Raw genomic sequence first — 88,170 nt, forward strand, 5'->3', positions numbered from 1 at the left:
AGCGCGAGCCCGTTGTAATCCTCGTCCACTGCGGTGCGGCCATAGAATTTCAGCGCGGTCTGCCCCGCCCAGACCAGCGGGGGGCCTTCGGTCATCGACAGGGCGGTGGCATAGGGCATGTGGGTGTGAAGGGCGACGCGGGCGCGCGGCACGCGGCGATGCACCTCGGCATGGATGAAAAACGCCGTGGCCTCCGGCTCGCCGTCGCCGTCCAGCACGTTGCCGCCGAAATCGCAGATCAGCAGCTGCGATGCGGTGATCTCGCGGAAGGCGCGGCCATAGGGATTGACCAGAAACAGGTCGTCATGGCCCGGCACCACCGCAGAGAAGTGGTTGCAGATCCCCTCCTCGAAGCCGTTGCGGGCGGCCATGCGGAAACAGGCGGCCAGATCCTCGCGCGCGGTGCGGATCGCGTCGCTGGCAAGGTCGGGCCGGTTCGAACGCCGCGCGACCGCGGCAGGGGAGGCGGGGGTCTGCAGGGGATGGGCCATGATCTTCCTTTATCCTGTGGCAGGAGCCTGCCGCGCGTTTCGGCACAGCGCAAGCCCCTGCTTGGTCGGTCTAGCGCCCGTGGTCCTTGCGCCATGCCTCGAACGCCTCGCGGTGTTCGTCCTTGGTGCAGGGGTAAAGCCCGATGATCGACTGGCCCGCCTTCACCTGCTCCACCACAAAATCCTCGTAGGCGGTCATCTCCACCGCCTCGCTTGCCACCTCGTCCGCGATGGCGGCGGGAATGACGATGACGCAGTCGGCATCGCCCACCACGATGTCCCCCGGAAACACTGGCGTGTCGCCGCAGCCGATCGGGCCGTTGATCTCGATCGCTTCGTGCAGCGTCAGGTTGGTGGGGCTGGAGGGGCGGTGATGATAGGCGGGCATGTCTAGATCGCCGATGGAGGACGCGTCGCGGAAGCCGCCATCGGTGACGATGCCCGCGCCGCCGCGCACCATCAGCCGGGTCACAAGGATATCACCCGCGCTGGCGGCGCGCGCGTCCTTGCGGCTGTCGATCACCATGACATGCCCCTTGGGGCACTGTTCGATGGCCTGCCGCTGCGGATGCTCGGGGTTGCGGAATTCGACCAGCTGGTTGCGGTCCTCGCGCGCGGGCATGTAGCGCAGGGTGAAGGCGGGGCCGACCATGTTGACCCCCTTGGCCTTGACCGGGTGTACGCCCTGGATGACCTGACTGCGTAGGCCGCGCTTGTACAGCGCGGTGGCCAGCGTGGCGACGGACACACCCATCAGCTTGTCGCGGGTTTCGGGATTCATTGGCGGCGCTCCTTCGGGCTGGGTCTGCATCAGAAAATGTCGGGTTCGCCCGCGGCAGGACCGAAGCCGCGTTCGAGGAAGTCGAAATCGCAGCCCTTGTCGGCCTGCAGCACGTGTTTAGAGAACATCCAGCCATAGCCGCGCTGGAACCTCGGCTCGGGCGGGGTCCATGCGGCGCGGCGCGCCTCCAGCTCCTCTTCGGAGACCAGCATGTCAAGCCGCCGCGCGGGCACGTCCAGCCGCACGATGTCGCCGGTTTTCAGCAGCGCCAGCGGCCCGCCGACATAGCTTTCCGGCGCCACATGCAGCACGCAGGCGCCATAAGAGGTGCCCGACATCCGCGCGTCGGAAATCCGCAGCATGTCGCGATGGCCCTGCTTGATCAGCGCCTTGGGGATCGGCAGCATGCCCCATTCCGGCATGCCCGGTCCGCCCTGCGGCCCGGCATTGCGCAGCACCAGCACGTGATCGGGCGTCACCTCCAGCGTCTCGTCGTCGATGGCGGCCTTCATCTCGGGGTAGCTGTCGAAGACCAGCGCGGGGCCTTCATGGACATAGTATTTCGGATCGCAGGCGGCGGGCTTGATGACCGCGCCATCGGGGCAGAGGTTGCCGCGCAGCAGCGCCAGCGAGCCTTCGTGATAGACCGGGTTCGACAGCGGGCGGATCACGTCGTCATTATAGACCACGGCGCCTTCAAGGTTTTCGCCCAAGCTCTTGCCGGTGACGGTCAGGCAGGACAGATCCAGCCGTTCCTCAAGCTGCTTCATCAGCGCGCGCAGCCCGCCCGCATAGAAGAAATCCTCCATCAGGTAATCCTTGCCGGAGGGGCGGACATTGGCGATCAGCGGCGTGGTGCGCCCCAGCGCGTCCAGATCATCCAGCGTGAACTCGACGCCCGCGCGGCGGGCCATGGCGATCAGATGCACCACGGCATTGGTGGAACAGCCCGTGGCCATGGCGGTCACGGCGGCATTGCGCACGGCGGCATCGGTGATGATGCGGTCGGGGGTCAGCTCTTCATGCACCATCTCGACGATGCGGCGGCCACAGGCGGAGGACATGCGCTGGTGTCCGGCATCGGCAGCCGGGATCGACGAGGCGCCGGGCAGGGTCAGCCCCATCGCATCCGTGATCGCCGTCATGGTCGAGGCGGTGCCCATGGTCATGCAGGTGCCGACCGAACGCGCGATGCCGCCCTGAATCCCCAGCCATTCCTCGTCGGAAATGTTGCCCGCGCGGCGTTCGTCCCAGTATTTCCACGCATCCGAGCCCGACCCGAGGATCCGCCCGGCATAATGGCCGCGCAGCATCGGCCCGGCGGGCAGGTAGATCATCGGGATCCCGGCGGTGATGGCGCCCATCACCAGCCCCGGCGTGGTCTTGTCGCAGCCGCCCATCAGCACCACGCCGTCAAACGGGTGAGAGCGGATCATCTCCTCCGTCTCCATGGCCAGCATGTTGCGATAGAGCATCGAGGTCGGCTTGGTGAAGGACTCGTCCACCGACAGCGACGGCATTTCCACCGCAAACCCGCCCGCCTGCGCCACGCCGCGCTTTACGTCCTGCGCGCGTTCGCGGAAATGGCCGTGGCAGGAATTCATCTCGGACCATGTGTTCAGGATGCCGATGATCGGTTTGCCGCGGAAATCTTCCTCGGAATAGCCAAGCTGCATCATGCGCGAGCGGTGACCGAAGCTGCGCAGGTCATCGGGGGCGAACCAGCGGTCGCTGCGCAGCTTGGTGCTGCCTTTGGTCGGATCCTGTGCCATGGGGGCCTCCTCTGCTTTGGGCCTCATGTATGCGCATTCATCATACATGGTCAATCCCGGAGTCTGCGCCATCTATGTGCCGCTTTTGGGTTGAGACAGCCCATGTATCCGCATACAAGCTCAGGCAAGACTGATCGCGGCGAAAGGCGGGCGCATGCACATCCCGGACGGCGGCGAGCCGAAATCCCGGCGGGGCCGGGGGGTGACCATGCAGGATGTGGGCCGCATGGCGGGCGTGTCGCAGGTCACCGTGTCGCGCGCGCTCAGCGATCCCGCCAAGGTATCGCCCGACACGCTGCGCCGCATCACTCAGGCCATCGAGGCGACGGGATTTGTGCCCAATGCGCTGGCAGGCGCGCTGGCCTCGCGCCGCAGCGGGCTGGTCACGGCGCTGGTGCCGTCGATCACCAACATCATCTATGCCTCCATGGTGCAGGCCTTCGGGCTGCGGATGCGCGACGCGGGCTATCAGATCCTGCTGTCGGAAACCGGCCTGACGCTGGAGGCCGAGGAAGAGACGCTGGCCCGTCACCTGTCGCGCCGTCCCGATGCGGTGCTGCTGACCGGCATCCATCATACGGCGCGCACGCGACGGATGCTGCTGGCCTCCGGCATTCCGGTGGTCGAGGTCTGGGATTTCACCGAAACCCCCATCGACGCCTGCGTGGGCTTCGACCATGCGGCAACGGGCCGGGCGGTGGGCGATCTGGCCGCCGATCTGGGCCATGTGCAGGCGGCGACGGTCTGCGCCGGTGACGAACGCGCGAAGCGGCGCATGGCGGGATTCGCCACGCAGTTCACGCGGCGCGGCGGGCAGGCGGTGCTGGAGCTGGGCTATGACGATCAGGCGAGCCTTGCGCGCGGGCGCGCGGCGCTGGCGCGGCTACTGGACGAGATGGGCTTTGACCGCGGGCTGGTCTTCTGCAGTTCCGACATCCTCGCCCATGGCGTGCTGATCGAGGCGCAGGCGCGCGGGCTGCGCGTGCCGCAGGACATCGCCGTGGTGGGCTTCGGCGATCAGGAGTTTTCGGACGCCACCAATCCCCCGATCAGCACCGTGCATGTCGACCGCGAGGCCTTTGGCCGCGCTGCCGCCGAGGCGCTGCTGTCGGGCATCGAAGGGCGGCGCGATGGCCCCGCCGCGATTGACCTTGGATTTCGCATCCTGCGGCGCGGCTCTGCCTGAGTCAGGGGTAATGTGAGCCGGGCTCATGATCGACATGCCGATTATGAATTGGCATAATGCAGCCCGATCCCTTAGACAGTGCCCTTCCAGACCAGAAGGAACATCCGCCCGTGTCCCGCACCGCTCTTCGCCGCTCCCCGGTATTCGCCCAGCTTGAGGCCGCCGCGCGCGACCGCATCCTGATCCTTGACGGTGCCATGGGCACGCAGATCCAGCAGCTGGGTCTGTCCGAGGGCGATTTTCAGGGCTGCGGCGGCGGCGCCTGTTCCTGCCATCTGCCCCATGCCACAGACCGCCCGCAGCAGGGCAACAATGACCTGCTGAACCTCACCAAGCCCGAGGCGATCGAAGACATCCATTACCGCTACGCCATGGCCGGGGCGGATATCGTCGAGACCAACACCTTTTCCTCCACCACCATCGCGCAGGCGGATTACGCGCTGGAGGCGGCGGTCCATGACCTGAACTTCCACGGCGCGCGGCTGGCGCGGCAGGCGATGGACCGGGCCGAGGCCGAGGATGGCCGCCACCGCTTTGTCGCGGGCGCGCTTGGGCCGACCAACCGCACCGCGTCGATCAGCCCGGACGTGAACAATCCCGGCTTCCGCGCCGTCAGTTTCGACCAGCTGCGCGTGGCCTATGCCGAACAGGCGCGCGCGCTGATCGAGGGCGGCGCCGACATCCTGCTGATCGAGACCATCTTCGACACGCTGAACGCCAAGGCCGCGATCTTTGCCTGTGAAGAGGTATTCGCCGAACGCGGCGAACGGCTGCCGGTGATGATCTCGGGCACCATCACGGACCTGTCGGGGCGCACGCTGTCGGGGCAGACGCCCTCGGCCTTCTGGTATTCGGTGCGCCATGCGCAGCCGCTGACCGTGGGGCTGAACTGCGCGCTGGGGGCCAGCGCCATGCGTCCGCATCTGGCCGAACTGTCGGGCGTGGCCGAGACGCTGATCTGCGCCTATCCCAATGCGGGCCTGCCCAACGAGATGGGCGAATATGACGAGACGCCGGAACAGATGGCCGCACAGGTGGCGGAATTTGCCCGCGACGGTCTGGTGAACATCGTCGGCGGCTGCTGCGGGTCGACCTATGACCACATCCGCGCCATCGCCAAGGCGGTGGAGGGCTTTGCCCCGCGCGCGCTGCCGACGCCCGCGCCGCTGATGCGGCTGTCGGGGCTGGAACCCTTCGTGCTGACGCCCGAGATCCCCTTCGTCAACGTGGGCGAGCGCACCAACGTCACCGGCTCCGCCCGGTTCCGCAAGCTGATCACCAATGGCGACTATGCCGCCGCCCTCGACGTGGCGCGCCAGCAGGTGGAAAACGGCGCGCAGATCATCGACGTGAACATGGATGAGGGCCTGATCGACAGCAAGCAGGCGATGATCGAGTTCCTGAACCTGATCGCCGCCGAGCCGGACATCGCCCGCGTGCCGCTGATGATCGACAGCTCCAAATGGGAGGTGATCGAGGCCGGGCTGAAATGTGTGCAGGGCAAGTCCATCGTCAACTCCATCTCCATGAAGGAGGGCGAGGAGGCGTTCCTGCAGCAGGCGCGGCTGTGCCGGGCCTATGGCGCCGCCGTGGTGGTCATGGCCTTTGACGAGCAGGGGCAGGCCGATACCGAGGCGCGCAAGGTCGAAATCTGCACCCGCGCCTATCAGCTGCTGACCAAGGACGTGGGCTTCCCGCCCGAAGACATCATCTTCGACCCCAATGTCTTTGCCGTGGCGACCGGGATCGAGGAGCACGACAATTACGGCGTGGACTTCATTCAGGCCACCCGGCGCATCACCGACACCTGCCCGCATGTGCATATCTCGGGTGGGGTGTCGAACCTGTCCTTCAGCTTCCGCGGCAACGAGCCGGTTCGCGAGGCGATGCACGCGGTGTTCCTGTATCACGCCATCCAGAACGGCATGGACATGGGCATCGTCAATGCGGGGCAACTGGCGGTCTATGACCAGATCGACCCCGACCTTCGCGAGGCCTGCGAGGATGTGGTGCTGAACCGCACGCCCGCAAACGGCGGCACCGCCACCGAAAACCTGCTGGATCTGGCCGAGAAATATCGCGGGCAGGGCGGGGCCAAGGCCCGCGAAAAAGACATGAGCTGGCGTGAGTGGACCGTGGAAAAGCGGCTGGAACACGCGCTGGTCAACGGCATCACCGAATTCATCGACGCCGATACCGAAGAGGCGCGGCTGGTCGCCGAACGTCCGCTGCATGTGATCGAAGGCCCGCTGATGGCGGGCATGAACGTGGTGGGCGATCTTTTTGGCGCGGGCAAGATGTTCTTGCCGCAGGTGGTGAAATCCGCCCGCGTGATGAAACAGGCCGTCGCGGTGCTGCTGCCCTACATGGAAGAGGAAAAGCGCCTGTCGGGCGGCGAGGGCCGCGAAAGCGCCGGCAAGGTGCTGATGGCCACGGTGAAGGGCGATGTGCATGACATCGGCAAGAACATCGTCGGCGTCGTGCTGGCCTGCAACAATTACGAGATCCTCGATCTGGGCGTGATGGTTCCGGCGGAAAAGATCCTCGCCACCGCCAAGGCCGAAGGCGTGGACGTGATCGGGCTTTCGGGGCTCATCACGCCGTCGCTTGACGAGATGGTGCATGTGGCCTCCGAGATGGAGCGGCAGGGTTTCGACATTCCGCTGCTGATCGGCGGCGCCACCACCAGCCGCGTGCATACGGCGGTGAAGATCCATCCGCGCTACAGCAAGGGGCAGACGGTCTATGTGACCGATGCCAGCCGCGCGGTGGGGGTGGTGTCCTCGCTGCTGTCGCCGGTGCAGAAGCCGCAATATGTGGCCAATGTGCAGGGCGAATATGCCGATCTGGCGGAAAAGCACGCCCGGGCCGAACTGGCCAAGAAACGCCTGCCGCTGGAGGATGCCCGCGCCAACGCGCTGCGGCTCGACTTCCCCGGCACGCCCGCGCCCGGGTTTCTGGGCACCAAGGTCTATCAGGACTGGGATCTGGCGGATCTGGCGCGCTACATCGACTGGACGCCGTTCTTCCAGACATGGGAGCTGAAGGGCGTCTATCCGCGCATCCTTGACGATCCCGCGCAGGGCGAGGCGGCGCGGGCGCTGTTTGCCGACGCGCAGGAGATGCTGGCGCGGATCATCGCGGAGAAATGGTTCAACCCGCGCGCCGTGGTGGGCTTCTGGCCCGCCAATGCGGTGGGGGATGACATCCGGCTTTACACCGATGACAGCCGGACCACGCCGCTGGCCACCTTCCACACCCTGCGCCAGCAGACCACCAAGCGCGGCGACCGGCCCAATGTGGCGCTGTCGGATTTTGTCGCCCCCGAAGGGGTGGCGCCGGATTATGTCGGCGGGTTCGTGGTGACGGCGGGCATCGAGGAAGAGCGCATCGCCAAGGAGTTCGAGGCGGGCAATGACGATTATTCGGCCATTCTGGTCAAGGCGCTGGCTGACCGCTTCGCCGAAGCCTTTGCCGAACGGATGCACGAGATTGTGCGCACCGACCTGTGGGGCTACGCGCGGGAGGAATCCTGCGCGCCCGAGGATCTGATCGCGGAACGTTATGACGGCATCCGCCCGGCGCCGGGCTATCCCGCCCAGCCCGACCATACCGAAAAGACCACGCTGTTCTCGCTGCTGGACGCCACCGCCACCACCGGGGTGGAACTGACGGAAAGCTTCGCGATGTGGCCGGGCTCGTCGGTCTCGGGGCTCTATATCGCGCATCCGGGCAGCTATTACTTCGGCGTGGCGCGGGTGGAACGCGATCAGGTCGAGGATTACGCCGTGCGCAAGGGCATGACGCTGGCCGAGGTGGAGCGCTGGCTGGGGCCGATCCTGAACTATGTGCCGAATGGCGTGGACACGCTGGCCGCACAGTAACCCGCCCGATGCGGGTCCGCGCAGCGCGCCGCCTTCGGGTTGACGCGGGCCGGACCCGGGGGCATCCCTTGCACCGGAGAAAACCGCCCCGGATCAAAGGACTGCCGCCATGAGCATCACCGCAACCACGCTTCGCCCCGTGTCGGATACCGGGCTTGAGGTGACCGCGCTGGGGCTGGGCAGCGCGCCGCTTGGCGGGCTTTACGGCGATGTGCCCCGCACCGAGGCGCTGGCCGTGATCGAGGCGGCATGGGACCGGGGCCTGCGCTATTTCGACACCGCGCCCATGTATGGCCTGACCCGGTCAGAACATCTGATGGGCCATGTGCTGCGCGAAAAATCCGAAGGCTTCACGCTGTCCACCAAGGTGGGCCGCCTGATGACCACTGCGCGGGCCGGGCGCGACCTGCCGCCGCCGCCCAAGAAGAACCGCCTTGATCCCGGCTTCGCCAATGCGCTGCCCTTCCGCGAGGTGTTCGATTACAGCTATGACGCCATCATGCGCAGCTATGATGACAGCCAGCAGCGGCTGGGGCTGACCCGGCTCGACCTGCTTTTCGTGCATGACATCGGCAGCCTCACCCATGGCGAGGCGCAGCCCCGCCACTGGGAGGCGCTGACCAAGGGTGGCGGTTTCCGCGCCCTGCAGGAGCTGAAAGCGGCGGGCGACATCAAGGGGTTTGGCCTTGGCGTCAACGAATGGCAGGTCATCCGCGACGCGCTCGAGGAGACCGATCTGGACTGCTGCATGCTGGCCGGGCGCTATTCCCTGCTCGACCGCGACGCGGAAGACACCTTCCTGCCGCTGGCGCAGGCGCGCGGCGTCGCGCTGATGCTGGGCGGCGTGTTCAATTCCGGCATCCTTGCCGCCCCGAAAGGGGCGCCGCAGATGTTCAACTATGCCGAGGCGCCCGCGGCCATCGTGGCCCGCGCCGATGCGCTGCGGGCGGTCTGCGACGATCACGGCGTGCCGCTGGGGGCTGCCGCGCTGCGCTTCCCGCTGCGGCATCCGGCGGTCACCAGCGTGGTGATCGGCGCCAAATCCCCCGACCAGCTGCACCAGAATGTCGACTGGTTCGGCACCGACCTGCCCGACAGCCTGTGGTCCGATCTGGACGCAGCGCTGGCCAATGCCCCCGCTGCCTGAGGAGAGCCGCGATGCTGAAATCTGTAGACCCCCTGCTGACCGGCGATCTGCTCGCCATCCTGCGTGACATGGGCCATGGCGACGAGATCGTCGTGGTGGATGGCAATTTCCCCGCAGCCTCTGTGGCGCAGCGTCTTGTGCGCCTGCCCGGCATCGCTGCCGACCGCGCCGCCGAGGCGATCCTGTCGCTGCTGCCGCTCGATGATTTTGTCGACCAGCCCGCCGCCGCCATGGCCAGCCCCGAGGGCCGCCCCGAGATCTATGACGATTTCGACCGGGTGCTGGCGGCGGCCCATGGCGCGCCGGTGTCGCTGCAGGAGATCGACCGCTTCGCCTTTTACGACCGCGCCCGCACCGCCTATGCCGTGGTGGCCACCGGCGAGCGTCGGCTTTACGCCAACCTGATCCTGAAAAAAGGCGTGATCCGCACATGATCGACGCGCATCAGCATTTCTGGCGGGTGGAGCGCGGCGATTACGGCTGGCTGACCCCCGATCTCGGCGACCTTTACCGCGATTTCACCCCCGAGGATCTGGCGCCGCTGAACGCCGCCTCCGGCATCACGCGGACCATTCTGGTGCAGGCCGCCGAAACCGAGGCCGAGACCGACTTCCTGCTCGATCTCGCCGCGCGGAACGGGTTTGTCGCGGGCGTGGTCGGCTGGCTCGACATGACGGCGCCGGATTTTGCCGCGCGGCTGGATCATTACGCCGCTCAGCCGAAATGGCTGGGCCTGCGCCCGATGCTGCAGGATCACGAGCCCGCGCTGATCGAAACCCCCGCCTTCCACTCGGCCCTGGCCGAGGTGGCGCGGCGCGACGTGCCCTTCGACATCCTGACCTTCCCGCGCCACCTGCCCGCGATGAGCGCCGCGCTGAACGCCGCCCCCGGCCTGCGGGGCGTGGTGGATCACCTGTCCAAACCCGACATGACCGCAGCCGGGCTGGGGCAGTGGGGGCAGGATATGGCTCAGCTTGCCGCCCATCCAAGGCTCATGTGCAAGATCTCCGGCATGGTGACCGAGGCGGGCGCGGACTGGTCGGCAGAGCGCATCCGGCCCTTTGTCCGCCATGTGGCCGAGCATTTCGGCCCGGACCGGCTGATCTTCGGCACCGACTGGCCGGTCTGCACGCTGGCCGCCAGCCACGCGCAGGTGGTCGATCTGGCCCGCAGCCTGCTGGGCGAGATCTACGGCCCCGAAGACCTGCACAAGATCTTCACCACCAACGCCGCGCGGTTCTACGGCCTAGCCCCCGTCTGAGCCGCGCCGCTTCTCGCGCAGGCGGTCGAACCAGTCGAGCCGCTTGCGCATCTCGCGCTCGAATCCCCGGTCGGGCGGATCGTAGAACCGCGTCCGTTCCATGGTTTCGGGGAAATAGTCCTGCCCGGAAAACCCGTCCTCTGCGTCGTGGTCATAGGCATAGCCCGCGCCATAGCCCTGATCCTTCATCAGGCCGGTGGGGGCGTTCAGGATATGCTTGGGCGGCGGTTCGGACCCGGTCTTGCGCGCCATGGCGCGGGCCTGCTTATACCCGACATAGCCCGCGTTGGATTTGGGCGCGAGGGCGAGATAGATCACCGACTGCGCCAGCGCCAGTTCCCCCTCGGGCGAGCCCAGCCGTTCATAGGTTTCCCATGCGTGCAGCGCGTGGCTTTGCGCCTGCGGATCGCCAAGGCCGATATCCTCCACCGCCATGCGCACCAGACGGCGGGCAAGGTAGCGCGGATCCTCGCCACCCTCCAGCATCCGGGCGAACCAGTAAAGCGCGGCATCGGGATCGGATCCGCGGATGGATTTGTGCAGGGCCGAGATCAGGTTGTAATGCTCGTCGCCCGATTTGTCGTATTGCGCGGCCCGCCGCTGCAGCCGCGACGCCAGATCCTTGGGGGCAAGCGGCGCCCGCACCTTCATGAAGGCGACCTGCTCCACGAGGTTCAGCATGGCCCGCCCGTCGCCATCGGCCATCTCCACCAGCGACAGGCGCGCGTCTTCGGTCAGCGGCAGCTTGCGCCCCAAAGTGGCCTCGGCGCGGTCCAGCAGTTCTTCCAGCGCGGTGGGATCGAGCCGGTTCAGCACCAGCACCTGCGCGCGCGACAGGAGCGCGCGGTTCAGCTCGAAAGACGGGTTTTCGGTGGTGGCGCCCACCAGCACGATGGTGCCATCCTCCATATGCGGCAGGAAGCCGTCCTGCTGCGCCTTGTTGAAGCGGTGGATCTCGTCGACAAACAGCAGCGTGCCCTGACCGGCGCGGCGGCGCTGCTTGGCGGCGTCGAACACCTTGCGCAGTTCCGGCGTGCCGGAAAAGATCGCGCTGATCTGCACGAAGGCCCGGTCAGAGGCATCGGCCAGAAGCCGCGCGATGGTGGTCTTGCCCACCCCCGGCGGCCCCCACAGGATCAGCGAGCTGAGCTGCCCCGCCGCCAGCATCCGCCCCAGCGGCGCCTCGGGATCCAGCAGATGCGCCTGACCGATGACCTGCGACAGATCACCGGGCCGCAGCCGGTCGGCCAGCGGACGGTCGCGCGCCTCGGGTTCGGGGCTGCGGGAAGGGGGGGCGTGGTCGTCGAAAAGATCGCTCATGCCCCGATCCTAGCGCCCCGCGCGGGCAATGGAAATCGTCTCCGCGTCAGCGGTCCATGCGGTCGCGCAGGCGGTAATATTCGATGGCAAGGCTGCCATAGACCGGATGCAGCCCGTGGAAGGGCAGGGGGCGCAGACGGTCCTCTACCGGCAGGGGCAGGGGGGTGCCATGGGCCAGATGCGCCGCCATCACCTGACCCAGCGCCGTGGCCAGCGCCACGCCGCGCCCGTTGAAGCCGGTGGCGGCCAGCAGACCGGGCGCGGGCGCCAGCAGCCGCAGCCGGTGGTCGGGGGTCATGCCGACCCGCCCGAACCAGTGGTGATCCATGGCAAAGCTGCGCCCGAAGATCCGGGTCAGTTCCGCCGCGATCCGGTGAAAGGCGGCGGGGCCCTGCGGTTCGGCAAAGCTGCCCCGCCCGCCCAGCATCAGGCGGTTCTGCGGCCCGATGCGGAAATAGGTGCCGACGCGCCGCGCCTCTGACACCACGGCGCCCTGGGGCAGGATGCGGGCCAGATCGGCGGGATCAAGCGGCGCCGTCGCCACCTGAAAGCTGTGGGCGGGCAGGGTGGCGCGGCGCAGGTCGGGATCGAACCCTGCGGGCGTGTAGACATTGCTGGCCAGCACCACCTGATCGGCGCTGACCGTGGCACCGCTGCCTGTGCGCGCCTGCCAGACGCCGCCGTCGCGCACCAGCGACACCACGGGCGTGTCGCCATAAAGCCGGGCTCCGGCGGCGAGGGCGGCCTGCGCTAGACCGCGCGCGAATTTCAGCGGATGGATCTTGCCCGCGCGGCGGTCGATCCAGCCACCGCAGAAGCTGCGGCTGCCAGTGGCGCGTTCCATGGCGGCGGCATCCAGCCAGTCCACCGGTGCGCCGCGCGCGGCCCATTGCGTCATCCGCGCGCGCAGTCCGGGCAGATGGACCTGCGCCATGCCCGCCTGAATCCAGCCCGCCTGCTGCGCGTCGCAGTCGATCCCCAGCCGGTCCACCAGCGCAAAAAGCCGCGCGGCGGTGGATCCGGCGAAGTCTGTCGCCTGCGCCCCCCAGAGCTGGTCCAGCGCGTCGGGATCATCCTTCAGCCCCGGGATCACCTGCCCGCCATTGCGCCCCGAGGCGCCGTGACCGGGCTGCCGCGCCTCCAGCAGCACCACGTCCACGCCTGCCTCGGCCAGATGCAACGCGGTGGACAGGCCCTGAAACCCGGCGCCGATCACCAGCACGTCGGCGCGCAGGCTGTCGTGCAGCGGCGGCAGGTCAGCCGGGGCGGGCGCGGTGGCGGCCCAGATCGAGGTCAGTGGCATGGCACGCCCTTTACATCACGTGGCGGACGCGGCGCAGGAAATCCTGCGTGCGCGGGTTCTGCGGATGGACCAGCACCTGTTCGGCCAGCCCCTGTTCGGCGATGCGCCCCTTGTCGAGGAAGAACACGTTGCTTGCCACCTCGCGGGCGAACTGGATCTCGTGGGTGACAATGAGCATGGTCATATGCTCCTGAGCAAGATCGCGCAGCACCGACAGCACCTCGCCCACCATCTCCGGATCCAGCGCCGAGGTGGGCTCGTCGAGCAGGATCGCCTCGGGCCGCATGGCCAGTGCCCGGGCGATGGCCACCCGCTGCTGCTGGCCCCCCGACAGCGCCGAGGGGTAGAAATCGCGCTTGTCCGACAGGCCGACGCGGCGCAGATGCTCCTCGGCGCGGGCACGGACCTCCTCGCGCGGCTCCCGCAGCACCTGCACCGGTCCTTCCATGACGTTTTCCAGCGCCGTCATGTGCGGGAACAGGTTGAAGCGCTGGAACACCATGGCGACGCGTGTGCGGATGCGGTGGATGCTGGGCGCATGGGCATCGACCCTTTCGCCATCCACAAGGATGTCGCCCTTCTGGTAATCCTCCAGCCCGTTGACGCAGCGCAGCATGGTGGATTTGCCAGAACCGGAGGCGCCGATCAGGCAGACCACCTGTCCCTTTTCGACCTCGGCATCGATGCCGGTCAGCACCTCGTGGCGGCCAAAGGATTTGTGCAGGTTCAGGAACCGGATCACAGCGCCGCCCCCATGCGTTTTTCCACCCGCCGCATCAGCATGTTGAGCGGGATCGTCAGGCACAGGTAAAGCAGCGCCACCATGGTGAAGACCGTCATGTTGTCAAAGGTCGAGGAGGCCAGCATCTTGCCCTGCATGGTCAGTTCGGCGACCGAGATCACCGAGACCTGACTGCTGTCCTTCAGCAGCATGACCATGTTGTTGCCATAGGGCGGCAGCGCGATGCGGAAGGCCTGCGGCAGCACGATGCGGCGCATCATCCGGCCATGTTTCATGCCGATGGATTTGGCGGCCTCGATCTGGCCCTTGTCCACGGCGGCGATGCCGCCCCGGAAGGTTTCGCCGATATAGCAGGAATAGATCAGCGCCAGACCCAGCACCCCGGCCTGAAAGGCGGTCAGGTCAAGCCCCAGTTCCGGCATGACGAAATAGATGTAGAAGAGCACCACAAGGATCGGGATCCCGCGCAGGAATTCCACGATGTAACGCGCGGGCAGTTCCAGCGCCCGGCGGCCCGAGCTGCGCAGCATCGCCCAGACCAGCCCCAGCGCCGAGGCAAGGATCAGCGCCAGCACGGTAACGGCCACGGTGCGCCACAGCCCGGTGGCCAGCAGCGGCAGGTAATCGAGCATCCGCTCGGAAAGAGGCGGCATGAGGCCCTCCTGTTCGGCAGCAGGGTGTCCCGCGACGGCGCGCCGGACACCCCGAAAGGGTCAGAGCCCGTATTTCGCGAAAATCTCTGCCAGCTCGCCGCTGTCTTTCATGGCGGCGATGGCGGCATTGACCTCGGACAGAAGCTCGGGCTTGTCCTTCGACACGGCCAAGGCCACGTTGCCCACGCTCATCGGCTCGTAATCCTCCACCAGCCGCACGCCAAGGGCCGGATTTTGCGCGACCTGATAGGCGATGATCGGCTTGTCGCCAAAACCCGCCTTGATCCGCCCCAGCTTCACGTCGCGCATGATGTCCACAAGGCTGTCGTAAAGCTTCACCTCGCTGAAGATGCCCTTGGCCTGCAGCTGGTCGGCAAAGGTGGTGCCGATCTGCGCGCCCACGACCTCGCCCGCCAGATCGTCAATCTGATATTCGCCCGCATCCTCGGCGGCCACGAACAGAGCATCACCATAGCTGTAGACCGGATCGGAAAAATCCACGACCTCGCGCCGGGTGTCGGTGGCGAACATGCCCGCCGAGATCAGGTCGATCTTGCCGGTCTGCAGCGCCGGGATCAGCGCGGAAAACTGCGTCAGCGCAAATTCCGGGGTGGCGCCCATATCCTCGGCGATGGCGGCGGCCAGATCCACCATGGCCCCGGTGGGCTGCTGGCTGGCGGTGTCCACAAAGGTGAAGGGCACGCCGGTGGTGGTGACGCCCACGGTCACCTCCTGCGCTTGGGCGGTCATCGCGCCAAAGGCAAGCGCCCCGGCAAGGGCAAGCGGAAAAAGGTTCATGCAAGGCTCCCTGTGTCTGGCGCGTCTCTGCGGCCCGTCGGGCGCGGCGCGCTTTGTGATGTGGTATCTTCACGATATTGAAGAAATGTCCCGATGCAAGCGCAAAGCTTCATTTTGTTCATCCCAGTGAAATTCCCGCAGGCCTTGCGTGTTTTGCTTCATTTCTCCACGGGGTGACGCTAGAAAGAACCACGGCCTGTCGGCCCCTTGCCTTCACACAGATGAAAACGCCCATGTCCCTACTTGATACCGAAGCGCGGCTGCAGAGTGATCCCTCGGGGGATATGGACGACGTGTCGCTGGGAGAGGCGGTGCGCCGTGCCCGCAAGTCGCGCGGTCTGTCGCTGCAGGTGGTGGCCGATGGCGTGGGCATTTCCACCGGGCTGCTGAGCCAGATCGAACGCGGCATCTCCTCGCCGTCGATCCGCAACCTGCGCGCCATCTGCGACGTGATCGGCATTCCGTTCCTGTCGCTGTTCGCCAGCGATGACGCGACCAGCCGCGAGGCGGGCATGATCGTGCGCGCGGGCCACCGCCGCACCGTGGATTTTGGCGATCGCGGCATGGTGAAATCCTTTGTCAGCGCCCATGACGAGGGCGCGCTGCAGGTCATGGAACTGGTGCTGTCGCCCGGCGGCGGGTCCGGCGACGACCCCTATACCCACGAGGGCGAGGAATGCGGGCTGGTGCTGGCCGGACGCCTGGAGCTTTGGGTGGATGACATCCGGCACCTGCTGGCCGAGGGCGATGCCTTCCATTTCGAAAGCCGCCGCCCGCACCGGTTCCGCAATGCGGGCGCCGACGAGACGCGGGTGCTTTGGGTGACCACGCCGCCGGTCTGGTGAGCCTGCGGAATTCCGTCCGGTTTCAGGAACACATCTCCGTCTTCGCTGTTTGGAGGGTCAGTGCGCCACGACAGCGGCGCAATCAAACGCGAGGAGAAGATCACAATGAAATTTCTGCTGAGCACCACAGCCGTTCTGGTCACCGCGGCGCTGCCCGCCTTCGCACAGGACACCCAGACGCAGGGCACCCAGATGCAGGGCACCCAGATGCAGGGCACCCAGATGCAGGGGGGCCAGATGTTCATGAGCGGGCCTTCGGAAACCAGCCTGATGGCCTCTGATCTGAACGGCATGAACGTCTATCGCAGCGACGAGGCGGTGCAGGACACCGGCATCGACGGCATGCAGGACTCGTGGGAAGACGTGGGCGAGATTCACGATGTGGTCATCTCCCGCGATGGTCGTGTCGAGGCGGTGCTGATCGACATGGGCGGCTTTCTGGGCATGGGCGAACATCGGGTCGCCATGAGCATGGACGCGCTGAGCTTCGCCTCTGACGAGTCCACCGAGGATCCGGGTGATTTCTTCGTGGTCGTGACTGCCGACAACGCGTCGATGCAGGACGCCCCCGCCTATGATCAGGGCGACCAGACCGGCGCGGCCACCGGCACGTCGGGCATGCCCGCGGCCACCACCGGGGGCGACAGCGGCAACGCTGCCAACCTGCAGGAGAACGAGGCCGAGCAGGTGGGCAACGAGCCGACCACATCCGACACCGAGCGCCCGGTCGAGACCACAACGCCGACGCAGGACATGCCCGCGACCGGCGATGACCAGACGGCCACGGACGATACCGAAGGCACGTCGCAGTATAACCCGCAGACCGGCGTCACCCCCGGCACCGGCGCCACCGCGCAGGACATGCGCGCGACGCCCGAAGGCTATGCCGAAGCGCCCACCGAGGATCTGACCGCCGAGATGCTGACCGGCGCCACGGTCTATGGACCGGGCGACGAGAGCCTTGGCGACGTGGCCGAGATCCTGCTGTCCGATGATGGCAGCGTCGATGCGGTGATCGTGGATGTGGGCGGCTTTCTGGGCATCGGTGCCAAGCCGGTGGAACTGAACCTGTCGGACATCCAGATCCTGCGCCAGTCCAATGGCGGCGCGGTGATCGTGTCGGTGCCGATGACCGAGGAAGAGCTCGAGTCGATGCCCGAATATAACGACTGATCCGCCGACCGGCGCCGCCCCTCTGGCGCCTTGCGGAACGTCAGGCCGGGCCTTCGGGCCCGGCTTTTGCATGTCTGCCGCTCTGGTCCGGCGCGCTATGGCTCGCGTCGGGCCAGAATGTCGACCACCACCAGATAGGAACTGGCGATGTGGCTGCGCATCAGGCGGCGCGTCGTTTCGGCATCGCGGGCAAGGATCGCCTGCGCGATGGCGTCATGTTCGGCGCGCGAGGTTGAAAGCCGCCGCGTGTCGGCCTGAAAATTCGCGGCCCGCCAGGCCTGGGTGCGCAGGTTCATCTCGTCCAGCGTGGTGGCCAGCGCCGCGTTGCGCGCGCCTGTCTTCAGGCTGGCATGAAAGCGCGCGTTGATCGCGCCATAGCGCAGCGCATCCTCGCCGCAGGATTTCCCCTCGTCGAGCAGGGCCAGCATCTGCTGCCGCTCGATTTCGGTCATGCGGCTTGCCGCCAGTGCCGCCAGCACGCTTTCCACCTCTCCCACCGCTTCGAACAGATCGGCCAGATCGGCGGCCTTCATCCGGCGCACGACAAAGGCGCGCCGCGCGCCGCGTTCGGCAAGGCTTGCCTGTTCCAGACGGTGCAGCGCCTCGCGCACCGGGGTGCGGGACACGCCGAACTGTTCCGCCAGCGCCTGTTCGGCCAAGGGCTCTCCGGGCAACATGCCGCCCGCCACGATGCGTCCCACCAGCGTGTCGAAGATGCTTTCTGCTGTTCGAATAATCACCTGCGATCCGCCTTCGCCGAAATGAACACTTTAACCTTGTATATGTATACATAACCTCCCAGCCTGATTCCACCCTGCGGACGGATCGGAGCGGAGGAAACACATCAAATGCCGGTCAATCGGGCGACCCCATCAGAGCCGGAACAACCGGACAGGGCCGCTGCCCGCTGCACGGAAAAGGGAGGAGACCATGCCAACAGGAGAGACACGACATGACGCAAGTCGACCACAAGAAGCTGCTGGCCGAACGGCTGTCGGCGCGGCTTGGCCGCCGGGCCGTGCTGAAGGGTCTGGGTGCGGGCATCGTTGCCGCCAGCACCGCAGGCAGCTTTCCCGCCATCGCCCGCGCCCAGCAGAGCGGCCATCTGAAGATCGCCTCGATCAAGGTGATCGACACGCTGGACCCGCATTTCACCGGATTCCTGTCCGCCATTCAGGTCATCAACAACATCCATAACGGCCTGCTGAAGATCACCTATGACGGCACGGAGGTGAAATTCGAACCCGATCTGGCCGAGACATGGGATCTGGAAGACGACAAGACCCATGTGTTCAAGCTGCGCGAGGGGGTGATGTTCCATGACGGCACGCCCTGCGATGCCGAAGCGGTGAAATTCTCGCTGCTGCGCGTCAAGGAAGGCACGCCCGCCTCGCCGCATGCCTGGAAGCTGGAACTGCTGAGCGAGGTCGAGGTGGTCGACCCGCTGACCGTCAAGCTGCATTTCTCCGAACCCTATGCCTTCCTGCCGGTGGCGCTGAACGGCTCCACGGGCCGCGCGGGCACCATCGTCAGCCCCGCCGCCGTGCAGAAATACGGCGCCGATTATGGCCGCAACCCGGTGGGGACGGGGCCGTTCAAATTCGTGTCGTGGCGCGAGAATGACGCCATCGAACTGGAGGCGAATCCCGACTATTTCGAACCCGGCATGCCCAAGCTGGAACGCGTGACCTTCGTGCTGATGAACGAGGCCTCCACGGCGCTGGCCGCGCTGATGTCGGGCCAGATCGACGGCATGACCGACTGCCCGATGCAGCTGGTGGATCAGGTCGCCAAATTCCCCCGCGCCACGCTTTATGGCGAGATCGAGGGCAACTACACCTTCCTTGGCATGAACTGCAAAAGGGGCCCCTTCACCGACATCAACCTGCGCCGCGCCGCTGCTTGGGCGCTGGACCGCGACACGCTGGTGAAACAGGCCTATTTCGGGCGGGCGCAGGCGGCCTTCACCCCGATCTCGCCGCCCATGACCGGCTTTTTTGATCCCGACATCGCCACCTCCGGACGCGGCCAGTGGTTCGATCTGGAAAAGGCCAAATCCTTCCGCGCGCAGGCCGCCGAGCAGGGCGAGGTCGAAGTCACCTACATGATGGCCGAACGTGGCCCGGTGGGCACCCGCGTCGCCCAGACCATCGCGCCCATGCTGGCGCAGGTCGGCATCAAGGCCAATCTGGAACTGATCGAACCCGCAGCCTGGGTCAAACGCCGCAACGAGGGCGATTTCGACCTTTACGATTTTGAATGGGTGGCGGACCTTGATCCCGACGAGGCGATCTATCCCGAATTCAAGTCGGACGGCGCGTGGAACTTCTGCGGCTGGGTCAACACCGAATTCGACGATCTGTGCAAGCGCGCGCAGGTGCTGCTGGATACGGCGGAACGGGCCAAGCTCTATCACGCCGCCGAGGATCTGCTGATGGACGAGGCGCCCATCGGGATCATGACGCATATGCCCATCTACAAGGTGTTTTCCAACAAGGTTCAGGGCTTCCAGTATATCCCCGCGGATCTGGTCAACCTGCACACGGTCAGCCTCGCCTGATGCTGCGGCAGGCCCTTGGAAAGATCGGGCAGACGCTGGTCGTGCTGTTCATCGTCTCGGTTGCCACCTTCGGCTTGCTGAAGCTGGCACCGGGCGACCCGGTCCAGATCATGCTTGGCTCGGAATACTCGCCAGAGGCCTACGAGCAGCTGACAATCGAGATGGGGCTGGACCGGCCCTTTCTCACCCAATACATTGATTGGGCTACAAATTTCGTGACGGGCGACTGGGGCACCTCTTTTGTCGCCCGCACCGACATCTTCACCTATGGTTTCATGGAGGCGCTGCCCGTCACGCTGACGCTGGCCTCCTTCTCGCTGGCCTTCGCCATCCTGATCGGCGTGCCGCTGGGGGTGCTGTCGGCGGTGAAGAAGGACACGGCCTTCGACGCGGGCTCGGCGGTGCTGGCGCTGACCGGCACGGCCTTTCCGTCCTTCCTGCTGGGGATCCTGCTGATCTGGTTCTTCGGGGTCAAGCTGGGCTGGTTCCCGGTCATGGGCTATGTCTCGCCATGGCAGGATTTCTGGGGCGGGCTCTATCACATGATCCTGCCCGGGCTGACGCTGTCGACCTATTTCATCGCCATGATCACCCGGCTGACCCGCGCCACGCTGATCGAGGTGCTGGAACAGCCCTATATCGCCGCCGCCCGGGCGCGGGGCGAACCGGGCTGGCGGGTGATCTGGGTGCATGGCGTGCGCAACATTGCCATGCCGCTGGTCACCATTCTGGGCCTTCAGCTGGGCACGCTGCTGCAGGGCACGGTGCTGACCGAGACGGTGTTCAACCTGCCCGGCATCGGCCAGATGCTGACCAGCGCCGTGCTGGGCCGCGAATACATGGTGGTGCAGGCGGGGGTGATGATGACCGCCTTCCTGTTCATCGGGGTCAACCTGCTGGTGGACCTGTCCTATCCCATCCTTGACCCCAGACTGAGAGACCGCAGATGACCGTGCAGGCTCCTCTTCTTTCTGCGCCCGCCGCGCGCAGGCGCCGCGGGCGGCGCTCCATCTTCCTGCGGCGTCCGTTCTTCACCGTGGCGCTGATCGTGGCGGCGGGCTATCTGCTGGCCGCCATCTTCGCGCCATGGGTCGCGCCCTATGACCCGGTGCTGCAGGACATCAACGCGATGATGATGCCGCCCTCTGGCGCGCATCTGCTGGGCACCGACAGCTACGGACAGGACATCCTGTCGCGCGTCATCTTCGGCGCGCGCTACGCGCTGGTCATCGGCCTCTGCTCCGTGCTGATCGGGGCAGCGGGCGGGCTGGTGATCGGGCTTGCCGCCGGGCTGGCGGGGGGCTGGGTGGAATGGGCGCTGATGCGGCTTATCGACAGCATCCTTGCGCTGCCCTCGCTGATCCTTGCCGTGGCCTTCATCGCCATTCTGGGGCAGGGGGTCGACAAGGTGGTGATCGCGGTGGGTCTGTCGATGATCGGCCCCTTTGCCCGCACCGTGCGCGCCGACGTGATGCAGGTGCGCGTGCAGGGCTTCATCGAAGCGGCGCATCTGATGTCGATCCCGTCGCTGGCGGTGGTCTGGCGCCATGTGCTGCCCAACGTGATCTTTCCGCTGGCGGTGCAGGTGACGATCCGGATTTCCGAGGCGATCCTTGTCTCCTCCTCGCTGTCCTTTCTGGGCATCGGGGTCACGCCGCCCACGCCCGACTGGGGGCTGATGATCGCCGAGGGCCGCGATTTTGTCAGCTTCGCACCGTGGATGTCGGCCATGCCCGGCTTTGCGCTGGCGCTGCTGCTGATCGCCCTGTCCATCGTGGGGGATGGCATCCGCGAGGAAGTGGATCCCAAAAGCCGGAGGGGCGCATGAAAATGGATGCCATTGCCGCCGACCCGCTGCTGGCCGTCACCGACCTGACCGTCTATCGCGGTCAGGCCAAGATCCTCGACCGGGTGAGCCTGTCGCTGGCGCGCGGCGAGACGCTGGCGCTGGTCGGCGAAAGCGGCGCGGGAAAATCCACCATCGCCACCGCGCTGATGCGGCTTCTGGACGGCGCCGAGGTGGAGGGGCAGGCCGATCTGAGCGGCGCGGGCGATCTGCTGGCCCTGCCAGAGGCGCAGATGGTGCGGCTGCGCGGGCGGCGGATGTCGATGATTTTTCAGGATGCGGGCGCCGCGCTCAACCCCGCCTATACGGTGGGGCGGCAGCTGATTTCGGTGCTGCGCCGCACCATGGGGCTGGACCGGGCTGCCGCGCGCGCCCGGGCGGTGGATCTGTTCACGCAGGTCGGCATCAACGATGCCGAGGCGCGGCTTGGCGCCTTTCCGCATCAGCTGTCGGGCGGGATGCAGCAGCGCGTCATGGTGGCCATCGCCCTTGCCGGCAATCCCGACCTGCTGCTGGCGGATGAACCGACCTCGGCGCTCGACGTGACCATTCAGGCGCAGATCGTGCGGCTGATCCTGTCGCTGACCCGCGACCGGGGGGCAAGCTGCATCTTCGTGCTGCATGATCTGGCGCTGGCCAGTCAGGCCTGCGACCGCATCGTGGTGCTTTACGCCGGGCAGGTGGTGGAATCCGGCCCCGCCCATGACGTGCTGACCCGCAACCGCCACCCCTATACCCGCCAGCTGCAGGGCTGCGTGCTGGAAATCGGGCGCAAGGATCTGCTGGCGCCCGAAGGCAACGTGCCCTCGCATGACCAGATGCCCGAGGGCTGCCGCTTTGCCACCCGCTGCCCGCGCGCCCTGCCGCATTGCGCGACCGAGCCGCCGCCGCTGGCCCCCGCCGATCCCGCCCGCACCGGTCCGCTGGATCACGCCTTTGCCTGCTGGAACCCGGAATGAGGCCCGCATGATGAAAGACATGTCCGCCATGACCGATCCCCGCCAGCCGCCCGCGCCGACCCGCGCGCCGGTCTTTGAACTGATCGAGGTGGAAAAGGTGTTCCAGATCCGCCGCCCCGGCGCGGGCCTGCGCCGCGATACCGTCGGCCTGCGCGCGCTGGACGGGGTGCGGCTGCGCGTGGAACAGGGCGCCTCGCTGGCGCTGGTGGGCGAAAGCGGCTCTGGCAAATCCACGCTGCTGCGGGTGCTGCTGGGGCTTGATGCGCCCACGGGGGGCCGCGCGCTGTATCACGGGCGCCCGATCCGCGAGGTGCGCGCCGAAGGCCCGCGCTTTGCCCGCGATGTGGCGATGGTCTATCAGGACGCGCGCGGCTCGCTGGACCCGCGCATGACCATCGGTGCGCTGATCGCCGAACCCTTGCGGCATTTCGGCATCGTGCCCGGCGGGCAGGTGGCGGGCCGGGTGGCGGAGCTGCTGGCGCGGGTGGGCCTGCCTGCGGATGCGGCGCAGCGGTATCCGGCGGGGCTGTCGGGTGGTCAGGTGCGGCGCGTGGCCATCGCCCGGGCGCTGGCCTCCGAACCCTCTGTGCTGGTGGCGGACGAGGCGGTGTCGGGGCTTGATGTCTCCACGCAGGCGCAGCTTCTGACGCTGCTGCGCGGGCTGCAGCGCGACATGGGGCTGACGCTGGTCTTCATCACCCATGATCTGGGCGTGGCGAGCTATCTTTGCGAAGAGATCGCGATCATGTATCTGGGCCGCATCGTGGAAACCGGTCCCACCGATGCCGTGCTCGCCGCCCCCGCGCATCCCTATGCCGCCGCCCTGCGCGCCGCTGCGCCGCGGTTTTTCGAACCGCTGCCCGAACCGCTGCCGGGCGAGATCCCCAGCCCGCTTGACCTGCCGCCCGGATGCCGCTTTTCTGGGCGCTGTCCCATGGTGCAGCCCGACTGCCAGACGCGCGACCCGCAGCTGGGCCGCCATGGCGAAGGGCGCGCTGTCGCCTGTCTTCACCCGCTTGGCGCCGCCTGACGGCCCCTATTTCCAGATTTGCAGGATAGATCCCGAATGTTCGACTTTTTCTCCGCCCGCCGCCCCGACACGCTGGCCTCGCGCGCGATGATCGCCACCTCGCATCCGCTGGCCACTGCCGCCGGGCTCGAGATGCTGGGCCGGGGCGGTCTGGCCGTGGATGCAGCACTGGCCGCCGTGGCGGTGCAATGCGTGGTGGATCCGCTGATGACCGGCATCGGCGGCGACTGTTTTGCGCTTTACGCACCGAAGGGCGGCGCGGTGCGGGCGCTCAACGGCTCGGGCCGCGCGCCCGCCGGCGCCACGCTGGAGGCGCTGCGCGCCGCCGGGCTGACCGACGAGATCCCGCAGACCAGCCCCCATGCCGTCACCATCCCCGGGGCCATTTCCGCATGGTGCCGCCTGCATGCCGATTACGGCACGCTGCCGCTTGACCAGATCTTCGCCCGCGCCATCGCCTATGCCCGCGACGGCTATCCGGTGACGCCGCGCGTGGCGCAGGACTGGGCCGCCAATGCAGCCCTTGTGGGGGGCGATGCCCATGCCGCCGCCCTGTTCCTGCCGGGTGGCGCCGCACCGCGCGCGGGCGAGCGCCACGCGCAGCCGCTGCTTGCCGACCGTCTGACCGAAATCGCGGCCCATGGCGCCGCCGCCTTCTACGAAGGCGAGACGGCGTCCCGGATGGCAGCGCATCTGCAGTCGCTGGGCGGTCTGCACACCGCGCAGGATTTCCACGAAGGCCGCGATCAGGCCTTCTGGACCGATCCCATCTCTACCTCTTACGCTGGGTATGACGTGCTGGAATGCCCGCCCAACGGGCAGGGGCTGGTGGCGCTGCTGATCCTGCGCATCCTTGCCAAGTTCGACATGGGCGCGGAGATGTCCGAGGCTGACCGCATCCACCTGCATGCCGAAGCCACCAAGCTTGCCTATCACCACCGCGACGCGCTGATCGCCGATCCGGCATCCTGTCCCGGCGTGACCGACACGCTGCTGTCCGACGCCGTGGTGGATGCGCTTGCCGCACGGATCGACATGACCCGCGCGCTGCCGCCCGCGCTCTGGGACGAGCCCGAGCACAAGGACACCATCTATCTTTGCGTGGTGGATGCCGAGGGCAACGCGCTGTCCTTCATCAATTCCATCTTCCACGGCTTCGGCTCCACCCGGCTTGATCCAAAGACCGGCGTGCTGTTCCATTCGCGCGGCGCGTCTTTCCGGCTGATCGACGGCCATCCCAATGCCATCGCCCCCGGCAAGCGCCCGATGCACACGATCATCCCCGGCATGCTCTGCAAGGATGGCGCGGCGGTCATGCCTTTTGGCGTGATGGGCGGGCAGTATCAGGCCTCGGGCCATGCCGCCTTCCTGTCGGGCGTGCTGGATCTGGGGATGGATCTGCAGGCGGCCATGGACGCGCCGCGCAGCTTCGCCACGGGCGGCGAGTTGCAGATCGAACCGGGCGTGTCAGAGGCGGCGCGTGCCGATCTGGCGGCGCGGGGCCACAAGCTGAAGGTGATGGACAGCCCCATCGGCGGCAGTCAGGCGATCCGCATCGATACCGCAACCGGCCTGCTGCATGGCGGCAGCGACAGCCGCAAGGATGGCATGGCGCTGGGGTTCTGATGGCTTAGGCTCTGCCTTATCCAGCCTTCAGACTTCTGTAATTTTGCTGAAGGCCGGATGAGGCTAGTCTGATCCCGGAGCAAGCGGCGGAAAGGGCAGGGCCATGACCATTGAAACGACCGAGGTGCTGGTGGTGGGCGCCGGACAGGCGGGTGTTGCCGCCAGCGAACATCTGACCCGCGCCGGGATCCCGCATCTGGTGCTGGAACGCGCCCGCATCGCCGAACGCTGGCGCAGCGCGCGGTGGGATTCGCTGGTGGCCAATGGCCCGGCTTGGCATGACCGCTTTCCCGGCATGACCTTTCCGCATGACCCCGACGCCTTTGTGGGCAAGGACGAGGTGGCGGAGTATTTCGCCGCCTATGCCCGCCAGTTCAACGCCCCCATCCGCTGCGGGGTAGAGGTCAGCCGCGTCACCAGACTGGAGGGGCGCCCGGGCTTCCGCGCCGAAACCTCCGGCGGGGTGATCGAGGCGCAGGCGGTGGTGGCCGCCACCGGGGCGTTCCAGATCCCGGTGATCCCGCCGCTGGTGCCAGAGGATCTGCCGGTCACGCAGATCCATTCCTCGGACTATCGCAACCCGCAGGCGCTGCCCGAAGGCGCGGTGCTGGTGGTGGGGGCGGGCGCCTCCGGCAGCCAGATCGCGGATGAACTGAACCGGGCGGGGCGGCGGGTCTTTCTGTCGGTGGGTCCGCATGGCCGCCCGCCGCGCCGCTATCGCGGGCGGGATTTCGTCTGGTGGCTGGGGGTCTTGGGCAAATGGGATCTGGAGGCGCCCGCGCCGGGCACCGATCATGTGACCATCGCGGTCAGCGGCGCCCATGGCGGCGCTACCGTGGATTTCCGGCGTCTGGCCGCCGAGGGCATCACCCTGCTGGGCCGCACAGAGGGCTATGGCGACGGCGTGCTGCGCATCGCGCCCGATCTTGCCGCCAACATCGCCGCAGGTGACCGCGACTATCTTGCCGTGCTCGACGAGGCTGATGCCTATGTGGCGCGCAACGGGCTTGACCTGCCGCCGGACCCCGAAGCGCGGGAAATGCCCGCCGATCCGGCCTGCCTGACCGATCCGCTGAGCGCGCTTGATCTGGCCAAGGCGGGGATCACCACCATCCTCTGGGCCACCGGCTTCCGGTCGGATTACCGCTGGCTGCCCGAGGGTGCGCTGGACGCGCAGGGACATCCGCGCCACCAGCGCGGCGTGTCCCCCGAAAGCGGCATCTATTTCCTTGGGCTGCCGTGGCAGTCGCGGCGCGGGTCCAGCTTCATCTGGGGCGTCTGGCACGACGCCCGGCATGTGGCCGATCACATCGCCACCCGCCGCAGCTACATGGACTATCACGCGCAGGTTCAGGCGCGGACCGCGCCGCAGGCCGCCGAATAACCCGCACCCTTTGGAGAGACCATCTTGGCCCATACCCGCATCCGCCCCTTCAACACCCGCGACACCTATCCCGAACAGGCGCTGGACAACGACCTGTGTCAGGCGGTGGTCACCCGTGGCGGCCGCACCGTCTGGATGCGCGGCCAGTGCCCGCAGGATCTGGACACCGCGCGCAACATCGACAGCCACGATCCGGTGGAACAGACCCACAAGGTCATGCAGAACATCCGCCAGCTGATCGAGGAGGCGGGCGGCAGCATGGAACATCTGGTCAAGGTGGTGGTCTACATCACCGATGTCCGCCACCGCGAGGCGGTCTATCGCACCATGGGCGAATATATCCGGGGCGTGCATCCGGTCTCCACCGGGCTGGTGGTGTCGGCTCTGGCGCGGCCCGACTGGCTGGTGGAGATCGACGCCACCGCCGTGATCCCGGACTGAGGCGATGACCTTTTCTCTTGTCGCCCGCTGCGCCGAAACCGGCATGTTCGGCATGGTCATCTCCTCCTCCTCTCCGGCGGTGGCGGCGCGCTGCGCCCATGCCCGCGCCGGGGTGGGGGTGGTGGCATCGCAGAACGTCACTGATCCCGCGCTGGGGCCCCGGGTGCTGGACCTGATGGCACAGGGGATCGCCGCACCCGAAGCCGTGGCGCGGGTGCGCGAGGCGAGCCCCTTCATGGAGTACCGCCAGATTCTGGCCGTGGACGCCACCGGCGCGACGGCGGTGCATTCCGGCGAAAACGCGCTTGGGCTCTGGTCCAGCGCGCAGGGGCAGGACGCGGCGGCGGGCGGCAACCTGCTGGCGCAGGAGGGCGTGCCGCAGGCGATGCTGGACGGGTTTCTGGCCACCTCCGGCCATCTGGGCGACCGGCTGATCGCGGCACTGGCTGCCGGGCTTGACGCGGGGGGCGAGGCGGGGCCGGTGCATTCGGCGGGGCTGCTGCTGGTGGACCGGCTGAGCTGGCCCTTGGCCGAGCTGCGCTGCGACTGGACCGAAGCCTGCCCGATCGCCGCCGTGACCGAGGCCTGGGCGGTCTACAGGCCGCAGATGGGCGCCTATGTGCAGCGCGCGCTTGATCCGCGCGCGGCGCCTTCTTACGGCGTGCCCGGCGACGACTGATCCCGCGCCCCGCCCGCCCGGGCGGTGGCGCATCACAAGCGGGCGCGGACCCTATCCTTTGGAACAGGGGGGCCATCCCCCGGCTCCTTCGATCATCCCGACGTCCGCTCGTCCGGTGAGGGCTTCAGGCGTATATCTTGGTTATCGGAAGTTAACGAGTGACCTTGAAAGGAGCCTCCCATGACCGGCTATGTTGAAATCCTCACCTGCCTCGTGGTTGTCTTTGCTGCCGTCGAATTCCTCCACGATCATTACGCCCGCAAGGACGGTGATCACGACCTGTGATCCTGCGCGGCGCGGCCCGGCAGGGCGGCGCGACACCGGACCGGGTGCCGGGGCCGCCCGCCACACCGCACATCTCCCTGCCTGCCCGCGCGGGCGGGGATCAGGACCGGACCAGATCCGGCGATCCGCAGGGCCCTGACCTTCAGTCCTGCAGCTTCAGCAGCAAATCCTTCAGCTTCTGCGTGTCCCGCCGACCCAGCTTGCGGACCAGCGCCGCCTCGTAATCCTGCGCGGCGCCGGTCAGGACGCGGAACGCCTCTTCGCCCGGCGGTCGCAGCGACAGCCTTTCGCTGCGGCGGTCCTCGGGGCTGGTGGCGCGGGCAAGAAAGCGCTTCTCCTCCAGCGCCCGGACCGCGCGCGACACCTTGGTCTTGTGGATCGAGGCGCGGTCCGAGATCTCCTTGGCGCTGAGATTGCCATAGCGGCCAAGGTGGAACAGCACCCGCCATTCAGTGCGCAGCATCCCGTAACGGTCGCGGTAATTTGGCGAGAAAACATCGCTTTGCGCCTCCGCCGCCTGATTCAGCAGGAAGGGCGTGAAGGTCGAAAGTTCAAAGCTGTCGCTGTCATCCATCTTTTCTGATTTCGCCCCTTGTTAGTTACAAAAGCAACTAACATCCTCGCGCCAGTCAGTCGAGAGGAGGCGGAGCATGACCGATCAGAGCAGAGTGTCCGGGCTGACCCGGGCCGTGGGCATCAGCGCGCTGCGCGAAGGCTACATGCCCGGCTTTGGCAATGATTTCGAGACGGAGGCCTTGCCGGGCGCGCTGCCCGAGGGCCGGAACAGTCCGCAGCGCTGCGCCTACGGGCTTTATGGCGAGCAGCTGTCGGGCACCGCCTTCACCGCGCCCAGCCATCAGAACGAACGGACATGGTGCTACCGCATCCGGCCTTCGGTCAAACATTCCGCCCGTTACGAAAAGATCGCGCTGCCCTACTGGCAGTCGGCGCCGAATGTGGATCCGGACGTGATCAGCCTTGGCCAGTATCGCTGGGATCCGGTGCCGCACAGCGACGCCCCGCTGACATGGCTGACGGGGATGCGGACCATGACCACGGCGGGCGACGTGCATATGCAGGTGGGCATGGCCGCGCATATCTATCTGGTCACCCAGTCGATGCAGGATGCCTATTTCTATTCCGCCGACAGCGAATTGCTGGTGGTGCCGCAAGAGGGGCGGCTGCGGTTCTGTACCGAACTGGGCGTGATCGACCTTGCGCCGCAGGAAATCGCCCTCCTGCCGCGCGGGCTGCTCTACCGGGTCGAACTGGTGGAGGGGCCGGCGCGGGGGTTTGTCTGCGAAAACTACGGGCAGAAATTCACCCTGCCTGGGCGGGGCCCGATCGGCGCCAACTGCATGGCCAACCGCCGCGATTTCAAGACCCCCGTCGCCGCCTTCGAGGATCGCGATGCCGCCTCGACCGTCACGGTCAAATGGCAGGGCCAGTTCCATGTCACCCGGATCGGCCATTCGCCGCTGGATGTGGTGGCGTGGCACGGCAATTACGCGCCGGTGAAATACGACCTGCGCACCTACTGCCCGGTGGGGGCGGTGCTGTTCGATCATCCGGATCCGTCGATCTTTACCGTGCTGACCGCGCCCTCCGGGGTGGAAGGCACGGCGAACATCGATTTCGTGCTGTTCCGCGAGCGCTGGATGGTGGCGGAAAACACCTTCCGCCCGCCTTGGTACCACAAGAACGTCATGTCCGAACTGATGGGCAACATCTACGGCCAGTATGACGCGAAGCCCCAAGGGTTTGTGCCGGGGGGCATGAGCCTTCACAACATGATGCTGCCGCACGGGCCGGACAATGCGGCCTTCGAGAAGGCGAGCCTTGGCGATCTGGCGCCGCACAAGCTCGACCACACCATGTCCTTCATGTTCGAGACGCGCTTTCCCCAGCATCTGACCCGCTTTGCCGCCACGGAGGCGCCGCTGCAGGACGATTACATCGACTGCTGGGAGAGCCTGAAAAAGCGCTTCGATGGCACGCCCGAAGGGAACTGGGAGTGAGCGCCGCGCGGACGTCGCGGGGGCAGGGGGGCGCTGCCCCCCGCCTTCGGCTCCCCCCGGGATATTTCTGGCCGAAGGAAGACGGGGCGCGGTCATGAGCCTGAGGACAAGCTGGGTCGAGAGCGCAAATGCGCCGGGCTGCGAGTTTCCGCTGAACAACCTGCCTTATGGCGTGTTCGATGCCGGGCAGGGGCCGCGCCTGGGGGTCGCCATCGGCGACCGGGTGCTGGATGTGGCGGCGGTGGATCACGGGCTTGATGCCGGGCTTTTTGCCGAACCGGCATGGAACGCGGTGATGGCGGCGGGGCCGCAGATCTGGGCGGCGCTGCGGGCGCGGCTGACGGTCCTGCTGGGCGATGTGGCACATCAGGCGGCGGTGGCGCCGCATCTGCTGCGCCTTGAGGAGGTGACGCTGGGCCTGCCCTTCACCGTCAGCGAGTTCACCGATTTCTACGCCTCGCGGCATCATGCCACCAATGTCGGCACCATGTTTCGCGGGCCAGAAAACGCGCTGCCGCCGAACTGGCTGTCGATCCCCATCGGCTATAACGGGCGGGCCTCGTCGCTGGTGGTATCGGGCACGGATGTCCGCAGGCCATGGGGGCAGCTGAAGGCGCCCGGGGCGGATCTGCCGCATCTTGGCCCTTCGGCGCGGTTCGATCTGGAGCTGGAGCTGGGGGCGGTGGTCGGCCTGCCCTCCGCGGGCATGGTGTCGGTGGCGCAGGCGGATGCGATGATCTTTGGCTATGTGCTGCTGAACGACTGGTCGGCGCGCGACATTCAGGCTTGGGAATATCAGCCGCTGGGGCCGTTTCAGGCCAAGGCCACGGCGACGACGGTATCGCCCTGGATCGTGACCACGGCCGCGCTGGAGCCGTTTCGCGTTGGCCCCCCCGCGCGGGAGCGGCCCCTGCTGCCCTATCTGCGCGAGCCGGGGCCGATGCAATATGACATCGCGCTGAGCGTGGGGCTGACGCCCGAGGGCGGGGCGGAAACCATTCTGGCGCGGACCAATGCCCGCGAGCTGTATTATTCGGCAGCGCAGCAGCTTTGCCATCACACCACCAGCGGCTGCCCGATGCGCACCGGCGACCTGCTGGGGTCGGGGACGATCTCGGGCGGCACGCCGGACAGCCGCGGCTCGCTTCTGGAGCTGAGCTGGGGCGGGGCGGAGCCGGTCCGGCTGGCGGATGGCACGGAGCGCCGCTTCCTGCAGGATGGCGACCGGCTGACGCTTTACGGCGCGGCGGAAGGGCAGGGCTATCGCGTGGGCTTCGGCTCCTGCACCGGGCAGGTGCTGCCCGCCCTGCCGCAGCCCGCATGGACACAGGACTGAAGGGAGGATCCCATGAGCAAGGCATTCGCGTCGCAAGGCGACATGGACGAGAAAAAGATCAGTTTCACCGAAGTGGGCGAAGGGCTTTATGCCTTCACCGCCGAGGGGGATCCCAATACCGGGGTGATCATCGGCGATGACAGCGTGATGATCGTCGAGGCGCAGGCGACACCCCGGCTGGCGCGCAAGGTGATCGACTGCGTGCGCTCGGTCACTGACAAGCCGATCAGCCATCTGGTGCTGACCCATTACCACGCGGTGCGGGTGCTGGGCGCCTCGGCCTATGGCGCGCGTGACATCATCATGAGCGACGTGGCCGCGGCCATGGTCGAGGAGCGCGGGCAGGAAGACTGGGACAGCGAATTCGGGCGCTTTCCACGGCTGTTTCAGGGCCATGAGGAAATTCCCGGCCTGACCCGGCCCACGGTGACCTTCAGCGACCGCATGACCGTCTATCTGGGCCGCAGGCGGGTGGACATCCTGCATCTGGGCCGGGCGCATACCGCAGGCGATGCGGTGGTCTGGGTGCCCGATCAGGAGGTGATGTTCACCGGCGACATCGTGGAGTTCCATTCGGCCTGCTATTGTGGCGACGGGCATTTTGCCGACTGGCCGGAGACGCTGGCGCAGATCGCGGCCTATGAGCCGCGCGCCATCGCGCCGGGGCGCGGCGATGCGCTGCTGGGAGAAGACGCGGTGGCGCAGGCGCTGGAAAACACGGCGGATTTTGTGCGCTCCACCTACAGGCCGGTGGCACGCGTGGTGGCGCGGGGCGGCTCGCTGCGGGAGGCATGGGATGCGGTGCGCGACGCCTGCGATCCCAAATTCTCCGATTACGCGATCTATGAGCATTGCCTGCCGTTCAACGTGGCCCGCGCCTATGACGAGGCGCGCGGCATCGACACGCCGCGGGTCTGGACCGCCGAACGCGACCAGCAGATGTGGGCCGCCCTTCAGGGGTGAGCGCCGGTCCGGGCGCAGCCCGGCGGTCTCTCAGGGGGAGAGACCGAGGCGCGAACGGGCGGAGCCCAGCCGGTCCGGGCGCAGCCCGGCGATCTCTCCGGTGGAGAGACCGAGGCGCGAACGGGCGGAGCCCGTGCAAAGCAGGCGCGGGCCGGGGGTGCTGCCCCGGCCTGCGCGCCCCGGTGGTGGAGCACCGGGGACGCAGAGGGAGGAGAGACCATGCCAGCCTATTCCTATGATCCGCAGCCCTTTGTCCGCCCGCCCGAACTGGACGGCGGCCGCACCGGCGCGCCGGTGGCGATTGTCGGCGCGGGGCCGGTGGGGCTTGCCATGGCCATCGATCTTGCGCTGCAGGGCGTGCGGTCGGTGGTGCTGGACGATAACAACGTGGTGTCGGTGGGCAGCCGGGCGATCTGCTGGGCCAAGCGCACGCTGGAGATCTTTGACCGGCTGGGCGTGGGCGAGCGGATGCTGGCCAAGGGCGTGACGTGGAAGGTGGGGCGGCTGTTCCATGGCGAGACCGAGGTCTACAGCTTCGACCTGCTGCCCGAGGATGGCCACAAATACCCGGCCTTCATCAATCTGCAGCAATATTACGTCGAACAGTATCTGCTGGACCGGGCCAAGGAGTTCCCCGATCTCATCGACCTGCGTTTTCTGTCGAAGGTGACCGGGCACCACGCCGGGGAGGACGGCGTGACGCTGACCGTCGAGACGCCCGAAGGCGCGTATGACCTGCGCGCCGACTGGCTGCTGGCCTGCGACGGGGCGAATTCGGCCACGCGCCGCCGCATGGGGCTGGCCTTTGCCGGGCAGACCTTTGAAGAGCAGTTCCTGATTGCCGATATCGAGATGGCGGAAAGCCCCTTCGCGCAGGGCCAGCCGGAGCGCTGGTTCTGGTTCGACCCGAGCTTTCATCCCGGCAAGTCGGCGCTGCTGCACATGCAGCCCGATGACATCTACCGCATCGACCTGCAGCTGGACCCGGGCGCCGATGCCAAGGCCGAGGCGACCGAGGAAAAGGTGATCCCGCGCCTCCGGGCAATTGTCGGCGACAGGCCGTTCCGGCTGGACTGGCTGTCGGTCTACAGGTTCCGCTGCATCCGGCTGGACCGTTTCGTGCAGGGCCGGGTGATCTTTGTCGGCGACAGCGCGCATGTGGTCAGCCCCTTTGGCGCGCGGGGCGGCAATGGCGGCATTCAGGATGCCGACAATCTGGGCTGGAAGCTGGCCGCCGTGGTAAAGGGGGCGGCGGGCCCCGCGCTGATCGCCAGCTATGACGAGGAACGCGGCCATGGCGCTGCCGAAAACATCCTCAACTCCGCGCGCTCGACCAATTTCATGACCCCCAAAACCCCGGTGGAGGCGCTGTTCCGGCACGAGACGCTGCGGCTGGCGCATGACCACCCCTTCGCCCGGCGGCTGATCAATTCGGGCCGCCTGTCGCTGCCCTGTTCGCTGGCGGGGCTGTCATTGCAGACCCCGGGCGAGGGCCGCGTGGGCGAGCCGATGGTGGATGCGCCGGTGGGCGAGGGCTGGCTCTTGCCGCTGCTGCACGGCGCCTTCACGCTGGTGGGGTTTGGCGACATCGCGCTGCCGGATCTGGGCCTGCGGCGGGTGGGGATCGGCCAGAGCGCCCGCGACTATCCCACCTATGACGACAGGACGGGCCACGCGCTGCAGCGCTATGGCACGGGGCTGGCCTATCTGGTGCGGCCCGATGGCCATGCGGCGGCGGTGTTCCGGGGCAGGGTCGATCCGCAGGCGCTAGACGCGGCGCTGTCCCGCGCCATGGGCCGCGACTGCGAAAGGGCGATGGCATGAGCGCGCAGCAGATGGGTCTGGGCGCCCGGGGTGACGAGTTCTACGAGGCGCTGATGGCGGCGCATGACGGGCTGAGCGAGGCGGAAAGCCACGCGCTGAACGCGCGGCTGGTGCTGCTGCTGGCCAACCGCATCGGCGATGTGGACGCGCTGAAGGATCTGCTGGCGGTGGCGCGTAGCTGTGGCTGAGGTGGTGCTTCACGATTACTGGCGTTCCACGGCAAGCTGGCGGGTGCGGATCGCGCTGAACCTTTCGGGGCTGGCATGGCAGCGCCGCGCCGTCGATCTGCGCGCGGGGGACCAGCACCGGCAGGCGCATCTGGCGCTGAACCCGCAGGGGCTGGTGCCGGTGCTGGAAATCGACGGGCTGCACCTGACGCAGAGCCTTGCCATTCTGGACTATCTGGAGGCGACGGGGCGGCTGGCGCTGGTGCCGCCCGATCCGGGACAGGCGGCGCGGGCGCGCGCGGTGGCGCTGGCCGTGGCCTGCGACATCCACCCCGTCTGCAACCTGCGGGTGGCGGATCACGTGGCGCGGCTGACCGGGCGGGAGGAGACGCGCGCCGACTGGATGCGCGCCACCCTCCTGCCCGGACTGGCGGCGGTGGAGCGGATGCTGGACCCCCACGGTCCCTTCTGCCTTGGCCCCGATCTGACGCAGGCCGATCTGTGCCTGATCCCGCAGCTTTACAACGCCGCCCGCTGGGGCGTGGCGCTGGACGATCTGCCCCACATCACGCGGGTGGCTGCGGCCTGCGCCGGTCTTGATGCCTTTCGCAACGCCTCGGCAGAGGCGCTGCGGCCCGGCGCGGACCCGAACCTTGGCGAGCCGGGCTGACGCTTACATCCGCATCCGGGGCACGTCATGCGGATCAAGCCGCAGCTCGATCAGCAGCGGGCGGTCGCGCACCTCGATCGCGGCGAGGGCTTTCTGCAGATCCGCCTCCGACCGGACCAGCACGCCGCGTCCGCCGAGCGAGGTGGCGACATCGGCAAAACAGGGCCAGTCGAATTCGGTCAGCGCCGGATCCATCTGCCGGTCAAGGAACTGGATATGCTCGGCGCCATAGGCGCTGTCATTGCACAGGATCACGATCAGATCCTGCTTCAGCCGCACGGCGGTGTTGAATTCGGTGAGGCCGCCCATCATGAACCCGCCATCGCCGGAAAACAGCACCACGGGGCGGTCAGGGGCCGCAATCGCCGCGCCGATGGCTTCGGGCATGCCAAGGCCGATGGAGCCGAAATTGGCGGTGTTCACGAAGCTGCGCGGATCCGGGGCAGAGATGCGGCACCAGACCTCGGTCATGAAACGGCCGCCATCGCTGACAAGGATGCGGTCCTGCGGCAGCGCCTGTTCCAGCTGCTCCAGCGCGGGGACGTATTTGATGCAGCCCTCGGCCACGGCGCCCTTGGGGGCGGGGGCATGGGCGCGCAGGGTCTGCGGGTCAAGCTCGGGGGTGAAGCCGGAGGCGGGGATCTCGGCCTCGTCCAGCCAGTGCACAAAATTGTCGGCGGTCAGCCCGGCATCGGCCACCAGCGCCGCATCGGGATGCACGCTGCGCCCGATGGCGCGCGGATCGGTGTCAATCTGCACCAGCCGCTTGCCCTCCGTCAGCTTGCCGCGATCCGTGGTGAAATCGTGCAGCCCCGCGCCAAAGCACAGGATGCAGTCGGATTTGGCGATCACGTCATAGGCGGCGGGGGTGCTGAGCGTGCCGAAAATGTCCATGTCATAGGGATGACCCCGGAACAGACCCTTGGCCTTGAGCGTGGTGGCCACCGGCGCCTCCAGCCGTTCGGCAAGGCGGAGGATCTGCGCCCGCGCCCCCGAAGCACCGCTGCCGGCAAGGATCACCGGACGGCGCGCGCTGGCCACCATGCCAAGCGCCTGATCCAGCGCGTCGCCTTCGGGCACATAGCTGCGCGTCTCGAACACGCTCAGCACGTGGCGGGCATACCGCGCCTCCTGCCACATGAAATCGGCGGGCATGTTCAGCACGACAGGCCGCCGTTCGACCTGCGCGCGATACATGGCGCGGGCCACGTCGCGGGCCACGGTGTCGGGGCTGCGCAGCTGTTCGAACCCGGCACCGGTGGCGGCCACCACCTCGCGCTGGTTGATGCCCTGCAGGTGGCGCGGATTGGACACCGGCGTGTCGCCCGCCAGCAGCACCATGGGGATCTGCCCGCGCACGCCTTCGGTCAGCGCGGTGACGCAGTTGGTCAGCGCCGGGCCATGGGTGATGGTGGCGACCCCGACCCGCCCGGTCACATGGGCCCATGCCAGCGCCATCAGCACCGAACTGCCCTCATGTGCGGCGGGGATGAACCGGCCCCCGCAGGCGCGGGCGAAATGATCGGCGATGAACAGGTTGGCATCGCCCATCAGGCCGAACAGCCTGTCGATGCCATGATCGCGCACCGCCTGCGCGATGGCCTGATGGACATGGGTCTTGGCGGGGGCTTGGGCGGGCTGCGCGTCATCGTACATGGGCTGTCTCCTGAGCTGATGTCAGGATAGCGCGAAAGCGCCGCACCGTGTGTGCATGTTGCAAGGGCCGCCGCACCGCAGATGCGCGCTACGGCTGATTTTGCGCGACATTCTGCGCGAAACGTGCATTCTGGCATGGAACACTGCAAGGGAGCCGCAGATGCCGCTGGACCGTTACGACCGGCAGATTCTCGACGCGCTGCAGCGCGACGGGGCGCTGACCAATGCGGATCTGTCGGCGCGGGTGAATCTGTCGGCCTCGCAATGCTCGCGCCGCCGCGCCGCGCTGGAGGCGGCAGGCTATATCGAAGGCTACCGCGCCCGGCTGAACGCCGTGAAGCTGGGTCTGGGGATAAGGGTGGTGGTGCGGGTGAACCTGCGCAGCCATGGCAAGGACGCGGACAGCCATTTCTCGCGCTGGATCGAGGCGCAGCCCGAGGTGCAGTCGGCCTTTTCCGTCTCGGGCGATGCGGATTACATCCTGCATGTGCGGGCGCGCGACCTTGGCGGCTTTTCCGATTTCCTGCACGAACGGCTGCTGATCCAGCCCGAGGTGGCGCAGGTGCGGTCGGATTTTGTGCTGCGCACCTTCAAGGACAGCGACGCGCTGGATCTGGGACATGCGGGGTAAAGCGGCGCGGCCCGCAGGCCGCGCGCCGCCGCCGCCTCAGTAGGGCAGGCCGATGTAATTCTCGGCAAGGTCTTTCTGCGCCGTTTCCGAGTCCGCCAGATGGGCCAGCGTGGCGCGGCGCATCTGCGCGGCAAAACTGTCCTCGCCCTCGAACTGGTGCAGCATGGTCGTCATCTGCCAGCTGAAGCGCATGGCCTTCCAGATCCGCTGCAGCGCGCGGGCCGAATAGCCGTCGATGCCCGCCGTGGAGCCGTGGGTCAGGGCCGCAATCAGCGCCTCGCTGGCGTAATGCACATCCGAAAACGCAAGGTTGAGCCCCTTTGCCCCGGTGGGCGGCACGATATGCGCGGCATCCCCCAGCAGCAGCAGCCGACCCCAGCGCAGCGGTTCCGACACGAAGCTGCGCAGGGGGGCGATGGATTTCTCGATCGACGGGCCGGTGACCAGCGCCGCCGCCGCCTGCGCCGGAATCCGCCGCTTGAATTCGGTCCAGAAGCGGTCGTCGGACCAGTCCTCGACCTTGTCGCTCAGCGGCACCTGCACGTAATAGCGCACCAGATTGGGGTTCCGCATCGAGGCCAGCGCGAAACCATGTTCGGAATTGGCATAGATCAGCTCGTCATGGACCGGCGGGGTGCGGGACAGGATGCCAAGCCAGCCAAAGGGATAGACCCGCTCGAATTCCTGCCGCTTCGCCTCGGGGATGGTCTTGCGGCTGACGCCGTGGAAACCGTCGCAGCCCGCCACATAGGCGCAGGTCAGGGTCCGGCGCGCGTCCTCCACGGTGAAGCTGACAGAGGCCTGCGCCGCGTCCAGATCCTCGATCACCACATCCTCGACGCCATGAAGGACCGTCGTGCCCATGGCATCCTGTGCGGCATACAGATCCTCGGTCACTTCGGTCTGGCCATAGATCATGACCCGCCTGCCGGTCAGCGCCTTGAAATCGATATGCACCATGCGGTCGCCATCGGTCAGGTAGGTGCCGTCATGGGGGAGGCCCTGCGCGTCCATCCGCGCGCCGATGCCCGCCTCGCGCAGCAGTTCGACCGAGCCCCATTCCAGCACGCCCGCCCGGATCCGCGACAGCACATGCGCACGGCTCGACCGTTCCAGCACCACCGTGGCGATGCCCGCGCGGTTCAGCACCTGCGACAGCAGCAGCCCGGAGGGCCCGCCTCCGATAATGACGACCTGGGTATCCATGGGGGTCTCCTCCTTTGCCTTGGCGGCCGAAAATAGGGCCTCGGGCGCTGCGGACGAATGGACGGGCGCGGCAATTTCTGGCATTATTCAAACATGACTGCACCGCAGACCATTCCCGTCTTCACCCTGTTCGGGGAAACCAGCGCTTTCCCCGATGTGGTGCATTGCGAACGAATCTGGGACCGCGCGCCGTTGCATGACTGGGAAATCGCGCCGCATCGGCATCATGTGCTCGTGCAGGTGCTGCACATGTGGTCGGGGGCCGCGACGGTGCGGATCGACGGGCGGGAAAGTTCCTTGACCGACGGGGAGTTCCTGTTTGTCCCGGCTGGTATCGTTCATGCTTTCCGGTTCCGGCGCGGCTGCGAAGGTCTGGTGCTGTCCTTTCCGCTGAGCGTGGTGGCGGGGCTTGCGGCGGGCGCGCCTGAGGTGCAGCGCGCCCTGCAGGATCCCTTTGCCGGGCCAGCCCCGGATCTGGCGCTGATCCTGATGGAGCAGCTGCGGGACAGCTTTGCCAGCGCTGGTTCTTTTCGGGCGGCGGAGCTTCTGGCGACCAGCCACCTGCTGCTGGTCACGCTGGCGGCGGCGCGCGCCGAAGAACCGCAGGAGGCAAACCCCGCCAGCCGCTATCTGCGCGAGTTCGACACGCAGATCCTCGATCACATGGCAGAGGGCTGGGGGGTCACGCAGCATGCCCGCGCCTTGGGCATCACCCCCGGGCATCTGAACCGGATCTGCCGGGGCGCCACCGGGCAGACCGCGTCGCACCGGATCGAAAGCGCTGTGATGACCGAAGCGGCGCGGCTTCTGGCCTTTACCCGCCTGCCCGCCGCCGAAATCGGCTTCGAGCTGGGGTTTGACGACCCGTCCTATTTCTCGCGCCGGTTCCGGCATCTGCGTGGCGAAAGCCCTTCGGCCTATCGTCGGCGGGTGGCGGGCTGATCCGGTGCGGGCCTCAGGGCCAGTCCGCGAAGCCCTTGCGCAGCGCCTCCGCCTCGGCGGTGGCGGAGCGCTGCGCCACCGCGCGCCACGCCCCCGGCGACAGTCCGGTGCGCCGCTTGAAATAATGGCTGAACCGGCTGGCATCGGGAAAGCCAAGGTCGGAGGCGATTTTTTTCAGCGGCGCGCCGGACCGGTCCAGCCGGTCGCAGGCTTCGGCGGTCAGGCGCTGGTTCACCAGATCCGCCGGGCTGCGCGCCAGTTCGGTGCGGCAGAGCCGGTGCAGCCGGTCATAGCTGACGCCAAGCGCCTGCGCATAATCGGCGACCTGCCAGTGCGCCAGATAGTGCGTCTCGACCAGATGGCGGAAATGGCGCAGCAGATCGGTCTCCTTGCTGGGGGTGGCATCGCCGCCCGGCAGCCGTAGCCGCCGCGCCTCGATCAGGATCAGCCGCAGGATCGAGGCAAACAGCATCGTCGACCGCGCCTCCTCGTGGCGGGTTTCGGACAGGAACCAGTCCATCAGCACCTCGGCGCGGGCGGCGGTCTGCGGATCGGGCAGCGGCGCGATGAAGGGTGCATCGGTCAGAAGCCGCAGGTCAAGGGATTCGGACCGCGCGCCGATGGCATCCTGCCGGATCCCGTCGCCAAGCCCGATCACCACGGCGCGCGTCCCGGCACCCAGCGTCAGGTCGGCAGGCCCCGGATGCGGCCAGTAGCAATAGGCGGGGGCGGCCAGATGCGGCGCGCCGGTCTCGTCCAGCACCGTGCCTTCGGCCAGATAGACCAGCAGCGCCGATCCGTCGGCAAGCCGGGGCCGGACGCGGCGGGGATGCAGCGCGGGCCGTTCCTCGCGCAGCTGCACATATTCGGACATCGGCCCTCCCTCCAGAAAACGACATGACTTTGCCAGTTTGGCGCATTTCGTGTCATCTCCCGCTCTTGTATCTGAAAGTTGGAGGCCGGGTCCATGCCCGGGGAGGATATGACACAGCAGTTTGCCGCAGACCGGCAGGCGCCAGCGCGTGCTGGCGCCCGGCCAGACATGCCCCCCTTTGGCGGGGAGGCGGGCGCGCGTCCGGCGGACAGCCTGACCGACTGCCTGCGCTTCGCCGCGCGTGCGGCGGCGGCCTTTGACAGCTGGAAACGCCGCCCCGTGGCCGAGCGCGCAGCATTGCTGCACGCGCTGGCCGACCGGCTGGAACAGCATGCCGAACCGCTGCGCCTGTGCATGGCCGAAGAAATCGGCACCCCCGCGCCATGGGCGCGCTTCAATGTCAGCTTTGCCGCCCGGCTGCTGCGCGACACCGCCACCCTTGCCCCGCAGCTTGAGGCTGACGAGCCCCTTGCCGCCGCATCGGGGCGCGTTGGCCTCGCCCGCCGCCTGCCCTCTGGCGTCAGCCTTGGCATCGCGCCGTGGAATGCGCCGCTGATCCTTGGCATCCGCGCCATGGCGGCCCCGCTGCTCTGCGGCAATACCGTGCTGCTGAAAGGCTCGGAATTTGCGCCGCAGACCTTCCGGAAGCTGGGCGCGGTGCTGGCGGAGGCCGGACTGCCGCCGGATGTGGCGCGCGTGCTGGTGACCCGGCCCGAGGACAGCGAGGAGATCGTCAGCCAGCTGATCGCGGATCCGGTGGTCACGCGGGTGAATTTCACCGGCTCCACCCGTGTGGGCCGCCGCATCGCCGACATGTGCGCCCGGCATCTGAAACGCCCCCTGCTTGAACTGGGCGGGCAGGCCACGGCGGTGGTGCTGCCCGGGGCGGATCCGGATCTGGCCGCAGGCGCGCTGGCGCTTGGCGCATGGACCAATCAGGGGCAGGTCTGCATGTCGACCGAGCGGGTCATCGTCGTGGGCGACATGGCCGAGGCGCTGATCCCGCGGCTGGAGGCGGCGCGGGCCGCGCTGCGGGTGGGCGACGCGCGCGACGAGACCACGCAGATCGGCCCCGTCATCAGCGAGGCCGCCGCCCACCGGCTGGCGGAGATGCTGGAGGATGCGGTGCGGCAGGGAGCGGTGATCGTGGGCGGTGGCGGCATCCAGCGCCGCCATGTGGCGCCCACGCTGATCGACCATGTGACGCAGGACATGCGGCTGGCGCGCGAGGAAGCCTTTGGCCCGGTGCTGTCGGTGCTGCGGGTGCAGAGCCCGCTGGAGGCGCTGACGGTGGCCAATGACAGCGATTACGGCCTTGCCGCCGCAGTTTTCGACCGCGATCCGGACCGGGCCGAGGCCTTTGCCGCCGATCTGCACTGCGGCATCTGCCATATCAACGGCCCCACGATCGACGATCACCCCGGCGCCCCTTTCGGCGGCACCAAGATGAGCGGTTTTGGCCGGTTCGGGGGCCGTTGGGCGCTGGACGAATTTACGGAAACACGCTGGATCACCCGCCCCGAACGCGGCTGATCCGGCAGATCACAGACTTCAGGAGGAAGGACATCATGACCATATCCATGCTTATCGGCGGCAAGGACACTGCCGCCACCGACGGGCGCACCTATGACCGCCGCGACCCGGTCACCGGCGAGGTGGCCACCATCGCCCCCGCCGCCAGCGTCGCGGATGCGCAGGCTGCCGCCCGCGCCGCCGCCGCCGCCTTTCCGGCTTGGGCGGCCACCGCGCCCGCCAAGCGCCGCGCCCTGCTGCTGAAGGCGGCCGAAGAGATGGACGCGATGACCCCGGAGATCATCGCGACAGCCATCGCCGAAACCGGCGCCACCGGCCCGTGGATCGGGTTCAACTGCATGCTCGCCGCCAACATGCTGCGCGAGGCTGCCTCCATCACCACGATGATCACCGGCGAGGTGATCCCCGCCAACAAGCCCGGCACGCTGGCCATGGCGCAGCGCAAGCCGCTGGGGGTCTGCCTTGGCATTGCGCCTTGGAACGCGCCGGTGATCCTTGGCACCCGCGCGGTGGCAACGGCGGTCGCCTGCGGCAATACCGTGGTGCTGAAGGCATCGGAACTGTGCCCCGCCACCCATCTGGCCATCGGCGAGGCCTTCCGCCGCGCGGGCTTCCCCGAAGGCGTGGTGAACGTGGTGACCAACGCGCCCGAAGATGCGGCGGAGGTGGTCGCGGCGCTGATCGAGGCGCCCGAGGTGCGGCACATCAACTTCACCGGCTCCACCGGCGTGGGCCGGATCATCGCGCAGAAGGCGGCGGCGGTGCTGAAGCCGGTGCTGCTGGAACTGGGCGGCAAGGCGCCGCTGGTCATTCTGGACGATGCCGATGTCGAGGCGGCGGTGAACGGCGCGGCCTTTGGCGCCTTCATGAACCAGGGCCAGATCTGCATGTCGACCGAGCGGATCATCGTGCATGAGGGCATCGCCGACCGCTTCATCGCGGCGCTTGCCGAAAAGACCAGCGCCCTGCCCGCAGGCAATCCGCGCGACAAGGTCGTGCTGGGCGCGCTGGTGACCCCGGAGGCCGCCGAGAAGATGGACCGCATCATCGCCGATGCCGTCGCCAAGGGCGGCAAGGTCATCGCGGGCGGCACCCGCGACGGCGCCGTGGTCGCGGCCACGCTGATCGATCACGTCACCCCGGACATGACCATCTATGCCGAGGAGAGCTTTGGCCCGGTCAAGCCGATCATCCGCGTCAAGGATGACGACGAGGCCGTGGCGGTGGCCAATGACACGCAATACGGGCTGTCTGCCGCGGTCTATGGCTCTGACATCACCCGCGCGCTGTCGGTGGCGGACCGGATCGAAAGCGGCATCTGCCACATCAACGGCCCCACCGTGTCCGACGAGGCGCAGATGCCCTTCGGCGGCGTGAAGGATTCGGGCTATGGCCGGTTCGGGGGCAAGGCGGGCATCGATGCCTTCACCTCGATCCGCTGGGTCACGATCGAGGATCCGCACCAGCATTTCCCGTTCTGAGGAGCGGGCGCAGACGCGACAGGACGAGGCCGCCCTCCGGGGCGGCCTTTTTTGCGTCTCTCAGCGGCGGGCGGCCTCGATATGGCGGACAAGCGCCAGCAGGGTGCGGCAGACCGGCACCTCGATCCCCAGCGCCTCGGCTTTCGCCACGATGCCGCCGGTGATGGTGTCGATCTCGGTCGCGCGCCCCGCCTCGATGTCCTGCAGCATCGACGGTTTGTGCGCGCCATGATGGGCCAGCGCGTAAGACACGGTGTCGCGGATGCGGGCGGGATCCACGGCGATGCCTGCGGCATGGGCGGTGCGGCAGGCTTCTTCCACCATGGCGAAGGCCAGCGCGCGGGTGTCGGGCATGGCGCCGATCCGTCCGACCGGATCGCCGGTGACGGCGCAGAGCGCATTCAGCGCGGCGTTGAACGCGACCTTTTCCCAGATGGCGATGTCGATGCCCGGGTCGATGTCGAGCACGAGCCCCGCCGCGGCGAAGATCCGGTCCAGATCGCCGGTGTCGCAGGGCGCGCGGGGGGCAAGCCGGATGTGGCCCGCGCCCGCAGAGGAGACCTGCCCGGGGCCGTGCAGATCGGCGGGATAGGTGGTCACCCCGACAAACACCCGCTCGGGCGGGGCATGGGCCAGCAGCGCCGCATCGGTGCCAAGGCCGTTTTGCAGGCTGATGAGCCGGGTGGCGGGGCCGATGCAGGCGGCGATGCCGCGCAGGGCGGCGGCGCTGTGCATGGTCTTGGTGAAGACCAGCACGATGTCGAAGACCTGCCGCGCCTCCTGCGGCAGCACCGCCTTGGGCCACACGGTGCGGGTCTGTCCGTTGACGGTCAGCGACAGGCCCCGCGCCGCAACCGCCCCGACATGCGCGGCGTCAAGGTCGATCAGCGTCACGTCCTGACCGGCCTCGGCCATGCTGCCGCCAAAGAACGACCCCATGGCCCCCGCGCCCAGAATGCCGATGGAAAGGGGCTGTGTCATGCGCGGATCCTCTGGGGCTGCGTCGAAAGTCCGTCCGGGCGGTCCGTGGCGGGGGGCGCTTCGGCCTGGATATGCTCGGGGCCCAGATCGCGGGCCTTGGGGCAGCCCAGAAGGGCCAGCGTCGTGTCGATCTCGGCGGCGATCATCGCGATGACCTCGCGCACCCCGGCCTCGCCCCGGGCGCCCAGCCCGTAAAGCGCGGCGCGTCCCAGCAGGCACATGCGCGCCCCGGCGGCGAGCGCCTTCACCACATCCTCGCCGCTGCGGATCCCGCTGTCGAGCAGCAGCGGCAGCGCGGTGCGGCCCTGAACGCTGCGCAGCGTGTCGAAAGGGGCCGCCACATCCTCCAGCTGGCGCGCGCCATGGTTCGACAGGATCACCGCGTCACAGCCCGCCGCTTCGGCGCGGGCCAGTTCGGCGGCAGAGGTGAGCCCCTTGAGCACCAGCCGGTGCGGCCAGAGCGCGCGCAGCTCCGCCAGCGCCACCCAGTCAAAGCCCGCATCCATCTGCCGGTTCAGCAGCGCCGCCTGCGTCGAGGCATCCGCCGCCTCCGCCGAGGCGAAGCTGGCGAGCTGCGGCAGGCCGTGGCGCAGCTGCGCCATGGTCCATGCCGGATGCAGCGCGGCATCCAGCGCGATGCGCGGCGTCAGCCGGAACGGCACCTTGAAGCCGGAGCGCCGGTCGCGCAGGCGTCTGCCATTGACCGGCACGTCCACGGTCAGGATCAGCGTGGTGTAACCCGCCGCCAGCGCGCGGCGGACAAAGAGCCGCGCCTGATCCCGGTGCAGCACGTAAAGCTGAAACCATTTTTCGCCATCCCCCGCCCGGGCCACCTCCTCGATGCTGGAGGTGGAGGCGGTGGAGAGGCAGAAGGGAATGCCCGCCTGTCCCGCCGCCCGCGCCAGCATCAGGTCGCCCTCCGGACGCAGCACCCCGGTCAGGCCCATGGGGGCAATCGCGAGGGGCAGGGGGTAGTCCCGCCCCCAGAGCGTGACGCCAGCCTCGCGGCGCGAGACGTCGGTCAGGCGGCGCGGCACGAAGAGCGTGCGGGCAAAGGCGGCGCGGTTGCGGTCCAGCCCGCGCTCCTCCCCCGCCGCGCCGTCCACATAATCCATGACCATGCGGGGCAGGTGGCGGGCGGCGCGGCGGCGGTAGGCCGCCAGATCCGGGAGCGGGGTCAGGACAACCACGCGGGCAGCCCCAGCGTCAGCACCGGGAACAGCAGCAGCAGCGCGACCCGCACCAGTTCCGCCCCGAAGAACGGCATCACGCCCTTGAAGGTCTCGATCATCGGGGTGTCGCGGTCCAGCGACGAGATGACGAAGACGTTCATGCCCACCGGCGGGGTGATCAGACCCAGTTCCACCACAATGAGCGCGAGAATGCCGAACCAGACCTTGAGATCCTCGGTGCTCATGCCGAAGCCCGCGCCATCGGCGCCCTGATAGACGCCGCCATTGATCTCCTGCAGGACGGGCCAGAAGAAGGGGATCACCAGCAGGATCATCGACAGGCTGTCCATCAGGCAGCCCAGCAGGATCAGCGCGACCAGCAGGATCACCAGCACCGTCATCGGCGCCAGACCCGAGGTGGCAATCCAGGTCGCCGCTTCCTGCGGCAGGCCGGAGCGCGACATGAAGATCTTGAGCATCTCCGCCCCGAGCAGGATCAGATAGATCATGCCGCTGGTGGAGGCGGTTTCCAGCAGCGTCTCCCGCAGGTCGGAAAGCGAGATGCGGCGCTGCACAAGACCATAGGCCAGCACGAGGAAAACGCCGACCGCCGCCGCCGGGGTGGGATTGAACAGCCCCGCATAGATGCCGCCGATCACCAGCCCGAAGATCAGGAAGACCGGGATCACGCCGATGCTGGCCTCGACCAGTTCGCGGCGTTCGGGGGTCTTGCCGCGGGGGCCCGCCTCGGGGCGGATGGCGACATAGGCGGCGATGGTCAGCAGGAACATGATCACCGCCAGCAGGCCGGGGATCATCGCCGCCATGAACATCGTCACGATATTGGCCTCGACCGTGATCGCGTAGACGATCAGCACCACCGAGGGCGGAATGAGGATGCCCAGCACCCCGCCTGCGGCCAGCGTGCCGGTGGCCAGCGCGCCGGAGAACTTGTAGCGGCGCAGCTCCGGCAGGGCGACCTTGCCCATGGTCGAGGCGGTGGCGAGCGACGATCCGCAGACCGCGCCGAACCCGGCGCAGCCCGCGATGGCGGCCATGGCGGTGCCGCCGGGCAGCCAGCCCATCCACGCATTCGCCGCGCGGAACAGCGCCTGCGACAGCCCGATGCGCGAGGCGATGGCGCCCATCAGCACGAACATCGGCACAACCGACAGGTCATAGATCGAGAACTGCCCGTAGGCCAGCGTCTTGAGCTGGCTCAGCACCAGCCCCGGACCGTTGAGCAGCAGCGTGCCGATGCCGCCCACAAGGATCATCGCATAGGCGACGGGCATGCGGATCATGATGAGCCCGACAAGCGCCCCCAGCCCCGCCAGCCCGTAGATCAAAGCGTCAGACATGGGCGCCGTCTCCCTGCGTCTTGCCGGAAAGGTTTTCAAGAACGGAGGCCAGCGCGGCCAGCGCCAGCAGTGCCAGCGAGATCAGCACCGGCACATAGGCATACCAGATCGGGATCTGCAGGATCGCCGTGGTGTAGTCGTAAGTCTTCTGGTCCAGCATGCCCAGATACATCCGCCAGATCAGCAGGCCCGCGAAGGCCAGCGCGACCAGACTGCCCAGCAGGGTCAGCAGGGCGATGAGGCCGGGCCGCATCCCGGCGGTGAAGATGTCAGCGGTCACGTTGGCGCCCATGGACTGGCAGTAGGGCAGAAAGGCGAAGGCCGCCACGGCGACGCCCATCTCCGTCAGTTCGAAATCTCCGGGGAAGGGGTGGCCGAAGATGCCCCCAATCACCGAAAACATGTTGATCGACACCACCGCAAACAGCACCAGCCCGCCGAATATGGCCCAGAGCGTGGTGATGCGGCGGACGGCACCGGGAAACCCGGTGCCGAACATGACCGATGGGGCGGCCATCAGCGCGTCGCGTGGTCTGCGATGCCCGCGCGGGCGGCCTCGACCAGTGCCTGACCGTCGATGCCCTTGCTGGAAACCTCCTCGATCCAGCGGTCGACGACCGGGGCCAGCACCTCGTCAAAGGCGGCGGTCTCTTCCTCGGTCAGCACGATATGCTCGTTGCCCGCCTCGACGGCGACCTTGATCCCGGCATCATCGACATCGCGCCAGATCTGGCCCACCTCGTCCAGCCATTCGCGCCCGGAGGCATCGCGGAACGCCTGCTGGATGTCCTCGGGCAGGCTGTCCCAGCGGGCCTTGTTCATGGAGACCTGAAAGATGGTGCTGCCCCAGCGGGCCTCGTCATGGCCTTCGATCTGATACTGGGTCTGGTCCTGCACCTTCAGCGCCGGAATGATCTCCCACGGGATGAAGGCGCCGTCCACGACGCCCTTCTGCAGGGCGGGCGGCAGTTCGGGCGCGGGCATCGCGGCGGGAGAGGCGCCAAGCGCCTCGATCGTCCATGCGCCGGTGCGGGTGGGGATGCGGATCTTCTTGCCGGCCAGATCGGCGGGGCTGCGGACCAGCGTGTCGCGCATGTGGATGCCCTGTCCGGCATGGGCATGCAGGAACATCACCTCGACGCCCTGAAACTCCTCGGCCAGCATGTCGTCAAAGACATCGTCGATGGCAAGGTTGACCGCTGCGGGGTCATTCTTGAAGATCGTCGGCAGTTCGAACACCTCGGTCCGGGGGAACAGGCCCGGCGTGTAGCCATTGGTGGTCCAGATCAGATCGACCACCCCGTCGCGCACCTGCGAGATCAGTTCCGGCGGGCGGCCCCCCAGCGTCATCGACGGGAAGATCTCGATGTTCACGCGGCCATCGGTTGCGGCTTCGATCCGCTCGGCCCAAGGCTCCAGCATGGCGGTCTGCGCCGGGGCGGTGGCGCTCAGGAAATGATGCAGCTTGAATTCGAACTCGGCGGCGCTGACCGCAGCGGTGGAGCCCAGCAGGGCCGCAACCGCAGCCGCAACGGCGTGGGGTGTCTTGGTGGTCATGATCGTTCCTCCCTGGAATGATGGGCCGGCATCTGCCGGTCCCGGCGTCCCGGCCCCGCCTCCTCTGGCAGGGCCCGAAATCCTTCAGCGTTCTATCGCAATGTTCAGCAGCACCTGCCGCCGTTCTTCGGTGGCCACCCGGATCGCGCGGTCCAGCGCTGCGGGCAGATCGGCGCCTTGGGTGACGCTTTCGGTATAGGCGCGGCTGGCCTCGGCGGTGCGGGTGAAATCGGGCGAGGGTTTGAGCGAGGTCAGCGGCACCTCGTTCGCCTTGGCGGCGAGACCGTCGGCATAAAGCCCCGACACCGACTGGCGCACGGCGCCCCATTCCTCGTTGTTGAGCACCAGCACGATCACCGGCAGGTCCAGCGCCTCGGCGACCTGATGGCAGACGGTGGGATTGGCGAACATGTAGCTGCCATCGCCCATGGTGGCGAAGACCAGCCGTTCCGGTGCCGCCATCTGCGCGCCAAGGGCCGCAGGAAAGCCCCAGCCGAGCCCGCCGGAATGCGGTTCCTGAAAATAGGACAGGTGATCTTCCAGCCCCAGCGGCAGCAGCGGGCAGCCGAGTTCATGATACACGGTCGACAGCTGGCCGGTTGCGGCCTTGCGGGCGCGGATCGCCTCGCCAAGGCAGAGGCTGACCCAGTCCTTGGTCATCGGGCCCCGGTTGCCCGCCTCCGCCCGGCTGCGGATCGCGGCGCGGCTGGCGGTGGTCAGGGCGGTGATCCTCTGGCGCCGCGCCGCGATCTCCTCCTCCGCCTGCCTGTCTGGCCCGGCCATCGCGCGGATCAGCGCCAGAATGGTCGGGCCGGTCTCGCCGGGCAGCACCAGATCTGCACGGAAATTGCGCACCGGCGTGCGCGAGAACAGCGGATCCGGCCCCAGCTGGATCACCTTGCAGTCCGGGCGCAGCGACACGCGGTCCGGCCACCACGGGGCAAGGCTGTTGATCACCAGCACCACGTCTGCCTCTTCCAGCAGCGCGTCGTGATCCCAGCCGACCTGCATCGGGTGATCCAGCGGCAGGCTCAGCTGGTTGGCCCAGTACTGCGACACGGGCAGCGCCCAGTCGGTGACAAAGCCGGACAGCGCGTCAAACGCCGCCTGCGTGCCGGTGCCGCGCTGGCTGATGATGAGCGGGGATTTTGCGCCCGCCAGCAGCTCTGCCGCCTGCGCCAGCACCTCGGGCGGCGGGGCGGTGATCACCGGCGCCATGGAAGAGGGCGCATCGAGCCCTTCCGGCGGCGTGGGTTCGCACAGCACCTCACGGGGCAGGCTCAGATAGACCGGGCCTTTCGGCGTGGAATTGGCGATGGCCCATGCCCGGTCAAAAAGGCCGGTGACCTGTTCGGGGAAGCGCAGTTCGTAATCCCATTTGCTGGCCTCGCGCACCAGTGCGGTCTGGTCGAACATCTCCTGCCCCCAGCCGATGGGCACGGTGCGGGCGCCAAAGCGGTCCTGTTCGGTGACCGGGGTGCGCCCCGACATCAGCAGCATCGGGATATGGTCGCAGGAGGCGTTGATCGCCCCGGTCGCGCCGTTGGACAGCCCGACATTGGTGTGCAGCATCACCGACTGCGGACGCCCGGACATCTGGTAATAGCCATGCGCCATGCTGACGGCGGCCATCTCGTGCGGAACGGTGACGGGGGTGGGCAGATCCACCGCCTGATGCCCGGCGGCAATCAGCCCTTCGATGATCGGCGGAAAGTCGGTGCCGGAATTGACGAAGACATGGTCGATGCCAAGCGCCTTGAGCTTGCCGAACATCGCGCCGCCCGCGCTCAGCGCCTGCGGCGGGTGGACAGGTGCATCCTTTGCCATGTGCTGGCTCCTTCCCTCGACCGTCCGGAGGTCGTTTGCGCCATCTTCGCGCAGATTCTTTACAAATCTCAATATATGAGATAGTCTTCTCATTAAATGTAATTTACCGCCTTGGCTTGTGTCAAGCGGCAGCTATGCTGGGCGACCAAAAGGACTTGCCCGCAAACGGAGGCCCCTGCGTGTCGACCCCCCTCAACGCTTCAGTGCTGAAAGCCTTTTCGATCCTGAGGCTGGTCTCGCCGCAGCAGCCAGAGATCACGACGGCCATTGTGGCGGAGGCGCTCGACACCAACACGGCCACGGCGCACCGTTTCCTGATGACCCTCGTCGCGGCGGGGGCGCTGAGCAGCTACCGGCGGGGCTATTATTCGCTGGGTCCGCTGATCGATGATCTGGGCTTTGCCGCGCAGGCCTGCGCGCCTTCGGTTTCGCGCATCCGCCCGCTGATCCAGAGCCTTGCGCAGGAGGTGAACGAATCCGTCATGGTGTGCCGTCTGGGCATGTCCGGCCCGACCTGCATCGCCGTGGCGAAATCGAACCGCCCGATCTCGGTCGACATCACGGTGGGCACGGTGCTGGCCATCGACCGCACCGCCCATGGCAAGCTCTGGCTGTCTACGATGACCGAGGCGATGCGCAACGACCGCTGCGGCGGCGACTGCGATGTCAGTGCGACGCTGCTTGACCAGATCCGGGGGCAGGGGTTTTCCACCAACAATGGCGAGGCGAATGACGGCATCGGCGCCATCGCGGTGCCGGTGCGCGACGCCGAGGGCGCCATGCCCCTGACCCTGAGCATTTTCGGCATGGAACACCGCTTTGACGAGGCGATGCTGGCCCATGCCCTGCCCATGCTGCTGGACACGGCGGAGCGGATTTCACAGACGCTGGCGCAGTGACGGGACGGGCGGTTGCACCCCTGTCGTGGTAAGTGCGGCTCAGCAGGTGGTTTCGACCAAGGCCAGCAGGCGCGGGCCAGAGGTGATCTGCAGCCCGGTCGCGGCGGCCCTGACCGTTACATGCTCGCCTTGGTCAAGATTGCCCAGATAGACCACCTCGCGCCCCGTGAGCGGCGCAGGGCAGGGCCGGGCCGCTTCGGCGAGCCTTGAGAAGGTCGGGAAATACAGCAGCCCCACCGCGTTGAAATCCAGCGCCGGAACCGGCGTCTGCACCAGCAGCTCGGGCCCCGTGGCGGGCGTGTCGCGGCTCTGGCGGGCCAGCGTGCGGGCGCGGGCGTGCTGCCGGTCCAGCCCGGGGGTGGCGGCGGCCAGATCGTCCAGCCCGGGCAGGCTGCTGCGCAGCAGCCTGCGGTTCGATCCGCTGCCGTCATGGCGCAGAAAGCAGCTGATCATCCGCAGCGTTCCCAGCCAGCCCTCCGCGCCTGCGATGTGATGCTCCGACCCGATGCGGTTCGCCGCCACCACATGCAGGGTCGAGGTGATCTCGATCCCGGTGCCAAGCAGCGGGCGGGAGGGGCGAGCCAGCGTCAGCTCGGTGGCGCAGAAGGCGGCATAGACCGGATGCCCCTCCGCGTCGCGAAAGGCGATGCCGGACTGGCCAAGCGCGTCCGCGATCAGCGTCCAGTGCCGGTCGCCCGCGTCGCGCAGCAGCCATTGTTCAGACAGTCCGAAAGGCGACAGCATCGCCATGCCCAGCGACAGGCTCTCTCGCCGTTCGACCCGGCGCGGGCCGCCCACGCTGCGCAGCGCGGTGCGGGCCCTCATCCGGCCACCCGCCGTGCGGGCATGGCCAGCTGCGCCGCGATCTGTCCGGCAAGATGGCGGCTGTCTTCCTCGATGCCCAGAAACCGCCCCGACCCCCATGTATGCAGCCAGCCCAGCCCGATAAAATGCAGCCCGCGATGCGCGGTCACGCCCCGGTCAAACACCGGCTTGCCGCGCGCATCGAAGACATCAGCCTCGATCCACCCATAATCGGGGCGAAACCCGATTGCCCAGAGCACCGACGTGATCCCCGCCTCGGCAAGGTCAAGCTCGGTCCGCTCCTCCTCCGGGGTCCAGACCTTTTCAAAAGGCGGCTCTTCGGGCGCGTCGATGCCTTCGCGCGCGATATACGCATCGATCTGGGCGCGGATGCCAAGATAGGAGCGGTCGGCATCGTCGAGGTTCTTGGCCAGATCCGGCAGGAAGCGTGCCTTGGGGCCGTCCATATCCGCCAGCGAGCCATAAAGCTGCACGCCATGATCGACATGGACGCGGCGCAGGTCGATTTCCTTGCCGCCGTCGCGGCCCGACATGTAGTGGTTGGTCTGGGTCACGGCCTTGACCGGATCGGGATGGCGGGCGATGGTGATGGCGTAATGCCCGGCCTCCTGCAGCCAGTCGGTGGCGTCGCGTCCGCGATATCTGCGCGGGCTGCGCGGCGCGGGGCCGACGGCCAGATGCACGTCGCGACCCGCCCGCAGAAAATCCTCCATCAGCTGTACGCCCGACTGGCCGGTGCCGACGATCAGCACGCCGCCTTCGGGGAACTGCCCGACATTGCGGTACTCGACCGAATGCATCTGGAAAATCCCGGGCGAAAGGCGCTGCGCATAGGCGGGCTCGATCGGCGTGTCATAGCCGCCGGTGGCGATCACCACCTGATCGCAGGTCCACTGTCCTATCGAGGTGTCCACCACAAAGCCGCCGCTGTCCTGCGGCACCACCCGCGCGACCTCGACCCCTTCGCGCAGGTCGGGCTGCGTGCGCTCGGCGAAAGCGTCCAGATAGGCGGTGATCTGGTCCTTCAGCATGAAGCCGTCAGGATCGGTGCCGCCATAGTCGCGGTCATAGTGGAAATCGGGCAGGCGGCATTGCCAGTTCGGCGTGACAAGGCAGAAGCTGTCCCAGCGGTTGTGGCGCCACGAATGGAATTTCTCGTGGCGCTCGAATACGATGCTGTCGATGCCCTTCTGCTTCAGGCACCACGCGGTGGACAGGCCCGCCTGCCCGCCGCCGACGATCACGACGGGGCTATGCGGCGTCGGCTGGTCTGTCATGGGGAATGTCCTCATTGCGAGATGGTCAGGCAGGTGACGCGGGCGCCGTCCTGATCCAGAAACGGGGCGATGCGCGTCTCGATCCGGTCAAGCTGGTCGAGCGCGGAGCTGCAGGCGAAGCCGTATTTGCGCTGCACCCGGTCAGAGGCGCGTTCCATCGCGCTGCGGGCGCGCTGCAGGAAGTCCGGCGCGGGGTAGCTCTGGCCGGGGGCAAAGATCTCGGCCACGACGCTGGAGGGCGAATAAAGCTGCTCCTCTGCGCCGTCCGGCCAGCGGACGGTCCAGAATGTTTCAGGCATGACAGGCTCCAAGATCCAGATAGGGGGTGGCGGCATGGTTCCAGAACAGCGCCTGCGCCGCGCCATCGCAGAGCGTGACCGCGCTGCCGGAGGTGACGCGCCCGATGGCGCTGGCGTCGATGCCCCGGGCACAGAAGCGCGCGCAGACGGCATTGGCCTGATCCGGTGCCACCGCCAGCAGGAAGCCGAAGCTGGGAAAGCTGCGCAGCCAGCGCTCCCGGTCGATGCGGGGCGGCGGCGTCAGGTTGGAGAGGTCAAGGTCGATCCCCACGGCAGAGCATTCCGCCAGCATCAGCGCCGTGCCGACGATGCCGCCCTGACTGATGTCCTTGCCCGCGCGGACCAGACCCTCCTCTGCCAGCGCGGGCAGCAGGTCCAGATCGCGGCGCAGCCGGTCGGGCGGGGCGTCCAGTGCCGCGCAGAAATTGTCGAAGTTGCGATAGCTGCCGCGCTGGTCGATGGCGGCGATCAGCAGATCGCCGGGCCGCGCGTCAAAGCTGGAGATCAGGCACCGCGCCCTGCCGAAGACCGAAGCGGCAAGGCCAAGCGCGGGGGCGGCAAGGTTGGTGTGCCCCCCCACCAGCGGCACGCCATACGCGGCGGAGGCATCGCGCATCCCGGCCAGCAGCGGGGCGGCGGCTGCCGCATCCGGCGCCCAGATCTGGTTGACCATGGCCACGGCCCGGCCCCCCATGGCGGCGATGTCCGACAGGTTGACCATCACCGCGCACCAGCCCGCGAACCACGGGTCATCGGCGATGAAGGCGGGGATGAAACCTTCGCCCGCCAGCAGGTCATAGCCGCCGTCGCGGGGCAGGGCTGCGGCATCGTCCCCGGGCTGGCCGGGGCTGGCGGCAGTCAGCCCAAGCGCCCGCGTGCTGCGCGCGATGCCCAGCTTGGACCGGATCGAGGGATGGTCGCGCAGGCGTTGCGCCAGCGTCATCAGCGCGCTGTCGGTCATGGCCGGGGCTCGCGCGGGCGGGCGCGGTGATACCAGCCGGTAACCGGATCGGCACAGGGCGGATAATGGCTCAGATCCGCCTCCATCTTCATGTGTGGCGTGCCGTGGATCGTCACCTCGTGCTGCGGGCGCCAGCGCAGGCGGCGAAACAGCGGCACGTTCTGCATCTGCACATGCGCCAGAAACCTGTCGCAGCCGCGTGCGGTGGCGGTGCAGACCGCAAGCCGGATCAGTTCGGCCCCCAGCCGCCCCACCGCGCGGAACTCGCGGTCGACGGCCAGCCGCGATCCCCACCACAGGCGCGGGGACTCCTGATGGATGCGCACGGTGCCCACCACCTGATCGGGTTCATGGGCGCAGGTGGACAGCGCCACCAGATGCGTGGCGACCGGATCGATGGCGTCGCGGTCCTGCAGCGGAAAGATGCCCTGTTCCTGCACGAACACCCGGTGGCGCAGGCTGGCCGCGCCCTCTGCCTCGAACCGGGAGGAGACGGCGCGGATATAATAGCCCGGACAGTGGAACTGCCGCTGGTCAAGCTCCATCATGCGCGGATCTCCTGCGGCAGCTTCAGCATCTCGTAGCTGGACAGGGCCGAACAGGCGCCGCATTTGCCGCATCCGGCCTTCATGTCCGCCGACCGGATGCCCGCCTCCGCGATCATCTGGCCCAGCGGGCGCAGGATCGAGGCCATGAAACCGGCCGAAGGCGCGGGATGGCTTTCCAGCGGCGTGCCGGAGATCGGCACGAAGGGCACCACAAACGGATAGACCCCCATGGCGCACAGCTTCTCGCCCATCTCGAGGATCGCCTCGCGCGTGTCGCCAAGTCCTGCAAGGATATAGGTGGACACCTGCCCGCGCCCGAAGACCCTCACCGCCGCCTCGAAGCTGGAAAAGTATTTCTCCAGCGGGACGCTGGCCTTGCCGGGCATGATGCGCTGGCGCACCTCGGGGGTGACGGCCTCAAGATGCATGCCCAGCGTGTCGATCCCGGCGTCAAACATGCGCTGATGCCACGCGTCATCCTCGGGCGGCTCGCACTGGCCCTGCAGCGGCAGGTTGACCGCCGCCTTGATGGTCACGGCGCTGTCGCACAGAACCTTGGCGCCGCGATCCTTGCCCGCCGGGGTGCCGGTGGTCAGCACCATATGGGTCACGCCGTCCAGCTCCACCGCCGCCTTGGCGACCTCGGCCAGCTGCGCGGGGGTCTTGTGGGCGATGGTCCGCCCGGCGGCAAGGCTCTGGCCGATGGCGCAGAACTGGCAGGTTTTCTTGCGGCTTTCATAGCGGATGCAGGTCTGCAGCACGGTGGTTGCCAGCACGTCGCGGGAATGCAGCGCGGCGATATGGCTGTAGGGGATGCCGTCGGCGGTGCTGAGCTGGTAGAACTTCGCGCGGGTGGGAAAGCGCACCATCGCCACCTCGGCGCCGTCGCGGGTGACGCGGGCCGCGCCGGTATCGTCCGGGGCCTCCACCAGATAGGGGCTGTCGAAGCTGGGGGCGGTGTGCACGGGGATCATCACGGTGCGCGCGCCGATGGTGATGGCCTTGTGATCGGAAGGACCGGCGCCGCCCCGGCGGCTGTCCTGCCCGGCGCGCGGATCGACCAGCCGCATGCCATGGGTCTGCAATTCGTTGATAAGCTGGGCGGGATCAAGCATCGGGGCAACCCTCCTCGGGATCTGGGTCTGGCCCGGCCATGGCGGCGGGCTCGTGCCGCGTCGGGGCCGGGCGGGTGTCATGGCGCAGCGACAGCAGTTCGGGCCGGGCGTAATGGCCGACGCTGTCCATCATGCGCTTGCGCTTGGCGATCAGCCGCATGTCGAGATCGGCGATGACGATGCCCTCGCCCTCTGTCAGCGGTTCGGCCAGATGGCGGCCCTCTGGCGAGATGATGCAGGTCATGCAGCCGCTGCGCATCGCCTGCTGCAGCTTGGGATCGGGGTGAATTTCGGCAATCTGCGCTTCGGTCAGCCAGCCGGTGGCATTGACCACGAAACAGCCCGATTCCAGCGCGTGGTGGCGCATGGTGACCTCGATCTGGTCGCGGAAGATGTCGCCGACAAGGCTGCCGGGATACTGGCCCGCGTGGATTTCCTCGTGCTGGGTCATCAGCGCGTAGCGGGCGAGCGGGTTGTAGTGTTCCCAGCAGGCCAGCGCCCCGACCCGGCCCACGCGGGTCTCCACCACCTTCAGCCCGGCGCCATCGCCCTGCCCCCAGACCATGCGTTCGTGATAGGTGGGGGTGATCTTGCGCCGCTTCAGCGCCAGCGTGCCATCCGCGTCAAAGATCAGCTGCGCGTTGTAAAGCGAGCCGTGATCGCGTTCGTTCACCCCCAGCACCACCACCACGCCGCGTCTGCGCGCCGCCTCGGCCACCGCCCGCGTTTCGGCAGAGGGCACGACCACCGCTTCGCGCATGAGATCAAGATGCGGCGCCCCCTGCTGCACCGGGGGCAGCACGAAGCTGAAATAGGGGTAGTAAGGCACGAAGGTTTCGGGAAAGACGATGAATTCTGCGCCCTTGTCGGCGGCCTCGGCAATGGCGTTGAGCACGCGCGTCATCGTGCCGGCCCGCCCGGACAGGTCCGGGGCGATCTGGACGGCGGCGGCGCGGATGGTATCGGTTCGCATGGGCTGGCCTGTGACGGAAGGGAAGGCGGGCCGGGGGCGGGCTGCCCCCGGAGACAAGGTCATACGGTCCAGGTGTCGAGGATCACCGCATTGGCCTTCTTGTGCAGCAGGATGCAGTCCAGCACGTCCTGCGGCGCGATCGGGGTGATGCCGGGCAGCAGCGATCCTTCGCCATGGCCGTAAAGCGCCTGCAGCGCGAAGCGGCAGGCATAGACCTTGCCGCCTTCGCCCATGAATTTCTTGAGGTTCACGGCAAAGTTCTGATGACCGGGGAAAGCCTCGTCGCCCAGCGTGGGGAACCCGCGCTGCAGGCCCAGGGTGACGCCGGGGCCGTAAAGCAGGATCGAGGTCTCGTAGCCTTTGCGGTTCAGCCGGATGGCGTTGAGAATGTTCACAAGCCCGATCGAGCCTTCGAACGCGACGGTGTGGAAGGTGACGAGCGCCTTTTCGCCCGCATCCGCCTTCACGTCCTCGAACACTTTTTCCTCGTAATCGACGAAAAAGTCTCCGTCCTTGTGTGGTTCTTTGGTAACCTTTGGCATCTCGCCCTCCTTGTCGCTGCGTGAAGACAGGATGCTGGGCGGTGAGTGATGCAATCAATCATCAGTGCAATCTACATACAATATAGGCTGCAATAAGGTCGGGATCAGCTGGATCTTTGGTCGATTCCCAGGCTCTCTGCTGAAGCGAGAAGCGTTTGTAGTCTGGCGCGGCGCCACCCATCGGGAAGTATTTGCGGCCATGCATACAATGCCCATTCAATTGCAAGAATCATTCGGGTAAGAGGTGCCGCAACAGGAGATGATGCTGATGATTGACTGGGCGCCCGACACCATCGACACGGGAAAACCCCGCTATCTGGCGATTGCCGACGCCATCGCGCGCGATGTCCAGAGCGGCAGGCTGGGGGGCGGGGACCGGCTGCCGCCGCAGCGCAGGCTGGCGGCACGGCTTGGCATCGACTTCACCACCGTCTCGCGCGCCTATGCCGAGGCGCAGGCGCGCGGGCTGATCGCCAGCCATGTCGGGCGCGGCACCTTCGTGGCCGACCGCGCGCCCGCCCCCGCCGAAGACCCCGAGCGCCGCCGTGCCGGGGATCTGTCGATGAACATGCCGCCAGAACCCAGCGATCCCGATCTTGTGGCGCGGATGAAGGGCGGGCTCGACTATGTGTCGGTCAATCTGGTGGATCTGCTGCGCTATCAGGCACCCATCGGCACCGACCGCGACCGCACCGCCGCCTCCAGTTGGCTGAGCATGCGCGGCATGGTGCCCTCGATGGAGCGGATCGCGGTGACGCCGGGGGCACATGCGACGATGGCGGCGATCCTGTCGATCATCACAAGGCCCGGCGACACGGTGCTGTGCGAACGGGTCACCTATCCCGGCATCCGCAACATCGCGGCGCGGTTCGGGGTGACCCTGATCGGGCTCGACATGGATGCCGAAGGTGTCACGCCCGAAGCGCTGAGCGAAGCCATCGCGCGCCACCGGCCCAAGGCGCTTTACCTCAACCCGACGCTGCAGAACCCGACCACCCTGACCATTCCGGTCGACCGGCGGCTGGCGCTGGCCGAGGTGCTGCGCGCCGAGGGGCTGACCCTGATCGAGGATGACGCTTATGGCTTCATTCCCGCCAAGGCGCCCGCCCCCATCGCGCTGTCGGCGCCGGATCTGACATGGCATATCGGCGGGCTGGCGAAATGTATCGGCGCGGGGCTGCGGCTGGCCTTTACCATCGCGCCCTCGCCGCGCTGCGCCTACCGGCTGGCGCAGGCGATCCGGGCGCTGTCGGTGATGCCCTCGCCGCTGTCCATGGCGCTGACCACGCAATGGATCGAGGATGGCACCGCCGACGGCATCCGCCGGTTCATCCGCGCCGAGACCGCCGCCCGTCAGGCCATCGCGCGCGAAGCGCTGGAGGGGGTGGAGTTCGCGGCAGCCGAGAACGCCTTCAACATCTGGCTGACGCTGCCAAAGGGCGCTGGCCGCGCCGATATCGTGGCGCGCATGGCCGGGCGACAGCTTGGCATCATGCCGTCAGACGCCTTTACCGTGGCAGGAGAGCCAGGAGAGAAGCTGCGGGTCTGCCTTGGCGGCGCGGTAAGCCGCGATGCCCTGCGGGAGAACCTTTTCTTCCTTGGCAACACGCTGGCGCCCAATGCCTTCATGGGCTGACGGGCGCCTGCGGCGCTTCTGCCACGGGGCGGGCTGCCGCCCCGTGGGTTTCGTGTCTGCGGGCTGGTGCCGCGCCGTCAGGACAGCGGCATCGCCTCGGCGCGTTTCAGCGCAGCCGAGATCCGCTCCAGCTGGTCTTCGGGGACGCGGTTGAACGGGGCGCGGCAGGGGCCGACATCGCGGCCCTGCATGTTGATGCAGGCCTTGACCCCGGCGGGCCAGTTGAAGCGGCTGATCTGGCTGCAGACGTCGGTGATGGCGAAATGCAGCTTCTGGGCTTTGGCGATGTCGCCGGTCTGCACCGCGTCCCACAGCGCAAGGCAGTGACGCGGCAGCAGCGCCGCAGCCCCTGAAACCGACCCCGTGGCGCCGATGGCAAGCCCGGGATAGAGCAGCCAGTCATGCGCCCAGGTCACCGAGATCTTGTCGCCGATGGTTTCAAGCAGCGCGGTCAGCGTTTCCAGCGAGCCGCCGATGGATTCCTTGGTGGCGATCAGCCCGGTCTCTGACTGGTTCGCGGCCATGCGCTGCATCAGCGGCACGGTGACGGGGGCCGTGGTCAGCACGTTATAGACCATCGTCGGCAGGCCGGATTCCTTGTGGATCGTCGCGTAGAAATCATAGACGCCATCTTCGGAACAGATCTGGTAGATCGGCGGCGTCACCATCACGCATTGCGCGCCCGCGTCCCGCGCGACCTTGGCGCGCTTCACCGCTTCGCGGGTCGAGGTGGTGATGATCCCGGCCATGACCGGCACCCGTCCGGCGCTGGTTTCCTGCGCGGTGCGGACCAGATGGCCCAGATCCTCGGCATCGAGCGCGTGCCCTTCGCCGGTCGAGCCGCCGACGCAGATCCCGGTGACCCCCAGCGAGATGTTGAACTCCACCTCGCGCCTGAGCGCGTCAAGGTCCAGCTCTTCGTCCTTGGTGAACGGCGATACGACGGGCGGAAAGATTCCGACGACGTCTTCCTTGGTCAGCAATCTAGGCATGAGTCCTCCTCCGGGTCTGGCCGCGGGCAGGCTGCGGCGCTGTGCTTCTTGTATCATTGTTCACATAGTGGTCAATATGATCGTTATGCGGATCATACCGCAAGACCCGGCCCATGGCTTGCAAAGGCGGAAAGGACGTGACCTTGTGAGCGGGACTGACCTTGGCGGCATGTGACGGATGGACAATCTCAAGAGCCTCGTGAAGGCGGCGACGATCCTTGACTGTTTTTCGACGCTGGACCGCAAGCTGACGGCGGCGCAGATCGCCACGCGCACCGACATACCGCGCGGCACGGTGCACCGCATCCTGCGCACCCTGCGCGATCTTGGGCTGGTCGATCAGGACCGCGACCGCGACCAGTACCGGCTTGGCATGAAGCTTTTCGAGCTGGGCACCACGGTTCTGGCCAATATGGATCTGCACCGCGAGGCCAGCGCCTCGGTCGAAAGCCTGACGCGGGCCAGCGGCGAGACGGTGCATCTGTCGGTGTTTGACGGGCAGAATTCGACCGTCATCAACCGCACCGATCCGGGGGATGGGCGGGTCAATACCGTGGTCGTGCTGGAATCTTCGCCCGGCCATGCCACCGCCTCCGGCAAGGCGGCGCTGGCCTATCAGTCCGGCGCTGCGATCGAGCGGTTCCTTGCGCGGGGGCTGCCCCGCATCGCGCCGAACACGATCACCGATCCGGCGCGGCTCCTGGCCGAGCTGGAGACGATCCGGGGGCAGGGCTATGCGGTGGATGACGAGGAACTGCAGACCGGCACGCGCTGTGTCGGCGCCCCGATCCGCGACATGTCCGGCCGCGTCTTTGCCGCGATCAGCGTCAGTGGCCGCGCCGACCGGTTCACGCCGGAGCGTATCGCGGTTTATGCCGATCTGGTGCGCCATCACGCGCAGGCCATCTCGCTGCATCTGGGTTACCGGCCCGACGCGCCCGGCTCAGCCGGGCTGGCGGAGCGGGCGTGACAGGAACGCCTCGGCGGCCTCAAGGATGTCGGGCGCGGCGTCCAGATCGAACCCGACCAGCGGCGGGCGGACATGGGCCAGTGCCGCATCGTTGCGGGCGCGCGCGGTCAGCGCCTTGACCGCCGGAACAACCGGATGGCGGCTGATCCGGTGATAGAGCGCGCACATCGCGTCGAAATCCGGGTCATCCTCTGCCAGACCGGGCCGCAGCAGCGCCGCCATCTCTGCCGTGGCGAGATTGCCCAGCCCCGAGATCGCGCCCGCCCCGCCAAGCGCCAGCGCCTGCGGCAGGAAGATCTCGTTGCCCACGAAGATGTCGAGATCGGGAAAGCTATTCAGGCTCGCTTCGACATGGGCCCAGTCCGGCACGCTGTCCTTGAGCCCGGCGATGACCGGGCCGAAGCGGTCGATCAGCCGGAAGATCACCGGCTGCGCGATCGGCACGCCGACAAGCCCCGGAATGTCGTAAAGCGTGAGCCGCAGGCCCGCATCGTTCGCCCCCTCGATCACGGCGGCGATGAAGCGGAACAGCCCCTCCTCGGACACGCCCTTGAACAGGAAAGGCGGCAGCAGAAGCTGGCGCAGGCAGCCTGCGGCGGCGGCATGGTGCGACAGATCCGTGACGTCTGTCAGGGCCGCAGCACCGATGCCGACCATGATCCGCTCCGGCGCCACGCCGCCCGAAAGCAGCGCATCAAGCCCGGCCTTGCGTTCGGCTGCGGAAAAGGACTGCGCCTCCCCCAGCGTGCCGAAGAGAACGACACCCGCCGCGCCGTCATCCAGCACCTGCCGCGCGAGGCGCGCAAGGGATCCTGCGTCGAGGCTGCCGTCAGGGGCCAGCGGGGTGATGAGGGGAACATGCAGGACGGGGGTCTTGGCCATAAGGAAATCTCCGGATCGGGGGGTCAGCGGACGAGGTATCTGTCCCAAGCGGCGGGCGTGAAGGTCACGCCATGGCCGGGGCGGTCGGGCACGAGGATCTGGCCATCGCGCAGCTCCAGCCCGTGCTCCATCAGGTCGTCCATGAAGGGGTAATATTCGACATAGGTCGCGCGCGGCAGCGCCGCCGCAAGATGGATGTGCAGCACGGTCATGAAATGCGGCGCCACGGCGAGGCCGAACATGTCGGCCATCTCGCCGATCTTGAGCGCTTCGGTGAAGCCGCCGACAAAGCACAGATCCGGCTGCAGCACGTCCAGCGCGCCCGCCGTCACGAAGGGGGCAAAGTCGCGGCGGGAATGGAAATGCTCGCCCGAGGCCACGGCCATGGGCAGCTGCGCGCGCAGCCGCCGGTAGCCTTCGATGTCCTGAGACAGGATCGGCTCCTCGAACCAGTAGATGTCCAGATCGCCAAGCTGCCGCCCGAGCCACAGCGCGGCGGGCAGCGACAGCCGTTCGTTGGCATCGCAGAGGATGCGCGGGCCGGGGCCGATGGCCTCGCGCACGGCGCGCACGCGCGCGATGTCCTGATCGGGCTGGCGGCCCACGCGGATCTTCACTGCGTCGAAGCCCGCCGCGACATACTCTGCCGAACTGCGCACCAGATCGTCGAGCGGCAGCGAGGGGCTGGCCTTGCCGCTGCCATAGGAGGGCACGCTGGCGCGGCGCTGCCCCAGCATGAAGGCCAGCGAGACGCCGCGCTGGCGCGCCCGCAGATCCCACAGCGCCACGTCGATGGCCGAGATTGCCATGGAGGCGATGCCGTGACCAAGGCGATGGGTGCGGTGGAACAGCTCGTCATTGAGCACCTCCACCTCGTCGGCCTCGCGCCCGATGAGACGGTCCAGCAGCACGGTGTCGAGCAGCGCGCGCACCGCTTCCCCGCCGCCATAGTCGGAGGTGAAGGTCCAGCCGGTGCCCTCTTCGCCGCTGTCGTCACGGACCGTGACGCCGATCAGCTCGAAAAATTCGTCGCTGCGTTCGGCGGCCAGCCGGTTGGAGGGAAAGCGCAGGATCCAGCTTTGTGTCGCGCGTATCGTCATGTCTTTCTCCGTCAGTCTTCCAGGGCGACGCTGCGCGCCGGATCAAATTCAAGCGTGACCCGCATGCCCTGACCGGCGGGGGCCGGGGGCGCCGACTGGACGCGGATCAGGGCCAGCGGATCGGCATCGGGGGCCACGAAGGTGTCGACAAGCCCGCCGGTGAAGACGGTGGAGGCGACGGTGCCGGGCAGGCGGTTGACCCCGGCCTTGGCGGGCGCGTCGGGGCCTGCGATGCGGATGTCGGTGGGCCGGACCGAAATCCGGCGCGTCGCGCCGCCCGCGCGGTCAAGCGCGCCTGCCGCCGCCATCACCGGGGTGCCGTGATAGCTGCCGGTCAGCCCGCCGCCCTTCAGGGAGGCGCCGGACAGGTCGAGGATGTTGGTAAGCCCGATGAAGCCCGCGACAAAGGCGTTGCGCGGCCTGTCATAAATCTCGGTCGGTGTGCCGGACTGCACCACCCGCCCGCTTTCCATCACCACGATGCGGTCGGACAGCGCCAGCGCCTCGTCCTGACTGTGGGTGACATAGACGCTGGTGATGCCAAGTTCCTGCTGCAGCCTGCGGATTTCAAAGCGCATCTGTTCGCGCAGCACCGCGTCAAGGTTGCTGAGCGGCTCGTCGAAAAGCAGGATGCGCGGCTGCGAGGCGACGGCACGGGCGAGGGCAACGCGCTGCTGCTGGCCGCCGGAAAGCTGGCCGGGATAACGGTCGGCCAGATGCTCCATCCCGACGATGGCCAGCACCTGCCGCACCCGTTCGGCGACCTCCGTCCGGTTCATGCCCCGGCGGCGCAGGCCGTAGCCGACATTGTCGGCCACGCGCAGATGCGGCCAGAGCGCATAGGTCTGGAACACCATCCCCATGTCGCGCCGTTCCGGCGGCACCGACAGCGCCCCGTCGGACAGCACCACCGCGCCCGAGGTGACGCGGCCCGAACTGAGCGGTTCCAGCCCCGCGATCATGCGCAGCGTGGTGGTCTTGCCGCAGCCGCTTGGCCCGATCAGCGACACGAGGCTGCCCGCCGCGACGTCGATGTCGATCCCGTGCACGGCGGTGAAGGCCCCGTAGGACTTGCGCACGTCCGACAGGCGCAGATCCTGCGCCTGTCGGGGGCTGCCGGGCCGGGGGCCGGGGGCGGCGTGGTCTGTCATGAGGCTCAGCGCCCGAACGCGGCGTTGAACCTGTCGATCTGGCTGTCGCGCTCGGCGGCGATGAAGTCCGTATCGACGGGTACGATGGTCACGTCCCCAACCGCCGTGCCGTCCGGAAAGCGGTAATCGACATCGTTGCGCACCGGCGCGCAGCCAAGGGCCGCTGGCATCATCGCCTGCGCCTCTGCCGAGACGATGAAATCGAGCCATGCCCGCGCCGCTTCCGGGTTCGCCGCGTTTTCGAACATCGCAAAGGACGAGATCTCGCCCGGCGATCCCTCTTCGGGCCAGACGAGGCTGGTGGGATCGCCGCGATTGGCCGAGGTCTGGCCGTTGGCCAGAAGCTGGACGGCCAGCGGTCGCTCGCCGCTGGCGGTCATGTCGCGGATCGTGCCATGCGAGCGTTCAAGCCGGGGATCGTTCTGCGCGAGCTTTTCGAAATACTCCCAGCCGAAGCTGCCGTCCTGCTGGCTTGGCAGGTATTCGGAGATGAACCAGATGAAGGAATGCACCGACTGCGAACTGGCAGGATCAGCCAGCGCGATCTGGCTTTTCCAGCGCGGATCCAGAAGATCGTTCCAGCTTGAGGGCCTGTCCTCTTCGGAGATGGCGTTGGTGTTGTATTGCAGCAGATAGAGGTTCACGCAGGCAGGCACCGAGGTGCCGGAGGGATCGCGCACTTCTGCGCGCACTGCGTCAAGCTCCGCAGGCGCGTAGGTGGCAAAGGCCTGATGGGCCTGCTGCAGCGCTGCGATCGAGGCCTGATTGAGGCCGACCAGATCGGCCTGAGGTCGCCCGGCGCGCAGTTCCAGTTCCAGCGTTGACAGCAGCTGTTCCCCGGGCTGGACCGACACCTGCACATCCACATCGGGATGCGCCTTGCCGAAGCCTTCGATCAGGGCCTGCATGTGTTCGTCCGGATAGGCCGAATAGATCCTCAATGCGCCGTCCTGTGCCTGTGCGGCCTGCGTGGCCATCAGGGCTCCGGCAATGGCAAGCGCCACGGGTCTGGTCATGGTCATAGGTCTTCCTCCCTTTATTGGCTTTTCAGCCTCCTCCGAAGATGCTCTTGCGGATGGCGGGCGATCTGCGCCCGACCAGAGCGGCAAGCAGGAACAGCGCCGACACCACGGCGAAGATGCACACGCCATAGGCGCAGGCGACCGCCAGCCCGCCATTGCCGTTCCACACGCTGAGCAGCGAGGTGGCGACGGTCTGGGTGCCAAAGCCGCGCAGGATGATCGAGGCGCTGAGTTCCGGGATCGCGAGGATGAACACCAGCAGCCATGTATAGACCAGCATCGGCAGCATGAGCGGGATGGTGATGCGCATCAGCGCGCCAAATTCCGTCGATCCGGACACCCGCGCCGCTTCCTCCAGTTCGGGCGCGATCTGCAGCAGGCCGCTTTGCCCGTTGCGCACGCCGATGGGAATGAACCGCGCGAGATAGGCGACAAGCAGGATCATCGCCGTGCCATAGAAGCCCGTGAGGTTGCCCGGCCAGTTCAGGTAGATGACGATCAGCGCAAAGCCGATCGCGGTGCCCGGCACGGCCAAGGGCAGGATGGAGGCGTAATCCAGCAGGCTGCGCGCGCGCAGCCGGGTGCGCAGGATGACATAGGCGGTCAGCACCCCGATCACGATCACCACCGTCGCGGTGACCGCCGCCAGCCAGAAGCTGAGCCAGACCGCCTGCCGGATCGACGGATCGCCCAGCACCACCACGAAGTTCTGCAGGGTCCAGTTGCCAGCGCTGAAGCCGTTGCCGATGCTTTTCATCGCGCTGACCGCGATCATCGTGCCATAGGGCAGGATCAGCGCCACCATGACGTAAAGAAAGGCCAGCGCGCTGAGCAGATGCGTGGCCGCCCCCAGATCAAGCCGCCGCGCCGCGAAGGACTTGCCCCCCAGCACGCGGTAGCGGTCGCCATGGCGCAGCAGCGCGCGCTGCAGGCCAAGCGCCAGCGCCGACAGCGCCACCAGCGTCACCGAGGCGACGGAGGCGGTGGAGAATTCGAGGCCAAGCAGCGCCTCCCGGATGGCGACGGTCAGCACGTCGATGCCCAGCATTTCCGGCGCGCCATACATCGCGAGCGAGGTGGCGAAGGCCAGCAGCGCGCCCGCAAGGATCGCCGGTCGCATCAGCGGCAGGGTCACGTCGATCACCGCCCTGAGCGGGCTTGCGCCCTTGAGCCGTGCCGCGTCTTCCAGCGCCGGGTCCATGTTCGCCAGTGCCGGAACCAGCGCAAGAAAGACGAAGGCGACGCCATTGGGCAGGGCGGTAAAGATCAGCCCCCACAGCGAGAAGATGTCGAACGGCCCGCTGGTCGCCGAAAGGTCAAAGACCGCGCGCAGCGCCTGATTGGCGTAACCGGCATTCGGCCCCGCCATCAGGATGTAGCCCATCGCCAGCAGGAATTCCGGGCTGATCAGCGACAGGATCATCGCGGCGGAGACCAGCCCCCGGAACCACATCCGCGTCCGGGCCACGCCGAAGGCCAGCGGCACGCCGACAAGGACACTGAGCGCGGCAATCCCCGTGGCCACGGCCAGACTGTTGAGCGTGGCGGCCAGCATCCGGCGGTCGGTGAGGAAGTCGCTATAGGCCGACAGCGACAGCCCGCCGTCATAAAAGCTGGACAGAAAGATTGCACCGACCGGGGCGACGATCAGCACGGCCAGCAGGGCGGCCATCGTGGCCGCGACGGCGCGCGACCAGCCTCCTGCCCCCATGCCGCGCGCGCCGGTCATGGCCGGGCGCCCCGTGGAAGATCGCCGCCGGGGCTCATGCGGGGCTGGCCCAAGACGGGGTCAGAAGCTCGGCGGGAAGGGTGGCGAGATCGGCGGCCACCTCGACCCGGAACGGGATCCGGTCAAGCAGATCCCGGCGCAGATCGACCCCCGGCACGATCTGGGTCAGGCAGAGCCCGCCCGGCCGCACGTCGAAAATGCCGCGATCGGTGATGATGCTGGCCTGCTTGCCCTCGGCGATGCCGCGCTGCGCGTTGAAGGTGATCTGTTCGACCGCCTCGACAAAGCGGCGGATGCGGCCCTCGGTCGTGATGTGCAGCCCGTCGGGGCCGTGGGATTCCTCCAGCCCGCCGGTGGTCAGCGTGCCGCAGAACATCAGGCTGCGGACCCCGTGCACGATGTTGACGAAGCCGCCGCAGCCGGGAAGCATTCCGGAAAACCGGCTGACATTGATGTTGCCCTGCGCGTCGACCTCGCCGAAGGACAGGATCGACACGTCCGGTCCGCCGCCTTCGTAGAACTGGAACACCTCGTTCTGGTCGAGGATGATTTCCGGGTTGCGCGACACGCCGCCGACCTTGGGCCAGCCGCCGAACGGCCCCTGTTCCACGGTGAAATAGATGTCGTCGCGGCCCATGCCCCGGGCCTGTTCCGGCACCTCGTACATCGGCAGGCCCGCGCCCAGATTGACCATCGCGCCCTTGGGCAGGCGGCTGACCGCGATACGCGCGATCACGTCGCGCGGCAGGTTGCGCGCGGCAGGGGCGGGCAGGTCGGCGCGGGCGGCGCCGGTCAGCACCGGATCCTGTTCATCTTCCCAGTCCCCGGGCTGCACCACCACGCCATGCACCAGCCGCCCGGGAATGCGCCCCATCCGGGGGTGGATCTCGCCGGTCTCGACAAGGCGGTTGACCTCGGCGATGACCTTGCCGCCCGACTGGAACGCGGCAAGCGCAAGTTCTATCGTGCCGTGGTCGAAGGCTTCGCGGTCATAGTAAAGGTTGCCGCGCGCATCGGCGGCGCTGGCCTTGATCAGCGCGACATCGACGGGCAGGCGCGGGTAATAGATCATCTCCTCGCCCTCCAGCGAGGTGAGGCGGCAGATCTCCTCCCGTGTTGCGGCATTGACCTTGCCGCCGCCCTGCCGGGGGTCGACGAACGTGCCGATCCCGACCGGCGTGGCAAAGCCCCTGCGCCCTGCGGACGTGGCCCGCAGCAGCTGCACCAGCGTGCCCATCGGGATGTTGTAGGCCTCGGTCTTGTTGGCGCCGATCAGCATGTTCAGTTCGTTGGACGAGGCACGGCTGAAGCTGGAGGTGATGACACGCTTCATCAGCCCTTCGCGCGCGAGCCGGTTCAGCCCGCTGGAGGCCCCCCCCTTGCCGCCGCGCCCGCGTTCGATCATCGCGACCGTGATGACGGTCAGGCCTCGGGGCGTGCCGCATGCGGCAAAACGGTCTGCAACGGCGGTGATCAGCGATTCCGGAACCACGCGATATCCGCCGCCGGACACGGCGATCGTGGCGCCATCCGGCACAAGCTCTGCGGCCTGCTGACTGCTTATGACCTGCACGAAGATCCTCCCGTCTGATCCGTTCTTTGGACTCGAGGCTAGGTGAAAGCGCTATCATTGACAAGCGGCGTTTTTGACAGCCTGTCGGGATGGTGCGCGCCCATATCTTCCGAGATGACGCCTAGTGCGCGATATTTCCCAAGATAACTTCATATATTCTGGCTCATAAGCCACTCTGCGCCGTTCTGGAAAAGCACATCAAAAGCCCTGAAATTTTGTAAGGGCTTACATTTATAGTTTCCTTTCCGACCCGTCTGTGGCAAGAGCAAGGAAACCCGCAGCCCGGAAGCAAACGAGATCCTGCCATGACACATGCCCTGCAATCCGGAGTGATTCCGGCCCCGATCATGCCCTTTCAGGAAAATGGCGCGATCGACTGGACGACGCTTGACCGTTACGTGGCGCAGATGGCGGGGTCGGGCATCAGCGCGCTGGCCCTGAACATGGCCGCCGCCGAAGCCACCGCGATGTCGCATGCCGAGCAGGTGGAGACGCTGCAGCGCAGCCGCAAGGTTCTGGCGGGGCAGGTGCCGCTGGTGTCGGGGCTGATCGCCGGGCACACCGCCGGGGCGGTCGACCATGCGCGCAGGCTGGTCGATGCGGGGGCCGAGGGGCTGGTGGTCTTTCCGCCGCTGCCCACCTTCATGTCGAAGCCGCTGCCGGTTTCGGTGGTGGCGGAGTACCACGCCGCCGTGGTGGAGGCGGTTGATGTGCCGATCATCGCCTTTCAGACCGCCAATGCCGGCTACCCTGTCGGCACGATCCGGGCGCTGGCCGATCTGGGCGGGGTGGTGGCGATCAAGGATGCCGCCTTTGACATCGACCGGACATGGGAGATCGTCGAGGAGGCGCGCGAGACCGAGGGCCGCGTCGCAGTGCTGACCGGCAACGACACGTTCGTGCTGGAGGCGATGCTGATGGGCTGCGAAGGCGCGCTGATCGGGCTGGCGGGGGCCTTCACCGCCGAGCTCGTCCGGATGCAGCAGTTCGCCGCTGCGGGCAAAGCCACCGAAGCCTATGAAATCTGGAACGAACTGGGGCCGATCGCGCGCCTGTGCTGGTCGAACCCGCTGCGCGATTATCGCCCCCGCATGAAATACGTGCTGATGAAGCAGGGGGTCATCCCCTGCGATGCCACCCGCGCGCCGCAGACCCGCATCTCGGAGGCCGACCGCCGCGGGATTGACGCGCTCTTCGCGCGGCACGGGCTCGATCAGGCCGGCTACCTGCCGCAGGGCTGACACCGGACACCCCCATTGCCGAACGAGGAGACTGTCATGACCCCGGAAGACCATAGCGACAAGATCGTGCTGGAACGGCCCGCCGCGCATGTGGCGGTGATCCGCATCACGCGCCCGGAAAAGAAGAACGCGCTGCACAGCTCGATGGTGATCGAGCTGGGGCGGCTGATCGTGGATCTGGACCGCGACGACGATGTGCGCTGCATCGTGCTGACCGGCACCGACACGATCTTTGCGGCAGGCGCGGACATCAAGGAAATGGTGACCTTTGGCCCGCCCGCCACCTCGAACAACCCCCGGCGGGTGGCGGCGTGGCGCGCGATGGAAACCTGCGACACGCCGATGATCGCCGCCGTCAACGGCATCGCCTTTGGCGCCGGGTCGGAACTGGCCATGGTCTGCGATTTCATCATCGCGGGAGAGACGGCCCAGTTCGGCCAGCCCGAGGTCAAGATCGGGGGCATGGCGGGCGATGGCGGCACGCAGCGGCTGCCGCGCAAGATCGGGCAGAACGTGGCGTCCTACATGCTGTTCACCGGCGATCCGATCGACGTGCAGCGCGCCCATCAGCTGGGTCTGGTCGTCGAGATCTGCAAGCCCGAGGCAACGCTCGCCCGCGCCATCGAGATTGCGGAGGTGATCGCGGCCCGCGCGCCTGTTGCCGTGCGTTATACCAAGGCCTGCATCCGCACCGCGGTTGGCGCCACGCTGCAGAACGGCATCGCCTTTGAACGCGACGCCATCTGGCGCAACAGCATGACCGAGGACCGGCAGGAGGGCATGACCGCCTTCACCGAAAAGCGCCCGCCCGTCTTCAGGGGGCGCTAGGCGAGACAAAGGCGGCGCCGCGGCGGTAGCGGGAAACCCCGGCAAAGCGGCGCCCCGCCGCTGCCGCCCTCGCGGCGGCAAGGGCGCGGATCTGCGGCAGCGCCGGGTCTGACAGATCGTCAATCTCGATCCACACGCCTGCCTTCAGGATCCGGTAGCGCAGGGTCTGCAGGCGGGGCGCCAGCCTGCTCAGCGCCTCTTCCATCTCGTTGACAAATTGCAGATCACCTGTCGCGCCCCCGCTGCCAGAAGCCCCGGGGCGGACATCGCCCAGATCATCCAGATTGGCGCCAGAGGCGATGCTGCGGTCGGTCAGCCGGGCGATGCGGTCATAAAGAGTGCTCTTGCAGAAATAGCAGCGGTCCAGCGGGTTGCGCAGATAGCGCGGGTCCGAAAGTTCTCCGGCATCAATCTCGGTCAGCGCCCAGCCGTGCCGCCGTGCATGGGCGCGCACCCGCTCTGTCGCGCGGGCGGCACGGCGGGCGAGAGCGCGTGAAAGATCCGCGCATCGGTGCAGTCGGCGGCAATATGGGCCAGCGTCATGGCATGTCCCCGTCAGCGATCCCGCGCCAGAGGTCCGGCGCGGGGCAGGGCGGGTCAGACCGGGTCCAGCTGCAGCTTGAAGGTCTTGAGTTCGGTGAATTCCTGCACCGCGTTGCGCCCCCGTTCGGATCCAAGCCCGCTGTCGCGATGGCCGACGATGGGCAGTTCCGGCACCCCTGCAAGGAAGGTGTTCACCTCGATATTGCCCGCCGCGACATGGCGGGCGAACTGCATCGCCTTGCTGATGTCGCGGGTCCAGATCCCGGCGGCCAGACCGTAGCGCGTGCTGTTGGCCAGCGCGACCGCGTCGTGAAAGCCGTCAAAGGGCTGCACGCAGAGCACCGGACCAAAGATCTCCTCCTGCGCGATGCTCATGGCGCTATCGACCCCGGTGAAGATGGTGGGTGCCACGAAATGCCCCGGCAGGGACAGGCCGGGCGTCTCGAGGGTCCAGCGCTGCGCGCCGTCGCGGTCGCCTGCGGCAAGATACTCCTCGACCCGGGCTTTCTGCGTCGCGCTGACCAGCGGCCCCATCGTTGTCGCGGCATCCAGCGGATCGCCGATCTTCAGCGTGGCCATGTGATCCTTGACCTGCTGCAGGAAGCTTTCCGCAATGGGGCGTTCCACCAGAAGGCGGGTGCCGCCGACGCAGGCCTGCCCGGCATTTCGCGTCGCGCCAAGGGCGACCTTTTCCGCCGCCGTGGCCAGATCGGCATCGGCACAGACGATCTGCGCGCTTTTCCCGCCCAGTTCGAGCGAGACCTTTTTCAGATGCTGCCCCGCCAGAGCCGCGATCTTGCGCCCCACGGCGGTCGAGCCGGTGAAGGAGACCATGTCGACCTCGGGCGCGGTGCAGAGCCCCTCGCCAAGATCGAGCCCGGTTCCGGCGATGATGTTGACCACGCCCGCAGGCAGGCCCGCCTCCATCAGCAGCTCGCCAAGCCGCAGCGCCGAGCCGGAGGTCAGTTCGCTGGGTTTGACCACCGCCGAACAGCCGACCGCCAGCGCGAAGGGCAGTTTCTGGCTGTTGATCATCAGCGGATAGTTCCACGGGGTGATCATGCTGACCACGCCCACCGGATAGCGCATGACGAAGCCCAGCGACTGGTCGCCGAAGGTGTCGTAGCTGTCGCCGTAGCAGTGGCGGGCCATGGTGGCGGCGTATTCCCAATGCGCGATGGCGCCGCCGATCTCGCGGTCGACAAGGCCGATGGGCTTGCCGACCTCCAGACATTCGATCTCGCGCAGTTCCGTGCGGTGCCGTTCGATCAGGTCGGCCACGCGCAGCAGGATGCGGGCGCGCTCGGCGCCGGAGCGCCCGGCCCAGACCCCCGCATCAAAGGAGCGGCGCGCGGCGGACAGGGCGCGGCGCAGATCCTCCTGCGTGGCCTTGGGATAAAGGCTGACCGGGTGGTTATGGGCGGGGTTGTCGCGCGCGATCGTCTCGCGGTCGGAGGCGGGGATGAACGCGCCGTCGATCAGCGCCGCATATTCGCGCGGTGCCTGCGGAAGTTTCAGAGGGCCGGGGCCTGTCGAATGTTCCATGCCGGATCCTTTCGGGGTCGGGGCTCGGTCCGGCCGGTCACGCGCGGCGTGCGGCCAGAATGAGGTCGCTGATGCGCTCGGCGACCATGATGGTGGGAAGGTTGGTGTTGCCGCTGGGGATCATCGGAAAGATCGAGGCATCCACGACCCGCAGGCCATCCACGCCATAGACCCGCCCGTCGGGCGCCGTGACGGCCAGCGGATCGTCTTCGGCCCCCATGCGGCAGGAGCAGGAGGCATGCCAGACCCCGACCGCCGCGCGCCGGATGAAGCCTTCGAGCGCGGCATCATCGGCCATCAGCACGTCGATCGGGTCGCCTTCGACGATGAGGGCGCGGAACAGCAGGCGGCGCAGCGGCGCGGGACCGTCCAGCAGCCGCGCCAGAAGCCCGGTCAGAACCTTGTTGCGCAGCGTCAGCGCCGCCACCTGCCGCACCTTGTCGCTGTAGGAGGCGGGGAAGGTGTCGCTGACCACGCCCTGCATCTCGTCGCTCAGCACGATGGCGGCAAGGCGGCGATAGGCGGCTTTCATCCGGTCCAGATCGCGCCGGTCCGACATCAGGTCGAAATCGACCCGCGGCTCGCTGCGCCAGTCGGCATCGCGCAGGCTGACGGAGCCGCTTTCGGAATAGGTCTTGTTGACCCAGATGTTCACGGTGGCAAGCTGGCTGCCCACATCGTGCCATGCCGATTTGGAGGCGATGGAGGCCGCCATGTCGCCCTGCGGCGCATCGCCCATGCCAGAGGAAAACCGCAGCCCCAGCATCAGGTGGCGGCGGGTGACGCCATTGATGCGGGCCTCGGGCGCGATGAAGCTTGCGACGGCGACCGACGGGTGGTCCATCAGCCGCCGACCCACGCCGGGACGGTCCGCCACCACCTCGATCCCGAGGCGGCGCAGGTCTTCGGCGGGTCCGATCCCGGCGCGCAGCAGATGCGCAGGCGAATGCAGCGCGCCGCTGGCAAGGATGACCTCCTGCGCCAGATGCCGCCGCTCGACGCCGTCGGGCCCCTGCGCCATCACGCCGATGCAGCGCCGGCCCTGCATCAGCAGCCGCGTGACATGGGTGTCGGTCTTCAGGGTCAGGTTGGGCCGGGCGCGCACCCGGTATCCCAGATAGCCGATGGCGGTCGACACCCGCCGGTCATAAAGGTTGGAGATGGCGACCGGGAAATAGCCATCGACAAAGTCGCCGTTCTGGTCGTCGACGGCATCGAACCCTGCCTGCGCGAAGGCGCGCGCCATGGCCCGCGCGTGGCCGGGCCACAGATCCTCGCCGATGCGCGAAATGGGAATGGGCCCGTCCTGCCCGTGCAGCGGCCCGTCAAAATCCACGTCGCGTTCGAGCTTGCGGAAATAGGGCAGCACCGTGTCCCAGCACCAGCCGCTGGCCCCCAGAGCCTGCCATTCGTCGTAATCATGCGGGGCGCCGCGATTGGCGAGTTGGCCGTTGATGGCCGACCCGCCGCCCAGCACCCGCGCCTGTTCATATTTGCGCAGCCGGGCGGGCGGCGCGCCCGGAGCACTGCCGCCGACATCGGTCGACGCCTTGAGGTCGTTCCAGAGAAAACGGGAATTGAGATAGGCAAGCCCGGCAAAACTGTCGAGGATGGGCGGCTGCACCCGTCCGGGCGGGGTGTCCTCGCCCGCCTCGATCACCAGCACTTTCAGCCGGGCATCGGCGGAGAGGCGGTTGGCGAGCACGCAGCCCGCCGTTCCGCCGCCGACGATGAGGATGTCATGGACCGTATCCTCCGGACCGGGGGTCATGTCATGCGGCGCCATCGACCCAGCCCCCGTATCTGACGTGATCCTGACCGATCGGCAGATGGACCCTGTCGCCGGTTTCCGCCGAATGGAACAGCGCGGTGATCAGGTCGAGCGAGCGGCGCGCGTCGTCGAGCGTGACGGTAAAGGGGCGGTCCTGCTCCAGCGCTTCGGCAAAATCGGCAAACTGGCCCGCAAAATCGGGAAGGCCAAGAGGCGCCTCGCTCAGCACGCGGTCGATTTCGGGCTGAAGCTCGGGCGTGCGGGCGGTTACGAGCCACGGATCGTCACCGGGCCGCGGCGCCTCTGCACCGTAGCACTGCCGTTCGATGACGAAATGCTCGAAACAGAGCCGCAGCCGCGTCGCGGGACGGGCCGATCCCAGCGTGGCGGCCAGCGCGGCAAGGGACCCGTCGGCCATGCGCAGGCTGGCCACGGCGCAATCTTCAACCTCGATCGGGTTGACGCGGGTGGTCTTGAACCCCTGCACCTCGGCCACGTCGCCCATCAGCCACATGAACAGATCGTGGATGTGGATCGCCTGTGTCAGCAGCACGCCGCCCAGTTCGGTCGCGAACTTGCCGCGCCATGGAACGGCGTAATACTCGGCGCCGCGCTGCCATGCCGTTTCGACCGAAGACAGATAGGCCCGCCCGCCCAGTCCGGACCGGATCAGATGGCGCACCCGCGTGATGCCGTCGGCGAAGCGATACTGAAAGATCGGCATGACGCGGGTGGCGGCCTCTGCCTCCGCCGCGATCACCTCGTCCATCAGGCGCAGCGAGCTGGTAAAGGGTTTTTCGCAGATCACATGCTTGCCCGCCGCGAGCCCGGCGAGGGTCATGCCATGATGCAGCGAGGGCGGGGTGCAGATGCTGAGCACGTCGATCCGGTCATCGCGCAGCATCTCGTCAAAACCGGCGGTTGCTGTGGCGATGTCATGGCGTGCGGCGAAGTCTTTGGCGCGGCCCTCTTGGGAATCGCAGCAGGCGATCACCTCGAACCGGTCGGTCAGCAGGTCAAAGCCGCGCGTCATCTGGCTGCCCGCGACCCAGCCGCATCCGACGATCCCGACCCGCAGCCGGGGCTTTGCCATGGCGGGCTCAGATGTCATGTGCTTTGTCCTTCACGCGGGGCCCTGCCTTTCTGGAAGCGCTTTCATAGCGATCAAACCGGACCCCGCAGCACGGGGTCTGACGGGGCAGCGGCCGCGCCGGTTGGGCACGGTCGCGGCACGCGGGGCGCAGGGTCGGGATTGCGGCGGCCATCCCGGTCCCTCAGGCCTCGGGCTTGCGCGGCACGGCGCGCAGGAAGTTGAAATCGCAGCCATCCTCGGCCTGAAGCACCTCGTCGAAATAAAGCTTGGCATAGCCGCGTTCGGCATGGACATGCGCGGGCGGGGTCCAGTTTTTGCGCCGTGTGCGCAGCTCCTCCTCCTCGACAAGCAGGGACAGGGTTCCGGCCTCCACATCCAGCGCGATCCGGTCGCCGTCGCGCACCAGACCCAGCGGGCCGCCCGCCGCCGCCTCGGGCGAGATGTGCAGCACGATGGCCCCGAAGGCGGTGCCGCTCATCCGGGCATCGGACAGCCGCACCATGTCGCGCACGCCCTGCGCCGCGAGCTTGCGCGGGATCGGGATATATCCCGCCTCGGGCATGCCCGGCGCGCCCTTTGGCCCTGCGTTCTGCAGCACAAGCACGTCGTCGGCGGTCACGTCCAGATCGGGATCGTCCAGACGTTCGGCCATGTCCGCAAGCGAGGTGAAGACCACCGCCCGTCCGGTATGGCGCAGCAGGGCAGGGGTGGCGGCGGCCTGTTTGATGATCGCGCCATTGGGGGCAAGATTGCCGCGCAGCAGGCGGATGCCGCCGCCGGAATGGATCGGGTCGGACAGCGGGCGCACCGTGTCCTGCGACCAGGACGCGGGCTGCGCGTCGATCTCTTCGCCAAGGCTGCGACCGGTCACGGTCAGGCAGTCGCGCGCGATCAGGTCGCCGATCTCGCGCAGGACGGTGACAAGCCCGCCCGCCCGGAACAGATCCTCCATATAATGCTGGCCCGACGGTTTCAGATCGACAAGCACGGGGGTTTCCGCCCCCAGACGGTCCAGATCGTCCAGATCGAGGTCAAAGCCAAGCCGCCCCGCGATGGCTGCCAGATGCACGACGCCATTGGTCGAGCCCCCCACCGCCTGCAGCACCCGCAGCGCGTTGCGCATCGCGGCTTCGGTCATGATCTGGCGCGGGCGCAGATCCTCGGCGGCGATGGCCACGGCCCGCGCGCCGGTCGCCTCGGCATGGCGCATCCGGTCGGCGTGAACGGCGGGGATCGCGGCGCCGCCCGGCAGCATCATGCCCATGGCCTCGCTGACCAGCGCCATGGTGCTGGCGGTGCCCATCACCATGCAGGTGCCGGGCCCGGGCGCGAGCTTGCCGCTGATCTCCTCGATCTCGGCGGCGTCGATCTCGCCCGCGCGATGCTGGCCCCAGAGCCTGCGGCAGTCGGTGCAGGCACCCAGACGTTCGCCCTTGTGGCTGCCGGTGATCATCGGGCCGGTCACGGTCAGGATCGCGGGCACGTCGGCGCTGGCCGCCCCCATCAGCAGGGCAGGCACGGTCTTGTCGCAGCCGCCGATCAGCACCACCGCATCCATGGGCTGGGCGCGGATCATCTCCTCCACATCCATGGCCATCAGGTTGCGCACATACATGCTGGTGGGGTGAGTGAAGGCCTCGTGCATGGAAATGACCGGAAATTCGACCGGCAGCCCCCCGGCCAGCATCACGCCGCGTTTGATCGCCTCGATCATGTCCGGCACGTTGCGGTGGCAGGCATTGAAGCCGGAAAAGGTGTTGGTGATCCCGATGATCGGCCGGTCGAGCGCATCATCGGAATATCCCATCGCCTTGATGAAGGCCTTGCGCAGGAAAAGCGAAAAACCGGCGTCGCCGTAGCCCGCCAACCCTTTTCGCATGCCTCTGGGTCTGTCGCTCATGTCACTGGTCCCATTGGGTCAGGCGCTTAAGTAAGCGCTTACAATTTGGGCCACGTTATGATACTCATCCCTGCATGTCCATCGGGTATCGCGGGTATTTTGACCCAAGGCGCGAGGACTGCCTCACGGTGTGGAGTTTGCCCGATGTCGGATCATCTGCCTATGCCCTTCTGCAGCGCTCCGGATCCCGGCACGATCCCGGCGGGGGGTGATCGGATTCTTCCGCATCCCCGCCTTTGCCGGTAAAAGGGCTGAACCATGATACTTGGAGAGCAGTGATGAGCGATGGCAGCCCAGCCCCGAAACGGTCGCGTGTGCGGCGGTCCGTCCAGTCTTCGGTCAAGCTTGAGGATGTCGCGCGCCTTGCCAAAGTGTCGACCGCCACCGCGTCTCGGGTCATCAATTCCCCCGAGGCGGTGTCGGCCAAGACCCGGCTCCGGGTGGAGAAAGCGATTGCCGAGCTGGGCTGGATTCCGCATGGCGCCGCGCAGGCGCTGGCCAGCCTGCGCACGCGCACGGTGGGCGCGCTGATCCCGACGCTGGGGCACCAGACCATCGCCACCATGCTGGAATCGCTGCAGCAGACGCTTGGAAATGCGGGCTATACGCTGCTGCTGGGGCGGCCCGACGCCTCGCGCGAGCGCACCACGGTGCAGCTGTCGAAGATGATCCAGAACGGCGTGGAATGTATGGTGCTGATGGGGGAAGATCACCCGCCCGAGCTTTACGCCCTGCTGGAGCAGCGCAAGATCTTCTACGTCATTGCCTACACGACCGGGGCCTATGGGCATACCAACTGCATCGGCATCGACAACCATGACGAGATGCGCAAGATGGTGAGCTATCTGCTGGGGCTCGGGCACCGCTCCTTCGGGATCATCGCCGCCAATCACGACCATAACGACCGTATCCGCCTGCGCATCGACGCCATCCGCGATACGCTGGCCGCCGAAGGGATCGCGGTGCGCCCGCAGCATTTCAAGGTTGTCCCGAACTGGACGATCGCCTGCGGTCGGCAGGGGATGGAGGCCATCCTTGAAGAAGACGTGCGGCCCACCGCCGTCATCTGCACCAACGATTATCTGGCCACGGGCGCGGTGATCGAGGCCAAGGCGGCGGGCCTGTCGGTGCCGGGCGATCTGAGCATTTCGGGCTTTGATGACAACGAACTGGCCTCGCATATGGACCCGCCGCTGACGACCGTGCATGTGCCCGCGGCGGAAATGGGCCGCACCATCGCCGAACACGTCATCTTCGTGCTGGATGGCGGCGAGGCCGAGCTGCCGCTGCGGCTGGAGGCGCAGCTTGTCATCCGCAACTCCACCGCAGCACCGCCCGCAGGCCCTCAGGGCTGAGCGGCGGGCACCGTCGCCGCGATCAGGGGGCCAAGGTTCTGCGCCTGTGACAGGTCGCGGCACAGGGTCACCAATTGGCGGGCTTCGTCCGCGGACAGCACCATGGCAAAAAGCTCTGCCGCCTTGGCCTCGATCTGGTCGGGGCGCATGGGGTTTTCCTTGCGGCCCGCCACGTGCAGCCCTTGGCGGGCGGTAAGGGTGGCCTGTGGCGTCTCGATCTCGATCCGCGCCTCGAACCGGTCCTGCCCGGGCTCGGAGGGCAGGAAATCGATGCGCTGCCCCAGCCGCTGCACCGTGTCCTCCTGCATCCGCGCTTCGTCATGGGAGGCGGCGAAGCTCAGGCCGCCGTCCAGCAGCGTCACCGCCATGCAGTAGCGCAGGTTGAGGTCGGGCATGCCGTTTTCATCGCCGATGACCTTGTACCAGTCCGGATCGTAGCGGATGCGGATCTGCCGGATCTCCTCGGGATCGGGGGCATGCCGGGCGATGATCTCTTCCAGCGCCGAAATCGGCGCGGCGATCGGAAAGCCGACGCTGTATTTCTTGATGTCGGTTTCCAGAATGCGAAACACCTGCCCAAGCCCGCGCTGCAGCGCCTCTGGCGCCATGCCGGAGGGCATCGCGTCAAAGAAATTGCGGTTGCCGGGGTCAAGAACATCGCCGCTGCCAGTGAAGCCCGACCTCACCAGCGCCGCCACCTTGACGGCATTGCTGGCTGGCATGCCCGCAAAGACATAGCTTTTCAGCGTATGGGCGCGGTCCAGCCGCCATGTCGTCAGGCCAGAGGCTTCCTGTGCAAGATAGTTGAGCAGGATCAGGAACTGCGTCTCGTCAAACTCCATCAGGCTGCCTGCGGCAAACCCTGCGCCAAAGAGCGGCCCATACGCATGGCAGGACAGGGACGAGCGCGCAAAGCTGAGCCCTGGCGCCATCGCTTCGCCGAAGCGGATGCTCATTTCGTATCCCAGACTGACGGCGCGGATGAACGCATCGCCGCTGGCCCCGGTCGCCTCGGCCACGGCCAGCGCCGCAGGCACCACCCCGCAGCCCGGATGGGTCTGGCTGGTTTCGTGGGAATCGTCGGATTCATCGGCATGGGCGGCCATGCCATTGGCCAGCGCCGCCTCGATCAGCGGCACCCGGTCGCCGCTGCCCAGCACCGTCGCGATCCCGGGCCCGCCCAATCCGCGCACATAGCTCTGCCCGGCCCGCCCGGCTTCGAGCGCCGAGCCGGAGACGATGGCCGCCAGCGTGTCGAGAATGTGCAGCCGCGTTTTCAGCGCGACCTCTTCGGGGATCTCGCGGCGGCGCCAGTCGACCGCCGCGCGCGCCAGCGCCCGGCCATGTTGCGGCTCGTTCATGTCAGTTTCCTTTCAGGACTGGGCGTTTGCGCCGCCTACGGCTGCGGCGTGGCGACCGGCACAAAATCTCGGCCGGATTCAAGGCTCTGCTGCGCCGCAGCCGCGACGCAGACCAGATGCAGCGCCAGATCAAGCTGGGTGTCCCCGGCATCGGGGCGGCCCGCCACGGTGTCGCGCAGCGTTGCAGCGGCGCGGGCGAAGGTCGTCTTGCGGTCATGGCTGAGGCCCGGCAGATCGACGCTGGTGCCATTGCGGAACTGATAGCTTTCGGCAAGCTGCACCGAGGCATCCCTGAGGTTGAGCAGCAGCGTGGAGCTTTGCCCGCCATCGTGACGGAAGGACAGCGTGAAGGCGCCGTCCGGCTCCGTGCGTCCCGCCACTTCGCGCACGGGCCCAAGCGCCGAGACCAGCACCGACATCCCGTGCGGGGCGGCATCGAGCAGCGCGCCATACTGCGCCTGCCGCCATGGCGAGGCGGCATAGGGCCCGGCGCCAAGCGCGTTGGAGCGGAATTCGGCCCGGCCCTCGCGCGGGTCAAGCGCGCGGGCCCGGTCCAGAAAGGCGGCGATTTCGGGCACGAACATGCGGGTCAGGAAGCACAGGCCGGTGACCCCCGCCGCAGTGATGGCCCGCCGGATGGCCAGCGCGCTGTCGATGCTGTCGCCCAGAGGTTTTTCAAGGATCACATGCCGCCCTCGCGCGATGGCCAAGGGGGCGAGACGGGACTGGACCTCGGGCGGGACGGCAAAGCTCAGCGCGTCGACAGTGTCGAGCAGCGCCTCGAAAGAGGGAAAGGCGGTGACGCCCGTCTTGTCCGCAAGACGCGCCGCAGGCTCGGGGCTGCGGCCCCAGAGCCCGACAAGCTCGATGCCATCGGTGGCCGCCAGCCCGGGCAGGTGGACATGTTCGGCCCAGAAGGCGGTGCCGCATACCCCGATTTTTAATGTCATGTCAGTGGTCCTTCTCGGGCTTGGGGGCTGCTGCGCTGTCGGGCTCAGCCAAAGGCGAGCCGCGGCAGCCATGTCACGAGGAACGGGATCAGCATGATGAGCACGTTGACCGCCAGAAGTGCCAGCACGAAGGGCAGGATGGCGCGCGACGCCTCGCCGATGGAGATCCGCGCGATGCCCGCCGCGATGAACAGCAGCGTGCCGACCGGAGGCGTCACCCCGCCGATCAGGCAGGTGACGACGATGACGATGCCGGAATGCACCGGATCATAACCCAGCGTGGCGCAGACGGCGGCGAGGGGGGCTGCGAACATGATCAGCACGGCGGTGGCATCGATGAACAGCGTCAGGAACAGCAGCGCCAGAATGATCAGCAGCATCTGCACTTCGGCGATCGGGCTGACCGCTGACAGCAGGTCGATCAGGGTGCTCTGGAACCGGGCGCGCGTCAGCAGGTTCGCAAACACCGTCGAGGCCGCAAGGATCATCATCACCATGGCGGTGGTGTAACCGGCGCTGAGGAAGGCTTCGCGCAGCGAGGCCCATGTGAAGCTGCGGTAGATCAGCGCCCCGATCAGCAGGATGGTGACAACGGCGACCACGCCCGCCTCGGTCGGGGTGAAGAAGCCGCCGACGATGCCGCCGATGATGACGACGGGCACCAGCATGGCGGGGCCGGAGTCCTTGGCGATGGACCAGAAGGTGGCGAAGGTGCGCGGACGGTCGTCATGGTCATGCCCGATGCCAAGCCGCACCGCCTGAATATGCGCGACCAGCATCAGCGCCAGACCGACAAGGATGCCGGGGATCACGCCGCCAAGGAACAGCCGCCCCGTCGACACCCCGGTGAGGAAGCCGTAGACGATCATCAGCGTGCTCGGCGGGATGATCGACCCGATCACCGAGGAGGCTGCCGTCACCGCCGCCGAATAGCCCGCGGGATAACCCTGCGATTTCATCGCCGGGATCATCATGGACCCGGTCGCCGCCGCATCCGCGACCGCAGAGCCGGTGACGCCACCAAAGAGCATGGAGGCGACGATGTTCACATGGGCGAGCCCCGCCCGCATCCGCCCGACCATGAATCCGGCCAGCGCCGCGATCCGGTCCGTCAGGTTGCAGGCGCCCGCCAGCGTGCCGGTCAGCACGAAGAACGGGATCGCCATCAGCGGAAAGGAGTCGATGCCCCCGAACATGCGGCTGACGACGATGCTGAGCGGCAGGTTTCCCTGAAGCACGATCGGGACCAGCGCCCCCAGCCCGATCGCGAAGGCGATCGGCACCCCAAGAAGGAGCAGGATCAAGAACGAGGTGAACAGGATGCCGACCATGAAGGACCAATCCGCAGGCTAGAGGGGAAAAGAAGGTGTCGCGGTGCGACGGCGCAGGGCGCTCAGTCGTCGACCAGCGAGGCGGCGGTGGAGGTGCCGGTCAGTTCCAGCACGATCAGCCGCAGCGTTTCAAAGACCATGATCGCAGCACCCGCCGGGATCGCCGCATAGGCATAGCTCATCGGCATCCGGAGCGAGGCCGACTGCTGCGCGTGGTTCGAGATGGCAAGCTGGGTTCCATACCACAGCAGCACCCCCTCGAAGACCAGCATCAGGGCATAGGCGAACAGGAACATCCCGCGCCGCACGCTTTCGGGCGCGGCCATGGCGATCATGTCGGCGCTGAGATGGATGCCCCTGCGGACGCCCAGCCCGGCGGCCAGAAACACCATCCAGATGCTGACATAGCGCGTCACCTCCTCGGCCCAGAAGATGCCGCCGAAGCCCGGCACGAACCGGATCATCGCCGAGGTGAAGGTCAGCGCGACCATGACGATCAGCCCAAGGATGATGAGCGCCTCGATCAGGTGAATGTAGATCTTGGTCATGCCAGACTCTCTTGTGGGATGTCGGAGATGATTCGGCGCGCGGGCAGTGTAAGCCCGCGCAGCCTAGCAGGGGGCGGATCCGATGCCGATAAAATCGCGCCGGATCCGCACCTGATGACCTGCTCAGTCCGCCGAGACCTCCAGCATCTTCTGATACACGGCGTAGACGTCGTCGCCCTTGCTCTTGATGTAGTCATCCATCGCGGCAAGCACCGGTTCGCGGAACGGTTCGGTGTCCAGTTCGATGATCTCGACCCCGGCATCGCGCATCGTCTGCAGTGCCGCGTCATCGGCTGCCTTGTGCAGCGACAGCTGGTATTCGCCCGCCTCCTTGGCCGAGGTTTCGATGACCTCGCGCTGGTCATCGGTCAGGCCGTCCCACCACGACTTGTTCACCACCATCGGCTGCGGATAGTAATTGTGCTGCGTCAGCGTCAGATAGCCGGCATTTTCATAGAACTTGCTGGAGACGATGGTTTCCGATGTCCCCTCGACCGCGTCGATCACGCCGGATTCAAGCGAGGTATAGACCTCGCCAAGGCTGATCGCCGTCGGCGTGGCGTTCCAGGACTGCGCCAGCGCCACAAACAGCGGGGTCTGCGGGATGCGCAGCTTCAGGCCCTGCATGTCCTCGAAGCTGCGGACCGGCTTGGTGGACAGCAGGTTGCGCGGGCCCTGATACATGGTGCCGACAAGGTGGAAGCCCTGCGGTTCCATGAACACGTTCAGGTCGGATTCGATGGCCCGCACCACTTCGGCCAGCTCTTCGACGGAGTCATAGGTGTAGAAGGCCTCCATCACCTCGATCTGCGGCACGAAGGCGCCGGTGCCGGGCAGGCCGCTCAGCACCATTTCCAGCCCGCCGGCGCGGGTCATCTCGGCCATCTCGCGTTCCGATCCAAGCTCTTCGGCATAGAAGACCTCGACCTCGATGGCGCCATCGGATTTCTCCTCGACCAGCCGCTCGAATTCGGCGCTGGCCTGAGAGATCGTGTGCGTGGTCTGGTAGACCGTGCCGACGCGCATGGTCAGATCGGCGGCATGACCCGCCACCGCCGACAGCGCGATGACCGAAGCGGCCCCGGCAAATATCTTGGTAAACTGCATTTTTTCTCCTCCATTGGCGTCCGGATTGTCTTCGGCCCGGCGCAGGGCCGCAACGGTGTGGGATCCGATATCGGACGGCGCCCGGACGTTGCGCCACCTGCCCCTCCCGCAGGCCCCGATATGTAATCGCTTACACTATCGACAAGATGACGGCACAGGTCAATGACCAATCTTGCGCGATGTGAAAATCCTTTGGTCTGTTTCCACCTTCCCCGGATGATACAAAAGAAATCTGCGGAAAACGGCAGAAAAATACCCGTGTCACACTTGGCTTCTCTGCGCTGCGGACAGTCTGGCGTATAAGTCTGGCAGGCGCACCTGTCCGCCGCAGCCGGGAGGCGGGCGCAACTGGCCTATTGTCTAAATCGCTTACATCGGTAGTGTGACGTCAGGTTTCCCCAGCGAGAAGACCCCGACATGACCGACAGACCCGAGTATCACCCCGCCCATCGCATTGCCCGCGTGGACGTGCATCTTGTCTCCACACGGGTGGCCTCCGGCTTTGCCGATGCGACACGCACCGTCGAATGTGTGGGCTTCACCGTCGTGCGGGTGACGACGGATCAGGGGCTGGAAGGATTTGGCCTGACCTATCACGAGGTGGGGGGCGAGGCGACGCGCAGCCTGATCCTCAACAACATCGCCCCTGCCATCATCGGGCGCGATCCGCTGGAAACCGAAGCGATCTGGACCGACCTGTTCCACTACCTGCGCGGCGTCGGTCGCAAGGGGCTGACCTTTGCGGCACTCAGCGCGATCGATCTGGCGCTTTGGGATCTGAAGGGCAAGATCGTCGACCTGCCGGTGTTCCGCCTGCTGGGGGGCAACCAGACCCGCGTGCCGGTCTATGCCTCGGGCGGCTGGACCTCCTATGACGATGACCAGCTTCTGGCGGAGATGACGGACATGGTCGCGCAGGGCTATTCGCATATCAAGTTCAAGGTCGGCGTCGAGGGCGCGACCAACCTGCGCCGCGATGTCGAACGGGTCCGCAAGGTGCGCGATGCGGTCGGGCCCGACATCCGGCTGCTGCTTGACGCCAACAACTGCTGGGATGCGGCCACGGCGGTGCAGTTCGCCAACCGGGTGCGCGACTGCGACATCTTCCTGTTCGAGGAGCCGGTGCTGGCCGATGACATTCCCGGGCTCGCGCGGTTCAAGCGGGGCACCGACATCCCACTTGCCACCGGAGAGCATGAATACACCCGTTACGGCGTGCGTGACCTGATCCTCGCCGAGGCCGCCGACATCGTGCAGGCCGATGCCGCGCGGGCGGGCGGTTACACGGAAATGCTGAAGATCGGGGCGCTGACGCAGGCATGGAACCTGCGGTTTGCGCCGCATGCGATGGAGCATATGCACCTGCATCTTGTCAGCGCGATGCCGAACGCCCCCTTTGTCGAACGCCTGCGGCTTTTCGAGGAGATCACCGGGCTGGTGCTGAAAGACGGGCCGATGCCCGAGGCGGGCGCCTTCACGCTCAACGAAAAGCCGGGCTTCGGTCTGGAGCTTGACATGGACTTCATCCGCGACGCCGACGAGGCGCGCTGAGCCCCCGCCGGGCTGGCGGCGCAACAGCTGCCGCCAGCCACCAACTTCCGACGGATGTCCAGCAGATCAGCGCGGCATCAGAGCCTGCGGGTCGCGGCGCAGGAATTCCCGAAGCACGCAGCGGGGCGCCTCGGCGCGCAGCGGGCGGGTGCCGATCTCCAGCCAGTCCTGCGCGGCAAATTCGGGAAAGAACGTGTCGGCCCCCTCCACGGCAATGTCGACCTCGGTGATCAGCAGGCGATGCGCCAGCGGCAGCATCTCGGCATAGATCGCGGCGCCGCCGATGGCGTAGATCCGGCTGACCCCCTGCGCCCGGGCGTGGCGCAGCGCCTCTTCGACTGACCGGCACAGGTCGGGGCCGTCGGGCAGCGAGGCGGAGACCACGATGTTCAGCCGGTTCGGCAGCGGTTTTCGGGGCAGGCTGTCCCACGTCCTGCGGCCCATGATCACCGCGCCGCCCAGAGTTTCCTGCTTGAACGCGGCCAGATCCTCCGGCGCGTGCCACGGGATGGTGTTTGCCTTGCCGATTGCGCCGTTGCGCGCGCGGGCCACGATGACGGTGATCATGATTACACCGCCACCGGGGCCTTGATGGCCGGATCGGGATCATAGCCGGTGATCTCGAAATCCTCGTATCTGAAGTCGAAGATGTCGCTGACCTCGCGGCGGAACCTGAGCTGCGGCAGGGGCTTGGGCTGCCGGGACAGCTGCAGGGTCACCTGATCGACATGGTTCAGATAGATATGCGCGTCGCCGATGCTGTGGATGAACTCCCCCGGCTCATAGCCGGTGACCTGCGCAAGCATCCGCAGCAGCAGCGCGTAAGAGGCGATGTTGAAAGGCACGCCAAGGAACATGTCCGCCGAGCGCTGGTAAAGCTGCAGATGCAGCCGACCGCCAAGGATGCGCACCTGCCAGAGCGTGTGGCAGGGCGGCAGGGCCATCTGCGCCAGTTCAGCCGGGTTCCATGCCGAAACCAGCAGCCGCCTGCTGCTGGGGGATGTGCGGATCGCCGCGACCAGATCCGCGATCTGGTCGATGCCGCTCTGGCCGTCCGGGCCGGGCTGGGCGGTGGCGAAGCTGCGCCACTGCTTGCCATAGACCGGGCCAAGCTCTCCGGTCTCGTCCGCCCATTCGTCCCAGATCGAGACGCCGTTTTCCTTCAGATAGCCGATATTGGTGCTGCCGGACAGGAACCACAGCAGTTCATGCAGGATGGAGCGCAGATGCAGCTTCTTCGTTGTCACCAGCGGGAAGCCATCCGCCAGATCATAGCGCGTCTGCATCCCGAAATAGGAAATCGTGCCGGTGCCGGTGCGGTCGTCGCTGGGGATCCCCTGCGTCAGAACGGTGCGGAGGGCTTCATGGTATTGGCGCATCGCGACGCTCCCTGTGGGTCCAAGGGGGGAGTGTATCCGGTGGTGCGGGCCGGTCCAAGGGCAGGAAGCGGCGCGCAGCGCAGGTCCGTCCTTGCGAGAAGGCACGGCGGGGGCTGTTCAGTCCGGGGCGTCGAGCACCAGATCCTGCCCCCGGACGTTGAAGGCCTCAAGCCGGACCTCGCTGCCGGTATGGGCCAGAACCGTCAGGCTGGCCGGGCCCACGGGAATGATCTTGGACGGCGACAGCGACAGGCTGGCATCCAGCGCGGCGCGGATCACCCCGCCATGGCAGACCAGCGCCACCGTATCGGGCCCGGCGGCAAAGGCCTCCTCGATCACCTGCCGGATGCGGGACCGGAAGATCGTCCAGTCCTCCGCCCCCGGCGGGGTGAAGCGGCCCGCGCGCCATGCCAGATACTCCTCGCGGCTTTCGGCGCAAATCTCGGCGATCTCGCGGCCTTCCCAGTCGCCAAGCGCCTGCTCGCGCAGCCCCGGCTCCGGCTCCGCTGCCGGATGGCCCAGCAGATCCGCCGTGCGCCGCGCCCGGCGCAGATCGGAACTGCGCACCAGCCCGGGGGCGAGCGAGGCCACCAGCGGGGCCAGCGCGCGGGCCTGCGCCTCGCCCTCGGGGCTGAGTGCGATGTCGCACTGGCCCTGCAGGCGCCGCAGCGCGTTCCATTCGGTTTCACCGTGGCGGATCAGAAGCAGGCGTTTCAAGGGTGGGGGTCTCCTTCGGGAAAGATCGTGGGGCAGCTGTCGGGCAGCAGGATGTGGAAGCGGTCGGGGAGCGCGGTGCCGCGCGGCACCA

At 67.4% G+C, this 88,170-nt stretch carries 80 protein-coding genes (1 of these 80 cut by a window edge); 33 read left to right on the forward strand and 47 right to left on the reverse strand.

Features of this window, described 5'->3' with window-relative positions; genetic code table 11:
• The 3 genes from VK682_RS04230 to araD all read right to left on the reverse strand — a co-directional run.
• Positions 1–491 carry the 5' portion of an aldolase gene (locus tag VK682_RS04230; RefSeq protein ID WP_230796360.1) on the reverse strand. The gene continues 310 nt to the left of window position 1, outside the view, so only the first 491 of its 801 coding nucleotides appear in the window; it begins with the start codon at positions 489–491; the stop codon falls past the left edge of the window.
• Between the two features lie 70 nt (positions 492–561).
• Entirely contained in the window at positions 562–1,272 is a 711-nt protein-coding gene (locus tag VK682_RS04235) for a ribonuclease activity regulator RraA (RefSeq protein ID WP_089845147.1), read from the reverse strand.
• A 29-nt stretch (positions 1,273–1,301) separates the two neighbouring features.
• On the reverse strand, positions 1,302–3,044 hold the full coding sequence (gene araD / locus VK682_RS04240) for an L-arabinonate dehydratase (RefSeq protein WP_089845149.1): 1,743 nt from the start codon (positions 3,042–3,044) through the stop codon (positions 1,302–1,304).
• 154 nt (positions 3,045–3,198) lie between these two features.
• On the opposite strand from araD, the gene VK682_RS04245 reads away from it, so the two are divergent.
• The 5 genes from VK682_RS04245 to VK682_RS04265 all read left to right on the forward strand — a co-directional run bounded on the left by VK682_RS04245 (position 3,199) and on the right by VK682_RS04265 (position 10,522).
• A complete protein-coding gene (locus tag VK682_RS04245) occupies positions 3,199–4,230 on the forward strand; it encodes a LacI family DNA-binding transcriptional regulator (protein ID WP_230796358.1) in 1,032 nt (343 codons plus the stop codon).
• 110 nt (positions 4,231–4,340) lie between these two features.
• On the forward strand, positions 4,341–8,114 hold the full coding sequence (metH, locus tag VK682_RS04250) for a methionine synthase (RefSeq protein ID WP_230796357.1): 3,774 nt from the start codon (positions 4,341–4,343) through the stop codon (positions 8,112–8,114).
• 109 nt (positions 8,115–8,223) lie between these two features.
• Positions 8,224–9,261, forward strand: coding sequence for an aldo/keto reductase (locus tag VK682_RS04255; protein ID WP_230796355.1), 1,038 nt, complete (start codon positions 8,224–8,226; stop codon positions 9,259–9,261).
• 11 nt (positions 9,262–9,272) lie between these two features.
• On the forward strand, positions 9,273–9,695 hold the full coding sequence (locus VK682_RS04260) for an RbsD/FucU family protein (RefSeq protein WP_230796353.1): 423 nt from the start codon (positions 9,273–9,275) through the stop codon (positions 9,693–9,695).
• Positions 9,692–10,522 carry an amidohydrolase family protein gene (locus VK682_RS04265; protein WP_230796352.1) on the forward strand — a complete coding sequence of 277 codons (831 nt, stop codon included), beginning with the start codon at positions 9,692–9,694 and terminating at the stop codon, positions 10,520–10,522. The genes VK682_RS04260 and VK682_RS04265 overlap by 4 nt, the downstream gene beginning before the upstream one ends.
• Here the strand turns inward: VK682_RS04265 and VK682_RS04270 are convergent.
• From VK682_RS04270 to VK682_RS04290, 5 genes are read right to left on the reverse strand one after another with little or no spacing between them, the layout of a single operon-like run.
• Positions 10,508–11,842: a replication-associated recombination protein A gene (locus VK682_RS04270; protein WP_230796351.1), complete on the reverse strand. Its 1,335-nt coding sequence runs from the start codon at positions 11,840–11,842 to the stop codon at positions 10,508–10,510. The genes VK682_RS04265 and VK682_RS04270 overlap by 15 nt on opposite strands.
• 46 nt (positions 11,843–11,888) lie before the next feature.
• Positions 11,889–13,145 carry an NAD(P)/FAD-dependent oxidoreductase gene (locus VK682_RS04275; protein ID WP_230796350.1) on the reverse strand — a complete coding sequence of 419 codons (1,257 nt, stop codon included), beginning with the start codon at positions 13,143–13,145 and terminating at the stop codon, positions 11,889–11,891.
• Positions 13,146–13,155: 10 nt separating this feature from the next.
• Complete coding sequence (locus VK682_RS04280) at positions 13,156–13,887, reverse strand: amino acid ABC transporter ATP-binding protein (protein WP_089844690.1); 732 nt, start codon at positions 13,885–13,887, stop codon at positions 13,156–13,158.
• Positions 13,884–14,540 carry an amino acid ABC transporter permease gene (locus VK682_RS04285; RefSeq protein ID WP_230796349.1) on the reverse strand — a complete coding sequence of 219 codons (657 nt, stop codon included), beginning with the start codon at positions 14,538–14,540 and terminating at the stop codon, positions 13,884–13,886. Before VK682_RS04285 ends, VK682_RS04280 begins: the two co-directional genes overlap by 4 nt.
• A gap of 60 nt (positions 14,541–14,600) precedes the next feature.
• Positions 14,601–15,338, reverse strand: coding sequence for a substrate-binding periplasmic protein (locus VK682_RS04290; protein WP_324781488.1), 738 nt, complete (start codon positions 15,336–15,338; stop codon positions 14,601–14,603).
• 233 nt (positions 15,339–15,571) lie between these two features.
• Here VK682_RS04290 and VK682_RS04295 point away from each other — a divergent pair, with 233 nt between their 5' ends.
• Positions 15,572–16,183: a cupin domain-containing protein gene (locus VK682_RS04295; protein WP_324781489.1), complete on the forward strand. Its 612-nt coding sequence runs from the start codon at positions 15,572–15,574 to the stop codon at positions 16,181–16,183.
• A 105-nt stretch (positions 16,184–16,288) separates the two neighbouring features.
• Complete coding sequence (locus VK682_RS04300) at positions 16,289–17,356, forward strand: PRC-barrel domain-containing protein (protein WP_324781490.1); 1,068 nt, start codon at positions 16,289–16,291, stop codon at positions 17,354–17,356.
• Between the two features lie 95 nt (positions 17,357–17,451).
• Here the strand turns inward: VK682_RS04300 and VK682_RS04305 are convergent, their stop codons facing one another.
• Positions 17,452–18,096 (reverse strand): GntR family transcriptional regulator, encoded by a 645-nt coding sequence (locus tag VK682_RS04305; protein ID WP_324781491.1) that lies wholly within the window; start codon positions 18,094–18,096, stop codon positions 17,452–17,454.
• Positions 18,097–18,308: 212 nt separating this feature from the next.
• On the opposite strand from VK682_RS04305, the gene VK682_RS04310 reads away from it, so the two are divergent.
• The 9 genes from VK682_RS04310 (at position 18,309) to VK682_RS04350 (ending at position 27,881) form a co-directional block, all read left to right on the forward strand.
• On the forward strand, positions 18,309–19,916 hold the full coding sequence (locus VK682_RS04310; protein WP_089844699.1) for an ABC transporter substrate-binding protein: 1,608 nt from the start codon (positions 18,309–18,311) through the stop codon (positions 19,914–19,916).
• Positions 19,916–20,866: an ABC transporter permease gene (locus VK682_RS04315; protein WP_230796344.1), complete on the forward strand. Its 951-nt coding sequence runs from the start codon at positions 19,916–19,918 to the stop codon at positions 20,864–20,866. Before VK682_RS04310 ends, VK682_RS04315 begins: the two co-directional genes overlap by 1 nt.
• 2 nt (positions 20,867–20,868) lie before the next feature.
• Positions 20,869–21,744 (forward strand): ABC transporter permease, encoded by an 876-nt coding sequence (locus tag VK682_RS04320; RefSeq protein WP_230796342.1) that lies wholly within the window; start codon positions 20,869–20,871, stop codon positions 21,742–21,744.
• Complete coding sequence (locus VK682_RS04325) at positions 21,741–22,721, forward strand: ABC transporter ATP-binding protein (protein ID WP_230796341.1); 981 nt, start codon at positions 21,741–21,743, stop codon at positions 22,719–22,721. The genes VK682_RS04320 and VK682_RS04325 overlap by 4 nt, the downstream gene beginning before the upstream one ends.
• A 7-nt stretch (positions 22,722–22,728) precedes the next feature.
• A complete protein-coding gene (locus VK682_RS04330; protein ID WP_230796340.1) occupies positions 22,729–23,751 on the forward strand; it encodes an oligopeptide/dipeptide ABC transporter ATP-binding protein in 1,023 nt (340 codons plus the stop codon).
• 36 nt (positions 23,752–23,787) lie between these two features.
• Positions 23,788–25,377 carry a gamma-glutamyltransferase family protein gene (locus VK682_RS04335; protein WP_230796338.1) on the forward strand — a complete coding sequence of 530 codons (1,590 nt, stop codon included), beginning with the start codon at positions 23,788–23,790 and terminating at the stop codon, positions 25,375–25,377.
• A 103-nt stretch (positions 25,378–25,480) separates the two neighbouring features.
• Positions 25,481–26,761, forward strand: coding sequence for a flavin-containing monooxygenase (locus VK682_RS04340; RefSeq protein ID WP_324781492.1), 1,281 nt, complete (start codon positions 25,481–25,483; stop codon positions 26,759–26,761).
• Between the two features lie 24 nt (positions 26,762–26,785).
• Positions 26,786–27,202 carry a RidA family protein gene (locus tag VK682_RS04345; RefSeq protein ID WP_089844709.1) on the forward strand — a complete coding sequence of 139 codons (417 nt, stop codon included), beginning with the start codon at positions 26,786–26,788 and terminating at the stop codon, positions 27,200–27,202.
• Positions 27,203–27,206: 4 nt separating this feature from the next.
• Entirely contained in the window at positions 27,207–27,881 is a 675-nt protein-coding gene (locus VK682_RS04350; protein WP_230796335.1) for a DUF1028 domain-containing protein, read from the forward strand.
• A 427-nt stretch (positions 27,882–28,308) separates the two neighbouring features.
• Here the strand turns inward: VK682_RS04350 and VK682_RS04355 are convergent, their stop codons facing one another.
• Positions 28,309–28,740 (reverse strand): MarR family transcriptional regulator, encoded by a 432-nt coding sequence (locus VK682_RS04355; RefSeq protein ID WP_089844713.1) that lies wholly within the window; start codon positions 28,738–28,740, stop codon positions 28,309–28,311.
• Positions 28,741–28,816: 76 nt separating this feature from the next.
• Here VK682_RS04355 and hmgA point away from each other — a divergent pair, with 76 nt between their 5' ends.
• The 6 genes from hmgA (at position 28,817) to maiA (ending at position 35,144) form a co-directional block, all read left to right on the forward strand.
• Positions 28,817–30,184, forward strand: coding sequence for a homogentisate 1,2-dioxygenase (hmgA, locus tag VK682_RS04360; RefSeq protein ID WP_230796333.1), 1,368 nt, complete (start codon positions 28,817–28,819; stop codon positions 30,182–30,184).
• A 94-nt stretch (positions 30,185–30,278) separates the two neighbouring features.
• Positions 30,279–31,520: a fumarylacetoacetase gene (gene fahA / locus VK682_RS04365; protein ID WP_324781493.1), complete on the forward strand. Its 1,242-nt coding sequence runs from the start codon at positions 30,279–30,281 to the stop codon at positions 31,518–31,520.
• Between the two features lie 12 nt (positions 31,521–31,532).
• A complete protein-coding gene (locus VK682_RS04370) occupies positions 31,533–32,483 on the forward strand; it encodes an MBL fold metallo-hydrolase (protein ID WP_324781494.1) in 951 nt (316 codons plus the stop codon).
• Between the two features lie 219 nt (positions 32,484–32,702).
• Positions 32,703–34,307, forward strand: coding sequence for an FAD-dependent oxidoreductase (locus tag VK682_RS04375; RefSeq protein ID WP_324781495.1), 1,605 nt, complete (start codon positions 32,703–32,705; stop codon positions 34,305–34,307).
• Complete coding sequence (locus VK682_RS04380) at positions 34,304–34,495, forward strand: DUF2783 domain-containing protein (RefSeq protein ID WP_230796328.1); 192 nt, start codon at positions 34,304–34,306, stop codon at positions 34,493–34,495. Before VK682_RS04375 ends, VK682_RS04380 begins: the two co-directional genes overlap by 4 nt.
• Positions 34,488–35,144, forward strand: a complete 657-nt coding sequence (gene maiA / locus VK682_RS04385) for a maleylacetoacetate isomerase (protein WP_230796327.1) — start codon at positions 34,488–34,490, stop codon at positions 35,142–35,144. Before VK682_RS04380 ends, maiA begins: the two co-directional genes overlap by 8 nt.
• Positions 35,145–35,147: 3 nt before the next feature.
• Here maiA and VK682_RS04390 read toward each other — a convergent pair whose 3' ends face one another.
• The gene (locus VK682_RS04390) at positions 35,148–36,800 is read right to left on the reverse strand and encodes a thiamine pyrophosphate-binding protein (protein ID WP_230796326.1); all 1,653 of its coding nucleotides are present in this window, start codon (positions 36,798–36,800) and stop codon (positions 35,148–35,150) included.
• Positions 36,801–36,960: 160 nt separating this feature from the next.
• On the opposite strand from VK682_RS04390, the gene VK682_RS04395 reads away from it, so the two are divergent.
• Entirely contained in the window at positions 36,961–37,431 is a 471-nt protein-coding gene (locus tag VK682_RS04395; RefSeq protein ID WP_089844729.1) for an Lrp/AsnC family transcriptional regulator, read from the forward strand.
• 36 nt (positions 37,432–37,467) lie between these two features.
• Here VK682_RS04395 and pobA read toward each other — a convergent pair whose 3' ends face one another.
• Complete coding sequence (gene pobA / locus VK682_RS04400) at positions 37,468–38,637, reverse strand: 4-hydroxybenzoate 3-monooxygenase (RefSeq protein WP_324781496.1); 1,170 nt, start codon at positions 38,635–38,637, stop codon at positions 37,468–37,470.
• 93 nt (positions 38,638–38,730) lie between these two features.
• Here pobA and VK682_RS04405 point away from each other — a divergent pair, with 93 nt between their 5' ends.
• Positions 38,731–39,579: a helix-turn-helix domain-containing protein gene (locus VK682_RS04405; RefSeq protein WP_324781497.1), complete on the forward strand. Its 849-nt coding sequence runs from the start codon at positions 38,731–38,733 to the stop codon at positions 39,577–39,579.
• Between the two features lie 13 nt (positions 39,580–39,592).
• On the opposite strand, the gene VK682_RS04410 is transcribed toward VK682_RS04405, so the two are convergent.
• Positions 39,593–40,453 carry a helix-turn-helix transcriptional regulator gene (locus VK682_RS04410; protein WP_324781498.1) on the reverse strand — a complete coding sequence of 287 codons (861 nt, stop codon included), beginning with the start codon at positions 40,451–40,453 and terminating at the stop codon, positions 39,593–39,595.
• 108 nt (positions 40,454–40,561) lie between these two features.
• Here VK682_RS04410 and VK682_RS04415 point away from each other — a divergent pair, with 108 nt between their 5' ends.
• Both VK682_RS04415 and VK682_RS04420 read left to right on the forward strand, forming a co-directional pair.
• Positions 40,562–41,986 (forward strand): aldehyde dehydrogenase family protein, encoded by a 1,425-nt coding sequence (locus VK682_RS04415; RefSeq protein ID WP_324781499.1) that lies wholly within the window; start codon positions 40,562–40,564, stop codon positions 41,984–41,986.
• Between the two features lie 35 nt (positions 41,987–42,021).
• Positions 42,022–43,467: an aldehyde dehydrogenase gene (locus VK682_RS04420; protein WP_230796317.1), complete on the forward strand. Its 1,446-nt coding sequence runs from the start codon at positions 42,022–42,024 to the stop codon at positions 43,465–43,467.
• Between the two features lie 60 nt (positions 43,468–43,527).
• Here VK682_RS04420 and VK682_RS04425 read toward each other — a convergent pair whose 3' ends face one another.
• The 6 genes from VK682_RS04425 to VK682_RS04450 form a co-directional block, all read right to left on the reverse strand.
• Positions 43,528–44,448 (reverse strand): ketopantoate reductase family protein, encoded by a 921-nt coding sequence (locus tag VK682_RS04425; protein ID WP_230796316.1) that lies wholly within the window; start codon positions 44,446–44,448, stop codon positions 43,528–43,530.
• A complete protein-coding gene (locus VK682_RS04430; RefSeq protein ID WP_230796315.1) occupies positions 44,445–45,638 on the reverse strand; it encodes an alpha-hydroxy-acid oxidizing protein in 1,194 nt (397 codons plus the stop codon). The genes VK682_RS04425 and VK682_RS04430 overlap by 4 nt, the downstream gene beginning before the upstream one ends.
• Complete coding sequence (locus VK682_RS04435) at positions 45,626–46,981, reverse strand: TRAP transporter large permease (protein ID WP_230796314.1); 1,356 nt, start codon at positions 46,979–46,981, stop codon at positions 45,626–45,628. The genes VK682_RS04430 and VK682_RS04435 overlap by 13 nt, the downstream gene beginning before the upstream one ends.
• Positions 46,974–47,498 (reverse strand): TRAP transporter small permease, encoded by a 525-nt coding sequence (locus tag VK682_RS04440; protein ID WP_324781500.1) that lies wholly within the window; start codon positions 47,496–47,498, stop codon positions 46,974–46,976. Before VK682_RS04440 ends, VK682_RS04435 begins: the two co-directional genes overlap by 8 nt.
• Complete coding sequence (locus VK682_RS04445) at positions 47,498–48,538, reverse strand: TRAP transporter substrate-binding protein (protein WP_324781501.1); 1,041 nt, start codon at positions 48,536–48,538, stop codon at positions 47,498–47,500. The genes VK682_RS04440 and VK682_RS04445 overlap by 1 nt, the downstream gene beginning before the upstream one ends.
• 84 nt (positions 48,539–48,622) lie before the next feature.
• Positions 48,623–50,365 (reverse strand): thiamine pyrophosphate-requiring protein, encoded by a 1,743-nt coding sequence (locus VK682_RS04450; protein ID WP_230796312.1) that lies wholly within the window; start codon positions 50,363–50,365, stop codon positions 48,623–48,625.
• A gap of 179 nt (positions 50,366–50,544) precedes the next feature.
• Between VK682_RS04450 and VK682_RS04455 the strand changes: the two genes are divergently transcribed.
• Entirely contained in the window at positions 50,545–51,264 is a 720-nt protein-coding gene (locus VK682_RS04455; protein WP_230796311.1) for an IclR family transcriptional regulator, read from the forward strand.
• Positions 51,265–51,303: 39 nt separating this feature from the next.
• On the opposite strand, the gene VK682_RS04460 is transcribed toward VK682_RS04455, so the two are convergent.
• The 8 genes from VK682_RS04460 to VK682_RS04495 are packed head-to-tail and all read right to left on the reverse strand — an operon-like array spanning position 51,304 to position 57,804.
• Positions 51,304–52,089 carry a Pnap_2097 family protein gene (locus VK682_RS04460; protein ID WP_230796310.1) on the reverse strand — a complete coding sequence of 262 codons (786 nt, stop codon included), beginning with the start codon at positions 52,087–52,089 and terminating at the stop codon, positions 51,304–51,306.
• Positions 52,086–53,366 (reverse strand): MSMEG_0569 family flavin-dependent oxidoreductase, encoded by a 1,281-nt coding sequence (locus tag VK682_RS04465; protein ID WP_230796309.1) that lies wholly within the window; start codon positions 53,364–53,366, stop codon positions 52,086–52,088. The genes VK682_RS04460 and VK682_RS04465 overlap by 4 nt, the downstream gene beginning before the upstream one ends.
• Before the next feature lie 11 nt (positions 53,367–53,377).
• Complete coding sequence (locus VK682_RS04470; protein ID WP_089844750.1) at positions 53,378–53,665, reverse strand: MSMEG_0570 family nitrogen starvation response protein; 288 nt, start codon at positions 53,663–53,665, stop codon at positions 53,378–53,380.
• Complete coding sequence (locus VK682_RS04475) at positions 53,658–54,626, reverse strand: sll0787 family AIR synthase-like protein (protein WP_230796307.1); 969 nt, start codon at positions 54,624–54,626, stop codon at positions 53,658–53,660. The genes VK682_RS04470 and VK682_RS04475 overlap by 8 nt, the downstream gene beginning before the upstream one ends.
• Positions 54,623–55,174: an MSMEG_0567/Sll0786 family nitrogen starvation N-acetyltransferase gene (locus VK682_RS04480; RefSeq protein ID WP_230796305.1), complete on the reverse strand. Its 552-nt coding sequence runs from the start codon at positions 55,172–55,174 to the stop codon at positions 54,623–54,625. The genes VK682_RS04475 and VK682_RS04480 overlap by 4 nt, the downstream gene beginning before the upstream one ends.
• Positions 55,171–56,289 carry an MSMEG_0568 family radical SAM protein gene (locus VK682_RS04485; protein WP_324781502.1) on the reverse strand — a complete coding sequence of 373 codons (1,119 nt, stop codon included), beginning with the start codon at positions 56,287–56,289 and terminating at the stop codon, positions 55,171–55,173. Before VK682_RS04485 ends, VK682_RS04480 begins: the two co-directional genes overlap by 4 nt.
• Positions 56,282–57,262 (reverse strand): Nit6803 family nitrilase, encoded by a 981-nt coding sequence (locus VK682_RS04490; RefSeq protein WP_230796303.1) that lies wholly within the window; start codon positions 57,260–57,262, stop codon positions 56,282–56,284. Before VK682_RS04490 ends, VK682_RS04485 begins: the two co-directional genes overlap by 8 nt.
• Before the next feature lie 59 nt (positions 57,263–57,321).
• Entirely contained in the window at positions 57,322–57,804 is a 483-nt protein-coding gene (locus VK682_RS04495; RefSeq protein ID WP_089844761.1) for an MSMEG_0572/Sll0783 family nitrogen starvation response protein, read from the reverse strand.
• A 268-nt stretch (positions 57,805–58,072) separates the two neighbouring features.
• Between VK682_RS04495 and VK682_RS04500 the strand changes: the two genes are divergently transcribed.
• Entirely contained in the window at positions 58,073–59,440 is a 1,368-nt protein-coding gene (locus tag VK682_RS04500; protein ID WP_230796302.1) for an aminotransferase-like domain-containing protein, read from the forward strand.
• A 77-nt stretch (positions 59,441–59,517) separates the two neighbouring features.
• On the opposite strand, the gene VK682_RS04505 is transcribed toward VK682_RS04500, so the two are convergent.
• Positions 59,518–60,432, reverse strand: a complete 915-nt coding sequence (locus VK682_RS04505) for a dihydrodipicolinate synthase family protein (RefSeq protein ID WP_165616734.1) — start codon at positions 60,430–60,432, stop codon at positions 59,518–59,520.
• Positions 60,433–60,610: 178 nt separating this feature from the next.
• On the opposite strand from VK682_RS04505, the gene VK682_RS04510 reads away from it, so the two are divergent.
• A complete protein-coding gene (locus VK682_RS04510) occupies positions 60,611–61,402 on the forward strand; it encodes an IclR family transcriptional regulator (RefSeq protein ID WP_230796301.1) in 792 nt (263 codons plus the stop codon).
• Here VK682_RS04510 and VK682_RS04515 read toward each other — a convergent pair.
• From VK682_RS04515 to VK682_RS04540, 6 genes are read right to left on the reverse strand one after another with little or no spacing between them, the layout of a single operon-like run.
• Positions 61,376–62,284 (reverse strand): dihydrodipicolinate synthase family protein, encoded by a 909-nt coding sequence (locus VK682_RS04515; protein WP_230796300.1) that lies wholly within the window; start codon positions 62,282–62,284, stop codon positions 61,376–61,378. The two genes, VK682_RS04510 and VK682_RS04515, sit on opposite strands and share 27 nt — an antisense overlap.
• Positions 62,285–62,307: 23 nt before the next feature.
• Positions 62,308–63,384 carry a mandelate racemase/muconate lactonizing enzyme family protein gene (locus tag VK682_RS04520; protein WP_089844770.1) on the reverse strand — a complete coding sequence of 359 codons (1,077 nt, stop codon included), beginning with the start codon at positions 63,382–63,384 and terminating at the stop codon, positions 62,308–62,310.
• 11 nt (positions 63,385–63,395) lie between these two features.
• A complete protein-coding gene (locus tag VK682_RS04525) occupies positions 63,396–64,535 on the reverse strand; it encodes an ABC transporter ATP-binding protein (protein ID WP_230796299.1) in 1,140 nt (379 codons plus the stop codon).
• A 5-nt stretch (positions 64,536–64,540) separates the two neighbouring features.
• Entirely contained in the window at positions 64,541–65,557 is a 1,017-nt protein-coding gene (locus tag VK682_RS04530; RefSeq protein WP_230796297.1) for an ABC transporter substrate-binding protein, read from the reverse strand.
• A 25-nt stretch (positions 65,558–65,582) separates the two neighbouring features.
• Positions 65,583–67,286: an ABC transporter permease gene (locus VK682_RS04535; protein WP_230796295.1), complete on the reverse strand. Its 1,704-nt coding sequence runs from the start codon at positions 67,284–67,286 to the stop codon at positions 65,583–65,585.
• A gap of 34 nt (positions 67,287–67,320) precedes the next feature.
• A complete protein-coding gene (locus VK682_RS04540; protein WP_230796294.1) occupies positions 67,321–68,859 on the reverse strand; it encodes a CoA-transferase in 1,539 nt (512 codons plus the stop codon).
• 305 nt (positions 68,860–69,164) lie between these two features.
• Here VK682_RS04540 and VK682_RS04545 point away from each other — a divergent pair, with 305 nt between their 5' ends.
• Together VK682_RS04545 and VK682_RS04550 are read left to right on the forward strand one after the other, a co-directional pair.
• Positions 69,165–70,100, forward strand: coding sequence for a dihydrodipicolinate synthase family protein (locus VK682_RS04545; protein WP_324781503.1), 936 nt, complete (start codon positions 69,165–69,167; stop codon positions 70,098–70,100).
• Between the two features lie 36 nt (positions 70,101–70,136).
• Complete coding sequence (locus VK682_RS04550; protein ID WP_324781504.1) at positions 70,137–70,928, forward strand: enoyl-CoA hydratase/isomerase family protein; 792 nt, start codon at positions 70,137–70,139, stop codon at positions 70,926–70,928.
• Here VK682_RS04550 and VK682_RS04555 read toward each other — a convergent pair.
• The 5 genes from VK682_RS04555 to VK682_RS04575 all read right to left on the reverse strand — a co-directional run bounded on the left by VK682_RS04555 (position 70,915) and on the right by VK682_RS04575 (position 77,759).
• Complete coding sequence (locus VK682_RS04555; protein WP_324781505.1) at positions 70,915–71,382, reverse strand: adenine nucleotide alpha-hydrolase family protein; 468 nt, start codon at positions 71,380–71,382, stop codon at positions 70,915–70,917. The genes VK682_RS04550 and VK682_RS04555 overlap by 14 nt on opposite strands.
• Before the next feature lie 143 nt (positions 71,383–71,525).
• Positions 71,526–73,016 (reverse strand): aldehyde dehydrogenase family protein, encoded by a 1,491-nt coding sequence (locus VK682_RS04560; RefSeq protein WP_324781506.1) that lies wholly within the window; start codon positions 73,014–73,016, stop codon positions 71,526–71,528.
• 37 nt (positions 73,017–73,053) lie between these two features.
• Positions 73,054–74,802: a GMC family oxidoreductase gene (locus VK682_RS04565; RefSeq protein ID WP_324781507.1), complete on the reverse strand. Its 1,749-nt coding sequence runs from the start codon at positions 74,800–74,802 to the stop codon at positions 73,054–73,056.
• Positions 74,789–75,898: a Gfo/Idh/MocA family protein gene (locus VK682_RS04570; protein WP_324781508.1), complete on the reverse strand. Its 1,110-nt coding sequence runs from the start codon at positions 75,896–75,898 to the stop codon at positions 74,789–74,791. The genes VK682_RS04565 and VK682_RS04570 overlap by 14 nt, the downstream gene beginning before the upstream one ends.
• 163 nt (positions 75,899–76,061) lie before the next feature.
• On the reverse strand, positions 76,062–77,759 hold the full coding sequence (locus VK682_RS04575) for a dihydroxy-acid dehydratase (protein WP_230796285.1): 1,698 nt from the start codon (positions 77,757–77,759) through the stop codon (positions 76,062–76,064).
• A gap of 299 nt (positions 77,760–78,058) precedes the next feature.
• On the opposite strand from VK682_RS04575, the gene VK682_RS04580 reads away from it, so the two are divergent.
• Positions 78,059–79,135: a LacI family DNA-binding transcriptional regulator gene (locus VK682_RS04580; protein ID WP_324781509.1), complete on the forward strand. Its 1,077-nt coding sequence runs from the start codon at positions 78,059–78,061 to the stop codon at positions 79,133–79,135.
• Here VK682_RS04580 and VK682_RS04585 read toward each other — a convergent pair.
• From VK682_RS04585 to VK682_RS04605, 5 genes are all read right to left on the reverse strand, one after another.
• Entirely contained in the window at positions 79,126–80,496 is a 1,371-nt protein-coding gene (locus tag VK682_RS04585; RefSeq protein WP_230796282.1) for an MmgE/PrpD family protein, read from the reverse strand. The genes VK682_RS04580 and VK682_RS04585 overlap by 10 nt on opposite strands.
• 35 nt (positions 80,497–80,531) lie before the next feature.
• A complete protein-coding gene (locus tag VK682_RS04590; RefSeq protein WP_324781510.1) occupies positions 80,532–81,446 on the reverse strand; it encodes a Gfo/Idh/MocA family protein in 915 nt (304 codons plus the stop codon).
• Between the two features lie 44 nt (positions 81,447–81,490).
• Positions 81,491–82,777 (reverse strand): TRAP transporter large permease, encoded by a 1,287-nt coding sequence (locus VK682_RS04595; RefSeq protein ID WP_089844798.1) that lies wholly within the window; start codon positions 82,775–82,777, stop codon positions 81,491–81,493.
• Between the two features lie 62 nt (positions 82,778–82,839).
• On the reverse strand, positions 82,840–83,325 hold the full coding sequence (locus tag VK682_RS04600; RefSeq protein ID WP_230796280.1) for a TRAP transporter small permease: 486 nt from the start codon (positions 83,323–83,325) through the stop codon (positions 82,840–82,842).
• Between the two features lie 123 nt (positions 83,326–83,448).
• A complete protein-coding gene (locus VK682_RS04605) occupies positions 83,449–84,432 on the reverse strand; it encodes a TRAP transporter substrate-binding protein (RefSeq protein WP_089844802.1) in 984 nt (327 codons plus the stop codon).
• A gap of 417 nt (positions 84,433–84,849) precedes the next feature.
• Between VK682_RS04605 and VK682_RS04610 the strand changes: the two genes are divergently transcribed.
• Entirely contained in the window at positions 84,850–85,983 is a 1,134-nt protein-coding gene (locus VK682_RS04610; RefSeq protein WP_089844803.1) for a mandelate racemase/muconate lactonizing enzyme family protein, read from the forward strand.
• Between the two features lie 66 nt (positions 85,984–86,049).
• On the opposite strand, the gene VK682_RS04615 is transcribed toward VK682_RS04610, so the two are convergent.
• The 3 genes from VK682_RS04615 to VK682_RS04625 all read right to left on the reverse strand — a co-directional run bounded on the left by VK682_RS04615 (position 86,050) and on the right by VK682_RS04625 (position 88,079).
• A complete protein-coding gene (locus VK682_RS04615) occupies positions 86,050–86,550 on the reverse strand; it encodes a dihydrofolate reductase (protein WP_230796278.1) in 501 nt (166 codons plus the stop codon).
• Between the two features lie 2 nt (positions 86,551–86,552).
• On the reverse strand, positions 86,553–87,362 hold the full coding sequence (locus VK682_RS04620) for a thymidylate synthase (RefSeq protein WP_089844807.1): 810 nt from the start codon (positions 87,360–87,362) through the stop codon (positions 86,553–86,555).
• A 117-nt stretch (positions 87,363–87,479) separates the two neighbouring features.
• Positions 87,480–88,079, reverse strand: a complete 600-nt coding sequence (locus tag VK682_RS04625) for a histidine phosphatase family protein (RefSeq protein WP_089844809.1) — start codon at positions 88,077–88,079, stop codon at positions 87,480–87,482.
• Positions 88,080–88,170 lie beyond the last annotated feature (91 nt).

The sequence above is a fragment of the Salipiger marinus genome (genome assembly GCF_035481585.1).
GTDB classification, from domain to species: domain Bacteria; phylum Pseudomonadota; class Alphaproteobacteria; order Rhodobacterales; family Rhodobacteraceae; genus Salipiger; species Salipiger marinus.

Excerpts from the sequence above, each read along its gene's own strand:
- VK682_RS04235 (WP_089845147.1), bottom strand. The coding sequence starts at position 1,272 with ATGAATCCCGAAACCCGCGACAAGCTGATGGGTGTGTCCGTCGCCACG.
- araD (WP_089845149.1), bottom strand. The coding sequence starts at position 3,044 with ATGGCACAGGATCCGACCAAAGGCAGCACCAAGCTGCGCAGCGACCGC.
- VK682_RS04245 (WP_230796358.1), top strand. The coding sequence starts at position 3,199 with ATGCACATCCCGGACGGCGGCGAGCCGAAATCCCGGCGGGGCCGGGGG.
- VK682_RS04255 (WP_230796355.1), top strand. The coding sequence starts at position 8,224 with ATGAGCATCACCGCAACCACGCTTCGCCCCGTGTCGGATACCGGGCTT.
- VK682_RS04260 (WP_230796353.1), top strand. The coding sequence starts at position 9,273 with ATGCTGAAATCTGTAGACCCCCTGCTGACCGGCGATCTGCTCGCCATC.
- VK682_RS04265 (WP_230796352.1), top strand. The coding sequence starts at position 9,692 with ATGATCGACGCGCATCAGCATTTCTGGCGGGTGGAGCGCGGCGATTAC.
- VK682_RS04270 (WP_230796351.1), bottom strand. The coding sequence starts at position 11,842 with ATGAGCGATCTTTTCGACGACCACGCCCCCCCTTCCCGCAGCCCCGAA.
- VK682_RS04275 (WP_230796350.1), bottom strand. The coding sequence starts at position 13,145 with ATGCCACTGACCTCGATCTGGGCCGCCACCGCGCCCGCCCCGGCTGAC.
- VK682_RS04285 (WP_230796349.1), bottom strand. The coding sequence starts at position 14,540 with ATGCCGCCTCTTTCCGAGCGGATGCTCGATTACCTGCCGCTGCTGGCC.
- VK682_RS04290 (WP_324781488.1), bottom strand. The coding sequence starts at position 15,338 with ATGAACCTTTTTCCGCTTGCCCTTGCCGGGGCGCTTGCCTTTGGCGCG.
- VK682_RS04295 (WP_324781489.1), top strand. The coding sequence starts at position 15,572 with ATGTCCCTACTTGATACCGAAGCGCGGCTGCAGAGTGATCCCTCGGGG.
- VK682_RS04300 (WP_324781490.1), top strand. The coding sequence starts at position 16,289 with ATGAAATTTCTGCTGAGCACCACAGCCGTTCTGGTCACCGCGGCGCTG.
- VK682_RS04310 (WP_089844699.1), top strand. The coding sequence starts at position 18,309 with ATGACGCAAGTCGACCACAAGAAGCTGCTGGCCGAACGGCTGTCGGCG.
- VK682_RS04315 (WP_230796344.1), top strand. The coding sequence starts at position 19,916 with ATGCTGCGGCAGGCCCTTGGAAAGATCGGGCAGACGCTGGTCGTGCTG.
- VK682_RS04325 (WP_230796341.1), top strand. The coding sequence starts at position 21,741 with ATGAAAATGGATGCCATTGCCGCCGACCCGCTGCTGGCCGTCACCGAC.
- VK682_RS04330 (WP_230796340.1), top strand. The coding sequence starts at position 22,729 with ATGATGAAAGACATGTCCGCCATGACCGATCCCCGCCAGCCGCCCGCG.
- VK682_RS04335 (WP_230796338.1), top strand. The coding sequence starts at position 23,788 with ATGTTCGACTTTTTCTCCGCCCGCCGCCCCGACACGCTGGCCTCGCGC.
- VK682_RS04340 (WP_324781492.1), top strand. The coding sequence starts at position 25,481 with ATGACCATTGAAACGACCGAGGTGCTGGTGGTGGGCGCCGGACAGGCG.
- VK682_RS04350 (WP_230796335.1), top strand. The coding sequence starts at position 27,207 with ATGACCTTTTCTCTTGTCGCCCGCTGCGCCGAAACCGGCATGTTCGGC.
- VK682_RS04355 (WP_089844713.1), bottom strand. The coding sequence starts at position 28,740 with ATGGATGACAGCGACAGCTTTGAACTTTCGACCTTCACGCCCTTCCTG.
- hmgA (WP_230796333.1), top strand. The coding sequence starts at position 28,817 with ATGACCGATCAGAGCAGAGTGTCCGGGCTGACCCGGGCCGTGGGCATC.
- fahA (WP_324781493.1), top strand. The coding sequence starts at position 30,279 with ATGAGCCTGAGGACAAGCTGGGTCGAGAGCGCAAATGCGCCGGGCTGC.
- VK682_RS04370 (WP_324781494.1), top strand. The coding sequence starts at position 31,533 with ATGAGCAAGGCATTCGCGTCGCAAGGCGACATGGACGAGAAAAAGATC.
- VK682_RS04375 (WP_324781495.1), top strand. The coding sequence starts at position 32,703 with ATGCCAGCCTATTCCTATGATCCGCAGCCCTTTGTCCGCCCGCCCGAA.
- VK682_RS04380 (WP_230796328.1), top strand. The coding sequence starts at position 34,304 with ATGAGCGCGCAGCAGATGGGTCTGGGCGCCCGGGGTGACGAGTTCTAC.
- VK682_RS04390 (WP_230796326.1), bottom strand. The coding sequence starts at position 36,800 with ATGTACGATGACGCGCAGCCCGCCCAAGCCCCCGCCAAGACCCATGTC.
- VK682_RS04395 (WP_089844729.1), top strand. The coding sequence starts at position 36,961 with ATGCCGCTGGACCGTTACGACCGGCAGATTCTCGACGCGCTGCAGCGC.
- pobA (WP_324781496.1), bottom strand. The coding sequence starts at position 38,637 with ATGGATACCCAGGTCGTCATTATCGGAGGCGGGCCCTCCGGGCTGCTG.
- VK682_RS04405 (WP_324781497.1), top strand. The coding sequence starts at position 38,731 with ATGACTGCACCGCAGACCATTCCCGTCTTCACCCTGTTCGGGGAAACC.
- VK682_RS04410 (WP_324781498.1), bottom strand. The coding sequence starts at position 40,453 with ATGTCCGAATATGTGCAGCTGCGCGAGGAACGGCCCGCGCTGCATCCC.
- VK682_RS04415 (WP_324781499.1), top strand. The coding sequence starts at position 40,562 with ATGACACAGCAGTTTGCCGCAGACCGGCAGGCGCCAGCGCGTGCTGGC.
- VK682_RS04420 (WP_230796317.1), top strand. The coding sequence starts at position 42,022 with ATGACCATATCCATGCTTATCGGCGGCAAGGACACTGCCGCCACCGAC.
- VK682_RS04425 (WP_230796316.1), bottom strand. The coding sequence starts at position 44,448 with ATGACACAGCCCCTTTCCATCGGCATTCTGGGCGCGGGGGCCATGGGG.
- VK682_RS04435 (WP_230796314.1), bottom strand. The coding sequence starts at position 46,981 with ATGTCTGACGCTTTGATCTACGGGCTGGCGGGGCTGGGGGCGCTTGTC.
- VK682_RS04440 (WP_324781500.1), bottom strand. The coding sequence starts at position 47,498 with ATGGCCGCCCCATCGGTCATGTTCGGCACCGGGTTTCCCGGTGCCGTC.
- VK682_RS04445 (WP_324781501.1), bottom strand. The coding sequence starts at position 48,538 with ATGACCACCAAGACACCCCACGCCGTTGCGGCTGCGGTTGCGGCCCTG.
- VK682_RS04450 (WP_230796312.1), bottom strand. The coding sequence starts at position 50,365 with ATGGCAAAGGATGCACCTGTCCACCCGCCGCAGGCGCTGAGCGCGGGC.
- VK682_RS04460 (WP_230796310.1), bottom strand. The coding sequence starts at position 52,089 with ATGAGGGCCCGCACCGCGCTGCGCAGCGTGGGCGGCCCGCGCCGGGTC.
- VK682_RS04465 (WP_230796309.1), bottom strand. The coding sequence starts at position 53,366 with ATGACAGACCAGCCGACGCCGCATAGCCCCGTCGTGATCGTCGGCGGC.
- VK682_RS04470 (WP_089844750.1), bottom strand. The coding sequence starts at position 53,665 with ATGCCTGAAACATTCTGGACCGTCCGCTGGCCGGACGGCGCAGAGGAG.
- VK682_RS04475 (WP_230796307.1), bottom strand. The coding sequence starts at position 54,626 with ATGACCGACAGCGCGCTGATGACGCTGGCGCAACGCCTGCGCGACCAT.
- VK682_RS04480 (WP_230796305.1), bottom strand. The coding sequence starts at position 55,174 with ATGATGGAGCTTGACCAGCGGCAGTTCCACTGTCCGGGCTATTATATC.
- VK682_RS04485 (WP_324781502.1), bottom strand. The coding sequence starts at position 56,289 with ATGCTTGATCCCGCCCAGCTTATCAACGAATTGCAGACCCATGGCATG.
- VK682_RS04490 (WP_230796303.1), bottom strand. The coding sequence starts at position 57,262 with ATGCGAACCGATACCATCCGCGCCGCCGCCGTCCAGATCGCCCCGGAC.
- VK682_RS04495 (WP_089844761.1), bottom strand. The coding sequence starts at position 57,804 with ATGCCAAAGGTTACCAAAGAACCACACAAGGACGGAGACTTTTTCGTC.
- VK682_RS04500 (WP_230796302.1), top strand. The coding sequence starts at position 58,073 with ATGATTGACTGGGCGCCCGACACCATCGACACGGGAAAACCCCGCTAT.
- VK682_RS04505 (WP_165616734.1), bottom strand. The coding sequence starts at position 60,432 with ATGCCTAGATTGCTGACCAAGGAAGACGTCGTCGGAATCTTTCCGCCC.
- VK682_RS04510 (WP_230796301.1), top strand. The coding sequence starts at position 60,611 with ATGGACAATCTCAAGAGCCTCGTGAAGGCGGCGACGATCCTTGACTGT.
- VK682_RS04515 (WP_230796300.1), bottom strand. The coding sequence starts at position 62,284 with ATGGCCAAGACCCCCGTCCTGCATGTTCCCCTCATCACCCCGCTGGCC.
- VK682_RS04520 (WP_089844770.1), bottom strand. The coding sequence starts at position 63,384 with ATGACGATACGCGCGACACAAAGCTGGATCCTGCGCTTTCCCTCCAAC.
- VK682_RS04525 (WP_230796299.1), bottom strand. The coding sequence starts at position 64,535 with ATGACAGACCACGCCGCCCCCGGCCCCCGGCCCGGCAGCCCCCGACAG.
- VK682_RS04530 (WP_230796297.1), bottom strand. The coding sequence starts at position 65,557 with ATGACCATGACCAGACCCGTGGCGCTTGCCATTGCCGGAGCCCTGATG.
- VK682_RS04535 (WP_230796295.1), bottom strand. The coding sequence starts at position 67,286 with ATGACCGGCGCGCGCGGCATGGGGGCAGGAGGCTGGTCGCGCGCCGTC.
- VK682_RS04545 (WP_324781503.1), top strand. The coding sequence starts at position 69,165 with ATGACACATGCCCTGCAATCCGGAGTGATTCCGGCCCCGATCATGCCC.
- VK682_RS04550 (WP_324781504.1), top strand. The coding sequence starts at position 70,137 with ATGACCCCGGAAGACCATAGCGACAAGATCGTGCTGGAACGGCCCGCC.
- VK682_RS04560 (WP_324781506.1), bottom strand. The coding sequence starts at position 73,016 with ATGGAACATTCGACAGGCCCCGGCCCTCTGAAACTTCCGCAGGCACCG.
- VK682_RS04565 (WP_324781507.1), bottom strand. The coding sequence starts at position 74,802 with ATGGCGCCGCATGACATGACCCCCGGTCCGGAGGATACGGTCCATGAC.
- VK682_RS04570 (WP_324781508.1), bottom strand. The coding sequence starts at position 75,898 with ATGACATCTGAGCCCGCCATGGCAAAGCCCCGGCTGCGGGTCGGGATC.
- VK682_RS04575 (WP_230796285.1), bottom strand. The coding sequence starts at position 77,759 with ATGCGAAAAGGGTTGGCGGGCTACGGCGACGCCGGTTTTTCGCTTTTC.
- VK682_RS04580 (WP_324781509.1), top strand. The coding sequence starts at position 78,059 with ATGAGCGATGGCAGCCCAGCCCCGAAACGGTCGCGTGTGCGGCGGTCC.
- VK682_RS04585 (WP_230796282.1), bottom strand. The coding sequence starts at position 80,496 with ATGAACGAGCCGCAACATGGCCGGGCGCTGGCGCGCGCGGCGGTCGAC.
- VK682_RS04590 (WP_324781510.1), bottom strand. The coding sequence starts at position 81,446 with ATGACATTAAAAATCGGGGTATGCGGCACCGCCTTCTGGGCCGAACAT.
- VK682_RS04595 (WP_089844798.1), bottom strand. The coding sequence starts at position 82,777 with ATGGTCGGCATCCTGTTCACCTCGTTCTTGATCCTGCTCCTTCTTGGG.
- VK682_RS04600 (WP_230796280.1), bottom strand. The coding sequence starts at position 83,325 with ATGACCAAGATCTACATTCACCTGATCGAGGCGCTCATCATCCTTGGG.
- VK682_RS04605 (WP_089844802.1), bottom strand. The coding sequence starts at position 84,432 with ATGCAGTTTACCAAGATATTTGCCGGGGCCGCTTCGGTCATCGCGCTG.
- VK682_RS04610 (WP_089844803.1), top strand. The coding sequence starts at position 84,850 with ATGACCGACAGACCCGAGTATCACCCCGCCCATCGCATTGCCCGCGTG.
- VK682_RS04615 (WP_230796278.1), bottom strand. The coding sequence starts at position 86,550 with ATGATCACCGTCATCGTGGCCCGCGCGCGCAACGGCGCAATCGGCAAG.
- VK682_RS04620 (WP_089844807.1), bottom strand. The coding sequence starts at position 87,362 with ATGCGCCAATACCATGAAGCCCTCCGCACCGTTCTGACGCAGGGGATC.